General features: G+C 66.2%; 102 protein-coding genes, 1 tRNA gene and 1 pseudogene (2 of these 104 running past the window's edge). 48 read left to right on the plus strand and 56 right to left on the minus strand.

The window, feature by feature from the left end:
- The 7 genes from ACYYG1_RS04200 to ACYYG1_RS04230 all read right to left on the minus strand — a co-directional run.
- Positions 1-70, minus strand: partial view of an NAD(P)H-hydrate dehydratase gene (locus ACYYG1_RS04200; protein WP_461209030.1) — the 5' end (the start) only. 803 nt of this gene lie to the left of the window's left edge; 70 of the gene's 873 nt are visible here — the first part of the coding sequence; its start codon is at positions 68-70; the stop codon falls past the left edge of the window.
- Positions 58-606 carry a putative Se/S carrier protein gene (locus tag ACYYG1_RS04205; protein WP_461209031.1) on the minus strand — a complete coding sequence of 183 codons (549 nt, stop codon included), beginning with the start codon at positions 604-606 and terminating at the stop codon, positions 58-60. The genes ACYYG1_RS04200 and ACYYG1_RS04205 overlap by 13 nt, the downstream gene beginning before the upstream one ends.
- Before the next feature lie 2 nt (positions 607-608).
- Positions 609-827 (minus strand): sulfurtransferase TusA family protein, encoded by a 219-nt coding sequence (locus ACYYG1_RS04210; RefSeq protein WP_461209032.1) that lies wholly within the window; start codon positions 825-827, stop codon positions 609-611.
- A gap of 164 nt (positions 828-991) precedes the next feature.
- Entirely contained in the window at positions 992-2,074 is a 1,083-nt protein-coding gene (yedE, locus tag ACYYG1_RS04215; RefSeq protein ID WP_461209033.1) for a YedE family putative selenium transporter, read from the minus strand.
- Positions 2,075-2,437: 363 nt separating this feature from the next.
- A complete protein-coding gene (locus ACYYG1_RS04220; RefSeq protein WP_461209034.1) occupies positions 2,438-3,325 on the minus strand; it encodes a motility protein A in 888 nt (295 codons plus the stop codon).
- Positions 3,322-4,134, minus strand: coding sequence for an OmpA/MotB family protein (locus tag ACYYG1_RS04225; RefSeq protein WP_461209035.1), 813 nt, complete (start codon positions 4,132-4,134; stop codon positions 3,322-3,324). The genes ACYYG1_RS04220 and ACYYG1_RS04225 overlap by 4 nt, the downstream gene beginning before the upstream one ends.
- 102 nt (positions 4,135-4,236) lie before the next feature.
- The gene (locus ACYYG1_RS04230) at positions 4,237-5,019 is read right to left on the minus strand and encodes a DUF3108 domain-containing protein (RefSeq protein ID WP_461209036.1); all 783 of its coding nucleotides are present in this window, start codon (positions 5,017-5,019) and stop codon (positions 4,237-4,239) included.
- 642 nt (positions 5,020-5,661) lie between these two features.
- Here ACYYG1_RS04230 and ACYYG1_RS04235 point away from each other — a divergent pair.
- The 13 genes from ACYYG1_RS04235 to ACYYG1_RS04295 all read left to right on the plus strand — a co-directional run bounded on the left by ACYYG1_RS04235 (position 5,662) and on the right by ACYYG1_RS04295 (position 17,613).
- Entirely contained in the window at positions 5,662-6,045 is a 384-nt protein-coding gene (locus ACYYG1_RS04235) for an NADH-quinone oxidoreductase subunit A (protein WP_461209037.1), read from the plus strand.
- Entirely contained in the window at positions 6,021-6,545 is a 525-nt protein-coding gene (locus tag ACYYG1_RS04240) for an NADH-quinone oxidoreductase subunit B (protein WP_461209038.1), read from the plus strand. The genes ACYYG1_RS04235 and ACYYG1_RS04240 overlap by 25 nt, the downstream gene beginning before the upstream one ends.
- 15 nt (positions 6,546-6,560) lie before the next feature.
- Complete coding sequence (locus ACYYG1_RS04245) at positions 6,561-7,184, plus strand: NADH-quinone oxidoreductase subunit C (RefSeq protein ID WP_461209039.1); 624 nt, start codon at positions 6,561-6,563, stop codon at positions 7,182-7,184.
- A gap of 63 nt (positions 7,185-7,247) precedes the next feature.
- Positions 7,248-8,414: an NADH-quinone oxidoreductase subunit D gene (locus ACYYG1_RS04250; protein WP_461209040.1), complete on the plus strand. Its 1,167-nt coding sequence runs from the start codon at positions 7,248-7,250 to the stop codon at positions 8,412-8,414.
- A complete protein-coding gene (gene nuoH, locus ACYYG1_RS04255) occupies positions 8,411-9,424 on the plus strand; it encodes an NADH-quinone oxidoreductase subunit NuoH (RefSeq protein WP_461209041.1) in 1,014 nt (337 codons plus the stop codon). Before ACYYG1_RS04250 ends, nuoH begins: the two co-directional genes overlap by 4 nt.
- A gap of 24 nt (positions 9,425-9,448) precedes the next feature.
- On the plus strand, positions 9,449-10,066 hold the full coding sequence (locus tag ACYYG1_RS04260; protein ID WP_461209042.1) for a 4Fe-4S dicluster domain-containing protein: 618 nt from the start codon (positions 9,449-9,451) through the stop codon (positions 10,064-10,066).
- A gap of 58 nt (positions 10,067-10,124) precedes the next feature.
- Entirely contained in the window at positions 10,125-10,640 is a 516-nt protein-coding gene (locus tag ACYYG1_RS04265; RefSeq protein WP_461209043.1) for an NADH-quinone oxidoreductase subunit J family protein, read from the plus strand.
- Positions 10,637-10,945: an NADH-quinone oxidoreductase subunit NuoK gene (gene nuoK, locus ACYYG1_RS04270; RefSeq protein ID WP_461209044.1), complete on the plus strand. Its 309-nt coding sequence runs from the start codon at positions 10,637-10,639 to the stop codon at positions 10,943-10,945. The genes ACYYG1_RS04265 and nuoK overlap by 4 nt, the downstream gene beginning before the upstream one ends.
- A 3-nt stretch (positions 10,946-10,948) precedes the next feature.
- The gene (locus tag ACYYG1_RS04275; protein ID WP_461209045.1) at positions 10,949-12,442 is read left to right on the plus strand and encodes a monovalent cation/H+ antiporter subunit D family protein; all 1,494 of its coding nucleotides are present in this window, start codon (positions 10,949-10,951) and stop codon (positions 12,440-12,442) included.
- A 24-nt stretch (positions 12,443-12,466) separates the two neighbouring features.
- Positions 12,467-12,706 carry a hypothetical protein gene (locus ACYYG1_RS04280; RefSeq protein WP_461209046.1) on the plus strand — a complete coding sequence of 80 codons (240 nt, stop codon included), beginning with the start codon at positions 12,467-12,469 and terminating at the stop codon, positions 12,704-12,706.
- On the plus strand, positions 12,690-14,576 hold the full coding sequence (locus ACYYG1_RS04285; protein ID WP_461209047.1) for a Na(+)/H(+) antiporter subunit D: 1,887 nt from the start codon (positions 12,690-12,692) through the stop codon (positions 14,574-14,576). Before ACYYG1_RS04280 ends, ACYYG1_RS04285 begins: the two co-directional genes overlap by 17 nt.
- A 24-nt stretch (positions 14,577-14,600) precedes the next feature.
- Positions 14,601-16,148, plus strand: coding sequence for a complex I subunit 4 family protein (locus tag ACYYG1_RS04290; RefSeq protein WP_461209048.1), 1,548 nt, complete (start codon positions 14,601-14,603; stop codon positions 16,146-16,148).
- A 34-nt stretch (positions 16,149-16,182) separates the two neighbouring features.
- On the plus strand, positions 16,183-17,613 hold the full coding sequence (locus ACYYG1_RS04295) for an NADH-quinone oxidoreductase subunit N (protein WP_461209049.1): 1,431 nt from the start codon (positions 16,183-16,185) through the stop codon (positions 17,611-17,613).
- Positions 17,614-17,816: 203 nt separating this feature from the next.
- Here the strand turns inward: ACYYG1_RS04295 and ACYYG1_RS04300 are convergent, their stop codons facing one another.
- Positions 17,817-18,602, minus strand: coding sequence for a DUF169 domain-containing protein (locus tag ACYYG1_RS04300; protein ID WP_461209050.1), 786 nt, complete (start codon positions 18,600-18,602; stop codon positions 17,817-17,819).
- A 355-nt stretch (positions 18,603-18,957) separates the two neighbouring features.
- On the opposite strand from ACYYG1_RS04300, the gene ACYYG1_RS04305 reads away from it, so the two are divergent.
- The 3 genes from ACYYG1_RS04305 to ACYYG1_RS04315 all read left to right on the plus strand — a co-directional run bounded on the left by ACYYG1_RS04305 (position 18,958) and on the right by ACYYG1_RS04315 (position 22,448).
- Positions 18,958-20,097 (plus strand): sulfite exporter TauE/SafE family protein, encoded by a 1,140-nt coding sequence (locus tag ACYYG1_RS04305; RefSeq protein WP_461209051.1) that lies wholly within the window; start codon positions 18,958-18,960, stop codon positions 20,095-20,097.
- 100 nt (positions 20,098-20,197) lie between these two features.
- Complete coding sequence (locus ACYYG1_RS04310; RefSeq protein ID WP_461209052.1) at positions 20,198-20,803, plus strand: hypothetical protein; 606 nt, start codon at positions 20,198-20,200, stop codon at positions 20,801-20,803.
- A gap of 1,078 nt (positions 20,804-21,881) precedes the next feature.
- Positions 21,882-22,448 (plus strand): type I restriction enzyme HsdR N-terminal domain-containing protein, encoded by a 567-nt coding sequence (locus tag ACYYG1_RS04315; protein WP_461209053.1) that lies wholly within the window; start codon positions 21,882-21,884, stop codon positions 22,446-22,448.
- Between the two features lie 18 nt (positions 22,449-22,466).
- Here ACYYG1_RS04315 and ACYYG1_RS04320 read toward each other — a convergent pair whose 3' ends face one another.
- Positions 22,467-23,093, minus strand: a complete 627-nt coding sequence (locus tag ACYYG1_RS04320; RefSeq protein ID WP_461209054.1) for a LysE family transporter — start codon at positions 23,091-23,093, stop codon at positions 22,467-22,469.
- Between the two features lie 13 nt (positions 23,094-23,106).
- On the minus strand, positions 23,107-23,457 hold the full coding sequence (locus ACYYG1_RS04325) for an Hpt domain-containing protein (protein WP_461209055.1): 351 nt from the start codon (positions 23,455-23,457) through the stop codon (positions 23,107-23,109).
- A 266-nt stretch (positions 23,458-23,723) separates the two neighbouring features.
- Between ACYYG1_RS04325 and ACYYG1_RS04330 the strand changes: the two genes are divergently transcribed.
- Together ACYYG1_RS04330 and ACYYG1_RS04335 are read left to right on the plus strand one after the other, a co-directional pair.
- Positions 23,724-24,566 (plus strand): MBL fold metallo-hydrolase, encoded by an 843-nt coding sequence (locus ACYYG1_RS04330; protein ID WP_461209056.1) that lies wholly within the window; start codon positions 23,724-23,726, stop codon positions 24,564-24,566.
- Between the two features lie 94 nt (positions 24,567-24,660).
- Positions 24,661-25,452 carry a hypothetical protein gene (locus ACYYG1_RS04335; RefSeq protein WP_461209057.1) on the plus strand — a complete coding sequence of 264 codons (792 nt, stop codon included), beginning with the start codon at positions 24,661-24,663 and terminating at the stop codon, positions 25,450-25,452.
- Positions 25,453-25,599: 147 nt separating this feature from the next.
- Here ACYYG1_RS04335 and ACYYG1_RS04340 read toward each other — a convergent pair whose 3' ends face one another.
- From ACYYG1_RS04340 to ACYYG1_RS04350, 3 genes are all read right to left on the minus strand, one after another.
- A complete protein-coding gene (locus ACYYG1_RS04340; RefSeq protein WP_461209058.1) occupies positions 25,600-26,322 on the minus strand; it encodes a tetratricopeptide repeat protein in 723 nt (240 codons plus the stop codon).
- 28 nt (positions 26,323-26,350) lie between these two features.
- Complete coding sequence (locus ACYYG1_RS04345) at positions 26,351-27,088, minus strand: tetratricopeptide repeat protein (protein WP_461209059.1); 738 nt, start codon at positions 27,086-27,088, stop codon at positions 26,351-26,353.
- Between the two features lie 80 nt (positions 27,089-27,168).
- Positions 27,169-28,602, minus strand: a complete 1,434-nt coding sequence (locus tag ACYYG1_RS04350; RefSeq protein WP_461209060.1) for a response regulator — start codon at positions 28,600-28,602, stop codon at positions 27,169-27,171.
- A gap of 26 nt (positions 28,603-28,628) precedes the next feature.
- On the opposite strand from ACYYG1_RS04350, the gene ACYYG1_RS04355 reads away from it, so the two are divergent.
- Positions 28,629-29,681, plus strand: coding sequence for an NAD(P)-dependent oxidoreductase (locus ACYYG1_RS04355; RefSeq protein ID WP_461209061.1), 1,053 nt, complete (start codon positions 28,629-28,631; stop codon positions 29,679-29,681).
- Here the strand turns inward: ACYYG1_RS04355 and ACYYG1_RS04360 are convergent.
- The 3 genes from ACYYG1_RS04360 to ACYYG1_RS04370 form a co-directional block, all read right to left on the minus strand.
- Positions 29,678-30,505: a substrate-binding periplasmic protein gene (locus ACYYG1_RS04360; protein ID WP_461209062.1), complete on the minus strand. Its 828-nt coding sequence runs from the start codon at positions 30,503-30,505 to the stop codon at positions 29,678-29,680. The genes ACYYG1_RS04355 and ACYYG1_RS04360 overlap by 4 nt on opposite strands.
- Positions 30,506-30,582: 77 nt before the next feature.
- Positions 30,583-31,092 (minus strand): D-glycero-beta-D-manno-heptose 1-phosphate adenylyltransferase, encoded by a 510-nt coding sequence (gene rfaE2, locus ACYYG1_RS04365; RefSeq protein WP_461209063.1) that lies wholly within the window; start codon positions 31,090-31,092, stop codon positions 30,583-30,585.
- The gene (locus tag ACYYG1_RS04370) at positions 31,089-31,859 is read right to left on the minus strand and encodes a YkgJ family cysteine cluster protein (RefSeq protein WP_461209064.1); all 771 of its coding nucleotides are present in this window, start codon (positions 31,857-31,859) and stop codon (positions 31,089-31,091) included. Before ACYYG1_RS04370 ends, rfaE2 begins: the two co-directional genes overlap by 4 nt.
- A 117-nt stretch (positions 31,860-31,976) precedes the next feature.
- Between ACYYG1_RS04370 and ACYYG1_RS04375 the strand changes: the two genes are divergently transcribed.
- Positions 31,977-32,540, plus strand: a complete 564-nt coding sequence (locus ACYYG1_RS04375; RefSeq protein ID WP_461209065.1) for a hypothetical protein — start codon at positions 31,977-31,979, stop codon at positions 32,538-32,540.
- A gap of 187 nt (positions 32,541-32,727) precedes the next feature.
- Here the strand turns inward: ACYYG1_RS04375 and ACYYG1_RS04380 are convergent, their stop codons facing one another.
- The 3 genes from ACYYG1_RS04380 to ACYYG1_RS04390 form a co-directional block, all read right to left on the minus strand.
- Positions 32,728-33,675, minus strand: a complete 948-nt coding sequence (locus tag ACYYG1_RS04380) for a 4Fe-4S binding protein (protein ID WP_461209066.1) — start codon at positions 33,673-33,675, stop codon at positions 32,728-32,730.
- A 52-nt stretch (positions 33,676-33,727) separates the two neighbouring features.
- Positions 33,728-34,222 carry a MarR family winged helix-turn-helix transcriptional regulator gene (locus ACYYG1_RS04385; RefSeq protein WP_461209067.1) on the minus strand — a complete coding sequence of 165 codons (495 nt, stop codon included), beginning with the start codon at positions 34,220-34,222 and terminating at the stop codon, positions 33,728-33,730.
- 113 nt (positions 34,223-34,335) lie between these two features.
- Positions 34,336-37,590, minus strand: coding sequence for a DUF748 domain-containing protein (locus ACYYG1_RS04390; protein WP_461209068.1), 3,255 nt, complete (start codon positions 37,588-37,590; stop codon positions 34,336-34,338).
- A 168-nt stretch (positions 37,591-37,758) separates the two neighbouring features.
- Here ACYYG1_RS04390 and sucD point away from each other — a divergent pair, with 168 nt between their 5' ends.
- The 3 genes from sucD to ACYYG1_RS04405 all read left to right on the plus strand — a co-directional run bounded on the left by sucD (position 37,759) and on the right by ACYYG1_RS04405 (position 42,786).
- A complete protein-coding gene (gene sucD / locus ACYYG1_RS04395) occupies positions 37,759-39,828 on the plus strand; it encodes a succinate--CoA ligase subunit alpha (protein ID WP_461209069.1) in 2,070 nt (689 codons plus the stop codon).
- 97 nt (positions 39,829-39,925) lie between these two features.
- Positions 39,926-42,124, plus strand: a complete 2,199-nt coding sequence (locus ACYYG1_RS04400; RefSeq protein WP_461209070.1) for a protein kinase domain-containing protein — start codon at positions 39,926-39,928, stop codon at positions 42,122-42,124.
- Positions 42,125-42,126: 2 nt separating this feature from the next.
- Positions 42,127-42,786: a protein phosphatase 2C domain-containing protein gene (locus ACYYG1_RS04405; protein ID WP_461209071.1), complete on the plus strand. Its 660-nt coding sequence runs from the start codon at positions 42,127-42,129 to the stop codon at positions 42,784-42,786.
- Between the two features lie 122 nt (positions 42,787-42,908).
- Here the strand turns inward: ACYYG1_RS04405 and ACYYG1_RS04410 are convergent, their stop codons facing one another.
- From ACYYG1_RS04410 to ACYYG1_RS04445, 8 genes are all read right to left on the minus strand, one after another.
- A complete protein-coding gene (locus ACYYG1_RS04410; protein ID WP_461209072.1) occupies positions 42,909-43,529 on the minus strand; it encodes a 2-oxoacid:acceptor oxidoreductase family protein in 621 nt (206 codons plus the stop codon).
- Positions 43,526-44,359, minus strand: a complete 834-nt coding sequence (locus ACYYG1_RS04415; RefSeq protein WP_461209073.1) for a 2-oxoacid:ferredoxin oxidoreductase subunit beta — start codon at positions 44,357-44,359, stop codon at positions 43,526-43,528. Before ACYYG1_RS04415 ends, ACYYG1_RS04410 begins: the two co-directional genes overlap by 4 nt.
- A gap of 3 nt (positions 44,360-44,362) precedes the next feature.
- Positions 44,363-45,511 carry a 2-oxoacid:acceptor oxidoreductase subunit alpha gene (locus tag ACYYG1_RS04420; protein WP_461209074.1) on the minus strand — a complete coding sequence of 383 codons (1,149 nt, stop codon included), beginning with the start codon at positions 45,509-45,511 and terminating at the stop codon, positions 44,363-44,365.
- Positions 45,508-45,765 (minus strand): 4Fe-4S dicluster domain-containing protein, encoded by a 258-nt coding sequence (locus tag ACYYG1_RS04425; RefSeq protein ID WP_461209075.1) that lies wholly within the window; start codon positions 45,763-45,765, stop codon positions 45,508-45,510. The genes ACYYG1_RS04420 and ACYYG1_RS04425 overlap by 4 nt, the downstream gene beginning before the upstream one ends.
- A 223-nt stretch (positions 45,766-45,988) precedes the next feature.
- The gene (locus ACYYG1_RS04430; RefSeq protein WP_461209076.1) at positions 45,989-46,930 is read right to left on the minus strand and encodes an ABC transporter substrate-binding protein; all 942 of its coding nucleotides are present in this window, start codon (positions 46,928-46,930) and stop codon (positions 45,989-45,991) included.
- Between the two features lie 98 nt (positions 46,931-47,028).
- Complete coding sequence (locus ACYYG1_RS04435) at positions 47,029-48,789, minus strand: chloride channel protein (RefSeq protein ID WP_461209077.1); 1,761 nt, start codon at positions 48,787-48,789, stop codon at positions 47,029-47,031.
- A gap of 55 nt (positions 48,790-48,844) precedes the next feature.
- On the minus strand, positions 48,845-49,201 hold the full coding sequence (locus ACYYG1_RS04440; protein WP_461209078.1) for a hypothetical protein: 357 nt from the start codon (positions 49,199-49,201) through the stop codon (positions 48,845-48,847).
- 106 nt (positions 49,202-49,307) lie between these two features.
- Positions 49,308-52,259, minus strand: a complete 2,952-nt coding sequence (locus ACYYG1_RS04445) for a hypothetical protein (RefSeq protein ID WP_461209079.1) — start codon at positions 52,257-52,259, stop codon at positions 49,308-49,310.
- A 236-nt stretch (positions 52,260-52,495) separates the two neighbouring features.
- Between ACYYG1_RS04445 and ACYYG1_RS04450 the strand changes: the two genes are divergently transcribed.
- Together ACYYG1_RS04450 and aroL are read left to right on the plus strand one after the other, a co-directional pair.
- Positions 52,496-53,683 (plus strand): pyridoxal phosphate-dependent aminotransferase, encoded by a 1,188-nt coding sequence (locus ACYYG1_RS04450; protein ID WP_461209080.1) that lies wholly within the window; start codon positions 52,496-52,498, stop codon positions 53,681-53,683.
- Between the two features lie 236 nt (positions 53,684-53,919).
- Complete coding sequence (gene aroL, locus ACYYG1_RS04455; protein WP_461209081.1) at positions 53,920-54,567, plus strand: shikimate kinase AroL; 648 nt, start codon at positions 53,920-53,922, stop codon at positions 54,565-54,567.
- A 211-nt stretch (positions 54,568-54,778) separates the two neighbouring features.
- On the opposite strand, the gene ACYYG1_RS04460 is transcribed toward aroL, so the two are convergent.
- Positions 54,779-55,882, minus strand: coding sequence for a polysaccharide deacetylase family protein (locus ACYYG1_RS04460; RefSeq protein ID WP_461209082.1), 1,104 nt, complete (start codon positions 55,880-55,882; stop codon positions 54,779-54,781).
- A 110-nt stretch (positions 55,883-55,992) separates the two neighbouring features.
- Between ACYYG1_RS04460 and ACYYG1_RS04465 the strand changes: the two genes are divergently transcribed.
- From ACYYG1_RS04465 to ACYYG1_RS04490, 6 genes are all read left to right on the plus strand, one after another.
- Entirely contained in the window at positions 55,993-56,937 is a 945-nt protein-coding gene (locus ACYYG1_RS04465; protein ID WP_461209083.1) for a DnaJ C-terminal domain-containing protein, read from the plus strand.
- A 173-nt stretch (positions 56,938-57,110) separates the two neighbouring features.
- On the plus strand, positions 57,111-57,440 hold the full coding sequence (locus tag ACYYG1_RS04470) for a chaperone modulator CbpM (protein ID WP_461209084.1): 330 nt from the start codon (positions 57,111-57,113) through the stop codon (positions 57,438-57,440).
- 46 nt (positions 57,441-57,486) lie between these two features.
- A complete protein-coding gene (gene clpB / locus ACYYG1_RS04475; RefSeq protein ID WP_461209085.1) occupies positions 57,487-60,081 on the plus strand; it encodes an ATP-dependent chaperone ClpB in 2,595 nt (864 codons plus the stop codon).
- Positions 60,082-60,220: 139 nt separating this feature from the next.
- Positions 60,221-60,637: a DUF2000 domain-containing protein gene (locus ACYYG1_RS04480; protein ID WP_461209086.1), complete on the plus strand. Its 417-nt coding sequence runs from the start codon at positions 60,221-60,223 to the stop codon at positions 60,635-60,637.
- 78 nt (positions 60,638-60,715) lie between these two features.
- The gene (locus tag ACYYG1_RS04485) at positions 60,716-61,492 is read left to right on the plus strand and encodes a substrate-binding periplasmic protein (RefSeq protein ID WP_461209087.1); all 777 of its coding nucleotides are present in this window, start codon (positions 60,716-60,718) and stop codon (positions 61,490-61,492) included.
- A gap of 82 nt (positions 61,493-61,574) precedes the next feature.
- Positions 61,575-62,822, plus strand: a complete 1,248-nt coding sequence (locus tag ACYYG1_RS04490; RefSeq protein WP_461209088.1) for a sensor domain-containing diguanylate cyclase — start codon at positions 61,575-61,577, stop codon at positions 62,820-62,822.
- Between the two features lie 182 nt (positions 62,823-63,004).
- Here ACYYG1_RS04490 and ACYYG1_RS04495 read toward each other — a convergent pair whose 3' ends face one another.
- The 4 genes from ACYYG1_RS04495 to ACYYG1_RS04510 all read right to left on the minus strand — a co-directional run bounded on the left by ACYYG1_RS04495 (position 63,005) and on the right by ACYYG1_RS04510 (position 67,557).
- A complete protein-coding gene (locus tag ACYYG1_RS04495) occupies positions 63,005-63,208 on the minus strand; it encodes a hypothetical protein (protein ID WP_461209089.1) in 204 nt (67 codons plus the stop codon).
- A 174-nt stretch (positions 63,209-63,382) separates the two neighbouring features.
- Positions 63,383-64,837 (minus strand): methyl-accepting chemotaxis protein, encoded by a 1,455-nt coding sequence (locus ACYYG1_RS04500; protein ID WP_461209090.1) that lies wholly within the window; start codon positions 64,835-64,837, stop codon positions 63,383-63,385.
- 352 nt (positions 64,838-65,189) lie between these two features.
- The gene (locus ACYYG1_RS04505) at positions 65,190-66,935 is read right to left on the minus strand and encodes an ArnT family glycosyltransferase (RefSeq protein WP_461209091.1); all 1,746 of its coding nucleotides are present in this window, start codon (positions 66,933-66,935) and stop codon (positions 65,190-65,192) included.
- Complete coding sequence (locus ACYYG1_RS04510) at positions 66,928-67,557, minus strand: phosphatase PAP2 family protein (protein WP_461209092.1); 630 nt, start codon at positions 67,555-67,557, stop codon at positions 66,928-66,930. Before ACYYG1_RS04510 ends, ACYYG1_RS04505 begins: the two co-directional genes overlap by 8 nt.
- Before the next feature lie 135 nt (positions 67,558-67,692).
- Between ACYYG1_RS04510 and ACYYG1_RS04515 the strand changes: the two genes are divergently transcribed.
- Positions 67,693-68,202: a 3D domain-containing protein gene (locus ACYYG1_RS04515; protein ID WP_461209093.1), complete on the plus strand. Its 510-nt coding sequence runs from the start codon at positions 67,693-67,695 to the stop codon at positions 68,200-68,202.
- 60 nt (positions 68,203-68,262) lie between these two features.
- Here ACYYG1_RS04515 and ACYYG1_RS04520 read toward each other — a convergent pair whose 3' ends face one another.
- Both ACYYG1_RS04520 and ACYYG1_RS04525 read right to left on the minus strand, forming a co-directional pair.
- On the minus strand, positions 68,263-68,673 hold the full coding sequence (locus ACYYG1_RS04520) for a VanZ family protein (RefSeq protein WP_461209094.1): 411 nt from the start codon (positions 68,671-68,673) through the stop codon (positions 68,263-68,265).
- 254 nt (positions 68,674-68,927) lie between these two features.
- Positions 68,928-70,697, minus strand: a complete 1,770-nt coding sequence (locus ACYYG1_RS04525) for a motility associated factor glycosyltransferase family protein (protein ID WP_461209095.1) — start codon at positions 70,695-70,697, stop codon at positions 68,928-68,930.
- 139 nt (positions 70,698-70,836) lie between these two features.
- Here ACYYG1_RS04525 and ACYYG1_RS04530 point away from each other — a divergent pair, with 139 nt between their 5' ends.
- On the plus strand, positions 70,837-73,158 hold the full coding sequence (locus tag ACYYG1_RS04530; RefSeq protein ID WP_461209096.1) for a cysteine synthase: 2,322 nt from the start codon (positions 70,837-70,839) through the stop codon (positions 73,156-73,158).
- 253 nt (positions 73,159-73,411) lie between these two features.
- Here the strand turns inward: ACYYG1_RS04530 and ACYYG1_RS04535 are convergent, their stop codons facing one another.
- Complete coding sequence (locus ACYYG1_RS04535) at positions 73,412-75,469, minus strand: sigma-54-dependent Fis family transcriptional regulator (RefSeq protein ID WP_461209097.1); 2,058 nt, start codon at positions 75,467-75,469, stop codon at positions 73,412-73,414.
- Between the two features lie 339 nt (positions 75,470-75,808).
- Here ACYYG1_RS04535 and ACYYG1_RS04540 point away from each other — a divergent pair, with 339 nt between their 5' ends.
- The 6 genes from ACYYG1_RS04540 to ACYYG1_RS04565 all read left to right on the plus strand — a co-directional run bounded on the left by ACYYG1_RS04540 (position 75,809) and on the right by ACYYG1_RS04565 (position 81,020).
- Positions 75,809-77,185 (plus strand): dihydrolipoamide acetyltransferase family protein, encoded by a 1,377-nt coding sequence (locus ACYYG1_RS04540; RefSeq protein ID WP_461209098.1) that lies wholly within the window; start codon positions 75,809-75,811, stop codon positions 77,183-77,185.
- Positions 77,186-77,194: 9 nt separating this feature from the next.
- Complete coding sequence (locus ACYYG1_RS04545; protein WP_461209099.1) at positions 77,195-77,620, plus strand: Lin0512 family protein; 426 nt, start codon at positions 77,195-77,197, stop codon at positions 77,618-77,620.
- 13 nt (positions 77,621-77,633) lie between these two features.
- Positions 77,634-78,593, plus strand: coding sequence for a thiamine pyrophosphate-dependent dehydrogenase E1 component subunit alpha (locus tag ACYYG1_RS04550; RefSeq protein WP_461209100.1), 960 nt, complete (start codon positions 77,634-77,636; stop codon positions 78,591-78,593).
- 46 nt (positions 78,594-78,639) lie between these two features.
- A complete protein-coding gene (locus ACYYG1_RS04555; RefSeq protein WP_461209101.1) occupies positions 78,640-79,611 on the plus strand; it encodes an alpha-ketoacid dehydrogenase subunit beta in 972 nt (323 codons plus the stop codon).
- Positions 79,612-79,695: 84 nt separating this feature from the next.
- A complete protein-coding gene (locus ACYYG1_RS04560; RefSeq protein WP_461209102.1) occupies positions 79,696-80,715 on the plus strand; it encodes an ATP-NAD kinase family protein in 1,020 nt (339 codons plus the stop codon).
- Complete coding sequence (locus ACYYG1_RS04565) at positions 80,712-81,020, plus strand: DUF6506 family protein (protein WP_461209103.1); 309 nt, start codon at positions 80,712-80,714, stop codon at positions 81,018-81,020. Before ACYYG1_RS04560 ends, ACYYG1_RS04565 begins: the two co-directional genes overlap by 4 nt.
- A 67-nt stretch (positions 81,021-81,087) precedes the next feature.
- On the opposite strand, the gene ACYYG1_RS04570 is transcribed toward ACYYG1_RS04565, so the two are convergent.
- The 3 genes from ACYYG1_RS04570 to lplA form a co-directional block, all read right to left on the minus strand.
- Positions 81,088-81,486 carry a PaaI family thioesterase gene (locus ACYYG1_RS04570; protein ID WP_461209104.1) on the minus strand — a complete coding sequence of 133 codons (399 nt, stop codon included), beginning with the start codon at positions 81,484-81,486 and terminating at the stop codon, positions 81,088-81,090.
- Positions 81,487-81,523: 37 nt separating this feature from the next.
- Positions 81,524-81,850, minus strand: coding sequence for a carboxymuconolactone decarboxylase family protein (locus ACYYG1_RS04575; RefSeq protein ID WP_461209105.1), 327 nt, complete (start codon positions 81,848-81,850; stop codon positions 81,524-81,526).
- A gap of 182 nt (positions 81,851-82,032) precedes the next feature.
- Positions 82,033-83,010 (minus strand): lipoate--protein ligase, encoded by a 978-nt coding sequence (gene lplA, locus ACYYG1_RS04580; protein ID WP_461209106.1) that lies wholly within the window; start codon positions 83,008-83,010, stop codon positions 82,033-82,035.
- Between the two features lie 180 nt (positions 83,011-83,190).
- Here lplA and ACYYG1_RS04585 point away from each other — a divergent pair, with 180 nt between their 5' ends.
- Entirely contained in the window at positions 83,191-84,048 is an 858-nt protein-coding gene (locus ACYYG1_RS04585; RefSeq protein ID WP_461209107.1) for a PHP domain-containing protein, read from the plus strand.
- 94 nt (positions 84,049-84,142) lie between these two features.
- Here ACYYG1_RS04585 and ACYYG1_RS04590 read toward each other — a convergent pair whose 3' ends face one another.
- The 5 genes from ACYYG1_RS04590 to ACYYG1_RS04610 form a co-directional block, all read right to left on the minus strand.
- Complete coding sequence (locus tag ACYYG1_RS04590) at positions 84,143-84,847, minus strand: cytochrome c biogenesis CcdA family protein (RefSeq protein WP_461209108.1); 705 nt, start codon at positions 84,845-84,847, stop codon at positions 84,143-84,145.
- A gap of 4 nt (positions 84,848-84,851) precedes the next feature.
- Positions 84,852-85,265, minus strand: a complete 414-nt coding sequence (locus ACYYG1_RS04595; protein ID WP_461209109.1) for a thioredoxin family protein — start codon at positions 85,263-85,265, stop codon at positions 84,852-84,854.
- A gap of 167 nt (positions 85,266-85,432) precedes the next feature.
- Positions 85,433-86,767: a TRAP transporter large permease gene (locus tag ACYYG1_RS04600; protein WP_461209110.1), complete on the minus strand. Its 1,335-nt coding sequence runs from the start codon at positions 86,765-86,767 to the stop codon at positions 85,433-85,435.
- Positions 86,757-87,242 (minus strand): TRAP transporter small permease subunit, encoded by a 486-nt coding sequence (locus ACYYG1_RS04605; RefSeq protein WP_461209111.1) that lies wholly within the window; start codon positions 87,240-87,242, stop codon positions 86,757-86,759. Before ACYYG1_RS04605 ends, ACYYG1_RS04600 begins: the two co-directional genes overlap by 11 nt.
- Before the next feature lie 4 nt (positions 87,243-87,246).
- Positions 87,247-88,227 carry a TRAP transporter substrate-binding protein gene (locus ACYYG1_RS04610; RefSeq protein WP_461209112.1) on the minus strand — a complete coding sequence of 327 codons (981 nt, stop codon included), beginning with the start codon at positions 88,225-88,227 and terminating at the stop codon, positions 87,247-87,249.
- 363 nt (positions 88,228-88,590) lie between these two features.
- On the opposite strand from ACYYG1_RS04610, the gene ACYYG1_RS04615 reads away from it, so the two are divergent.
- From ACYYG1_RS04615 to ACYYG1_RS04625, 3 genes are all read left to right on the plus strand, one after another.
- Positions 88,591-90,561, plus strand: a complete 1,971-nt coding sequence (locus tag ACYYG1_RS04615) for a hydantoinase/oxoprolinase family protein (RefSeq protein WP_461209113.1) — start codon at positions 88,591-88,593, stop codon at positions 90,559-90,561.
- Between the two features lie 27 nt (positions 90,562-90,588).
- A complete protein-coding gene (locus ACYYG1_RS04620; protein ID WP_461209114.1) occupies positions 90,589-92,151 on the plus strand; it encodes a hydantoinase B/oxoprolinase family protein in 1,563 nt (520 codons plus the stop codon).
- A 357-nt stretch (positions 92,152-92,508) separates the two neighbouring features.
- Entirely contained in the window at positions 92,509-93,561 is a 1,053-nt protein-coding gene (locus ACYYG1_RS04625; protein ID WP_461209115.1) for a beta family protein, read from the plus strand.
- Between the two features lie 49 nt (positions 93,562-93,610).
- Here the strand turns inward: ACYYG1_RS04625 and ACYYG1_RS04630 are convergent.
- From ACYYG1_RS04630 to ACYYG1_RS04670, 9 genes and pseudogenes are all read right to left on the minus strand, one after another.
- Positions 93,611-94,090: pseudogene (locus ACYYG1_RS04630) on the minus strand (sce7726 family protein); the annotation flags it as partial.
- A 225-nt stretch (positions 94,091-94,315) separates the two neighbouring features.
- Positions 94,316-94,392, minus strand: a tRNA-Pro gene (locus ACYYG1_RS04635).
- Positions 94,393-94,498: 106 nt separating this feature from the next.
- The gene (locus ACYYG1_RS04640; protein ID WP_461209116.1) at positions 94,499-94,729 is read right to left on the minus strand and encodes a nicotinamide mononucleotide transporter; all 231 of its coding nucleotides are present in this window, start codon (positions 94,727-94,729) and stop codon (positions 94,499-94,501) included.
- A 111-nt stretch (positions 94,730-94,840) separates the two neighbouring features.
- Entirely contained in the window at positions 94,841-95,176 is a 336-nt protein-coding gene (locus tag ACYYG1_RS04645; protein ID WP_461209117.1) for a MerR family transcriptional regulator, read from the minus strand.
- 55 nt (positions 95,177-95,231) lie between these two features.
- Positions 95,232-97,631 (minus strand): phenylalanine--tRNA ligase subunit beta, encoded by a 2,400-nt coding sequence (pheT, locus tag ACYYG1_RS04650; RefSeq protein WP_461209118.1) that lies wholly within the window; start codon positions 97,629-97,631, stop codon positions 95,232-95,234.
- A 220-nt stretch (positions 97,632-97,851) separates the two neighbouring features.
- Entirely contained in the window at positions 97,852-99,417 is a 1,566-nt protein-coding gene (locus ACYYG1_RS04655) for a sigma-54-dependent Fis family transcriptional regulator (protein ID WP_461209119.1), read from the minus strand.
- 19 nt (positions 99,418-99,436) lie between these two features.
- A complete protein-coding gene (locus ACYYG1_RS04660) occupies positions 99,437-100,027 on the minus strand; it encodes an indolepyruvate oxidoreductase subunit beta (protein ID WP_461209120.1) in 591 nt (196 codons plus the stop codon).
- Positions 100,027-101,868, minus strand: coding sequence for an indolepyruvate ferredoxin oxidoreductase subunit alpha (iorA, locus tag ACYYG1_RS04665; RefSeq protein WP_461209121.1), 1,842 nt, complete (start codon positions 101,866-101,868; stop codon positions 100,027-100,029). Before iorA ends, ACYYG1_RS04660 begins: the two co-directional genes overlap by 1 nt.
- 63 nt (positions 101,869-101,931) lie before the next feature.
- A complete protein-coding gene (locus tag ACYYG1_RS04670; protein ID WP_461209122.1) occupies positions 101,932-102,615 on the minus strand; it encodes a hypothetical protein in 684 nt (227 codons plus the stop codon).
- A gap of 262 nt (positions 102,616-102,877) precedes the next feature.
- Between ACYYG1_RS04670 and ACYYG1_RS04675 the strand changes: the two genes are divergently transcribed.
- The 3 genes from ACYYG1_RS04675 (at position 102,878) to ACYYG1_RS04685 (ending at position 105,971) form a co-directional block, all read left to right on the plus strand.
- Positions 102,878-104,140, plus strand: coding sequence for a glutamate-5-semialdehyde dehydrogenase (locus tag ACYYG1_RS04675; RefSeq protein ID WP_461209123.1), 1,263 nt, complete (start codon positions 102,878-102,880; stop codon positions 104,138-104,140).
- A gap of 198 nt (positions 104,141-104,338) precedes the next feature.
- A complete protein-coding gene (nadD, locus tag ACYYG1_RS04680; protein ID WP_461209124.1) occupies positions 104,339-104,992 on the plus strand; it encodes a nicotinate (nicotinamide) nucleotide adenylyltransferase in 654 nt (217 codons plus the stop codon).
- Positions 104,993-105,143: 151 nt separating this feature from the next.
- Positions 105,144-105,971: a tetratricopeptide repeat protein gene (locus ACYYG1_RS04685; protein ID WP_461209125.1), complete on the plus strand. Its 828-nt coding sequence runs from the start codon at positions 105,144-105,146 to the stop codon at positions 105,969-105,971.
- A gap of 72 nt (positions 105,972-106,043) precedes the next feature.
- On the opposite strand, the gene ACYYG1_RS04690 is transcribed toward ACYYG1_RS04685, so the two are convergent.
- Positions 106,044-106,802, minus strand: a complete 759-nt coding sequence (locus ACYYG1_RS04690; RefSeq protein ID WP_461209126.1) for an SDR family oxidoreductase — start codon at positions 106,800-106,802, stop codon at positions 106,044-106,046.
- Positions 106,803-106,966: 164 nt separating this feature from the next.
- Between ACYYG1_RS04690 and ACYYG1_RS04695 the strand changes: the two genes are divergently transcribed.
- On the plus strand, positions 106,967-108,427 hold the full coding sequence (locus tag ACYYG1_RS04695) for a sensor domain-containing diguanylate cyclase (RefSeq protein ID WP_461209127.1): 1,461 nt from the start codon (positions 106,967-106,969) through the stop codon (positions 108,425-108,427).
- 84 nt (positions 108,428-108,511) lie between these two features.
- Here ACYYG1_RS04695 and ACYYG1_RS04700 read toward each other — a convergent pair whose 3' ends face one another.
- From ACYYG1_RS04700 to ACYYG1_RS04710, 3 genes are all read right to left on the minus strand, one after another.
- Positions 108,512-109,471, minus strand: a complete 960-nt coding sequence (locus tag ACYYG1_RS04700; protein ID WP_461209128.1) for an L-lactate dehydrogenase — start codon at positions 109,469-109,471, stop codon at positions 108,512-108,514.
- Between the two features lie 35 nt (positions 109,472-109,506).
- Positions 109,507-109,914, minus strand: a complete 408-nt coding sequence (locus tag ACYYG1_RS04705; RefSeq protein ID WP_461209129.1) for a response regulator — start codon at positions 109,912-109,914, stop codon at positions 109,507-109,509.
- A 901-nt stretch (positions 109,915-110,815) separates the two neighbouring features.
- The gene (locus tag ACYYG1_RS04710) at positions 110,816-111,019 is read right to left on the minus strand and encodes a hypothetical protein (RefSeq protein WP_461209130.1); all 204 of its coding nucleotides are present in this window, start codon (positions 111,017-111,019) and stop codon (positions 110,816-110,818) included.
- A gap of 282 nt (positions 111,020-111,301) precedes the next feature.
- Here ACYYG1_RS04710 and ACYYG1_RS04715 point away from each other — a divergent pair, with 282 nt between their 5' ends.
- A protein-coding gene (locus ACYYG1_RS04715; protein ID WP_461209131.1) for a calcium/sodium antiporter crosses the window boundary here: on the plus strand, positions 111,302-111,744 show its beginning. Its footprint extends 532 nt past the window's final position; only the first 443 of its 975 coding nucleotides appear in the window; its start codon is at positions 111,302-111,304; the stop codon falls past the right edge of the window.

Here is a 111,744-nt window from a genome sequence, read left to right on the forward strand (position 1 = left end):
CCTGCATGGACGCCGGGCCTTCCACCAGCCCCACGGCCGGGTCGGGTATGGTGCCCGCTACGCCGAGCATTGGCGCAGGATCTCCTGATGGGCCAGATCCAGGGCGTAGGCGCACAGCGTATGCCCCAGGTCCCGGGGCCTCGGGCCCTCGTCCAGGGACAGGCCGATGATGCGCGCGGCCAGATAGGGCACGTCCGGACAGCCGCCGCCCGAGACGTTGACCACCACGCGCGTGGCCTTGTCCACGGTGATCTTCATGTTCGCGGCCCGGACCATGAGATACGCGCCGAAGTCCTTGGTCTGGAAGATGTCCACGGGCTTGAGCAGCGGCCCGGTCACCGGGGCGGCCTCCAGGGGCGCGAGCCCGCCAGTGGCCAGGATGCGCCGGACCCTGAGCTCCTCCATGAGCGGAAAGACCACCACCAGATCGCAGCCGGTCTGGATTTCCGGGGGCGGCCCCATGACGCGCACGGGGCAGCCCTCGGCCTTGAGCAGTTTTTCCGCGCGGATGACCTCGCTGGTGTTCTCGAACACCAGAAAGCCGTCGCCCACCAGGGCGTTGGACTTGGGCGCCTGGCGCCTGCGCAGCAGATCCAGCAGGGCCACGGTCAGCCCTTGGCGATGGTCAGCGCGTATTCGTCGCCTTGCTCCTCCAGGGATTCGATGGCCCAGCCCTTGCCCGTGGCGGCGCGGGAGACGTTTTCCTTGGAGGCCTCGGTGTCCAGCAGCACGGTGATGCGGCCGGAGCCCAGGCGGTCGATGGCGCTCAGGGTGTCCAGCACGGGCTGGGGGCAGGAAAGCCCGCGGGCGTCGACAGTTTCGCTCATGATCATATCCTCTCTTGATTTGAGAGTTATCTGAAACCGTTCAAAAATAGCGCTTCACTGAGATGCGAGGCGCAAGGAAAATTCAGGCCCGACGCGTATCCCCATACGCGAGGGGGTGAATTTTCCGCAGCAACGAAGCAGATCGCTGTTTTTCAACGGTCTCCCTAGGCCTTGTTCTTGATGGTCGCGCCAATGACCAGGCAGACGATGAGGCCTACGGCCACGGCGGCCGCCCCGTGGGGGCCGATGCCCTTGGGCGAGCTGGCCAGACCGAAGTTGTGGGCGAAGGCGGCGCCCACGATCATGCCCAGCACGAACACCGAGGCGTCGCCGTCGCCCTCGCCGGCCATGAACAACTGGCGTCCGGGGCAGCCACCGGCCAGGGCGAAGCACAGCCCGGCCAGGGTCATGCCCGCGAAGTTCCAGAAGTGCAGGGTGTGGGCCACGGGCTGGCCCTCGAAGCCCACCTTGACCTGGCCCAGGGCCAGGTTGGTGGCCGCGGCGGCCACGAGCAGGGCCACGAGCCCCATGAAGAGGTGCGTCTGCTTGAACAGGATCAGGTCGCGGAACGCGCCCATGGTGCAGAACCGGCTGCGCTGGGCCAGGAAGCCCACCAACAGGCCCACGCCCAGGGACAGGAACAGGGGCGCGTGCATGGCCCCGGGGCCCTTGAGGCTGTAGAACAGCACGCCGCTCTTGGGCTCGCCCGGAATCTGCGGGCTGAGCAGGAGGATGACCAGCAGCCCGGCCATGACCGCGGGCATGAGCAGGCCCACTGTGGCCGGGGCCTTGTGGCTGCGGCCCAGGTTGTAGCCCTGGCGGAAGAACAGGGTGCCCATCCAGATGCCGAAGATCAGCCCGGCGATGCCCAGCAGCGCGTTGAGGTCGCCGCCGGCCAGGCGCAGGAGCGCCCGCCACGGGCAGCCCAGGAAGACCAGGGCGCCAATCATGGCGAACACGCCCAGGATGAAGCGCACGATGGGCGCGGACCCGGTCCGGGGGCGGAAATCCTTGCACAAAAGGGCGGCGGCCAGGGCCCCGAGCACGAAGCCCATGATCTCGGGCCGCATGTACTGGACCACGCCGGCCCGGTGCATGCCCACGGCCCCGGCGATGTCCCGCTCGAAGCAGGCCACGCAGATGCCCATGTTCCCGGGGTTGCCCAGGTACTGCAAGAGCGGCGCGAGCACGCCGATGGCCAGGCCTACCGCGATGATGCCTCCTTTGCCGGCAAACACGTTCTTCATGCCTGATCTCCTTGTCTGAGCTGCCCCGCTGAGCAGGGTCCCGAAGGGGACGGGCGGGATTATTCCAGTGCAGCGGCAGGTTAGAACAGGCGACAGGGAATGGCTAATTCAAAAGCCGGATAATATAGATGAATGGTATCGGGAAAAGCTATGTATCCACTATTGGGAGGGAGCGGGGCGGTGTTGAAGCAGGGGCTTGCCCGCTTGCAGCAGGGTCGGGCGCCGCATGTTCCGTTGAATTGCGCGTCCGGGCGGTCATTGATGCGGACCGGCAGCGGGCGTCGGCGCGCTTGCTGCCGTCTGATATGTCAGGACGACCCGGAGTGTTCGGCGCGCTGCGTGCGCGTATCGTGCGGGAGGCGTCTAGCGCCGCCGGGCCGTTCCCCCGCCCGCGGGGGCCTCGCCTTGCGCCCCCTGTTGGGGCGCGCCTTCCGTGGCCTTGCGCTGCTGGGCTATGCGCACGTACTTCTTGCGCATTTCGCTGAACGTGGCCTGGGTGCTGCGGCGCGCGGCCGGGGTCAGGAACGAGGACAGCTTCTTCTCCAGGATGTGCGGGTTGGCCTCGGTCTTGATGGCGCACACGCCCTCAATGATCAGCTTCTGCACCAGGGCCTCGCGCTCGGTCTTGCCCCGGATGCACTCGGCCATGGGCGAGAGGATGAAGTTGCCGAACAGGATGCCGTAGAGGGTGGAGATCAGCGCGATGGGGATGTAGCGCAGGATTTCGCCCGTGTCCCCCAGGCCGATGAGCAGGCCGATGAGCCCGATGACGCTGCCCGCAAGGCCGAAGGCCGGGGCGTACACGGCCATGGAGCGGAAGACCCGCTCCTGCTGGATTCTGCGCGCGCGGAAGAACTGGATCTCCGTCATCAGGATGTCGCGCATCTGGTCCTCGGGGTAGTTGTCCGCCAGCATGTTCAGGGCGTCGCGCAGGAAATGCACCGTGGTCTGCTCTCCGGCCTTTTCCAGGGAGGTCAGCCCGTCCAGGCGCGAGCGGATGGCCGTGTCCAGGAGCACGCCGATGACCTCGTCGGGGTCCGTGTCCTTGCGCAGGTATGCGCCCTTGGCCACGAAATAGGCGGTCTTCAGGTGGTCGAAGGGGTAGGAGAGAATGGCCGCGCCCAGGGTGCCCGAGACCACCACCATGAAGGCCTCCACGTTCAGGTAGGCCATGGCGTTGCCCGTGATGATGAAGGCGGACACGAAGACCGCCAGGCAGATCAGCACGCCGAAGAGGTTCGTGCGGGTCATTGTATGGCTCCTTGGGGCTCCGCCGGCTCGGGGGCCTCGGGCCGTTTGAGTTCGATTTCCACGCGCCGGTTGCGGGACTTGCCCTCGGAAGACAGGTTCGGGGCCCGGGGCTTGTACATGGAATGCCCGGCCACGGTGATCTGGGCCGGGTTCACGTCGTTGGCCGCGATGAGCTGCTTGGCCACGTTCACGGCGCGCTGGGCGGAGAGCTCCCAGTTGGTGTCGAACTGGGGCGTGTGCACGGGGGTGGAATCCGTGTGCCCGTGCACGATGACGTCGTAGCGGGCCTTGGCCACGATGCGGGCCACGGTGTTCAGGAACTGCACGCCCCCGGGCTTGATGTCCGCCTGGAAGCGGTCGAAGAGCATGGGGCCGTGCATGCTGATGCGGATGGTGTCGCCTTCCATCTCCACCACCACGTCCTGGAGGCCAGCCTCCTGGACCGCGGCGCTGACCATCTCGCGGATCTCCTGGGGCCCCACGTCGGGCAGCACGCCCGGAACGTTCTTCTGGAAGACCTGGTTCTCGCCCTTCTTGGAGCCCAGCTCCGAGAGCTGGTCCACGTTCTCGTACTCCACGTGGCCGCGAAAGGCCTTCATGTAGTCCACCTTGGAGCTGGCGTACACGAAGAGCACCGTGAACAGCACGAACATGGTCATCATCAGGTCCGACCAGGGCACGGACCAGTGGAATTCGGGCATGTCCTCGTCCAGGAACGGGTCCTGGTCGAAGCTCCGTGGGGAACGCCGGGGCCGGGGCTGGCCCTGCTCCTGGGATTCCTTGTCCTGTTCGGTCGTGTCGTGCGTCATGCCGACTCCTTGCGTCGCAAGCGTCGCCGCCTCGCGGCGGCGGTGTTCTTCGCGGGGCATGGAGCCCCCCCTGACCTCTCATCGGGGCCGCGCGCCAATTCTTTAGCCGCCGGGCCCGTGGCGGGCACAATCCGCCGGATGGTCCAAGCCCACGAGCAGCGCGTAGAAATGGCCCACCACCACCTTGCTGGCCACCTTCACGGGGATGTGCCGTTCGTCCGCCGTGACCCAGACCCTGAGCTTGGCGTCCTTGCTCTTCTTGAAGACCCCGCCCACGTGGGCCAGGTCCGGCTCCACCAGGAAAGTGTCGAAGCGCCCGGCGGGCACCTCGATCTCCTGGCGCGAGAGCACCGCGGCCTCGCCGATGACGCATTTGACCCCGTCGCTGACCGGGCGCATGACCCGCACGCCCTCGGCCACGGGCATGGCCCTGAAGGCGTAGAACACGGACAGGGGGTCCATGGTCCCGGGCAAGATGACGATGGGCTCCTTGGGGCCGTTGACGAGATTGGAATACTGGGCGCGCCCCTTGTCCCAGAGAAAGTTCACCGTTATATCGCGGTGGTAGGAGCCTTCCCGCTGGCGCTTCACGTACAAGAGCGAGCGCTCCACGTTCCGGTCCGTGTAGGCGTCCACCACGTCGCGCACCTTGTAGAAGGCGTCCACGAAGGCGTTGCTCGTGGCCGTGAGGCGGAAGTGCTGCGCGGGCACCCCGTCCAGGTCTTCGGGCGGCAGCACCCTGAGCACGGCCTCGCCCGCCGGGATGGCCTGCCAGCGCAGGCTGTAGGTCAGGGTCTCGCCCGGGCAGAAGGGCAGGTCCCCGCCCCACGCGGGACAGTGCGGGGCCAGGGCCAGGAGCAGGGACAGGGCAAGGGCTCGCAGCATGGGAATCCGTTCGTTTCAGGGGAGGACCGTTCTCCATGGATAACGCAAGTCCGCCGCAAAGGGAACAGTCGCCCCCGCGTGCGCGTGTTTCTGGGCCTCTTTGCGGAAAATTTCGTCCGGGGTCTTGCCTTGGATTTGTGAATAAAGTATCAATTCCGAACGCATCTTGTTTTTCCCTGGCGCCTTGTGCCGGACCGCCCGTTATGATTATGGATTTTCCGGTGGGGTGCGTGCGAGGGGGGGGGCGATCCGCAGCCTGTGGGCGCGGTTCCGAGGCCTGGTTGCGGCCGTGCGCCCTGCGCACGGCCGTGGCCCGGCGGGGTCTGTTGTGACCCCGGCCGGGGGTGCGGTGGTGCGCGAAAAAAATGCTGTTTGCGTTTTTTGGAATGAAAGGCGGCTGCAAAACGCTTTTCCCTCGTGCCGCGGGCCTTCATGCAGATAGTATTGATATGAGGCGGCCCCCGGACCCAGAGGGTATTCTGGTCTTCCCGACTTGACACTTTGTGTGGAAATGTGATTCGGAGTAGTATCCCAAGGAAAAAAAGGCCTGTGTTTCAGGCTTGATGTGGGCAGCCTCGCGGCCGGTCCCCCGGATCGATGCGCGCGGCGGCGGCTCCAACCCCGCAAAGGAGGGAGAGGCAGATGGTCTTTACCTGGCTGAACCTCGCCATTGTGTTGGCCCTGCTTGTGGCCGTGGGTTTTGCGGCGGGTCCGGTCGCGGGCTCCGTGCTGCTGGCCCCGCGCTATCGCGGAGGGGCCCACGGCGAACCGTACGAATGCGGCATGGCCCCGCACGGCCCCACCTCCTGGATCCGGTTCGGCATCAACTACTGGATCTACGCCCTCCTGTTCCTGGCCTTCGACGTCGACGTCCTCTACCTGTTCCCGGCCGCGGCCTACTATCCCTTCTCCGAGGGCTGGTGGCCGTTCGTGAAGATCACCATCTTCATCGTGGTGCTGGGTCTGGGCTGCGTGTACTTCTGGAAAAAGGGAGTGTTTGAATGGCCGCGCAAGATCTCGCAATAAGGGAGGCCGTCACCGGCCAGTCGGACCCCATGATCAACCTGAAGCTCGTGGGCAAGGCCCTGGACGTGTGCCGGGCCATGTCCCTGTGGCCCATGACCTTCGGCCTGGCCTGCTGCGCCATCGAGATGATGGCCGTGGGCATGGCCCGCTTCGACATTTCGCGTTTCGGGGCCGAGGTCTTCCGCCCGTCCCCGCGCCAGTCGGACCTGATGATCGTGGCCGGAACCGTGTCCAAGAAGATGGCCCCGGCCGTGGTCAGGCTCTACGAGCAGATGCCCGCGCCCAAGTACGTCATCGCCATGGGCAACTGCGCCATCTCCGGAGGCCCGTTCCGCTTCAAGGGCCAGTACGGCATCGTCGAGGGCGTGGACCAGCTGATCCCCGTGGACGTGTACGTTCCCGGCTGCCCGCCCAGGCCCGAGGGCCTGCTGGAGGGGCTGTTCCAGTTGCAGGAGAAGATCACCGGCCGCCGCTGGTGGCCCGAGCCGGACCAGGGCTAGGAGGAGAGACAGGATATGCAGTGGCTCGAAGACCTTCCCACCGTCTGTTTCACGCAGTGCGACTTCCAGGTCACCGGGGAGACCGCCAGCGTGTTCCTGGATGCGGCCTGGATCAAGGCCGCGGCCAAGCGGTTCCTCAAGCAGGGCTATTTCCTCGAGGACGTGACCTGCCTCGACGTGGAGGAGGGCTACCTGGTCCTCTATCATTTCGACCATTACGACACGCCCGGGCGCATCACCGTCCGGGTCGTCGCCAACAGGGCCACCCCCAAGGTGCCTTCCATCGCCGACGTCTACCACGGCGCGGAATGGCACGAGCGGGAGTGCATGGACTTCTATCCCGTGGTCTTCACGGGCAACCCCAACCCCTCGCGTCTGCTCCTGCCCGACGACATGCTGGAGAAGCCCCTGGCCAAGGACGAAAAGGACCGCAAGCCCATGCTGGGCCTGTTCCGCTTCACGGAGCTCGGGGCCTGCGCCGACGACAGTCCCTGGGGCGAGACCCTGGCCGCCAAGCTTGAGGCCGATCGCGCCGCCGCCGAGGCAGCCGCCGAGGCCGCTGCCGCCGCAGCCGAAGAGGCCGCGGCTGCAGAAGCCGTCGAGGACGGGGAAGGGGAAGAGGCCGCCAAGGCCGAGTAGCCGCTGGGCACGCCGCGCGGCCCAGGCCGACGCGGGACCCGAACGCCGAAAAGGGAAAGCGCCATGCTCAACACCGACGATCAGATTTTTGGGGATGCCTACGCCAGGCACTTCGAACGCGGGCCCGACGACAGCACCATGGTCATCAACATGGGGCCGCAGCATCCGTCCACCCACGGCGTGCTGCGCGTGCTCTGCGAGCTGGACGGCGAATACATCCGCCGCGCCGAGCCCGTGCTCGGCTACATCCACCGCATGCACGAGAAGATGGGCGAGACCAAGAGCTTCTGGCAGTTTCTGCCCAACATGGGCCGGGTGGACTACCTGCACGCCATGGGCTGGGCCCACACCTACGTCATGGCCGTGGAGAAGCTCGGGGGCATCGAGGTCCCGGAGCGGGCCGAGTACATCCGGGTCATCGCCACGGAGATGAACAGGATCTCCTCCCATCTGCTGTGGTGGGGGGCCTACCTTCTGGACCTCGGGGCCTTCACGCCCATCATGTACGCCTTCGCGGACCGCGAGATCATGATGGACATCCTCCAGGAGCCCACGGGGTCGCGCCTGACCTACTGCTACCACCGCTTCGGCGGGGTGCAGAAGGACATGTCCCCGGCGGTGCTGGAATCCATCCGCGACTGGGTCAAGTACCAGCGCGAGCGCTGGCCCATGTACAAGGATCTGGTCACGGACAACGTGATCCTCAGGGGCCGCGTGGAGAACATCGGGGTCATCGACCGCAACATGTGCGCGCGCTACGGGGCCACGGGCCCGGTGTCGCGCGGCTCGGGCATCGACTACGACTGCCGCCGCGACGAGACCTATTCCATCTACGACCGCTTCGACTTCGACATCCCCGTGTACCAGGAGGGCGACAACTTCGCCCGCTACATGGTGCGCATGGACGAGATGGAGCAGAGCCTGCGCATCATCGAGCAGGCCCTGGACGGCATCGACAAGGCCGAGGGCAAGTACATCGCGGCCAAGGCCCCCAAGCCCACCTACAAGGCGCCCGAGGGCGAGGTCTACATGGCCACCGAGGGCGCGCGCGGCAAGATCGGCATCCACGTGGTCAGCGACGGGGGCAAGAACCCCTACCGCATCAAGCTCAGGGCCCCGGGCTACTGCAACCTGAGCCTGTTCGCCGAGTTGGCCAGGGGCACGCTCCTGGCGGACGCCGTGGCCATCCTGGGCAGTCTGGACCTGGTTATCCCGGAGATTGACCGATGAACGAACTGAGCAAAGCTTTGGGCGGCGCGCCCGTGGAACTGTTGCAGATCGTGATCGGGCTGGTGTGCCTGGCCGCGTTCGTGGGCCTCAACGCCGTGGTCCTGGTCTGGATGGAGCGCAAGGTGGCGGGCCATTTCCAGCGTCGCCCCGGGCCCTTCGAAGTGGGCCCCCACGGCATCCTGCAGACCGTGGCCGACGCGGTGAAGCTCATCGCCAAGCAGCTGTTCGTGCCCGAGGGCGCGGACAAGATCCTGTTCTGGGCGGCCCCGTTTTTGGCCTTTCTGCCGGTCTTCGTGACCCTGTTGCCCATTCCCTGGGGCGAGTGGCTGGTGACCTGGGAGGTCAACCTGGGCATCCTGCTCATCCTGGCCTTCGCCGGCATCGGCGTGCTCTCCCTGTGCCTGGCGGGCTGGAGCTCCAACAACAAGTGGTCGCTCCTCGGCGCCGCGCGCGCGGTGTCCCAGTCCGTGGCCTACGAGATTCCCATGCTGCTCTCGCTGCTCGCCGTGGTCATGATGACGGGCAGCATGAACCTCTCCAGGATCGTGGCCTTCCAGGGCTCCTGGCCCTGGGAGTGGCTGGCCGCGTCCCAGCCCTTCGCCTTCCTGATCTATTTCACTTGCGCGGTGGCCGAGACCAACCGCGCGCCCTTCGACCTGCCCGAGGCCGAGAGCGAGCTCACCGCCGGGTTCCACACCGAGTATTCGGGCATGGGCTTCGGTCTGTTCTTCCTGGCGGAATACGCCAACATGATCGTGGTCAGCGGCGTGGCCACGGCCCTGTTCCTGGGCGGCTGGAAGGGCCCGGGCGTGGACGGGGTCTGGTGGTTCCTGATCAAGGTCTACGCGCTGATCTTCATCATGATGTGGTTCAGGTGGACCTATCCGCGCGTGCGCTTCGACCAGCTGCTGAACATCGCCTGGAAATGGCTCATCCCCCTGGCGGTCCTGAACCTCCTGGCCACGGCGGCCTGGATCAAGATCGTGGGCATGAACCTGCAGCTGGTGTAGGCGCGGGGCCCCGAGGGGCCGGACTTGGATACGAAACAGGGGTACCTGATTATGCTCAAGCGCAAGAAACTGACTGTCTGGGACACCGTGAAGCGGCAGTGGAGCCTCATCGTGGGCCTGAGGGTCACGGGGATCAACTACGTCAAGCCGCAGCTCACGGTGCACTACCCGCGCGAAACCGTGGGCGCGGACAGCCTGGCCGGCTACAAGGGCCACATCCAGCTCGTGGGCAAGCCCAAGGAGCCGGCCGTGCCCAAGTGCATCTGCTGCATGCTCTGCGTGACCAGCTGCCCGTCGGGCTGCATCAAGGTGGTCAAGACCAAGCCGCCCAAGGTGGAGGAGTCCGCGGTGGAGGGCGAGCCCCCGGCCAAGCCCAAGGCGCCCAAGACCCCGTCGCGCTGGACCCTGGACTACAATCTCTGCTCCCTGTGCGGCACCTGCGCCGAGGTCTGCCCGGTGAAATCCATCGAGTTCTCCAAGGACGTCTACCTGGCGGGCACGTCCCGCAAGGATTTCGAGTTCGACCTGATGGCCGATCTGCGCGAACGGGCCGCCAAGGCCCCGGCGCCGGAGAAGAAGGCCAAGCCCGAGAAGAAGGCCGAGAAGGTCGAGGAACCCGCCACGGAGACGGCGGAGGCATAGTCCAAAACGCCCCGGGAACCCGCCTGGGGCGAAACACGGAAGCGAGGGCCGGTTGTCCATGGAATACTTAGTCGTCGCCAAGATACTGTTCGCCTTGTACGCGCTGGCCGTGCTGTTCGGCGGGTTCATGGCGGTGCTCGCCAAGAGCCTGGTGCGCGCCATGGTGGGGCTGATCCTGACCCTGTTCGGGGTGGCGGGCATGTACCTGCTGATGAGCGCCCCGCTCATGGCCTTCATGCAGCTGCTCATTTACGTGGGCGCTGTGGTCATCCTGATCTTCTTCGCCGTGATGCTGACCAAGGCCCCGGAGGAACGCGAGGGCGAGGCCTCGCCCTTCGGCCGCAGGCTGGTGCCCGCGCTCCTGGGCGCGCTGGTGCCGGCGCTGGTCCTGGGAGGCATGATCCTCACCGTGCCCCAGGCCAGTTCGGGCCAGCCCTCGGACATCCCCGTGGTGCTGCTCGGCAAGGGGCTGATGGAGGACTTCGTGCTGGCATTCGAGCTTATTTCCGTAGTGCTGCTCATCGCCATGGCGGGCGCGGTCCTGCTGGGCTGGGAAAGGAGGAAGGGAAGATGACACCGCTCGTCCTGTATCAGCTTGTGGCCGTGTTTCTCCTGGCCATCGGCCTGTTCGGCATCATCCATCGCAAGACCCTGGTGGGCATGCTCATCTGCGTGGAGCTGATGCTCAACGGCGCGGGCCTGGCCATCGTGGCCGCGGGCCAGCTCACGGCGGCCTCGGCCGTGTTGGGGCAGCTGACCACGCTCCTGGTCATGGGACTGGCCGCCGCCGAGGCGACCCTGGTCCTGGCCATCATCCTGGTGGTGGTGAAACGATTCGGCTCCGGCGGAACCGAAGTAATCTCGGAACTCAAGGGGTAGGACATGACTGGGAACACAGAAAGCCTGCAGCTCCTCATCCCGCTGGCGGTCACCTTCGTGGCGCCGTTTTTGATCTACGTGTTCCGGCGGGATCAGAACCAGCGCGAGGCCGTGTCCGTCATCGCGGCGGCCCTGGCCTTCGCGGGGGTGGCGAGCTTCATCCCCGGCGTGCTGGCGGGCGAGGTCAAAACCCTGACCTTGTTCACCATCCTGCCGGGCATCTACGTCAAGCTCTGCGCCGACGGGCTGACCATGATCTTCGCGCTCATCGCCACCTTCCTCTGGTTCTGGGTCAGCTTCTACAACGTGGGCTACATGAGAAGCCTCAACGAGCACGCCCAGACCCGCTACTATTTCTGCTTCGCCGTGGCCATCTTCGGGGCCGTGGGCGTGGCCATGAGCGCCAACGTCTTCACCCTGTACCTGTTCTACGAGGTCATCAGCGTGTTCACCTACCCGCTGGTGGCCCATCACCAGGACGCGGAGGCCTACAGCGGGGCCCGCAAGTACTTCGTGTACTTGATGGGCACGTCCAAGCTCTTCCTGCTCCCGGCCATGGTGTTGACCTACGTGCTCTGCGGCACCCTGGACTTCAACCTGAACAACATGGTCCAGGGCATGTTCCCGGCCCAGGTGGTGGCCCAGCATCCGGTGCTGGTCCAGGTGACCTACGTGCTGTACATCGCGGGCCTGGCCAAGGCCGCGCTGATGCCTTTCCACAACTGGCTGCCCTCGGCCATGGTCGCGCCCACCCCGGTGTCGGCCCTCCTGCACGCGGTGGCCGTGGTCAAGGCGGGCGTGTTCTCGGTGTCGCGCGTGGTGCTCTCGGGCTTCGGCGTGCAGACCATGGACACCCTGTTCCTGGGCATCCCCACGGCGTACCTCGCGGCCTTCACCATCGTGGCCGCGTCGCTCATCGCCATGACCAAGGACGACCTGAAGGCCCGGCTGGCCTATTCCACGGTCAGCCAGCTGTCCTACATCATCATCGGCGTGTGCATGCTCACGCCCCTGGCAGTGAAGGGCGGGCTGGTGCACATCGCGCACCACGCCTTCTCAAAGATCACGCTGTTCATGGGCGCGGGCGCCATCTACGTGGCCTCGCACAACAAGAAAATCAGCCTCATGGGCGGCTACGGCTGGAAGATGCCCTGGACCTTCGGGGCCTTCGCCATCGCCTCCCTGTCCATGATCGGCGTGCCGCCGGTCTGCGGCTTCGTGTCCAAATGGTACATGGTCAACGGCGCGGTGGAGATCCACCGGCTGGTGCTGCTCTGCGCGCTTCTGGCCTCCACCATCTTGAACGTGGCCTACTTCGCGCCCATCACCTACCACGCCTTCTTCGGCCGGCCGTCGCCGGAGGGGCACGTGGAGAACGTCAGCGAAGCCCCCAAGACCATGGTCATCCCGCTGTGCCTCACGGCGGCCATCTCCGTGTTCCTGGGTCTGTATCCTGATACGTTCTTCCAATTCATCAACGTGTTCGGGGGGTTCTAGGCGATGAACAGGTTAGGAAACTGGTTGGAATGGCAGACCGCCAAGACCAAGGCCTGGCGCAACGTGCTCTTCGGCGTGATGATCGCCATGGCCGTGGGCGGCGCCCTGGTGCACAACCACCATCCGCACTTCGGACTGGACACCCTGTACGTGTTCTGGGCGGCCTTCGGCTGGGTCCTGGCGGTGGCCATGACCATCGTGCTCAAGAAGATCGTCTTCCCCATCCTCAAGAAGCCCGAGGACTACTATGACCGAGACAAGTAGCTTCCTGCATCCCGCGCTGGGGTTCCTCCTGGTGGCCGTGCTCCTGCCCATGTGGCAGGCCCGGGGCTGGAAATGGCTGATCCTGGTGCCGCCCGTGGCGGCCATCGCAGCGGTGCTGGGCATGGACTCGGGGACGTATCTGCAGTTCCGCTACCTGGACATCGACCTGACGCTGGGGCGCGTGGACAAGCTGTCCGTGATCTTCGCCCACGTCTTCGCCATCCAGGCGCTGATCGGGTTCGTGTTCGCCCTGCACCTGAAGGAGAAATACCAGCACATCGCCGCCTCCCTGTACGTGGGCGGGGCATTCGGCTGCGTGTTCGCGGGCGACTACCTGACCCTGTTCATCTTCTGGGAGCTGATGAGCGTGGCCTCGACCTTCCTGGTCTGGCTGAACATGAACGACGTCAGCACCCGCGCGGGCTTCCGCTATTTCGCCTTCCACACCCTGGGCGGCCTGCTGCTCCTGGCGGGGCTGCTGTTGCGCTACGGGGACGTGGGCAACTTCGCCTTCACCACCATCGACCCCCTGCACGCCCGGTACTATGACTGGCTGATCCTCCTCGGGTTCTGCGTCAACGCCGCGGTGGTGCCCCTGCACGCCTGGCTGCCCGACGCCTACCCCGAGGGCACGGTCACGGGTTCGGTGTTCATGAGCGCCTTCACCACCAAGACGGCGGTCTACGTCCTGGCCCGCGCCTTCGGCGGCTGGGAGGTCCTGGCCGTGGCCGGCGTGGTCATGGCGCTGTACGGCGTCTTCTACGCGACCATCGAGAACAACGCGCGCAGGATCCTGTCCTACCACATCGTGTCCCAGGTGGGGTACATGGTGGCGGGAGTGGGCATCGGAACGGCCATGACCATGAACGGTGCCTGCGCCCACGCCTACGCGCACATCCTCTACAAGGGCCTGTTGTTCATGACCACGGGCACGCTGCTCTACGCCTGCGGCACGGCCAAGCTCTCGGAGCTGGGCGGGCTGGCGGCGCGCATGCCCTGGGTCATGATCTGCTACGTGGTGGCGGGGCTTTCCATCTCGGGCATGCCGCTGTTCAACGGCTTCGTGTCCAAGACCATGACCATCGCGGGCGCGGCCACGGCCACGCACCTGTCCTACCACACCTGGCTGGCCCTGGGCCTGGAGGTGGCGGCCGTGGGCACGTTCCTCTCGGTGGGCATCAAGCTGCCGTACTTCGCCTTCTGGGGCGGCAAGCCCGTGGACAAGACGCGCGAGATCAAGCCCATCCCCGTGAACATGTACATCGCCATGTTCATGGGCAGCGGCCTGTGCCTGCTGCAGGGCCTGTTCCCCAACGCGCTCCTGTACAAGCTCCTGCCTTTCGCCAACGAGGCCGCGGGGCATGCGGCCGAGGCGGCGCACGGCGCGGCCCACGCCTTCCAGCAGGTGCTGCCCAGCGCGGACCTGGTGTCCCTGCCCGTGGGCTTCGACCCGCTGACCTGGGACAAGGCCCTGGCCGCGTTCCTGATGCTCGGCTTCACGGGCATCGCCTTCTACCACATGCGCAAGATCATCGTGCCGCACCCCTCGCGCAACCTGGACTTCGACTGGCTGTACCGGTTCTTCGGCAACCTGGTGCGCTGGGTCATCTGCACCCCCCTGGCCGCCGCCGACGCGGTGTGGACCACGGTCTACCGCGTGGTGGGCCTGCGCGGGCTGCTGCAGATGGCCTCCGGGGCCAGCACCTTCGACCGCAAGGGCATCGACGGGGTGGTTGACGGCAGCGCCTACACGGTGCGCGGCATCGGCCGCATCACGGCCAAGGCCCAGACTGGCATGCTTCAGGATTATCTCGCCCTGGCGGCGGTCCTGGGGCTTGGCATATTCGCCCTCATCTGGTTTGTGGCGTAAGCCGAGACGAAGGGAGCGTACCATATGTTCGACGCAGGCTATCCGGTTCTCACGACCCTCATCTTCTTCCCCCTGGCCGCGGCCCTGCCGCTGGTCTTCTACAAGACGGAGAAGATGATCCGGTTGTACACCCTGGTCATCGGTTTGTGCGAGATGCTCCTGGCCATCCCGCTCCTGACCTTCGAGCTGGGCACCGCCTCCATGCAGTTCGTGGAGCAGGCTCCCTGGGTGCCCGACTGGGGGCTGACCTACTTCCTGGGGCTGGACGGCATCAGCCTGTTCATGGTCATGCTGACCGTCATCCTCCTGCCCCTGTGCACCCTGTGCTCCTGGACGTACATCTCCAAGCGCATCAAGGAGTTCCACGTCTGCCTGCTGCTCATGACCTCGGCCTGCGTGGGCGTGTTCGTGGCCCTGGACTTCGTGCTCTTCTACGTGTTCTGGGAAGCCATGCTCGTGCCCATGTACCTGCTCATCGCGGTCTGGGGCGGGCCCGAGCGGCGCTACGCGTCCATCAAGTTCTTCCTCTACACCCTGGCCGGGTCCACGCTGCTCCTGGTGGCCATCATCGCCCTGTACTACCAGACCGGGACCTTCTCCATCCCCGAGCTCATGCACCGGGGCTACGGATTCAGCTTCCAGTGCTGGGTCTTCGGGGCCATGGCCCTGGCCTTCGCCATCAAGGTGCCCATGTTCCCGTTCCACACCTGGCTTCCGGCCGCCCATGTGCAGGCCCCGGCCGCCGGGTCCGTGTACCTGGCGTCCATCCTGTTGAAGATGGGCACCTACGGGTTCCTGCGCTTCTGCCTGCCCATCACGCCCCTGGCCAGCCAGTACTTCGCGCCGCTGATGATCGCCATCTCCATCGCGTCCATCATCTACGGCGGGCTCACGGCCCTGGGCCAGAGCGACATGAAGAAGCTGATCGCCTACTCGTCCGTGGGCCATATGGGCTTCGTCACTCTGGGCATCTTCATCTTCAACATGCGCGGCGTGGAAGGCGCCATCATGCAGATGCTCAACCACGGCATCACCACGGGCGCGCTGTTCATGCTCGTGGGCGCCGTCTACGAGCGCAGCCACAGCCGCGAGATCGTGGACAACCTCGGCCTGGGCAAATACCTGCCCGCGTACATGGGGTTCTTCGGGCTCTTCGCCCTGTCCAGCTTCGGGTTCCCGGGCACCAACAGCTTCGTGGGCGAGGCCCTGGTGCTCTTCGGCGTGTTCCGCTTCGATCCCTGGGTGGGGGCCCTGTCCATCCCCGGGGCCATGATCGCGGCGGCCTACATGCTGCGCCTGGGCCTCAAGCTGGCCTGGGGCGAGCCCGCTTCGCCCGCCGGGGGGCACGGCCACTGGTACGACCTGAACGTCCGCGAATGGGTCTACCTCGCGCCCCTGGCCTTCCTGGTGTTCTACATCGGGCTGGCCCCGACCCTGTGCATGAAGGTCATCGACCCCTCCATCGACCACCTGCTCAAGGGCTTCCACAGCGACGTGGCCCAGGTGCGGATGGAGAACAGGACGCTCGCCGACCACGCTGTGGCCCTGTCCGGCGTCCTGGCGGAGAAGTAGGCGGAACATCATTTGAACGACAGGAGAAACGCACGTGTCCATCCGTCCTGATTTATTCCTGCCCGAACTGTACCAGATCGCGGTGGTGCTGGTGCTCTTCTTCCAGAGCATCAGCAAGTCCAAGGTCCTGGCCAACGACGGGTTCTGGGTCCCTCTGGCGGGAGCCCTGGGCATCGTGGTGGCGGGCGCGAGCCTGACCGCCGACGGCATGCTGTTCCACGCCGCTTACAAGATCGACATGCTCTCCCAGTTCTTCAAGCTGGCCATCGCCGTGGGCTTCTTCATCGCCACCCTGAACGCCCTGAAGCAGCCCACCTTGGACAAGGAAAACGGCACGGACTACTACCTGTTCCTGGCCTTTTCCGCCCTGGGCCTGCAATTTCTGTCCTCGGCCGTGGAGCTGATCACGGTCTACGTGGCCCTGGAGATTTCCTCCTACGCCCTGTACGCCATCATCCCCGTGCGGGCCAAGGACAGGACCGCCGCCGAGGCGGGCATCAAGTACATCCTGTTCGGCGCCGTGGCCACGGCCGTGTCCCTGTACGGGCTGGCCTTCATCCTCTCGTCCCAGCACACCAGCTACATCGGGGCCCTGTCCGGGCTGGACTGGTCCTTCGCCACGAACCCCATGGCCGTCATCGGCCTGTCCCTGTTCCTGGCGGGCATGTTCTACAAGCTGGCCCTGTTCCCGTTCCACTTCTGGTGCCCGGACGTGTACCAGGGCGCGAGCAACGAGACCGCGGCCTACGTGGCGACCCTGCCCAAGCTGGGCGCGGTGGTCATTCTGGTGCGCCTGGCCGCGGTGCTGACCCCCGGGGCCGAGGTGACCATGATCTTCGCGGTGCTCGGGGCCGTGTCCATGACCCTCGGAAACCTTTCGGCCCTGGCCCAGCGCGACGTGAAGCGCATCCTGGGCTATTCCAGCGTGTCCCACGCGGGCTACGTGATGCTCGGCCTGGTGGCGGGCACGTCCCAGGGCCTGGCCGCGGCCGCGTTCTATAGCCTGGTCTACATCCTTATGAACCTGACCTGCTTCTGGGTCATCTGCCGCATCGCGCCCAAGGGCGAGAACATCACCCTGGACGACCTGGACGGCCTGTACAAGCGGGCCCCGTACATGGCCATGGTCCTGGCCGTGGCGGCCTTCGCCCTGGTGGGCCTGCCCCCGACGGCCGGGTTCATCGGCAAGCTGTTCCTGCTGACCAGCGCCTGGGACCACGGCTACAACTGGTTCGTGATCATCGCGGCCGTGAACACGGCCATAGCCATCTACTACTACCTGGGCCTGGTGCGCCACGCCTACACCGTGGACCCTGTGGACAAGCGCCAGCTCCGGCCCATGAACGTGGGCGGCATGAACATCGCCTGGGGCACGGTGCTGGCCATCGTGATCCTGCTCCTGGGCGCGGTTCCCGGCCCGGTCTTCGACTTCGCGCAGATCGCGGGTTCGCAGTTGCTTCCCTAGCAGACCGTTGAAAAACAGCGATCTGCGGCGTTGCTGCGGAAAATTCAAACCCTCACGTACGGGGAGTACGCTTCGGTCTTGAATTTTCCTTGCGCCTTGCATCTCACTATTTTTGAACGGCCTGCGTTTTGCCGCTCTAAAAAGTGAGCAAACAAAAGGCCGCCCCGAGGGGCGGCCTTTTGTTTGGGCTATCGTCGACGGCTTCAGCTTGTTTTGGCCTTCTTGAAGATAATGAGCGGACAGTTCTTGCACACGTCCTGGCCCGGGAAGCCGTCGCCGGGCTTGGTGATGGAGCTGCTGCCCTGTTCGATGCGCTCCAGCAGGCGCTCAATGGTGGCGCCGATGTGCTCGCCCGGGATGATGAAGTTGATCTCGCCGCGCTCGGTCTTGCCCGCGTTGTAGCTGCCCGAGCAGGCCGGAAGCATGTTGGCCGTCTTCTCCAGATAGCTGTACACGTTGCCCGCGCAGGCCGAGGAGTTCATGGTCACGTTGGTCCTCAGCGGGTGGATGTCCATGGCCGCCATGTAGTCCACGGCCAGGTGGTAGGCCTGCATGTTGTCGCAGTAGAAGTGCACCGTGTCCGGGGGGAAGTGCGTGTCCGCCAGGGGTGAAACCGCCACGGCCAGGAGCTTTCCCTCTTCCAGGCGCGGCTTGGAGCGCAGGAACCGCTCGGCCTGGGCCATGTCCTTGGCATATTTGGCGTGGCTCTTGACCTCGGCCTCGGAAAACGGGCTCCAGCCCAGGGCGTAGCTGGCGTTGGAACAGCCCATGTCCTCCTTGAATCCCAGCACGGTCTGGCCCTTCATGCGCGCGGCGATCTCCCATTGGCAGAAGGTCATGGGCTTCACCGGGCGGTAGTGGTCCGCCGTGTCCTCGAATTCCTTCAGCTCGGCCTGGTCGAAGAAGTATTTGACTGCAATGGGGTAGTGGTAGAGCCGCAGCTCCCGCATCAAGGTCTTCTGCATTTCGGCGTAGGTCGGTTTCCGCATGTGGTCCTCCAGTGAAAGGCGTCGATGGTGCGCAGAACGCGGACGCGGGCCCGCGTTTTTGCCCCTGGTTTTGGTCCCGGCGAGAAAAAATGCGACTGCATGTTTCCACGACCCCGGAAATAGGGTATGGGAAGGAGAGGCCTCTTGTACGTACAGGCCTCTGGACAGTAAATATATCACCAGCACAAATTATTTATTTCACAAACTCTGAATTTGTGAAGCGCGCCGGATTCCTCCTGCCGTAGACTGTCCATACTGGAGACGTACGCCCTGTGCGGGGCGCATGCGCCCGGGTCCCGGATCCCTGTCCGGGCTTGGGCAGGGATAAATTCCTTCATACTTCACAGGAGGTTGTATGGTGTCGAACACAAACCGCACTCTCTGGGTCGCCTTGGCCGTCATCGGCCTGGTGCTGCTCTCCGGCGAGGCCGCCTGGGCCGACAGGCTGACGGTCGCCATCCAGGAGGCCACCGAGGCCGGGAAGCTCGCGGCAGGGTCAGAGCCCGGCTATCTGGGCATCCCCGGCGCTCCGCAGCTGTCCGTATGGCTGGGGCTGGTCTGGGCCATCTGGGTGGGCTGGATATTCTCCACCGTGGGCGCCTTCGGCGGCATCATGGCCGGCGTGGGCCACATCACCATCTACGGCCTGGGCGACTACGCCAAGGGCTTCGGCAAGGGCCTGAAGTTGAACAAGGTGGTCACGGATTCCATCCGCGTGTCCAACCAATGGCTGGTGGGCTGCTCCGCCGCCCTGTCCACGTTCAACTACTACAAGGCCGGCCGCCTGGTGCTGCCCCTGGGCATCGCCCTGGCCATCGGCTCGGTGTCCGGCTCCTGGCTGGTGCCCTGGCTCACGGCGGGCAAGATCAGCCTCAAGGCCTACCTGGGCTACTTCGGCATGTTCGTCATCTTCCTGGGCTGCTACCTGCTCTACGAGCTGACCCCCGGGGCCCGCGAAAAGAAGAAGGAAGCCAACGCCGCGGCCAAGGCCTTCCAGGACAGCGTCAAGGCCGGCAACGTGGACCTCGCCGCCCAGGGCGTGAAGATCAAGACTTTCACCCCCACCCGCTGCGAGTTCACCTTCTTCGGCGTGGAATTCCACTTCAACCCCGTCATCCCCGTGGTGGGCGGCTTCTTCATCGCGGCCCTGGCGTCCTTCCTGGGCGTGGGCGGCGGTTTCCTGCTGGTGCCGTTTTTGACCTCCGTGGCGGGCCTGCCCATGTACCTGGTGGCCGGAACCTCGGCCATGGCTGTGTTCGTCGGCATGGTCAACTCCATCGCCTCGTACATGATGCTCAAGGGAACCCCCGTGGAGTGGGGCCTCATCGGCATGGAACTCATCGGCATCGTCATCGGCTCCACTATCGGGCCGAGGACGTCCAAGTACATCCCGGACAGGGTCCTGAAGATCATCTTCGTGGTCTTGGCCTTCTACGTGGGCATCCGCTACATGTCCAAGGGCTTCCTGGGCTACAGCCTGGTGCCGCCCTTCTAGGCGACTGAACGAACCCCGGGGCCGGGCGCGGCCCGGCCCCGGGTTCCCGCCAACCGCAACCGGAAGGACGCGCCTTCCGCAGCTCAGGACGGAGACCCTCGTGACCGGAAGCATTCTGGAGCTCAATCAGGCCCTGGACGCGCTGTTCATTTGGCTGTTCAGGCTGCCCCTGCACCCCATGGCCGCGTTCTTCGTCGGCCTCGTGCTACTGGCGCTGGCGCTCACGGTGGTGGGGGAGCTGTGCATGGCCGGGGCCTACTTCGCCAACCGTAGGCACTTCGCGCGCATCGCACACGAGATGACGGTCAATAACAACAACTCCATCCGCGCCCTGGCCCGCCAGGACAAGGCCAGCTACAAGGCCTGCAACAGCCTGGCCAACGAGGCCTTCGGTCAAAGTTTCTTCTCGGGGCTGGCCCTGTTCGCCGCCAGCGTCTGGCCCGTGGCCTTCGCCCTGAGCTGGCTGGCCTTCCGCTACGGGGCCATCGAGTTCCCCGTGCCGTTCACCGCGTTTACCGTGGGCGTGAATTTTCTGTTCATTCCCTTGTATATCGTGGTGCGTTTCGGCTTTGCCAAGGCCAAGCCGCATCTGCCCGTGTTCGGGCGCATCCGCCGCGCGGTGCTGGCCAACGAGTACGCGGGCGAGGAGCTCATGACATGGGGGGATCTGGTGCAGGACGGGAAGTCGGGGAAGCAGGCATTGTAGGGGGGGGTGGGGCGTTGGATGTTGGGATAGGTTGAGGTCGGTAGTGCCCGCCCGCCGGTTTGGTGGTGCGGGCCTTTTATTTGTCGTGGTGCAAAACCAATTGTGCCCTCCCGCCCTCCCACCGCGTTCCCTCGCGGGTAGGGCGTTGGTTTGTCGGGAATGATGGGGGAGGTGATGCGGCCGCGCCCATGCGGATACGGGGGGCTTCGCTTTTCTGATTACCATCACAGCCGCTGCGCCCCCCCCGTACCCGCATGGGGCGCTGAGGCATCACTGTGGTGCGGTCCTTCAATGATATTCCCACTCGTGTCGCGGCACAGGTAGTGCCGCCCCGTCGCACGAGCCCGGCTTCGCTTCGCTGATTACCATCACAGCCGCTCCGCCGGGCAGCGCGCCGGGGCTTGGGGAGTTCCGGAAGGCGTGGTGCGAGTAGCGCTGCGGAGCGGGGAGTCGTGGCGCGGGTAATGCGGAAAATTATGGCTAAAAGCCGTGGCGTCGGGCAATGCCCAATGATCCCGACCCTTGTCCGCTCAACGTCCAAGCTCATCAGCCGACTTCAACGGCGCACATCCATACCCACCCCGCAAATCGGGACCGTAAAGCGAATTCCCGGGCGTACCGTGTAGCCCGAGGAATTACGCAGGGACCGCCCGCAACCATGGCGTCATGGCCCTGAGGCAAATTTCTTCCAGCAGCACGACTGTCGGACGCACAAGCCCACCCCCTACATCGGGGCGATAGGGGCGACGCGGAGGCGTATCGCGTAGCCCCGCCAAAGCCCCTGCCCCGCCGACACGCTCGGCATTCATGGTGGGACAGGGCTTGGCGTTATCCATGGCTACAAGGGTGCGGTATCGCCTCCACTCCAAGAGGGGGGCAGGGGAGTGCAGAGGGGCCTGGGGGGCTCGCCCCCCGGCCCCTTTGCCAGCTGGTTCAAAAGCGCAAGCTTTTGAATCGGCTGTCCCTCCATCACCATGCATTTCCCCCGACTTCCTTCCCCGCGGCCGTGCCAACGGTCCCCCTTGCACACGCCCCCCGCCACACGCTACCATCCCCCAAACCCCACGGAGGCCCCCAAATGCACGAAACCAGCAAAAACGCCTGGATCTGCGACTACCTCACGGGCGAAGAAATCGAAATGACCACCTACGAGGACTGCCGCCAGACCTTGGAACAGCGTCTGGTGGAAAATCTAGACTACCCCAAGGCTCAATTAAGCCCAAAGGTGGGTGTTACTTTTCCGATAAAGGACAAAAGCTATTGCCGAGTGGTGGACGTTGTAGCGCGCGACCCCGAAGGGCGTCCGGTGCTGCTGCTCTTCTTCACCGCCGGGCAGCCCGGAACCTTCGACCGCGAGATAGTGGCCGCCGCGCGTCTGATTGAGGGTGGCCCGGCCCCCCTGGCCCTGGCCACGGACACCAAGGAGGTGGTGCTTCACGAGACCGCCACGGGCGCTCTGGTCTGGCGCGGGGGGTATGAGGATTTGCCGGGCTGGGAGCGCGTACGGGAACTGGCCGGGGCGCACCCCGCGAGGCCCCTGGGGCCCGAGGCCCTGGAGCGCGAGGCGCGCATTCTCTACACCTACAGCGAGTACATCTACGGGGCGTGCTGCTACACCTGCCCCCCGAAGCCTTCCAAGGCCTGAAGTCTGCGGCGTGCTGCGCTAGCGTTCCGCGGCTAGGCGCAGCCCGAAGAAGACCAGCAACCCGCCGGTGGCCAGGGCCATGGGCCGCTGCACGCGCGCCAGGGCCGCCTCCACCCGGGGCAGGCACACGGCGCAGGCCACCAGGGAATACCAGGACCAGGAAACCCCCACCACCAGCGCCATGCACAGGGCCTTGAACCAGACCGGCGCGGCCGCGGGCACGGCCACGGCGAACAGGCTGGTGAAGAAGGCCGCGGTCTTGGGGTTGGACAGGACCACGGAGAGGCCCTGGCGGAAGGGCCGGGGGCACGGGCGGCCGGAGCCCGCGGCCGCGTGGCCGCCCTGGCCGCGCACGGCCGAAACGACCATGCGGCAGCCCACGAAGATCAGGTACGCGGCTCCGGCCAGGCGCAGGGCCTGGTAGAACCAGGAGGCGGCGGCCATGGCCGCGCCCAGGCCCACCAGGCTGAAGGCCGTCCACAGGGCCGTGCCCACGGCGATGCCCGCGGCGGTGCGCAGGCCGTGGCCGCGCGAGGCCGCGCAGGATGCGTGGACCGTGGCCACGAAATTCGGGCCGGGCAGGATGACCGCCAGGATCCAGGCGGCGAGCAGGGCGGCCAGTGACGTCCAGGGCGCTTCGATCATCAGGGGCTCCATATCAATCCAGTTCGCGCATCAGACGCATGCTCAGGGCTCCGGCCAGGGCCGCGATGGGCGCGTGGGCGGCGTCCACGGCCAGGGCGTCCTGTTCGCGCGCGGCGCGCTCCAGGGCTTCGGCCGCCTCGCCCAGGGCCAGGGCCCCGATGGTGGCGCAGGCGCCCTTGAGGGAATGGGCCGTGCGCAGGACCGTGGGCATGTCCTTGTCGCGCACCGCAGGTTCCAGGATTTCCAGCTTGCGGGGCAGGTCCTCCAGGAAGACCTCCAGGAGGGTGTTCAGAAACGCGGTGTCGCCCTTGAGTCGGACAAGGGTCGCCTGGGTGTCCAGGGTGGGAGAGGTTTCGGCGGTCATGGCGCGCCTTGCTGGGCCGGACGGTGATCGGTGTGAATGGGTTTCTCAAGGCATACAACAGACGCCAGTGTCTGCCAACCCCGCCCGCGTGCGGGGCGATTTTCCGGGGGGGCGGCGAAATGCGGCTGTGGGGCAACAGGAACGCGGTTTGTGGGATCGCGTTGATTAAATTCGCTCTTTACCTTATAACAGAGGCAAATTCCTCTATGATGTGTCCGTGTCGGGGCGTGGGCGGATGCATGCGGGGGGAGTCAAGGGGTGACCGCATGCTGATACGGTGTTGGGGATCGCGGGGTTCCATTCCGGTCTCGGGACGGGAATATGTCCGGTATGGAGGCGATACGACCTGCATCGAGGTGCGCAATGCGGCCGACGACATCATAGTCGTCGACGCGGGCTCCGGCATCCGCCGCCTGGGTGTGAGTCTTCTGGCGCAGGGACGCCTGGAGATGACGATGCTGTTCACGCACGCCCACTGGGACCACATTCTGGGCCTGCCGTTCTTCAAGCCCGTGTACATCCCCAGCGGCAAGATCGACATCCACGGCTGCCCCTTTGAGATCGGCGACCTGTTCGGCGTGCTCCGGAACGTGATGAACGCGCCGTATTTCCCGGTGCAGTACGAGAACCTGCTTTCCTCCCGGGACCACAATCTGGCCTGCAGCCTGGACCTGAATGTGGGCGGGATGAAGATCACCTCCATCAATCTTTCGCACCCCAACCAGGGCCAGGGTTACAAATTCGAGGAAGACGGCAGGAGCTTCGTGTTCCTCACGGACAACGAGCTGGACGTGGTGCACCCAGGTGGGGCCACTTACGCGGAATACCTGAAATTTTCTCGTGGAGCTGAGCTTCTGGTGCATGACGCGGAGTATTACCCCGAGGAATACGAGCGGCTGACCAAGGGCTGGGGCCACACGGTCTATACGCGCGCCCTGGAGTTGGCCATGGAGGCCGGGGTGGCGCGCTTCGGCCTGTTCCACCTGAACCAGGAGCGCAGCGACGACCAGGTGGACGCCATGGTCGAGGACTGCCGCAGGATCGTGGCCGAGCGCGGCGTGTCCATGGAGGTCTTCGCCATGGCCCAGGACCAGGAAATCGCCTTCTGACGCCCCCGCGGCGGCCCTGTCTCCCCCTTTTCCGCTCCGCGTCTTGGAGCAGTTCTTGCTACCTCCCGTGGGAACGTCATTACCGGAGGACGGCATGTTGCATCGTCTGTTGGCCGCGCTGCTGATCGTGGTCCTGGCCGCCCCGGCCCTGGCCGGCGAGCGGATCATTGAGGCCCGGCACACCTACGTGCTGGGGGAGAACGACACGCGCGCGCAGGCCCGGCGGCTGTGCTTCGAGGAAGCGCGGCGCAAGGCCGTGGAACAGGCCGGGACCTGGGTGGAATCCGAAACCCGGGTCCGGGACATGGCCCTGTCCACCGACGAGGTGCGCACCTTCGCCTCGGCCCTGGTGCGCGCCGAGCTGGTCCAGGAGACGTTCCTGGCCCAGGGCGACACCTTCGCGGTCCAGTGCCAGGTGCGGGCCGAGGTGGACGCGGACTCCCTGGGCAAAAAACTGGCGGCCTTCGCCGAGGACCCCGTGCGCCGGGAGCGCCTGCGCGAGCAAAAGGACCTGGAGGACGCGGTCCTGCCGCCCCGGGGCGAGGGCCCGCAGGGCGAGACAGTGCGGCCGCCCCTGGACGATCTGGACAAGCTGGAGGCCGCGCGGGCCAAGCTCAGGCGCGAGACGGAGCAACTTTCGCGCGCGGCCCGGGCCGTGGTTTCCAGAGGCATGACCCCGGGCGAGGTGCAGAGCCTCCTGGGCCCCCCGCGCGTCAAGAAATTGAACGAGGCCATGACCTCGACCTACGAGTGCCACAACTACGGCGACCTGTGGGTGGTGTTCAAGGACGGGCTGGTGGCCTGCACCAGGAACCATCTGGAATACAGCTCCAGGTACCGGGGAGACTGCCATTGCGCGGGATTTTCCGGGAACGTGTCCTGGTAGGGGGGGCGCTTGGCCCCGGGCGCAAAAAGGCGCCCGGGTGGGGACCGGGCGCCTTAGGAGGAAAAGCCGCCGCTCGTGCGTTCAGCTTTGCGGCTGAAATGCAGGATTCAGGCCAGTTTGAAGTCCATGGGGCCGCGCGGCCGGCCCCTAGTTCCGGCCCACGTAGGCCATGAATTTCTTGGCCACCTCGAAGTCCGGGCGCAGGTTCAGCGCCGCTTCCAGCTGGGCCAGGCAGGCCATATCGTCGCCGCTCTCGAAGTGGGCCCGGGCCAGGTTGAAGTGCAGGTTCTCGTCCTTTTCGTTATGCTCCAGGGCCTTGGAATAGTACTGGATGGCCTCGGAGTAGAGCTTCTGCTTGCGCAGGGCGATGCCGAAGGCGTTGAACTGCCGGCGCTGCTCCACCTGGAAGGCCATGTCGCTGTTCATGAGCCGTTTCAGCACCTTCTTGATCTTCTGGAATTCCCCCCGCTCGGCGTAGACCTGGCCCAGGCCCATGTTGGCCTCGGCGTTGTCCTCGTCGATCATGGTGGCCTTGAGGAATTCCTTTTCGGCCTTGGAGAGCAGCCCCTTGTTGAAGAACTGCTCGCCCAGTTCGATCTTCTTTTGCAGGGACTTGAGCGCGGGCAGGGTGTGGTTCTCGTAGTAGCGCGGCTCGGGCACGAAGGAGGCGGCCAGCTCGCCCTTGGTCATCAGCGTCTTCACGCCGGTGGGCACGTGGCTGGCGTTCAGCGGCCGGACCTCGAACTCGTCCTCGGACAGGCGGCGCACGAACCAGAAAGTGCATTCCGAACTCCTTTTCCTGCACCCGGATTCGTCCGGGGAGGAAGAGGATTTTCTGGCGTACACGCCGAGGATCTGCGGATACATCATCCCTCCTGGGAGAGGCGGCCCGAAGCGGTCAGGCCTTGTTCATCTGCTTTTCGCAATAGCGCAGGAATTTCTTGGCCACGTCGAGATCCGGGTTCAGGTCCAGGCAGCGCCTGATATGCTCCAGGGCGGACACATGGTCGCCGCGGTCGAAATGCACGCGGGCCAGGTTGAAATGCAGGTTCTCGTCGTCCGCGTGGAGCTCCAGGGCCTTTTGGAAATAGGCCAGGGCCTCGCCCAGGAGCCCCTGCTTGCGCAGGCCCATGCCCAGGCGGTTGAAACTCTGGCGTTGCTCCTGGCGGAAGGTCTCGTCCTGGTTGAGCAGTATGTCCAGGACCTTCTTGACTTTTTTGAATTCGCCCTTCTCTGTGTACACCGCGCCCACGCCGAGGTTGGCCGGGACGTTCAGCTCGTCGATCATCAGGGCCTTGAGAAAGGCCTGCTCGGCCTTGTCCAGGTTGCCCTTGGCGAAGGCTTCCTCGCCCTGGCGGATCTTCTCGGCCAGGGACTTCAGCGCCGGCTGGGTGTGGCGCTCGTAGTAGCTGGGCTCGGGCGTGTATGCGGTGACGAAGTCGTTCTTGCCCAGCAGCGAGCGCACCCCCGAGGGTACGTGGTTGGCGTTCAGGGCCTGGACCTCGTATTCGTCGTCGCTCAGGCGCCGTGCGAACCAGTAGGTGACCTGCGCGTATTGGCCGCGTGTGCCCCCGGCGCCGACTTCGGCGTTCTGGGCCAGGGAATAGACTCCCAGGATCTGCGGGTAGATGGACATTCGTTCCTCGTGGGATAATGGTGGGTTGCGGGCAACATGGTACCTGAAATCCCGTTCCGCCGCCAGCACGGGGCGCGCCTTTAGACCTGGGCGCAGGCTTTGGGCAGGCAGACGGTGAACACGGCCCTGCCGTCCTCGCGGGTCATGTTCAGGACTCCGCCCATCTGTTTCACCAGCCGATAGCAGTTGGGCAGGCCGAAGCCCCCGTCCTCGTAGGGCAGATAGATGCGCTCGGGATCGATGTCCTTGAGCTGCGCGAGTTCGTAGTCGAAGGAGGCGTTGACGGTCTCGTCGGTCGCGAACAGGCGCACGCGCAGGACTCCGCCCCTGTCCAGCACGCGCAGGGAGTCGCCGAGCAGGATGCCGAAGGTCCGGCCCAGGAGCGTCGGGTCGGCCAGGGCCTCGGGCAGGCCCGGATCGCAGGCCGCGTCCAGGCTCACGCCCTCGCGCGCCAGCTCGTCGGCCGAGGCCTCCATCTGAGCCACGAGCACGGTTTCCAGGGACACGGTCCTGCGCTCCACGGCCACGGGGTCCAGATAGCCCCGGATGCGTTGCAGGAGCTTCTCCAGGCGTTTTGATTCGCGCAGGATGATCTCGGTCTCCGGGAAGTCCGGGGCCTTGGCCGAGAGCCTGCGCGCGAATCCGCCGATTGACATCAGCGGGTTTCTGATTTCGTGGGCCATCTCCTCGGAGATGGCGCCGATGGTCTTGAGCTTCTCGTCCTGCACCCGGGCCTGCTCCTCGTACACGCGCTGGGAGATGTCCACGAAGATGCCGTCCAGCAGGTTGCGGTCCCGGGAGCGCTCCGCCGAGGGCAGGGTCTTGAGGATGCCGTGCAGGTCGAAGCCCTTGCGGTGCACCAGGCGGCACTGCACCGTGAGGGGAAAGGCGCTGGAAAAGGCGCTGGAGAGCACCTTCTTGACCCGCGCGCGGTCGCGCATGCGCACCCGCGAGAGCAGCCAGTTGTGCTGGGACGTGGCCTCCTCCGGGGTGTACCCGAGCATGGAGGCGCAGGCGCGGTTCACGAAATCCAGGCTGAAGTCCTCGCGCAGGCGGAAGATGAGCAGGGGGATGTTCTGGATCAGGGTTTTGTAGCGGTGCCGGGCGTGTTCCGCGCGCTCCACCAGGGCGATGCGGTCCATGAACCGCGACAGGCAGAGCCGCAGGTCCCCGGGCTGGAAGGGCTTGACCAGGAAGTCGTAGGCCCCGATCTGCATGGCGCGGATGATGTTGCCCGAGCTGGGCGAGCCGCTGATCATGACCGTTTCCATGCGCGGCCATTTGGCCTTCAACTGCTCGGCCAGGTCCAGGCCGTTCATCCCGGGCATGACCACGTCGATGAAGGCCAGGTCGGGTCCGCCGTCCGAGGGGGCGTCCAGGGCGTCCTGGCCGCGCATGAACATGGCGACCTCGAAGCCCTCGTCTTCCAGGGCCATGGCCAGGGCCTCGGAAATCACCGGGTCGTCGTCCACAACAAGGGCGCGCAGGGTATGGATTTCTTCGTAGTGGTCCATGGCTCGTTCCACAGGCGATACACTCCGTGTTATGGGGTATACAACATGAGCTGGAAGAAAAAGGCAACCGCTTTCGGGAAACAGCCCAATACTCCGGAATCGCGCGGCATGTCCGGCGCGGCGGGGGTGGAAAACCAGGCCGTCGCCGGGTATGGTCCGGGGACCTCGAACAGAGCCGGGAGGCAGGCATGAAGGACAAGCGCATCGGGTTCATGGGCCTGGGGATCATGGGCCGGGCCATGGCCGAGAACGTGCTTCAGAAGGGCTGGAGGCTCACTGTCTACAACCGCTCCAGGGAGCGCACTTCCATTCTGTCCGAGTTGGGCGCGGCCGTGGCGTCCAGCCCGCGCGAGCTGGCCGAGGCCTCGGACGTGGTGCTGTGCATGGTCACGGGGCCCGAGGCCGTGTACGCCCTGCTCACGGGCGGGGACGGCTGCGCCCGGGGCCTGGAAGCGGGCGACGTGTTCGTGAACATGAGCACCGTGTCCCCGGCCTATGCGCGCGAGATCGCCTCGGGGCTCGCCCCCCTGGGCGTGACCTACGTGGACGCCCCGGTCTCGGGGTCCAAGAAGCCCGCCGAGGAGGGCAGCCTGGTGTTCCTGGCGGGCGGCCCCGGGGGCGTGGTGAACGACCTCGAACCCCTGTTCCTGGCCATGGGCAGGAAGGTGGTCCGCTGCGGCGACGTGGGCCAGGGCGCCATGGCCAAGATGTCCGTGAACCTGCTGCTGGGGGGCATGATGGGCGCCCTGGGGGAGATGGTCGGCTTCGGCCGCCGGGGCGGGCTGTCCGACGACGTGCTGTTCGACGTCCTGGACGCGGGGCCCCTGGCCTGCGGCCTGTTCGCCGCGAAGGAGGACATGCTGCGCTCCGGCCGCTATCCGGCTCAGTTCCCCCTGCGGCACATGGCCAAGGACCTCAAGTTCGCCCTGGACACGGCCTACGACACCGGGGCGGCCGCCCCGTGCACCGCCGCCATGCAGCAGCTCTACCGGGCCGCCGTGGCCCGGGGCCTGGGAGACATGGATTTCGCGGCCGTGGCCAAGCTCCTGGAGGAGCTGGCCGGGGACGCGCGCTCCTAGTCGAAGGGAGTGCGGGGCTCTTCCCGCAACCGCCAGATGCGCACCAGGCGCTCCAGCGCGCCGTTTTCGCGCGAAGCCGCGATGAATTCGTCCAGGTCGCGGACGAAGCCGAGGTGCTCGCGCTGGACCTGGACTGCGAGGTGGAAGCAGTACACCGGTGGATCCAGGAAGACCACGCTGTCCTCGAGCATGCCGTTGCGGCGCATGGCCGAGCGCGCGGTGTGGCCGTTGAGCACGGCCGCGTCCAGGTAGCCGGAGTCCAGCATGCGTAGCAGTCGGAATTCTCCCTGGGCCCTTTCCACGCGGAAGAGCCCCTCGTTCATGAAGGGCTCCAGGGGGCCGTATCCGTTGCCCAGCACCAGGCCCAGGGTGCGGCCCTTCAGGGACGCCGGGCCCTGGTATTCGAATTCCGCGCCCGGGCGCACGGCCACGTGGTCGCAGGATCTGACCAGGGGCAGCGAGAAGGCGTACCGCTCCCGGTCGCCCAGGGGCACGAACAGGGGGCTGTTCAGGGCGAAGGCGTCCACCGCGCCCTTGCGCAGGGCGTGGTCGATGCGCTTGCGGGGCAGCACCACGCGTTTGATGTGGTAGTTCGGATAGGCCGCCTCGAAGGCCCGCAGGAAATCGACGAACAGCCCGGTCTTGAGGCTTGCGCCGTCGGTCACGTAGAAGGGCGGGGCGTAGTTGCCGAACGCCATGCGGATCGTCTGCACCGAGTCTTCGGGGGGCTGCTGGGCGCGGGCCGGGAGGGGCTGGCACAGCAGGCACAAGAGCAGGACGAGCAGAACCGACGGGATCGGGAACTGGTTGGGAGAGCTGGTCATGTGCATGATCCGGCCGCCGCTGCATGTGCCGAGGATTCCAGAACGCCTGGGGAACATTCGGAAAAGGGCGGGTCGGCTCAGCCGCCCTTTGAGCACGTCTTCAATATGCGGTCGATTATACTGGTTGTGGAGTGTCCAGGCAAGAGAGGCAGGGAGCGGACTTCGCCACCGTCGGCTTGGACGGTTTCCCGACCCACGATGGCCTCCACGGCCCAGTCCCCGCCCTTGACCAGCACGTCGGGCCGGACCTCGGCGATGAGGTTCGCGGGCGTGTCCTCGTCGAAGGAGGTCACGAAATCCACGCAGGCCAGGGCCGCCAGCACGTACATCCGGCCCGCCAGGGGCGTCACCGGGCGCGTGGGGCCCTTGAGGCGGCGCACGGACGCGTCGTCGTTCACGCCCACCACCAGGGCGTCGCCCAGGTCCCGGGCGCGGGCCAGGAGGTCCGCATGGCCGGGGTGCAGCAGGTCGAAGCAGCCGTTGGTGAACACGATGCGCCTGCCCGCTCGGCGCAGGGGTTCGAGCAGGGCGGGCAGTTCGGCGCGGGGCGCGACCTTGGGGTGCGCGGGCAGGGGGGCGATGGTCATGCTTTGGGCCTCAGGCCGGCGGTTTCCCCGAACAGGACCAGCTCCAGCCAGTCCACGGCGAAGCGCAGGCGGGTTTCCTCGTCCTCAAGGATCCGCTCCTTGCGCCCTGCGTCCAGTTCGAGGCGTTCCAGTAGTCCGGTATCCTGCATGAACCGGGCGAAGTTGTCCAATTGGTACAGGGCCAGGGCGGCCATGTTGGCGCGCCTGGGGTCCACGGGCCGCCCCGTGTCGCGGATGCGCGCCAGCAGTTGCATGTAGCGGTCGTTCAGCTCGTTGTAGGGCTCCAGGCCCTGGTCCTTGAGCCAGGTGCCCGGGGTCCACGTGCTGGTCTCGGCGAAGCCCCTGCAATGGGGCTCGCGCACCAGGAAGAAGCGTTCGCGCACCCCGCCGCCTTCCTCGACGCGGGTGGCGCGGCCCAGGGGGTAGGTGCGGCAGGCCCCGGGCCTGTCCTGGTACACGGAACAGCCCGCCTCGCGCACGAAGGGACAGCTCCTGCGCTTGTCGTCGCACATGCGCAGCTTGCACAGGGGCAGCCCCGTGTCCGGGGTCAGGCGCATCTCCGTGCGGTTCTGGAGGAATTCCGCGCTGGATTCGCCCAGCGTCCGGCGCAGCCTGAGCACGTCGTAGGGCGTGAGCATCAGGTTCAGGTCGCTGCAGCAGGCGTTGAAGCAGGGCACGTCCGGATGGCAGGCGAAGGCGAACTCCTGGTCCGGGGCGATCTCGGGCAGGCTGTCCAGAAAACGCTGGGTCGCGTCGTGGTCGTTCATTATTTCCCCCTGTGGATACTGGGCGGGAATCCCATGCCCGGGCGGTGAAGTCAAGGCGCTTGCGGGGCCGCAAGGTCCTGGGATATCATGACGGACAGGACAGATCAGGAGGTTGCCATGTCCGTTTCCCATGTTTGCAAGAGTCTGCGTTTCCCCATCCTGGGCCTTGTGCTGCTGGCGCTCGCGGCCTGCGCGGCCGGAGACAACCGCATCACCCTGGGCTACATCCCGTCCATGGACGCCTCGGGCTGCCAGGGGGCGGTGGCCGTGGCCTCGTTCCTGGACGCGCGCCCCGACCCCATGCTGGGGCATAACGAGAACTTTCAGTTTCGGCCCGACGGCCAGGGCGTGGACGAATGGCTGCGCACGTCCCTGGTGCAGGAGCTCGAGGCCCGGGGCTGCCGCGTCGCCGAGGCGGGCGCGCCCGGCGCGCCCGAGGTCGTGGTGGCGGGCAGCGTGAGCAAGGCCCGGCTCGTGGCCGAGCGCATGAACCACGCCCTGGAGTTGGAATTCACCGTGACCCTGACCAAGGGCGCGGACACGGTGTTCAAGAAGACCTACGCGGGCCGCTGGGAGCGCATGATCGCCCTGCCCTCGCGCGAGAAGTCCGAGGAGATGTTCGCCGTCTGCCTGCATGAGCTGATGGTGGCCGCGGTCATCGACCTGGGCAAGCATTTGTAGGCCGCGTCGTGGCGTACAGGAGGCATTCTCGCAGGGCGTTCCAAAATAGTGAGATGCAAGGCGCAAGAAAAAGGCAAGACCGACGCGTATCCCAACGCTTACGCTACGCGAGGTTTTGCCTTTTTTGCAACAGCGAAGCGGCGTAGCGGCGTAGCGACGCCGCAGATCGCTGTTTTGGGGCGGCCTGCTAAGCTGCCCCGGCCTCTTCCAGCAGCTTGACGATCTCCAGGGGCTCGCCCCGCGAGGGATCGCGCACCAGGCTCAGGGCCCCGGCCGGGCAGGCGTTGACGCAGACGCCGCAGCCCATGCACTTGGCGCTGTCCAGGGCCAGGGCGCGGTCCTCGAAGGTCAGGGCACCGAACTGGCAGCGCGACGCGCAGACCCCGCACTGCTTGCAGGCCTCTGCGTCCACCTCGGCCACGAATCCCGACGAGCAGAGCATGGGGATGCCCATGCGCTGGGCCTGCATGGCCCCGCAGCAGCACTGGCAGCAGTTGCAGATGGCGTAGTAGCGCTCCAGCATGGCCTCCTTGAAGAAGGCGTGGTGCACGTGGCCGCGCTTGTCCTCCTCCTCCAGGACGCGCACGGCCTCCTCCTGGGTGATGGCCCGGGCCTTGTCCGGATGGTGCTCCAGGATGAAGGTCACGAAGGGCTCGCCCACGATGATGCAGACGTCCATGGGCTGGCAGGGGGTTTCCCGCGCCGCGCGGCAGGGGCACTCCAGGAGCGCGATGCGCTCGGGGTTCTGGAGCACGATGTCCCTGGCCCGCTTGTAGGGGATGACCTTTTCCAGGTCGCGGAGTTCGATGTCGCGCTTGACCTGGATGAGGCGCTTGGCCTCGTCCAGGGGCACGGCCTTGCCGTGGTACGAGTCCGCCCAGGTCACGGAGTCCGCGTCGCCGGGGTCCGGGTGCGTGGGGTAGAGCTTGGCCGCCAGGTCCGCCAGGGGCTCGAAGAAGCGCTGCATGGGGTGGTTGCCCGTGCCCAGGCGGATGTAGAAGTAGGGCCAGCGCTGGTAGAAGTAGCCGTGGAATTTTTCCAGCAGGGGGTAGCCGGGGATCTTCTCGGCCTCCTCCAGGAAGGCCACGGTGGACGGTTTGGCGTGCAGAAATTTGAGAATCTTGGAAATCTTCATCCGAAATACGTCTCCTCCGGTGGCCGGGGCCTGCGTCCCGGTCGTCGTGTGTCTATTCCGCGCCGCCGCGCAGCTTGCTCAGGGCGTCCCCCAGGGGCTTGACGCGCTCCTGGGCCAGGGCCGCCCCGACCTGGGACAGGATCTTGTACAGGCCCGGGGCCAGCTCCAGAAGCGTGGTGCGCCCGGTGCCCGTGAGACGCACGGAGAGCTTGCGCCGGTCGCTGCGGTGGGCCCGGCGCTCCACGAGGCCGTCGGCCTCCAGGCCGTCCAGGAGCCCGGTCATGGTGGCCCGGGTCACCCCCGAGGCCATGGCCAGCTCCGAAGGCGCCAGGCACCAGTCCGGCGCGTTGAGCAGCAGGGCCAGCACCGTGAAGCGGCCCTCGCTCATGGCCTCGCGGAAGAAGCGCTCGTGCAGGGTGCGGCGCAGGGCCGTCGCGGTCTGCAGCACGTCCAGGCACGCGGCCGAGGCCTGGGCCTTGGACTGCTCCATGCGCTTGGCGAGGGCTAAGAGCGCTTCGAATTTCGGGCTGTTGTTCGGTTCCTTCATGCCGTCCCCCCGGACTTGTGGTTAGTCCTCGGATTGTAAGGAAGCAAAGTGTGAAGTCAAGCGGCAAGCCATTGAAGTCTTTGGTTCCCACCGTTCGCCTCGGAAACTGGCCGTCAGCGCAGGGACAGGGCCGCGCCCGTGGGGGCCTGGGCCGCGTCCTTGTCCGTGGCCTCGCGCAGGAACACCCGGCCCGGTTCCACGCCGCGTTCCACCAGGGCGTCCTTCACGGCCAGGGCGCGGTTGCGGCCCAGGTCGGCCAGGTCCTGGCCCGTGGCCGCGAGATGCCGGCGCAGCAGCCGTTCCATGGCCGGAACTGCCTGTTCCTCGGGCAGGTCGTCCACCTCGTCGGGCTTCTCGAACTCCGCCGCCTCGTAGGCCTCGCGCAGGTATTCGGGATATTCCTCCGGGGTCAGGCCGACCTGGTCCACGCTCTGCGGGATCCGGCCCTTCTTCTCCAGTTCCAGGAAGCGCACCATGTTCACGGCGCGGCGCACGGCAAGGGCCGAGAGGGCCTCGCCGTCCGTGCCCGGCGAGACAGTGCCCGCCACCTCCACCTTCAGGCCGGGGCGCTCGGCCAGGGCCTTGGCCATGGTGTCCAGCTTGTCCGCCGCCGCCGGGGTCAGGTCGCTGCTTCCGGCGGCCATGGCCAGGGCGTTCAGGTCCTCGCCCCCGCCGAACAGCCCGCCGATGAGGGCGAAGGGCGAGGTCACGGCCTTGAACAGGATGTTCATCATGGCCTTGACGATGACCTTGCCCAGGCGGAAATCCGGGTTGTCCAGGCTGCCGCGCACGGGCACGTCCAGCTCCACGTTGCCCGAACGGTCCGTGAGCAGGGCCAGGGCCAGGGGCAGGGGTAGCCCCACGTCGTCCGGGCTCTTGGCGTATTGCCCCAGCTCGATGCCCCGCAGCCGGATCAGGGTTTCCGACGAGAGGTCGCGGCCTTGGACCCGCGTGTCCAGGGACACGGACAGCTGGCCCTTGCCCAGGGTGTAGGACACGAACTTGGCCGTGTAGGGCGAAAATCCGGTCAGCCCCAGGTCCGTGAGGGTCAGGCGGCCCGACGGGTTCAGGCCCAGGTCCGTGGGCGAGAAGGTCGTCTCCACGGCCAGGGGCGCGTGCCCGTCCACCATGCCCGCGAGGCGCAGGGTCGCGGGCTCGGCCCCGGGCGCGCTGGAGAACCCGGCCAGGGAGCCCGCGAAGTCCTTGAGGTGCGTGGAATAGGCCGGGGAGACCTGCTCGTCGCGGAAGCCCAGGCCGCCGTCCTTGATGTCCAGGGACTTCAGAGTCAGCAGCAGGCCCGGGCCGTCCGGGGATGATTCTTCCTTCCGGGGCTCGGCCGGTTTTTCCTCTTGCGTGGCTTTTTCGGCCTCGCCCTTTTCGGGCTTGGCCACGGGCTGGCCCGTGACGGCCGCCAGGATGCGCTGGACGTTGGAGACCCCTTGGGAATCCAGCACGGCCAGCAGCCTGGGCGCGCGCAGGTTCACCGCGGCCACGTCCAGGGACGGGGCCTTGCCCGCGTAGGCCGCGCGCGACACGCTGAGGGCGTCCAGGGCCAGGGCCGCGTCCTCCGAACCCGGCGCGCGCACGGACAGGCCGGACAGGGTCAGGGACCCGAGCCCGGCACTGGGAATGTCGTGGGCGTCGAAGCTGATCCCCTCCAGCTTCAGGGATTCCAGGTGCGCGAAATTCCGTCCCTTCTTCCCGGCCGCGCGCAGGGTCGTCTTGGAGATGTCCAGGGACTTGGCCGCGCCCGTGAGGGCCGGGTATTCCAGGCTCATCTGGCTCAGCCGCGCCTGGGGCACGAGGGCCGTGCAGCCGTCCTTGCCCCAGGCCCGCAGGGCCAGGTCTTTGAGGGTCAGGCCCAGGTCCGTGACCGAGGCCGCGAGTTCGTCGCCCCCGGCCCGCACCGTGAATTCGAGGCCCGTGTCCACGGAGCCCGAGGCGAGTTCCACGGGCAGGGCCCCGGCATAGTAGGGGGCCAGGCGCGTGAGCTTCAGCCCGGCCAGGGACAGCTTGCCCCGGGCGCTTTTGGCCGCCACGTCCAGCGCGCCCCGCACCGCGAGCAGGGGGCTGCCGTCCAGGCCCGCGTCCAGGGAGAAGGCCGCGTCGCCTCCGGCCGTGTCCAGCCCGTCCAGGGCCAGGGCCAGGGGAGCGACCCGGGCCTTGAAGCCCCGGGCCCGGTCGTCAAAGGAAATGTCGCCGTCCAGCACCGCCACGCGCGTGGCGCGCACCCGGAACCCGGGGCCGCCGTCGGCGGCCTGGGCCTCGTCCCGGGCCTCGGCCCCGCCTTCGCCCTCGGGGACCAGGCCCGCAGCCAGCGGTTTGCCCTGTTCGTCCAGCACCACCGAGGCGTGGGGCGCGCTCAGGCGCACCTCGTCCAGGGACACGAGGCCCTGGTCCAGGTTCACCCCGCCCACGCGCACCAGCAGTTCCTTGAACCCGGCCAGGGGGGCCCCGTCCAGGGTCGTCTCCAGCCCGCTCACGCGCACCGGGCCCATGACCGAGATGCGCGGCGCGCCGTCCTTGCGCTGCATGAAGACCAGGGACAGGTCGCAGGACAGCGCGCCCGAGGCCAGGCCCAGGCGCTTGGACACGGGCAGGTACGGCCGGTAGCGGGTCAGGTCCACCTGGTCCAGGGTCAGGTTCAGCTCCGTGCGCAGGCTGTCCTCGAAGGGCCGGGTGCGGCCCTCCAGGGCCAGGGGCCGGCCGTCCAGGCGCGCAGACAGGGCGGGCTGCACGTAGACCCGGCTGTCGCCGGGCAGGGTGGACACGAAGGGCACCGCCAGGTCGAGGTCCTCCAGCATGTGGGTCACGCCGCGCACCCGGTCCTCGAACTCCACGCGGCCGCCCTCGATGACCAGGTTGCTGCCCAACAGGGGGAACGGCCCGCCGCCTTCGTCCTTTTCGGCCCGGCCTTCGCCCTCGGCCCCGTCCTTGCCTTCCAGGATGTCCGAGAAATTGTACCTGTCCGCCGTCTCCTGGGCCACGTGCACGTACGGCTGCACCAGGCGCAGGTCCGTGAGGCCCGCGGCCAGGCGGAACAGGGCGCGCACCGAGGCCTGGACGTGCAAAAGCTCCAGGGAGGCGAAGACCCGCTCCCCGTCCGGCTCCATGACCTTCAGGCCCTCCACCTCCACCACCAGGGTGAAGGGATTGCAGCGCACGTCGCGCACCGAGGCCGCGCGCCCCAGGGCCTGGCCCAGCTTCTCGGGCAGCATGGAGCGGGCCACGTGGGGCAGGATCACGAATCCGGCCAGGGCGTAGAGCGCCATGCACGCGGCCAGGATCGCGGCCCATTTGACCAGGCGCCGCCGCCGGGGGTCCGGCCGCGATGCGGTGTTCGATGGGGTGGGGGCGTCGTGATCCATGGCCGACTCCTTTGCGGGGAAACGCGCCGGGCCCGGGGCATGGGAAAAATTCCGACCCCCGGGCTTGGTTCACCCCCGCCTGCTTTCATGCTATGGCCCATATGGCCTTGCCTGAGGCTCACCATATCCCAGCACCTTCTCAACGATCAACCGCGAGGAAGGATTTGGATGCTGCTCAACGAACACAAAAGCAAATTGCTCTTGGCGGAAGCGGGAATCCAAGTGCCCGAGGGTATTCTCCTCACCCCCCAGACCCTGGAGCACGCGGCTCCGCCCTTCAAGCCGCCCTGGTACCTGAAGGCCCAAATCCTGGCTCCCGGCAGGGGCCGGGCCGGAGGCGTGGCGCGGGTGGACCGCAAGAAGGACCTCGCGCCCCTGGCGAAAAAACTTTTCGCCCTGGTCGTCGACGACAAGCCCGTGCCGCTGCTGCGCCTGGAGCGCGGCGTGGAACTGGCCCGGGAATGCTCGTGTTCCTTCAGCGTGTCCCGCGACCTGGGCCGCCTGGTGTTCACCGTGGGCCGCCAGGGCGGCGCGCCCGTTGAGGGCCAGAGCATCGACAACCTGCTGGTGCAGCACGTCCCCATGAGCCTGGGCCTGCGGGACTACCACATGCGCGCGGCCTTTTTCCACCTGGGCGTGGACAACGAGCACTGGGGCGGGTTCCGCGAGTGCGTCAAGCGCCTGTACGAGGCCGTGTGCAACTACGGCCTGCTCATGGTCGAGATCGACTCCCTGGTGCTGACGGCGGACCTGAGCTGGGCCGCCCTGAACGCCCGGGTCGAGATCGACGACAATTTCCTCATGCAGCACGGCGACCTGGAGCGCTTCTACGCTCCGGAGCACGCCTCGCGCGCGGAGAACCTGGCCCGCGAGGCCGGGCTGGCCTACCATTCCCTGCCCGGGCGCTTCGGCCTGGTGGTCAACGGCGCGGGCCTGGCCATGGCCACCATGGACCTCCTGAACCTCTCGGGCCTGCCCGCCGCCAACTTCATGGACCTGGGCGGCGCGGCGAACCTGGACCGCATGCGCCAGGCCATGCACCTGCTCTTCGCGGACAAGGGCGTGACGGCCGTGTTCGTGAACATCTTCGGGGGGGTGCTGTCCTGCTCCAAGCTGGCCATGGCCCTGAGCGAGGCCCTGGACGAGGAGCCGCCCGTGAAGCCGCTGGTGGTGCGCCTGTCCGGCAACGACGCCGACGAGGGCCGGGCCATCCTCGGGGAGCTGGACATTCCCGAGCTGACCATCGTCTCGGACATGGCCTCGGCCGTGGCCGCCCTGCGCGAGCTGGACGGCCAGGGCGGCGCCGCGGCCAACGGCAACGGGCGCGTGCATGCGGACGTGCCCTTTGACCCCGCGCCGTTCCCCGCGTCCATGCCCTTCGAGAAGGGCATGCCCGTGCTCGTGCAGGGCATCACCGGCCGCACCGCCCAGTGGCACACCGCGCTGATGCGCGCCCACGGCACCAGGATCGTGGCCGGGGTCACGCCCTTCAAGGGCGGGCGGCACGTGGAGAACGTGCCCGTGTACGACTCCGTGCGCGCGGCTCTGGCGCAGCACGAGATCGGCGCGAGCATCATCTTCGTGCCCGCGGCCTTCGCGCCCGAGGCCATCCTGGAGGCCGCCTTCGCGGGCATCAAATGGATCGTCTGCATTACCGACGGGATCACCCAGCACGACATGCTGCGCGTCAAGGAGTTGCTGCCCCCGGATTGCCGCCTGGTGGGCCCCAACAACCCCGGGATCATCGCCCCGGGGCGCACCAAGATCGGCATCATGCCCGACCAGGCCTTCAGCCCCGGGCCCGTGGCCGTGCTCGCGCGCAGCAGCACCCTGACCTACGAGGCGGCCATGCGCCTGACCGCTGCGGGCATCGGCCAGTCCCTGGCCGTGGGCCTGGGCGGCGACCCCTTCGTGGGCACCAGCTACATCGACATGTGCGAACTGCTGCGCCACGACCCGAACACGCGCGCCGTCCTCGTCCTCGGCGAGATCGGCGGCCGCGCCGAGGAGGAACTGGCCGAATACGTCACGCGTACGAATTTCCCGAAACCCGTGGCCGCGTTCATCGCCGGGCGCACCGCGCCCCCGGGCAAGCGCCTGGGCCACGCCGGAGCCATCATCGACCCCGGCCACGGCGTGGACGAAAAAATCAAGGCCCTGGAACAGGCCGGCATCGCCATCTGCCCCGACCTCTCGTCCCTGCCCGCCACGGTCAAGGCGGCGTTGGACAAGGCATAGGAATGCGGGGGCTCAATATCATAAGCCGGAAAAGAGGGTTTGAAGAATAGGTAAAATATAGATATATAGCTAATAAGTAAATTTATGGGGGCGTATAATGAGTAAAATTGCGTTAACTATTGGTATTAACAGCTATATTGGAAGTGAATTAAAATGTTGTGTCGATGATGCTGTAGACGTCGCGACTATGCTGCGTGAAGACAACTTTGGATATATAGTCTATGAATTAAGAGATTTAGAGGCAACCCTGGAAAATATAAAATCCGAAATTTCTCGAATTTTAAAAGGTAATCATGAAGACATAGTAATATTTTTTGCAGGACACGGGGTGTTAGCGGATGATGGTGTGTACTTATGCAGTGTTGATTGTAAAAGATACAATGAAGGATTGAGTGTAGCATATTTAAATAGAATAATAAATTCTATTGCTAAAGATAAAAACGTGCTATTGATATTAGATTGTTGTCACTCGGGTGCTGCGATGGCAAAGAATCGTTCTGTGGTGCCAATTACAAACGCAATAATAGAGGAAGAATTCTCTGGTATTAAGAATAGATCTGTGCTTGCTGCATGTGATATCAGCGAAAAAGCGAAAGAAAGACACGATCTTGGACATGGAATATTTACTTATTGTGTTCTTCTTGGTCTATCTGGGTACGCAGCAGATATGAATGGAGATATTACTGTTACAAGCTTATATGATTTTTTAGTAAATGAAATGAACAAGTTTTCTGTACCCTCACCTGTACTCAAAAGCGATATAACAGATAAACATATTATAGGATCTGGATTTGATGCTTTAACTGTTGAATTGTTGGTTGGTGATGCAAAAGAAATTGTTCTTAAAAAGTTTAAGTCCATTTATTCAAACTGCGAAGATGTATTTACAAAAAACTTTTTTAATCAAGATTGGAAAAAGAAAGGGTATAAAGATTCATGTGTGTCTGTTTCTGCTGTTGTTAGGTGGTGTGAAAAGAAGCTTGAAAAGCATCCTGATCTCAAAAGAGATAAAGAGTTTTTGGAGCTATACCAAAGCTTAAACAATAGAGTATCGCATCTTTCTCGTCTTGACCCTGGGACTGTAACAAAGTGGGGTAACGTTGCACATATGGTTGGTAACGGTGCGTTTGGGTCAGTTTATAAAATAAATGGCGATGACGATAAAATGTATGCTTATAAAGTTTATCATCCTCATGATCTCGCAAATAGTGAAAAAAGAAAAAGATTTGCCAGAGGTTATGAGGCAATGAAGCAGATGGACCATCCTCATATTGTGAAAGTATGGGATTTTTCCGAGTGCCCGTTTGGGTTTTTGATGGACTATATTGATGGGCCCAATCTGCGTGATTTTGGTGGGGCGTTCGAAACTCTAGATGAAACTATTAGCTTGCTTTTAACTATAGCTGATACGTTGCAGCACGCTCATGTAAGATCAGTAATTCACCGAGATGTTAAACCTGAAAACATTATACTTCGATATGAAAATAATGTATACAGGCCATACCTTACAGACTTTGATTTAGCTTGGCATTCTACTGCAACACAAATTACACAAGAAGCATTAGGCACTTTGTTTTATGCTTCACCTGAACAATTACAAACACCAAAAGCTCCAATTTCTCACGCTATTACAACTGATATCTACTCGTTTGGTCAACTTTGTTTTTATGCAATAACTATGTCTGACCCGGCTCCGTCGAGGCAAAAATCAAATATAGAAGCTTTAAATGTTAGATTAAATTCTTGGCCATCATACGAGGCGGCTCGCGACTTTGTTGACCTATACACTGGGTGTACGATGGAAATTCCTCGTGATAGGATTCAGAATTTTAGCGATGTGTCAAATAAGCTGCTGCGAATTAAGAACAAGCTGAAGCATATCGATATGGAAGTCGACCTTGAATTTGCAGATTTTTTAGATGAGGTCGTATTCGCTTCGGTTGGGTTAGCCCCAGAGAAGCGTCAAGGTGAAGGTGTGTTTGAATCTCATTCTGGTATGTTTTTGATATCAATAAGTAGCAAATCAAAGGCTAATGATACATTTAATATAGAGATTTCAATTTTGGCAAAAGGTGATTTGCCTATTCAGGGTGCCACAGCTGAAAAAGCTAGGTCGATTTTAAACAGGAGGGTCGACCAAGCGTTAAAAGGCTACAAACGGGTAAAGAGGACGAATGGTCGGTCTCATGTGTATGAGATAATATTGAATTATTCTACGAAAATTAATATGGACGGAGTTGAAGTTGTAAAATCAATCATTAGCTCAGCGATTAATTCTTTAGAAGCGAGATGTTAAGCATGCCGAAAGGATTTTTGTTTTCACATCGTGGAGGGCGATCAGAGCAAGCTGATTGCATTGTTGTCGGTGGTGATGTATGCATCGGACATTTAATAAAGGAAGAAATTTATGAAAATCCGATGTTTTTTGCAGTTGTTGATGCTATGGGGGGAGAGGATAAAGAAAATTTCAGTAAGGAAATTTGTTGTCATCTTGTTGATAGACTCAAGACGGTTGATAAATTTTCAGAAGATTGTATTCGAAGTTTAATTTTTGATATGCATATAAGTATATCGAAAAATTATGATTCTGTAGGGGCTGCAATTGTCTTGGCTGTTTTGAAAAATACGGATTTGTATGTTGCTTCCATAGGGGATTCTGTTGTTGCTGTCAGTGCTGGTGTAGAATTTAGACCGTTGTTTCAGATGGATCAGCAACACCCTGGTGTGCTTGCTAAAGGGATAGGGTCTTTATTCATTGATAAAATTATGAAAAATGATATCTCTACTGGTGTGTATAGTGGGTTTAGCCATGGCAACAAGCTGCTCATGATGTCTGATGGTTTTTACAATGCTCTTCGCGTGTCAGATTTTTCTGGTTTGTGTTATGAGGATTTTTGGGAATTCTCATCGTCTTTGCTGTTTGTAGATAATTCTTCTTTAATTTATTATGAGTGTTAAGATTGTCTTGGGAGTGACTCAAATAATAGAATCCCCCGTAACCGTCCGGTTGCGGGGGATTTTTGCAATGCATGAATTCTCAAGAGATCAGCCACTTGAGCGAGTGGCCGCGGGGGGCGATTTTATTTCTTGGCCGGGGCCTTGCTCGCTGGTTTTTCTTTTTCGGCCAGGGGTTGCCACAGGGGGGGCGGGGTTTTGAAGGCTTTTTCCGCTTCCTTGTAGCCCATGGTGAAGGCCTTGACGTTCACTTCCACGATTTTGGCGGGCAGGGAGGCTTCCAGGCTCTTGCGCATCACCGAGCGCTTGGTGAAGGGCAACAGGAACGTGCAGGCCCCGAGCACGATGGTGTTCATGGCCTGGACGAGCTTCAGCCGGTCGCGGGCCATTTCCGTGAAGGGCAGGGCCAGGTAGTGGTTGGTGGGCACCTGCTTGACCAGGGTGGAGTTCACCAGCAGCACGCTGTCGGGCTTCAAGTGCTGGAAGTATTTGTTGCAGGCCTCCTGGGACAGGGCCACCAGCAGGTCGATCTTGTCGGTCTTGGGGTAGCTGATGGGGCTGGTGGAGATGACCAGGTCCGTGCGCGACGCGCCGCCGCGCGCCTCGGGGCCGTAGCTCTGGGTCTGGGCCACGTGGAACCCGTGCCCCAGGGCCAGGGCCTGGCCCATGACCTTGCCGAGCGTCAGCACGCCCTGGCCGCCCAGGCCCGAGAGGCAGATCTCGAAGCGTTGGATGTCGTGTGTCATGCCTTGCCCCCCGCGAGTTGTTCACGCATCTGCTGGTACTTGGCCTCCAGGGACGGCTCGTCGCGCTCCTGGAACACGCCGATGGGGATGCGCGCGCCCCGGTCCTCGGGTTTGAGCTTGTTGTAGGCCTCCAGCGGCGTGGCCGTCTTTTTCAGCCATTTGAACATCTCCACCGGGTCCTTGTACTTGTTCTTGCGGCCGAACTGGGTGTGGCAGGGGGTCAGCGTCTCCACGAAGTTGAACCCGGGCCGCGACAGGGCCGCGGTGTAGAGCTTGTCCAGGGTCTTGACGTGGAACACGGTGCCCCGGGCCACGAAGTTGGCCCCGGCCGCGCCCGTGAGCCGCACCAGGTCGAAGGACTTCTCCATGGCCCCGTAGGGCGTGGTGGAGGACCAGGACCCCGCCGGGGTGGTGGAGGAGCACTGGCCGCCGGTCATGCCGTAGATGAAGTTATTGAGCACGATCACGGACAGGCCGATGTTGCGCCGCGCCGCGTGGATGAAGTGGTTGCCGCCGATGGACAGGGCGTCGCCGTCGCCCATGACCACGATGACCTTGAGCTTGGGGTTGGCCATCTTGATGCCCGTGGCCATGGTCAGAGCCCGGCCGTGCACCGCGTGCACGGTGTTGAAGTCCACGTACACGGGGATGCGGCCCGAGCAGCCGATGCCCGCCACGAGCACCACGTCGTCCTTGGGGATGCCCAGGCAGTGGACGCTGCGGATCAGCGAGCCCAGGGCGATGCCGTGGCCGCAGCCCGGACAGAACAGGTGCGGGAACTTCTTGTCGTGCCGCAGGTAGTTGTGGATCAGTTGCGTGACTTGGGCCATGGCTTATCCCTTCCTCAGGCTGTCGAGGATCTGCTTGGGGGTGATGATGCGGCCGTCGACGCGGTTCAGCGTCCGCACTTCGGCGCGCCCGTTGTTCACCCGCTTCACTTCGCGCGATATCTGCCCCATGTTCATCTCCGGCACCAGCACGCTCTCGCAGTGGTGCAGGACCTTCTCCACGGCCGAGCGCGGGAAGGGGAACAGGGTCTTCAGGTTCAACAGGCCGGCCTTGACCCCGGCCTCCCGGGCCTGCTCCACGGCCAGGTGCGCGGCCCGCGCCACGCAGCCGAAGGCGATGACTAGGCGTTCGCAGTCCTCGGTATGCACCTCCTCCACGATCTCGATGTCGTAGAAGAACTGGTCGATTTTGCGGAACTGGCGGCTGATGGCGGCCTCCACCTCGTCGGTCCGGGAGGTGGGGAAGCCGTGGTCGTCGTGGGTCAGGCCCGTGTAGTGGAAGCGGTAGCCCGCGCCCAGGGGCGGCATGGGCGTGACCCCGCGCATGGTCTCCTCGAAGGGGCGGTACCATTCCGGGGGCATGGATGGTTGCAGCCGGGAGAAGATTTCCAGCTCGCCCGGTTCGGGCAGGGCGATTTTTTCGCGGGTGTGGGCCGTGATCTCGTCCAGCAGGAGGATCACGGGGGAGCGGTATTTTTCCGCGAAGTTGAAGGCCTTGACGGTCATTTCCAGGCAGTCCTGCACGTCCGTGGCCGAGAGCACGATGATGGAGTGGTCGCCGTGGGTGCCCCAGCGGGCCTGCTGCACGTCGCCCTGGGCCGGGCTGGTGGGCAGGCCGGTGCTCGGGCCGCCGCGCATCACGTTGACCACCACCAGGGGCACCTCGGTCATGCAGGCGTAGCCGATGAGCTCCTGCATCAGCGAGAAGCCCGGGCCCGAGGTGGCGGTCATGGCCTTGCGCCCGGCCATGGAGGCCCCGATGATGGAGCCCATGGAGGCGATCTCGTCCTCCATCTGGATGAAGACCCCGTCGGGCGTCCTGGGCAGGCGCGCGGCCATGCCCTCCATGATCTCCGAGGACGGGGTGATGGGGTAGCCTCCGTAGAAGCTGCACCCGGCCAGCAGCGCGCCCTCGACCACGGCCTCGGCGCCCAGGGCGAAGATCTCCCTCGGCGCGTTTTTCTTGGCGGTCATGATTTGCAGTACCTGTCCTCGGGGCTCCGGGCCCCCTTGTCGTCCTTGGGCGTGATGACGATGGCGAAGTCCGGACAGTGCAGCTCGCAGAAGCCGCAGTTGATGCAGTCCTCTTCGCGCGCGGCCACGGCGCAGCCCGCCACGGTGTCCAGTTCCAGGACCTTGGCCGGGCAGAAGGCCACGCACAGGCCGCAGGCCTTGCACCAGTCCGGGTAGATGTGGACCCTGGTCTGTCCTTTTGTCGGTTTGGCCATTGCACCTCTCGCTTTCGGGGACGCCGATAAAGCAAAAGGGTAATCGCTGAGTTGTCGATTACCCTCGTCTTCCATGCGGGAGGCTGTCAGCCTCGTCTCGTCGCATCCGGAACATCCCCGGTTTGGATTGTCCACCCATGATGATTGCCGGTGGCCCAAAAACTACCCCAAGTGCATGGGGATGGCAACAGCCGTGGCTATAATGTTTCGGTTTTGCGACGGCTCAGTATCCGGGCCAGGTTTCCATGCGCCAGCCCGTGGGCAGGTAGTACTTGGTGTGCGGCCCGAACCAGCGGTTGTAGATTGTCATGTACTCGCCCCCGGCCCAGGCGCGCATGAGGGTGCGGTTCACGAAGTCGCGGAAGGCCGAATCGTTCGGAGGCAGGCCCATGCCGTAGGGCTCGTCGGAGATGTAGTCGCCCACGATCTCCCAGGCGGCGGGGTCCTGGTCGGAGTTGCGCAGCCCCAACAGGATGGTGGTGTCGGCGCAGACCGCGGATATCTTGCGCTGCTTCAGCGCCATGAAGGCCTGGGCGTAGCCCGGGAAGGCGCGCACCCGGGCCCCGGGCTGGGCCTTCTTGATGTTCTCCTCGGCCCAGGACCCGTCCACCACGCCCACGGTGCGGCCCAGGAGCTCGGCCACGGAGTGCACGGGCCCGGCGCGGCGCACCAGGAGCTTCTGGCCGTCCATGAAATAGGTGATGGAGAAGTCGATGTCGTCCTCGCGCGCGAAGTGGTGGGTCATGGTGGCGGCCACCAGGTCGGCCTCGCCCTCCAGGAGCAGGCCGATGCGCGCGTTCTTGCCCACGGGCATCAGCTCCAGGCGCACGCCCAGGGCCCCCGCCAGCACGCGGCAGAGGTCCACCTCGAAGCCCACGATCTCGCCGGTGTGCTCGTCGGTGTAGCCGAAGGGGATGGCGTTGTCGCGCACCGCCGCGATGAGCGCCCCGCGCTTCTTGATGGCCGCGATCCTGCTCTCCGGCTGCTGCTGAGCCGCCTTGGGCGCGGGCGGGCAGTCCGGGCAGGAGGGGCAGTCCGGGCATTCGGGGCACGGCGGGCAGGGCTTGGGCTGCGGGGCGTCGTTGCCCGAGCAGGCGGCCAGGGCCACGGCCAGGGCCAGGGCGGCGAGAACGAGGGGCAGGCGCAGGGTGCGCGGAACGGGCATGTGCGGTCTCCGGAAACGATCGGGTTTCCTGAAAGGTGTTCCCGAGGCCGGGCCCAGTGTCAAGGGAGAGGCGCAGAGCGGCGGGCCCGGGCCGGGGCTCAGCCCTCCTCGATCTCGCGCCGGATGATGGCCTTGTCGTATGCCGCGAGCACGTCCTTCTGGCGCAGGGCGCCCACCACGCGGCCCCCGGCTTCCGGGTCCACCACGGGCAGCTGGGATATGCCGCGCCCGCTCATGAGCTGCATGGCCTTCTGGATGTCGTCGTCCAGGCCCACGGTCACGGGGGCGCGCGTGCAGACGTCCCCGGCGATGACCAGGTAGTGCAGGCCCTCCTCGCGCAGGATGGGACGGATGTCGTGGAAGGAGATGATGCCCGTGAGCCTGTCCTCGGCGTCGGTGACGTGCAGGTAGGCCATGTCCTGGTTGCGGAAGGTGCGGATGATGTCCACCAGGGGCAGGGTCTCGGGGATGGAGGCCGGGGCGGCGGTCATGAACCGGGACACCTTCAGCGAGCGCAGGATGTTCTGCTCCAGGCCCCGGGAGATGTCGATGCCCCGGCGGCGCAGCTTGCCCGTGTAGATGGAGTCCCGGTGCAGGGCCGAGGCCAGGATGGTGGAGATGATGCAGGTGATCATCATGGGCAGGATGATCTTGTAGTCCCCGGTCATCTCGAAGATGATCAGGATGGCCGTGATGGGCGCGTGGGTGGTGCCGGCCACCACCGCGCCCATGCCCACCAGGGCGTAGGCCCCGGACGGGGCCGTGAGACCCGGGAGCAGCTCCCCGGCCGCCCAGCCGAAGAACCCGCCGCACATGGCCCCGATGAACAGGGACGGGGCGAAGATGCCCCCGGAGCCGCCCGAGCCCAGGGTGGCGGAGGTGGCCACGATCTTGACCAGCACCAGGGCCAGGAGCAGGACCCCGGCGATGCGGCTATGCAGGGCGTTGTTCATGGCCCCGTAGCCCACGCCGAAGGCCTCGGGCCAGGCCAGGACCACCGAGCCCAGGATCAGCCCGCCCACGGCGGGCTTCAGCCAGTCGGGCAGGGGCACGTGCTCGAAGATGTCCTCGGACTTTTCCAGCACCTTGATGAAGGTCACGGCGGCCAGGGCCGCGGCGATGCCCAGGAAGGGATAGACCGCGAACTCCCAGGCCGAGTGGATCTCGTAGGCCGGGATGTTGAAGGTCGGCAGGTCGCCCCAGTAGTAGCGCGAGATGGCCGTGGCCGTGACCGAGGAGATGACCACCGGCGAGAACGAGGCCAGGCCGAAGTCGCCGATGAGGATTTCCAGGGCGAAGAGCACCCCCGCGATGGGCGCGTTGAAGGTGGCGGCGATGCCCGCTGCCGCGCCGCAGCCCACCATGGTGCGCTGGTGCATGACCGTGACCTTGGCCAGCTGGCCCACGGAGGAGCCGATGCTGGAGCCGATCTGGACCATGGGCCCCTCGCGGCCCGAGGAGCCGCCCGAGCCGATGCAGATGGCCGAGGCCAGGATCTTGACCAGGGCCACGCGCTTGCGGATGCGCCCGGACTTCAGCGCCAGGGCGGTCATGACCTCGGGCACGCCGTGGCCCTTGGCCTCGCGCGCGCCGAAGCGCACCAACAGGCCCACCAGCAGGCCGCCCAGGGCGGGCAACAGCGCCAGCTTCCAGGCGGGCACGGTCTCGTGGAAGGTCAGGATGTCATTGGAATTCTGGTAGAAGAGATACTGCGACCCCTGGAGCACGTGGTGGAAGAGCACCGCGCCCCAGCCGGAGAGCGCTCCGATGGCGATGGCCAGAAGCAGATTCAGAAGATTCTGCTCCAGGCAGAAGCGGAGCAGTCCGTGGAACAGGTCAAGGCAGGTGCGGCGTATCATGCGTCCAGGCGCGGCCGGGGCCTGGACCCTGGCGGCGCGGGTTGCGGTGTGCGCGTCAGGTGTCGGTGAAGGCCTCGGTCACGCGGATGTCCAGGCCCAGGGAGCGCAGCCCGCGGGCGTGCTCCTCGGCTTCGGTCCGGGTCCCGTAGCGCCCGGCCACGAGCTGGACCCTGTCGGTTTCGTCCCAGACCCAGACCAGCTCGCGGGGCGACACCCCGCAGGCCTCGGCGCGCATGCGCAGGCGTTCCCGGGCCGCGTCGCGCCTGTCCAGGTCGTCGGGGTCCAGGTCCTCGCCCAGCACCAGGACCCACCAGCCCGGACGCGACGGACGCGGCCCCGAGAGGGCGTCCACGTTGCGCGCCAGCACGGCCAGGTGCCGGATGAGGTTTTCTATTTCCAGGGCTTGGGGCATGCCGTGGCCTCCGCGCCCCCGCTCGGGAGGGCTGCGGCCAATATGCTCGTTCCTATCGGAAATGACAACAGAAATTAGCCGCGCGGGTGGTCCGTGCGCGCGCTGGTCACTGCGCCAGGGTGGACAGCCTGTTGTAGTTCTGGATCACCGAGAGTTCCCATTCCAGGCGGTCCAGGACCATGGACACGATGCGCTTGGAGGGCAGGTCGCCGAAGGCCCCGGAATCCCGCATGAAGCAGACCCGGTGGATGAACGGGGAGTCCAGGTTGGCCAGAAGCATCTTGCAGGTCTGGGAACTGTCCAGCTGCAGGCTGCCCAGGGGCTTGCCGGGCAGGGCCAGGATGCGGCCCAGCATCTCGTGGTCGCGGGCCACGCCGCCCTGGCCGCCGGGCGCGGCGCGGCGCAGCTCCGTGAGCAGCTCGGAGATGCTGCGGGAGTTGACCTTGTCCAGGGTCTCGCGGATGGCTTCCCGGGTCTTGTCGTCGAAGTCCGTGGCGGCCAGGGACTCGTCAGGCCGCTCGGAGTTCTTGAGCAGGTCGTTGGCGGTCAGGCCCTTGGCGGCCTTGCCCGCCTTGGCCAGGGCCAGATACAGGGGCTTGACGTAGTCGGAGATGGCGCGGCGCATCTCCACGGACTCCAGGCAGTCGTTGGCGCAGAGCAGGAAGCGGCCGGAATGCCCGAAGAGCTTCTCCAGGGTCATCCGGGTGTCCTTGAGTCCGTCCAGGTAGTCCCTGTCCCGGCGCAGGAGGGTGGTGTCCACAGTCTGCCGGGGTTTGGCCTGGGCGTCGGCCGCGGTTTCCAGGGCCTTGTCGTCCAGGCCAGCGAGGGCGGCCTGGGCCTCCTCGAAATCCGCCGTGTCCAGGCAGTGGCGCAGGTTCTTCAGCTTGTCCCAGACGTTCTCCACCGCGGCCAGGTCCTGGCCCTGGAGCGTGGTCTCGTGCTTCACGGCCGTGCGCCCGAGGTTCAGGTCCAGGTAGTGGATCAGGCGTTCCAGGTCCGAGGCCATGGTGGCGTCCACGCCCTCCAGGAATCCGCGTCCCAGGCTCCATTTGAGGCAGATGCGCGCCATGCGCGCGGACAGGTCGCGGACCACGTGGGGCGGCAGGGAGATCATGGCGAATTCCTTGCGCTGGCGGTCGTCCTTGCGCCGTTCGGCCACCGTCTCCTGTACGCTCTGGGTGTTGTATTCGCGGACCACGGCCAAAAGCGAGCGCAGCCAGGCGCGCAGTTCGGCCGGAACCTTGTCCTGGGGCAGGCCCCTGAACCGCGCGGCCAGGTTTTCGGCCATGGGCCCGGGGTCCTCCCCGCAGCCGCGCAGCCGGTCCAGGGCCCGGCGCAGGCGGCTGGCGGCCGCCGGGCACAGGCGCGGCAGCACCAGCCCCAGGAGGCGGTCCGTGTCCAGGGTCTGGACGGCCTTTTCCAGGGTCCTGGCCTCGTACAGCACGCGCAACAGCGCCATGTCCTCCACGAAGGCCGGGTCCTCGGATTTGTAGGGCACGCGGGAGACCACGCGGAACACCGCGCCGGGGTTCATGCCGGCGATCTCCTTGATCTCGCCCTCCAGGCGCTTGGCGGAATACCGGCCCCCGAAGGCGGCCAGCCCTTCCTTGATCACCTCCAGCACGGACCTGTGGTCCCGCAGCAGGTCGCCGAAGCCCGGGCGGTGGTCCGCGCTGATCCTGGAGGACGTCTCCTCCAGGGTCTTGTCCAGGGTCTTGAAGGCCGTGCGCAGGTTCTCCCGGGCCTCGGGGCTGCGGAAGGCGTGCTGCAGGGCGCTGATGGCGCCCAGGCCGTTGCCGAACAGGGCGGCGGCGTCCAGGTCGTCGTCGGTCAGGCGCGTGACCAGGGCCAGGTCCTCGCGCAGGGCCTTTTCGCTGATTTTCTTGCGGGGCGCCTCGGCCAGGCCCGCGGCCCGCTCGGCATCCTGCTCCCTGACGACCGCGAGGGCCTCGGCCACAGCCTTGTCGTCGATGCGCTTGGCCAGGAACAGCCCGCGCAGGGCCGACAGGGCGCGCACCATGTTCCCGCCCGCATGGCGCGCCACGGGGTCCGTGCCGGGCACGGCCAGGCCCAGGTCCAGGTACAGGGTGATGCGGTCGATGTTGTCCGGGGTGCGCAGCACGCTCTTGGAGATCATGTCCTGGCCCAGGCCCAGGAGCACGCAGATGCGCTCCAGCCGGGAGTGGACGGCCTCGAACAGGGCCGGGTCGATGCGCTCCTGCTTGGCGGGCGCCCAGCGGTCCTTGCGCCAGGTATAGGCGGACAGGACGTTGATGCCGCGCAGGACGGCGCGGTCGCCTTCGCGGGCGAATTCCAGGCGGTCGCTGCGCACCGTGACCTCGGTCCCCGGGCGGACGCCCCAGGTTTCCATATCCTCGGGCCGCACGGGCGCGTCGGCCAGGGACTTGAGCCCGGCCAGGCGCAACTCGCCCTCGAAGGTCACGGGCGGGGGCGGCTGGCGCAGCAGTTCGTGGTGCACGTGCAGCCCGCCCCGGACCTGCACCGCGTGGGTGAAGGCCTTGTTGATCATGAGCGCGCCCCGGGCCACGAGGTCGCCGGCCACGGAGTGGATGTCCGGGGAAATGTTGAAGGAGCGCACGTCGTCGGCCAGGATCAGGTCCCCGAGCCACATCCCGTCCCGGTACAGGACCCCGATCTGGCCGGTCTTCGGATCCGTGCCCACGCGGGTCTTTGGGGCCAGGGTCTGCAGGAACTCCCGCCAGCGGGCTTCGGTCTCCGGGCTGCGCGGGATGTGCACGTCGGGCAGGAAATGGATGCTGTAGCCGCCGCCCGGGCCGCCGATTTCCAACTCCTTGATCCAGCGCTCGCTTTCCTGCTGCTTGATGGCCCGCTGGATGGCCACCTCGGCGAGCTTCACGCAGCGCTCTTCCATCTTCTGGGCCGTGAGCTTGAAGCCCAGCATGGACAGGGCCTTGCGCGTGTAGGCGTAGAGACGGCGGCGGACTTCGCCTTCGTCTTCGTTGTCGCGGCTCAGGCGCAGATACGCATCGCCTATCTTGTCCACCAGGCGGTGGGTAAGCTTGTTCTGGTCGGTCATGCTGGTCGTGGGTGAAGGTCCGGGGGCCGTTTCCGAATGTAGAGGCAAGGCGCGTGGCGAGTCAATGGGCCGCGCGCGTTTCGCCGCATACGCCAGGGGAGCGGGGGAATCTGCCTTTGCCCTGCGCCGCAAATGAATTCGCGGGGCTTGAGCCTTGATTCCAGGGGCCCGGGGAGGTAGAAAAATGGCCTGCGCGCAGCCTGCCGCGCCAACCCTCGACACAGGACGGGAATCCCATGCCTCCCACGCAACTCGAAAACAGCCTCTGCTCGAAGCGCATCTGCGATCTGACCCCCTTCCAGGTCATGGAAGTTCTGGAAACAGCCAACCGCATGGAGCGCGAGGGCGTCCACGTGATCCACCTGGAGGTGGGCGAGCCGGACTTCGACACGCCCCCGGCGGTGCTGGAGGCGGCGGAGCGCGCCATGCGCGACGGCAAGACCCACTACACCCATTCCCTGGGCGTCCTGGAGCTGCGCGAGGCCATCGCCGAGAACTACCACACCTGCTACGGGGTGGACGTGTCCCCGGACCAGATCCTGGTCACCCAGGGCACCTCGCCGGGCATGATGATGGTCTTCGCGGCGCTCCTGGAGGCCGGGGACGAGGTCATCATCTCCGACCCGCACTACGCCTGCTACCCGAACTTCATCCGTTTCGCCGGCGGCGAGCCCGTGAAGGTCCGCGTGCTGGAGGAGGACGGCTTCCAGTACCGGCCCGAGGCCATCAAGGCCAAGCTGACCCCGCGCACCAAGGGCGTGCTCGTCAATTCGCCCTCCAATCCCACGGGCAACCTGCTCTCGGCCGAGCGCATGCGGGCCATCGCTGACATGGCGCCCTTCGTCATCTCCGACGAGATCTACCACGGCCTAGTCTACGGCGGGGACACGGACCACAGCATCCTGGAGTTCACGGACCGGGCCTTCGTGTTCAACGGGTTCTCCAAGCTGCACGCCATGACGGGCTGGCGGCTGGGCTACGTCATCGCGCCCCGCGAGTTCATGCGCGGGCTGCAGGTCATGGCCCAGAACTTCTTCATCTCGGCCAACGCCCCCACCCAGTGGGCAGGCATCGCGGCCCTCAGGGAGACGGCCGCAGACACCGAGCGCATGCGCGCCATCTACGACGAGCGCCGCATCTTCATGATCAAGCGCCTGAAGGAGATGGGCTTCGGCATCACCGTGGAGCCCACGGGCGCGTTCTACGTGCTGGCCAACGTGCGGCCGCTGAACCCGGACAAGGCGGCGGACTCCCTGGCCCTGGCCTACGACATCCTGGACAAGGCCCACGTGGGCGTGACCCCGGGCATCGACTTCGGCGAGGGCGCCCAGGGCTACATCCGCTTCTCCTACGCCAACTCCCTGGAGAACATCGCCGAGGCCATGGACCGCATCGAGAAATACGTGAACGAGCGCCTTCGGTAAGGCCGTTGAAAAAGCGCAATTTGCTTCGTTGCTGCGAATATTTCAAACCCTCGCGTATTTCATATGCGCGTCGGTCTTGACTATTTTGCCGGAAAGCAAAATTGGTCGATGCGGCGAAGCGCATCGCCCGCAGGGGTGCTGGCAGGACGGCCAGCGAACAAATGTTCTTGCGCCTCGCATCTCACACTTTTTGAACGGCCTTAGGGAAAATCAAATCAATTCGGGAGAGATGAGCCATGCCCCGCAATATAACGCCCAAGAACGCCCTGAAGAAGAAGGCCGAGGTGGCCGAGGCCGACAGGACCGCCACCTTCGCCCCCGGCTCCACGGACGCCCTGCGCTCCCTGGGCGGGGACACGGTGTTTCTCGTGGGCCTGCGCGCCAGCGGCAAGACCAGCCTGGGCAGGCTCGCGGCCCAGCGCCTGGGGCTGCCCTTCGCGGACACGGACGAGCTGGTCTGCGGCCGCGCCGGGGCCACGGTGGCCGAGATTGTGGAAAAGGACGGCTGGGAGGCCTTCCGCGCCCTGGAGACCGAGGTGCTCGAAGACATCGCGGGCACGCCCATGGTGGTTGCCACGGGCGGGGGCATCGTCCTGGCCCCGGAGAACCGCGAGCTCTTGAAGGCCGGGGGCCCGGTGTTCTATCTCCTGGCCACCACCCTCTGCGTGGTGGACCGCCTGACCAGCGACATGGACCCGGCCCAGCGCCCGCCCCTCACGGAGCTGCCCCTGGCCGAGGAGATGGGCCGCCTGCGCGAGGAGCGCGACCCCCTGTACATGGAGGTGGCCAACTTCGTTCTGCGCGCCGAGGAGCCGCTGGAGAATCTGGCGGCCGAGCTGGAGGAGCGCATGCGTCTGGTGGCGCGCATGAAACAACGCGCCTAGCCCGCGCCATGAACGCACTCTTCCAGGCCGCTCCCAAGGGAGTGGCCTTTTTCATGCCCAAAAATCGAATTTTCGCACAGACCTAGGCAGGCCGTCCCAAAGTAGTGAGATGCAAGACGCAAGAAAAATGCAAGACCGACGCGTACTCCCGTACTCGAGGTTTTGCATTTTTCGCAGCAACGCAGCAGATCGCTGCTTTGGGACGGCCTGCCTAGTGGTGGATCAGGCCGTAAAGGCGGGCCATGAAAGGCTTGGAATACATGGACAGGCGCGACATGAACCATTTCGCGTTCTTGTTGCGGGCCTTGAAGCGGTGCGCCGCGTCGGCGCTGCGCCCGGGCAGGTTGGGGCCTACGGCCGTGGTGAAGAACGCCGCGAAGCCGAGCTTCTTGGCTTCGTCCAGAGCCTCGGCGCTGAAGGTCCCCCAGGGCCAGGCCAGGGAGCGCACCTCGCGGCCCAGCTCCTGTTCCATGAGCTGCTTGCAGGCCGAGAGGTCCGCGCGCAGGCGTTCGCGGAATTCCTCGGGGGTCTCCATGCGGCCCAGGCGGTCCCGGGACAGGGCGGCCACGGCCTTTTCGATGCGTTGGGCGTTGTCCGGGTCCGCGAAGAAGGCCTTGGCCCCGTCGTAGTCCTGGGGCACTTCGGCGTGTACCATGTCGTAGAGTTCCGTTGATGGCAGAAAGGCCTCGTGGCCCATGGCCGGGCCCCGGCCGAACTGGGGCAGGCCGTAGAGCACCTCGTGGTCCAGGCGGTCGAAGGTGCGCCTGCGCACGCCCGGGGTGAAGAGCTTGGAATAGTCGGCGGAGGTGAACACCGAGCGGTGGGTGTGGGTGTGCGCGGCCATGCGCATGACCCCCGAGTCCTCCATGAGCCGGGCCTCCTTCCAGGAGAAGAACAGATCCCGGCGCACGCGCAGCCCTTCCCCGGTGCGGCGGACCGGGGCGTTGACCTGGGGCAGCTCGTCCATGCCCACGAACCCGGACCAGACGTCCTTCAGGGTCGGCCGGGGCAGGTTCTCGGCCACGATCTTGTTGCTCACCGTGAAGACCACGCCCTTGTGGCCGTGCTTTTCCAAGAGCGGCCAAGCGTTCACGAAGTTGTCCAAAAAACCGTCGTCGAAGGTCAAGAGCGCGGCCTTGCCCTCGATGGGCCGTCCCTCCAGCAGAAACTCCTCGGCCTCGTCCAGGCCCACGCCCCTGTATCCGGCGCGGGTCATGGCCTCCAGATGGCTCTCGAACACGTCGGGGTCCACTGCGATGGGGTTGGGCCACGAACTGATGTAGTGGTACATGGCCACGGGAAGGCTCTTGGGCATGATCCTGACCTTAACGTACGCGGATGCTTGACTGAACGCTTTGGCGGTTTATCTTAAGGCGTACCGCCCCCCCGGACCTGGGGGGGACGGTCCAAGGAGAGCTATACGAGATGAGCGTTGAATACAAGGATTATTACAAGCAGCTCGGCGTGGAACGCAGTGCGTCCCAGGAGGAAATCTCCAAGGCGTTCAAGCGTCTGGCGCGCAAGCACCATCCGGACTTGAACCCCGGGGACGCGGGCGCCGAGGCGAAGTTCAAGGAGCTCAACGAGGCCTACGAGGTCCTCAAGGACCCGGAGAAGCGCAAGCTCTACGACCAGCTCGGGCCCAACTGGCAGCATGGCCAGAACTTTCAGCCCCCGCCGGGATTCGAGAACTTCAACTTCCAGCAGGGCGGCGGGTTCGACGCCTCGGGGTTCTCGGACTTCTTCGAGACCATTTTCGGCGGCGGCGGCGGATTCGGCGGCCGGGGCGGCGGGTTCTCGGGCTTCGGCGGCGGGTTCCAGCGCGGCCCGCGCCGGGGCTCCGACGCCGAGGTGTCCATGGAGCTGACCCTGGAGGAGGCCTACAGCGGCGGCAACAGGACCATCGCCCTGCAGGACCACGCCGCGGGCCGCACCAGGAACCTGTCCGTGAACATCCCGGCGGGCGTCAAGGACGGCGCGCGCATCCGCCTGGCCGGGCAGGGCAACCCGGGCTCGGGCGGCGGCCCGGCCGGGGATCTGTTCCTCAAAGTCCGCCTTGCCCCCCACCGCCTGTACAAGGTGGAGGGCGCGAACCTGGTCCTGGACCTGCCCCTGGCTCCGTGGGAGGCGGCCCTGGGCGCCACGGTGCGCGTGCCCACCCTGGACGGCGAGGTGGACTTGAGTGTGCCGCCGGGCGTGTCCAGCGGCCAGAAGCTGCGCCTGGCGGGCAAGGGCCTGGGCAAGGGCTCGGGCCGGGGCGACCAGCTGGTGCGGATCATGATCCGCACGCCCAAGGCCCAGACCGAGGAACAAAAGAAGCTGTGGAGCGAACTGGCGGAGAGTTCCGACTTTTCGCCCAGGAACTTCTAACCGGGTGTTGAAGATGCCTTTATTCAGGCTGTTCAAAAATGTGCGAGTGCAAGGCGCAAGATAAATTCAAGGCCGACGCGTACTCCCCGTACGCGAGGGTTTGAATTTGTCGCAGCAACGAAGCCGCGCCAGCGATCGTGCGTTTTTCAACAGCCTGCCCCGGAGGTCGCAAGATGAGCCAGAGACACAATGGAGGCATGAGCCGCCAGCAGGAAGTCCTTCCCGAGCCGTCGGCCCAGGTCTCCTGGAACGAGTTCATCGAATTGACGAGCATGGCGCCCGCGCGCCTCACGGAGCTCATCGAGCTGGGCTGGGTGCAGCCCGCGCGCACTTCCGAGGCCTTGTATTTGTTCCGCATGCGCGACGTGTACCGCGCGCGCAAGCTGGAGCGCATCTGCCTGGACCTGGAAATCACGGCCCTGGCCGGGACCATCATCGTGGACCTGGTGGAGCGCGTGGAGACCCTGGAGGCCAAGGTCCGCGAACTGGAGCGCCTGGCCTGAGGGCCGGGCTAGAGAGGGATCAATCCGCATACGTGGAGGTAACGATATGGACTTGAACAAATTCACCCGCAGGAGCCAGGAGGCCATTTCGGCGGCTCAGGACGTGGCCCTGCGCAGGGGACATCAGCAGATAGACGCCGAGCATCTGCTCGCCGCGCTCCTGGAGCAGGAGGGCGGCCTCACACCCCGCGTGCTGGAGCAGGCGGGCATCGACCCCAAGGCCTACGCCAAGGAGGTGGAGACCGAGCTGGGCCGCCTGCCCAAGGTCGGCGGCCCCGGGGCCGCGCCGGGCAACATCTACGTCACGGACCGCGTGAACCGCGCGCTCCTGGCGGCCCAGGACCAGGCCAAGCGCATGAACGACGAGTTCGTGAGCGTGGAGCACATCCTCCTGGCCCTGGCCGACGAGGCCCCATCCACGGGCGTGGGCAGGGTCAACAAGCATTTCGGCCTCAGCGCCGAGAAGCTGCTCAGCGCCCTGACCGAGGTGCGCGGCTGCCAACGCGTGACCTCCGACGACCCGGAAGCCACCTACGACGCCCTCAAGAAATACGGCCGCGACCTGGTGGAAGAGGCCAGGAAGGGCAGGCTCGACCCGGTCATCGGCCGCGACGAGGAGGTGCGCCGCACCATCCGCATCCTCTCGCGCCGCACCAAGAACAACCCCGTGCTCATCGGTGAGGCGGGCGTGGGCAAGACCGCCATCGTCGAGGGCCTGGCCCAGCGCATCCTGGCCGAGGACGTGCCCGAGGGCCTCAAGGACAAGAGCATCTTCTCCCTGGACCTCGGCGCCCTCATCGCCGGGGCCAAGTACCGGGGCGAGTTCGAGGAGCGCCTGAAGGCCGTGCTGGCCGAGGTCCAGAAGTCCGAGGGCCGCATCATTCTGTTCATCGACGAGATGCACACCCTGGTGGGCGCGGGCAAGACCGAGGGCTCCATGGACGCGAGCAACCTCCTGAAGCCCATGCTGGCGCGCGGCGAGCTGCACTGCATCGGCGCCACCACCCTGGACGAGTACCGCAAGCACGTGGAAAAGGATCCGGCCCTGGAGCGCCGCTTCCAGCCCGTGTTGGTGGACCAGCCCGGGGTGGAGGACACCATCTCCATCCTGCGCGGCCTGCGCGAGCGCTTCGAGGTGCACCACAAGGTGCGCATCGCCGACGCGGCCCTGGTGGAGGCCGCCGTGCTCTCGCACCGCTACATCGCGGACCGCCAGCTCCCGGACAAGGCCATCGACTTGATCGACGAGGCCGCGGCCATGATCCGCACGGAGATCGACTCCATGCCCGCGGAGTTGGACCAGGTGAACCGCAAGGTCATGCAGCTGGAGATCGAGCGCGAGGCCCTGCGCCGGGAGACGGATTCCAAATCCCGCGAGCGCCTGGAAAAGCTGGAGCGCGAGCTGGCCGACTTGAAGGAGGAGCAGACCGCCCTGCGCACCCAGTGGGAGCGCGAAAAGGCCTCCATCGGCGGGGTGGCCGAGCTCAAGAGCCGCATCGAGGAGACCCGCCGCGACATCGAGGAGGCCAAGCGGGCCATGGACTACGCCCGCGCCGCCGAGCTGGAGCACGGGGTGCTGCCGGACCTGGAGCACAAGGTGGCCCGGGCCCAGGAGGGCGGCGGCGACGACGGCCCGCGCCTGCTGCGCGAGGAGGTCGGGCCCGACGACGTGGCTCAGATCATCGCCCGCTGGACCGGCATCCCGGTGACGCGCCTGCTCGAAGGCGAGCGCGAGAAGCTGCTGCGCCTGGCCGACACCCTGCACGAGCGGGTGGTGGGCCAGGACGCGGCCGTGAACGCCGTGGCCGACGCGGTGCTGCGCGCCCGCGCGGGCCTCAAGGACCCGGCGCGGCCCATCGGCTCCTTCATTTTCATGGGCCCCACGGGCGTGGGCAAGACCGAGCTGTGCAAGACCCTGGCCTCGGCGCTGTTCGACACCCAGGAGAACATGGTCCGCCTGGACATGAGCGAATACCAGGAGCGGCACACCGTGGCCCGGCTCATCGGGGCGCCTCCGGGCTACATCGGCTACGACGAGGGCGGCCAGCTCACCGAGGCCGTGCGCCGCAAGCCCTACAGCGTGGTGCTCTTCGACGAGATCGAGAAGGCCCACCCCGACGTCTTCAACACGCTGCTGCAGATCCTGGACGACGGCAGGCTCACGGACAGCCACGGCAGGACGGTGGACTTCAAGAACACCATCATCATCATGACCTCCAACCTGGGGGCCCAGCACCTGCTGGCGGGCATCCAGCCCGACGGCTCCCTGGCCCCGGGCGTGGAGGAGCAGGTCATGGCCGAGCTGCGCGGGCACTTCAGGCCCGAGTTCCTGAACCGCGTGGACGAGGTCGTGAACTTCAAGCCCCTGGTGGCGGACCAGCTCAAGTCCATCATCGAGCTGATGCTCGCGGGCCTGCGCGCCCGCCTTGCCGAGCGCAAGATGGGCCTCACTCTCACGGACGCGGCCAAGGAGCTGGTGGTGGAACGGGCCTACGAACCGGCCTTCGGCGCGCGGCCCCTGCGCCGCTACCTGCAGACCCACCTGGAGACGCAGCTGGCCAAGGCGCTCATCGGCGGCGACGTGCAGGAGGGCGCGGAGATCGTGGTGGACGCCAAGGACGGCGAGCTGACCTTCTCCTGAGCCCGGCAAGCCTGATACCAAGGCCCCTTCCCCATGCGGGGGAGGGGCCTTTTCCGTTTTCGGGCCGGTGCAATATCCTGCAATCCTTGCGCGCCGGGACGGGCTAGGCCATGCCCCGAACCCGAACCAAGGAGACGGCATGGCCGACATCGAAACCTGCAAATGCGTCATCGTCATCGACCCGGAACTGCCCCTGGGCCTCATCGCCAACACCGCGGCCGTCCTGGCCGTGAGCCTGGGCCGCCAAGCCCCGGATTTGGTGGGCGGGGCCGTGGCCGACGCCTCGGGCACGGCCCACGAGGGCATAACCCGCTTGCCCATCCCGGTGCTCAAGGCGCGTAACGGGGACCTGCCTGAACTCTGCGGGCGCGCCCGCCGGGCCGGGCTGTTCGTGGTGGACTTCACTCGCGCGGCCCAGGTGTCCAGGCACTACGACGACTACGAGGCCCGCATGGCCGCCACCCCCGCCGGGGAGCAGCGCTACCTGGGTCTGGCCCTGTACGGCCCGGCTCGCGAGGTCAGCCGCCTGACGGGTTCCCTGGGCCTGCTGCGCTGAGCGCGGGCCGGAATCGGGCTTGATGCGCCGCAGTGTTTGTGCGAGCGTGAAATGGGTTGTTTTGCCACAGGAGAATCAATGCGCATCCAGCGGATCCTGCTTGCCTTGGCCTGCGCCGCCGTTGCTTTCGCATGCGCGGGGCCTTCCGCCGCGTTTGCCGGAGATGGGGGTCTGGTGGTGGGCTGCGACGATTGGCCGCCCTACGAATACAAGGAGGACGGCAGATTCAAGGGCATCGCCATGGAGATCCTTCAGGAAGCGTTGAGGCGCATTGAACAACCCGTGGCGTCCATCGAACAGTATCCCTGGGCGCGTGGGCTGCGGCTTCTGGAGGGCGGCGGGCTGGACGTGCTCTGTTCGGGGGTCATGGACACGGCGCGCCTGGGGTACGTCCGCTACCACCAGGAGCCTTTGGTGGAATCCCGCTGGGCCCTGTTCGTGCGCTCGGATGACGAGGAGCGCCTTGCCGTGCGGCAGCTCGCGGATTTGGACGGGAAGGCCCTGGGCATCGTGCGGGGCTACTCCTATTCCATGGTCGTGGACGAGTATCTACGCACCCATGGCCATGTGGTCGAGGTCTCTTCTGACCGGGCGAACCTGGAACTCCTGCTGCGGGGGCGCGTGGACTACGTCCTGTGTGACCTCTTCAACGGCCTTGATCTCAGGAGGCGCATGGGCGCGGTGCGGGATGTGGAGCCTCTGGAGGACGTGCCCTTCCTGCCCGTGGTGCGGGTCTTCGTGCTCTTCAGCCGCAAGCGGGTGCCCGCGGCCCTTGTGGATCGTTTTGACGAGGAACTGCGGGCCATGCGTGTCCAGGGCGTCGTGCAGGGGATCGTCGGGCGGTACCAGCGCTAGCCCCGGCCTTTCCTCCGGCTGCGGAATTCGCAGGGGAACGCGGCTTTCCTCCGGATCACGGGCATGCTATTGAGCGCGGGCCATGACCGGAAAGCTCTTCATGCTCCTCTTGCCGTTCTTCGTCCTCGTGGGCTCATGGACCGTTCTCGGGCCTTTGGGCCTTTTACCCGCCCATGCCCTGCGTTTCGCGCCCTGCGGCGTGGCCCTGGTCGCGGCCCTGGCCTGCTGGCGCTTTCGCCGCAGCCGCGCCGTTCCCGTGCTGGGCCTGGCCGTGTTGGCGGCCTGGTTCGCGGCGCAGGTTCCCGGGGGCGGGCCCCAGTCCCCCCTGGTGCGCGTGGTCTATCCGGCCTTCGCCCTGTGCGTGCCCCTGAACGTGCTCCTGGCCTCCCTGGTGGGCGACCGGGGGGTCTTCAATTCCAAAGGCCTGGGGCAGATGGCCCTGTACGGCGTCGAGGCCCTGGCGGTGCTCTTCGCGGCCAGCGGGGCCTTCGGGGCCTACGACGTCCAGGCCGCCACCGGGCTCAACGCGGGCCTGGACGCCCTCTTGCACTGGCGGGTCCTGCCCCCGGCCTGGGACGCCTGGACCCCGCTGCCCCAGCCCGCGCTCCTGGCCGGGCTGGCGGCCCTGGCGCTCTTGCAGATCAAGGCCCTGGTGCGCAACAGCCCCATGGACGGGGGCCTGGGCGCGGGGCTGGCTGGCATCCTGGCTTGCCTGCACGCCGCGTACGCCCCGGGCGGGCCCGAGGCCTGGGGCACGGCCGCGTGCCTAGCCCTGGCCGCGCCCCTGTTCCAGGAGTCCTACCGCATGGCCTTTTTGGACGAACTCACGGGCCTGCCCGCGCGCCGCGCCCTGATGGCTGACCTGGCGGGGTTGTCCGGGCGCTACAGCCTGGCCATGGCCGACGTGGACCATTTCAAGAAGTTCAACGACACCTACGGCCACGACGTGGGCGACGACGTGCTGCGCATGGTGGCCTCGCACCTGGGCGAGGTGGCCGGTGGCGGGCGCGCCTACCGCTACGGGGGCGAGGAGTTCACCCTGGTCTTCCCGCGCAAATCCGCGGACGAGGCCTATCCGCATACGGACGCGGCGCGCGAGGCCGTGGGCCGGGCGGGCTTCACCGTGCGCGGGCCGCGCAAGGGCGGGGGGAACGCCAAGAAGGGCAAGGGAGGCAAGGGGAGCAAGGCGGGCACCGTATCCGTGACCATCTCCATGGGCCTGGCCGAGTCGGGCGACGGGGCCGGACCGGCGGAGGTGCTCAAGGCCGCGGACAAGGCCCTGTACAAGGCCAAAAAGAAAGGGCGCAATCAGGTGGTCAAGGCGGGCTAGCAGACCGTCCCAACACAGTGATCTGCTTCGTTGCTGCGGAAAATGCGAACCCTCGCGTATAGGGAGTACAGCTCTGCTCTCGATATCTGTAAGGCTCGAAGATTCGCCTAACAGCTAGTCGGTCGTCGGTCTTGCATCTTACTATTTTTGAACGGTCTGCACGGCATTTTTTCAAACGCCTGCTAGAATATGAAGCTCAGCACTCCGGCCAGGGCCAGGCCCGCCACCACGGCGCGGCCTACCTGGCGTCCGGCCTCGTGGATCAGGGACTCGATGTCCCCGGCGGGGTCCGCCTGGGAGACGGCGAAATTCGGGGGGCCGAGAATCACGGCCGCCTGTTCCGAAACATCCGCACCCATGATCGCGTTGCACTCTGTGGACAGCATGACTTCCCTCGCTTTGCAGAAGTGGGTTTCCCCCCTGTATCCCGCGCGCGCCGACCGGGCAATGGGTTCACCGAAAAGTCACTTTCGCCACGTGTTCGCCTTGCGGGCACGGCGGCCCGGGCGTCCTGGGGACGCCCGGGCTTGTCCATACGGCTGTTGCGCGTTCCGAGTCCGCTAGATCTGGACCTCGGCGATGATCCGCGACAAGGCTTCCACTGTCGCTCGCAACTCGCGCACGTCGCCGGCCGCGGCGTCCATCTCCTCGGTCAGGTTCTCGGACGTCTCGCGCACGTCGCCCACGGATTCGTTGATGTGTTCGGTGGTGGCGGACTGCTCCTCCGCCGCCGTGGCAATGGCCTGCACCTGGTCCGTGACCCGGGAGGCCATTTCCAGGATTTCCTGCAGGGCCCGGCCCGAGGCCGTGGAGAGATCCCGGGTGCGATCCACGGCGTGGGAGGCCTGGCCCATGTTTTCGATGCTCAGGTGGGCCACCTCCTGGATGGAGGCGATGGAGTCGCCCACTTCCTTGGTGGCGCCCATGGTCTTCTCGGCCAGCTTGCGCACCTCGTCGGCCACCACGGCGAAACCCCGCCCCGCGTCGCCTGCGCGCGCGGCTTCGATGGCCGCGTTCAGCGCCAGGAGGTTGGTCTGGTCGGCGATGTCCGTGATCACGTTCATCACCGAGCCGATGCCCTCGGCGTATTCGCCCAGCTGCTCCAGGTGGCGGCGCAGGGTTTCGGTGCTCGTGCCCACTTCGTCCATGGCCTCGGTGGACTGGCGCACCACCTCCTCGCCCTGGCGGGCCTTGTCGCGGGACTGCTGGGCTCCCTCGGCCGAGCTGGAGGCGTTGCGGGCCACCTCCAGCACCGCCGCGGTCATCTGCTCCATGGCCGTGGCCGTGTCCACGGCGCGTTCTGTCTGGCGCCGCGCCGCCCGGGCGGCCTTGCCCAGGCGTTCGTCCAGCACGGCCGCGGCCCGGGCCGCCTCGCGGGAAACTTCGTCGGAGCGCTTGGCCGCCTCGGCCACGCGCTGGTTCTGGGCCACCAGCTCGGCTTCCTTGGCGCGCAGGGCCGTGCGGTCCTGATAGATGCACAGGGCGCCCATGAGTTCCCCTGCCAAGTCGAACAGGGGCGAGGCGTCGATGTGGATGGCGCGCTTGCCGCCCTTGCGGCCCACCAGTTCCACCTCCTTGCTGGTTACGGTGTGGTGCTCCAGGCTGTCGGCCAGCACGGTGCGCCGTTTCTCTCCGTAGAAGAACAGGGCCACGTTGTGCCCGTAGTGGTCCTCGGGCCGGCCGGTCTGTTCCAGGATGCGCATCAGCGAATCGTTGGTCTTGACCAGCACCTCGTCGGTGTCCACCACCACGTAGGGCGTGTCGATGCCGTTGAGCACCCCCTGGGCGAAGGAAAGCTGCCGTACCAGGGAATCCAGCATGGAATTCAGGGCTTCGGCCGTCTTGGCCTGCGCACAGCGGGCCGGGTCCAGCCGGGCGTAGTAGTCGCCGTCCAGGATTCTGCGCGAGAGGTCGGCCACGGCGCGGCATGCGGTTTTTGCGCGCAGCGATTGCAGGATGAGCGCGGCCGTCGTCCCCACCAGGGCGGCCGCCAGCACGATGGCGAGCGTATTCATGAAACAACTCCCTGTCTTGAGCGGTGATACCTCCATTGAGCGGCCAGCCGCAGGGCGGGAGGGTCCCACGTCTTCCGGCGAGCGGTTGGCTGCAAATCACATATTCGATGCAAGGCCTGAGCCATTTCTATAGGTGCTGACATATTTTAAATATTAAATAGGAAAGCAATATAATTGCGGTTGGTTGCAAATATATGCGTCAGGGCGTTCGGGACGCGGGCATAGAGAGGGAGTCTGAATTATCGGATAAAACAAAGGAATAGTCCGGGTTCCCGGACTGCGGGCGGCGCAAGAAGCGGCGCGGGGCAGGCCCCACGCCGCTTGGCGATTGATCAGGAAAGGCCTCGGGGGGCTATTGAGCGGCGGCCGGGGCCGCGGGCTCCGGCTCCTGGGGCGACGGCTGGACGGCGGGCCCGGCTTCGGGCTCGGCGGCCTCGGGTTCGGCCTCCGGCGTCGGGCGGCCCGTGGCCGCGTCCTGCACGGCCAGCACATAGGGCCGGTCCACGATCCACTGCTCATGCACCACGCGCAGGGACGGGGGCCGGTTTTCCCAGGCGTCCCAATACTTGCGCTGCATGCCCAGCACCAGGCGCGGTTGCTCGCGGGTCATGCGCTCGATGAGCTCCAGGTCCTGGGTCTCCAGGATGTTGTGGCCGCAGTAGTAGGTGTAGACCCCGGAGTAGATATTGTAGGCCACGGGCGTGTAGCCCCGGTCGATGTAGTTGCCCATGGTCTCGGCCTGGGCCTTGGGGCTCATGGCCCCGTCCAGGGAGGGCAGGGTGATCTGGGTCAGGGGCTGGATCCAGGCCGTGACCACCAGGGCCAGGACCAGGAGCGCCCCGCCCGGGGACATGGTCCGCGCGAAGCGGATCAGGATCGCCGCGGCCAGGGCCGAGGCCAGGGCCATCCACCACAGGCCCTTGATCTCGATGGGCCAGTCCACGAAATAGTTGCCGAAGGGCAGGCTCAGGGCCATGAACGCGAACAGCCCGCCTATCCAGAGGTACAGCCGCCGCACTCCGGTCTCGTTCATGCCCAGGAGCGCCCGCGCCGTGAGCAGCGCCAAAGGCGGGAACAGGGGCAGCAGGTAGACCACGATCTTGGTGGACAGGCTGGACAGCAGGATGAAGCCCGAGAGCGCGGCGATCCACAGCCAGGCCAGGCCCGGGTCGGCGGTCTTGCGGGAGCCGATTACACCCTTCCAGAAGCCCGCGCTGAACAGCCGCGTAAGCGGCAGGGCCGCGAGCACGAAGGTCCAGGGCAGCCAGGCCGCGGGCAGGGTGGCGAAGTAGTGCCAGAAGGGCTGCTCGTGGTGCGAGGCGTTCACGGCGCGGCGGTAGATCTGCTTGTAGAAGATATTCTCCACCAGCTCGCGCTCCCCGCCCAGCCAGGCCGCGCCCACCCAGGCCCCCAGGAGCAGCAGGCAGGCCAGGAGCCCCAGGCCCACGTCGCGGCGGAAAAAGCGCCGCGCGCGTCCGCGCCACAGGCAGTAGAGCAGACCCGTGAGCAGGGGGAAGACCAGGCCCAGGGGGCCCTTGGTCAGGGTGGCGACGCCGGCCAGGACAAAGGCGGCGATGGCCAAGCCCGTGGCCCGCTCGCGCTCCAGGGCCCGGAACAGGCAGACCTCCGAGGCCGTGATCAGGGCCGCGAACAGAAGGTCCATGCGCGAGTAGTGGGTCAGGCCCAGGAAATAGAAGCAGGTCAGCAGCACCAGACCGGCGGCCAGGCCGGTTTCGCGGCCCCCGCGCAGCACCAATCGGTTCAGAGCGCAGGTGGCCGCCAGGAACAGCAGGCCCGACAGGGCCGCCCCGGCCATGAACAGCGCGGGCACCGGGGCCTTGAACACGGGCAACAGCCCGGCCAGGAACCAGAAGTACACGGGGGGCTTGTCCGGATAGGGCACGCCGTTGAGGTACATGACCAGCCATTTGCCCGCCTGGGTCACGTGCTCGAAGACGTTGGCGTAGCGGATCTCGTCGGAGAACCACAGGGCCCGGCTGTCCAGGGCGAACACGGTCTGCAGGGCCAGGACGCCCAGGAGGAAGAACAGGGGCGCGAAGGCCGCGGCCGTGAACAGGCGGGTGAAGAGCTTATTCATGGTAGGGCGAATCCTTGCCCCCGCCGAATGCGTAGGTGGCCCATCCGGCCAGGGAGCCGAACATCCAGCCGAAGAGGACGTCCGAAGGGTAGTGGTGGTTGAGATAAATGCGCGAAAAACCCATGAAGGCCAGCAGCACGCCCAGCAGCAGGGAGTGCGGGAATCTGCGCACCCACAGGCCCAGGGCCAGGCAGGTGCCCGTGAATTCCGCAGTGTGGCCCGAGGGCAGGGAATGGTACAGGGAGTCCAGGGTCATGAAATGGTTGATGAACTCCCCGGTCTCGGGACGGGGGCGGCCCAGGCCCATCTTGACCAGGTTCACCAGGGCCAGGCAGACCACCAGCTGGACCACGATGTAGGTCAGCACGTAGCGCACGCGTCGCGAGTCGTTGCGCCACAGGCCGTGCACGAATATCCCGGCAAAGGCCAGGTACATGAAGGGGTTTCCCCAGTTGGTGGCCACGGAGAACGCCGATCCCAGCGCGGGCCAGTCGGCCTTGTGCAAACGGAAGAACTGGAGCACGTCCCGCTCGGGTCCGATGAGCAGGTACTCCAGGGCCAGGACGAAGAGCAGGGGGGCCGAGATCAGCAGGTAGTGCCCGGCCAAGGATGCGTATCGCATGCGTTCCCTATAGGGTACGGGGCCAGGCAAGGCAAGGAGCGGGGCGCAGGAAAAAAGGCTTCACAGCAAAACGCGCGACACGGTATACTGGCCCCGGACGCCCGCGCTTCCGGCGCGGCCCCTGGGAGGAGAAGCATGTACCGGACCTTTGTTTTGCTGCTCATAGTGGCCCTGGGGGCGGTGGCCTGGCTGCAGGAGACCCGCATCGCCGGCCTGGAGTCCCGCCTGGTCGCCCAGGGCGAGCGCCTGAGCGAGATCCAGGTCCGCCAGCAGGCCTCCGGGGACGTGGGCGGCCTGTTCGCCAAGCTCATCCTGGACAACCGCAAGACCATCCTGGACCTCAAGCGCAGCCGCGAGGTCACGGTCACGGCCTACAGCCCGCGCATGCGCGAGACCGATTCTACCCCCTACCTCACGGCCAGCAACAACCCCGTGCGCCAGGGCATCGTGGCCGTGTCGCGGGACCTGTTCGACTCGGGCTGGGTCTTTGGCCGCAAGATCTATCTGAAGGGTCTGGGCATGTTCACCATCGACGACCTCATGGCCCCGGAAAAGCGCAACCAGATCGACATCTTCATGTACGACACCGACTCCGCCCTGGGCTTCGGCAAGCGGACCCTGCGGGCCAGCCTGCTCGACAGTTAGCGGCGGCGCTCGTGTAATTATCGGCGTCCGGCAACGGGCGCATTTTTTTTGCGTGGGGAGTCAGGAGCGGGGCGGGGCCTTGCGGGAACCGTCGCCGTGGTAGTGGCGGTCCATGCCGCTTTGCCTGAGGTGGGCGCGGATTTTGAGGCGCACGCCCAGGCGCATGCCCAGCGCCACGCCCAGGATGTCCGCAGCCAGGCCGAGGAAGGACGGGGCCAGCTGCGGCACGAAGGCCCGGGCCACCTCCAGTCCCGCGCCCAGGAAGATCATGGTCCCGGCCCCGGTGATGGCCGCGCGGCGCGCGCCCAGGCCCAGCATGGGCAGCATTCCCAGCCAGGCGTAGGCCGCCAAATGCAGGAGCGCGCGCCCAAGGACCGGGGCGCTCTCCAGCCCGGGCGTCAGGGACGCCCAACCCACAACAGCCACCGAGGCGGCCCACAGGGCGAGTATCAGGGGATGGTTCCTGGACATGGCGCGGCCACCCTACGCCCGGCCGAAGGGAGGGGCAAGGCTGCCCGGAATTCCATGACCGACGGCCGTGGAGCCGGGGCGTCGAAGGTAGGGCTGCCTTTTGATGATGAGCTTGGCTGGTGCCCCAGGCTGCCCCAAAATGTGCGGATGCAAGGCGCAAGGACACCGCAAGACCGACGCGTATTCCACAATACGCGAGGGTTTGCGGTGTCCGCAGCAACGAAGCAGACGTGCGTTTTGGGGCAGCCTGGGGGCTAGGCGGCGCGGGTTTTGGCGTTGACGCTTAACTCATCGTCGACGTGCTTGACCTTCTCCAGCACGCGCACGAAGAGCTGCTTCAGGCGCACGAAGTCCTGCATGCGGTGGACGCCGCCCAGCTTGGCCATGGCGGCCACGTCCATGAATTCGTTGTACAGGTACGGGGTGTACAGCGGGTCCTGCCTCAGGAACATGAGCACGTGGTTCAGGACGCCCCGGATTTCCCCCTGGCGCTTGGCCGAATGCTGGAAGAGCTTGTAGAGGCGTTTTTGCACGGATTTGAGCGAGGTGGTCCAGGCCGCCAGGCGCGGCTTGAACACGGGCACGGACCTGGGGGCGCGCGCCGCGTCCAGGGCGTCGGTGAAGGTCCCGAGGCTGCCCTCCTCGGAATCCAGAAGGTTTTCGGCGTACAGGTCGTCCAGGCCCAGGGCCACGGAGCCCTTGATTTCCAAGCCGCCGCCGTAGAGGTTGAATACCGGGATGGCCATGCGCTGCACGTCGGCCTGCATGTCGCGCTGGGCCGTGACGTAGGACATGGCCGAGATGACTTCCTTGCCGTCCATGTTGGTCATGCGCACGTGGCGCTTGGGGTCGAAGTCGCGGCGCACGGTCTGGGCGTGGTGGCCGGCCACGTGGCTGCGTTCGCCCTTCCAGGCGAAGTCCTGGCCCGCCAGCACGATGCGCTCTGCCCCGCACCAGGCGAGGAAGCGCAACAGGGCCACGCTGACGTTGCCGCCCGCGTCGATGACGTGCTCGCGTTCCTTGATGATGAAGGTGGCCAGCCCGCCCAAGGTCCACATGGGGATGGCGGGGCCGGGATAGCGGCGCACAACCTCGGGCTGGACCTTGGTGGAGTAGATCAGCGGGATGCGCGAGGCCCAGTCCATGTCCAGGCGCTCGAAGACCCGCTGGATGCCCTGGCTGTAGTCGATGGCCATGCACAGGTGCGGGGTCAGGCCCTGGGCGTGCACCGCGGGCAGGGTCTGCAGGGCCGTGGCGTAGAAGGCTTGCCCGGGGTTCTGGGCCAGGGCCGGGCCGAATTCGGCCAGGGACGGGCCCGCGCCCAGGACCACGGCGGTCAGGCCCTTGGCCGCGCCCTCCAGGGAGTTTATGCTGCCGTTGGCGAAGGCCTGGCGGAAGTTGGCGATCTCGTTGTCCACCATGGTGTCCTGGCGGTTTCTGAGGGTCACCAGCTCCATGGCGATATTTTCCATGTTGCGCTTGGCCGTGGCCGACCATTTGGCGTATTCGGGGCCCATCTGGGAGCTGGGCAGGTCCGCGCGCAGCTGCACCGCGCCGTAGATGAACTGCAGGTCCAGCCGGCACAGGGCCTTGTACAGCACGGGCTCGTCGGGCGGCAGGAACCGCAGGCGGCCCTGGTTGATGAAGGGCGTGTAGTCCGTGAGGGCCAGGCAGGCCGCGAGCATCTCGGGCCGGGGCTCCATGACCAGCACCCCGTGCGAGGGCGGATGCGTGGTCAGCACGTGGTTCAGGCCGTAGCCCAGGTTGCAGCCGATGAGCACCGTGGCGCTTTTTTCGGCCTTTTCCGTAGGCTGCCAGCGATGATAGAAAAATTGGGGCGTCGCGTCGCCGAACAGGAGCTTGTTCTCGCCAAGGGGCAGGTCGAGCAGGCCGTGGCGGTTGGCCACCAGTTGCTTTTCCAGAGCGTTCGGGTCAGAATCCTGGCCCTTGAGCCAGGGCGCGACGGGAGAGCCCTTGGCTTCCAGGGCTTCGAGGTTCTTTTCCAGGTATTTGAACAGTTCCATGGTTTCGGCTCGCTGTACGGGTTTACGGTCTGGGTCGGCCAGGAAATGCAAGGACCCTGCCACCCGCGCAGGCCATTGGCCGGGCCTCAGGCCGGCCAGCGCGCTCCGTGGGGGCGAAAGTATAACAATCGGAAATATAATGATTTATGAGAACATCCTGCAGCTGACGGGCAAGACGCCCCTGGTGCGTCTGAACCGCGTGGCCCCTCCGGGAAGCGTCGAGTTTTTGGCGAAGGTCGAGTTCTTCAATCCCGGCGGGTCCATCAAGGACCGCGTGGCCTCGGCCATGATCGAGGCCGCCGAGGCCGCCGGGGAGCTGGCTCCGGGCAAGGTCATCATCGAGCCCACTTCGGGCAACACGGGCATCGGCCTGGCCATGGCCTGTGCGGTCAAGGGCTACAAGCTCAAGCTGCTCATGCCCGAGACCGCCTCGGAGGAGCGCAAGCGCATCATGCGCGCCTACGGGGCCGATATCGTGCTCACCGAGGGCCGCCTGGCCACGGACGGGGCCATCGAGGAGGCCTACCGCCTGGCCCGCGAGGAGCCCGAGACCTACGTGCTCATGGACCAGTACAACAACCCCGCCTGCATCGAGGCCCACCGCGCCAACACCGCGCGCGAGATCTGGGAGGCCACCGAGGGCAGGGTGACCCACGTGGTGGCCGCCCTGGGCACCTCGGGCACGGCCATGGGCCTGGTCAAGGGCCTCAAGGAATTTTCGCCCGAGGTGCGGGTGGTGGCGGTGGAGCCCTACGCCCGCCACAAGATCCAGGGTCTGAAGAACATGCAGGAGTCCTATCCCCCGGGCATCTACAACAAGCACATGCTGGACGACGTGGTGCACGTGGAGGACGAGGAGTCCTTCGAACTCTGCCGCCGCCTGGCGCGCGAGGAGGGGCTCCTCGTGGGCATGAGCTCGGGCGCGGCCATGGCCGGGGCCCTGAAGGTGGCCCAGGGCCTGGACAAGGGCTTGGTGGTGGTCATCATGCCCGACGGGGGCGAACGCTATCTGTCCACCACGCTGTTCGCCCAGCGCGAGGAGCGCGGGGTGCGCATCAGCGGCGCGGCAGGGGGCGACGCCTGCCTGACGGCGCGCGAGGGCGGCCTGTCCCTGTACACCGTGGGCCCGAGCCTGGACAACTGGGACGTTCCCGAGTTCTGGCGGCGCTTGGTGCTGCTGGACGTGCTGGCGCGCCGCCTGGAGCAGGACGGCGCCGAGGTCCGCGTGGCCGCCGGGCTGGCGGACCTGGACGACCGCACCATGGCCGCGGCCCGCGCCGCGCACATGCCGCGCGCGGTCTTCGCCGCCTCGGTGCGCGAGGACATCGAGGCCAGGGCCGCGCTGCTGGGCATGTCCGGGCGCGTGGTCTTCCCCCTGGCCGGGGAGTGCATGGACGCCTGCACGCGCCTGTGCGAAAAGCTCCTGGCCTCGGGCCTGGCCTACGAGAAGCTCCGAAGCGTGTATTTCGACGTGCTGCGCGACGCGGATTACGGGCGGCTCACGGACATGGACATGGACAAGCTCTCCCTGGGCAAGACCGTGGACCTGGCCGACTACGTGAAGGCCAACCCCCAGGACTTCACCCTGCTCAAGCGCGCCACCCTGCAGGACATCAAGGACGGCGAATTTTGGCAGACCAGCTGGGGCAACGTGCGGCCGAGCTGGTTCCTGCAGATGGCCTCCGCTGCGCTCTGCGCCCTGGGCGCGCCCGACGTGTTCCTGGGCGGCGAGGCCCATCGCTTCCCGCACATGGAGAACCTGCGCGCCCTGTGGGCCGCGGGCGGCGGGGGCGCGGGCTGCGCCTGGATGGCGGCCCGGCCCGTGGCCGAGCCCGAGGCCCACGGCGACAAGGCCGGGGACGCCTTCCCCCAGGCCAACCTGGGTGCGCTCCTGGCCGGGGGCTACGCCCCGGCGGCCCTGCGCATGTGGCTGATGTCCGCGGGCTATCACAAGCCCCTGGATTTCTCGCGCCCGACCCTGGAGATGTGGGCCAGGAACCAGCGCACCGTGCAGGACTTGGCCGCGTCCCTGGCGTCCCTGCCCGGAGGCGAGGGCGGGGGCGTGGGCCCGGAGGTGGAGCAGCTCCTGGTGGACGCCAAGGGCTCCCTGCGCGAGGCCCTGGACAAGGACCTGGCCCTGTACGCCTACTGGCCGGAACTGTTCGCCTTCTGCCGAGGCGTCAAGCGCCGCCTGGGCCAGGGCCGGTTGACCCTGGACGAGGCCCGGGCCTGCTCCGGGCGGCTGTCGTCCATGGACAAGGCCCTGGGCATCCTGGACGCCTCGGCCCTGCCCGTTTCGCCCACGGCCTGGCCGCGCGAGGCCGTGGACCTGGTGAACAGGCGCGAGGTGGCCCGGGCGGCCCGGGACTTCGCCCAGGCCGACGCCCTGCGCGACGAGCTGGCCAAGGCGGGCTGGCGCGTGGAGGATACGCCACAGGGAGCGCGCCTCTACGAAACCTAGCAGACCGCTGAAAAGCGGCGATCTGCTGCGTCGCTTCGCTGCTGCGAAAACTGCAAAACCTCGCGTACGGGGAGTACAGCTCTGCTCTCAATATCTGTAAGGCTCGAAGATTCGCCTAACAGCTAGTCGGTCGTCGGTCTTGCAGTTTCCTTGCGCCTTGCATCTCTCCATTTTTGAACGATCTGCTTGCTGGCCCTGCGATTCGTGAAAACAAAAAAGGCCGCGCTTTGCGCGGCCTTTTTTGCGTCGAGGGTCAGCCGCGGATGCCGAATTTCTGCATCTTGGCGTACAGGGTGTTTCGGCCGATGCCCAGGGCCCTGGCCGCGCGGCTGACGTTGCCCGAGTGGTAGCGCAGGGCCTCGCGGATGGTCTCGGCCTCCACGCTCTTGAGGCGGAATCCGCCCGCTTCCGGCTTCCGGGCTGCCCGGGGGGCCGCGTTCAGGTAGCCGGGCAGGTGCCGGGGTTCGATGATCCCGTCCTGCATGGTGTTCACCGCGTGCTCCACGCAGTTGAAGAGCTCGCGCACGTTGCCCGGCCATTGGTGACGCGCCAGGACCTCCATGAACTGCGCGTCCAGGCCCGCGAAGCGCAGGCCGAACTCCTCGCACAGCCGCCGCGCGTGGCGCTCGGCCAGCAGCGGCACGTCCTCGGACCGCTCGCGCAGCGGCGGGATGCGGATGCCCACCACGTTGATGCGGTAGTAGAGGTCCTCGCGGAAGGCGCTCTCGGCCACCAGCGCCGCCAAATCGCGGTTGGTGGCGGCCACGACCTTCACGTCCACGGCCAGGGGCCGCGTTCCGCCCACGGGCACCACGGCCCGTTCCTCCAGGGCCCGCAGCAGGTTGACCTGCATGCTCAGCGGCATCTCGGATATCTCGTCCAGGAACAGCACGCCTTTGTCGGCCTGCTGGAACTTGCCGCTGCGCCCCTTGCGGTCCGCGCCCGTGAAGGCCCCGCCGCAATAGCCGAAGAGTTCGCTCTGGATCAGCTTCTCGGGCAGCGCGCCGCAGTTCACGGCCACGAAGGGGCCGTTCGCGCGCGGCCCGGCCCGGTGGATGCCCCGGGCGAAGAGTTCCTTGCCCGTGCCCGATTCGCCCGTGAGCAGCACCGTGGACGGGGTCCTGGCCGCGTTGGCGGCCTTGCCGATGGCCTGGGCCATGATCCGGCTGCGGAACAGGATGTCCTCGAACCCCCTGGGCGCGCCGCCTTCCCCGCGTGCGTCGGACGGGAGGGCGTCGGGCTTGGCCGCGTCCCGGGGCTTGACGCGCTGGGGCTCGGACACGGAGATCACCGTGTCGCACCAGGTCCCGTCCGCCGCGAACACCGGCGCGGCCTGGGCCATGAGCCGGGGGTTGGTCAGGCATTTCAGGGGCACGGGTTCGGCCCGGGGCGAGTCGTGCTTTTGCCGGGCCAGGAACACGTCGAAGTCGAAGAACTCGTCGACCCTGCGCCCGCGCAGGCTCCCGGGCCGTCCCAGCAGGGATTCGGCCGCGCCGTTGGCCCCGCTGACGCGGCCCTGGCCGTCCACGGAGAGCATGCCCGTGAGCACGGAGTTGAACATGGCCGAGAACAGGGAGCAGAACCTGCCTTCCATGGCCGCCAGATGCTTGCGCCAAAGGCGTTTTTCCAGCTCCCTGGCCGCGCCCACCACCAGCCCGAAGGTCGTGGAGTGGTCGGATTCCATGGGCCCGGAGATGTCGAAGCAGCCCCAGACGGCGCCCAGGGGGTCGAAGACCGGGGCCGCGGTGCAGCCCCAGGGGTGGTGGCTGCGGCAGAAATGCTCTTCCCCGAAGACCTGCATGGGCCGCCCGGTGGCCAGGGCCGTGCCGATGGCGTTGGTGCCCACGCTGGACTCGCCCCAGTTGGCCCCGGGCCCGAAGTTCAGCCTGTCCGCCTGGCGCAGGGTGGAGAGGTCGCCGCAGGTGCGCGCCACGCGGCCCTTGGCGTCGGTGATGGTGATGAGCAGGTTCTTGCCCTTGATGGCCTTGTAGGTCTCGGCCTCGATGTCGCCGCCGATGTCCGTCAGCGTCGCGGTGAAGGGCGCCATGCGGCTCATGGGCGTGAAGTCCCAGCAGCTGCGCGGGTCCGGGTCCACATCCATCTCCCGGCAGCGCCGCCAGGAGTCCAGGAGCGCCTTGTCGGGCTGCGGGCCGCGCACGGCGCCCTTGTCCATGAACGCCTTCCACTGGACGTAGCCCACGCTGGGGGTCTTCACCCGCCGGGGGCCCGGGATGTCCGGGCTCTGCGGCGGATTCCCGGAGCCGTCCCGGCGTACGCCGAAGCCGTTCTTGTCCCTGTAGAGCGAGTACATGAATCTCTCCTGACTGACCGTTCGCGGTGCGTTCAGGGGCTATTCACCGGGCTGTCGAAGAGTCCTTGATGATCACTGGTTGTCCATCCCCGGGGCCGCGTCAAGTGTTCGATTTTCGAACATCGCCCGGGGCCGCCTTTGCGGCCATGGGCGCGTGCCGGGGGCCGTGTCCGTGGCGAGGGACTCTTCCCATATATATTTCATTGTGTACCGTTCTGGAACAGAAGGCAATGCGTATCCCGATCCTGATTTAATAATACAATGTAATTTATCGATTAATTTGGTGGCACCTGTGTTGCAATCGTTGCCATGTCATCTGCAACTACAGGAGGACCTGTCATGGCTCACGATGTGCTCATGCCCAAATGGGGCCTGACCATGAAGGAAGGAAAGATCGTCCGCTGGCTCAAGGCCGAAGGCGAGGCCGTGCAAAAGGGCGAGGCGCTGTTCGAGGTCGAGACGGACAAGATCACCAACGCGGTGGAGGCCGGGGCCGACGGGGTCCTGGCCCAGATCGTGGTTCCCGAGGGCGAGGTGGCCCCGGTGCAGGCCGTGGTGGGCGTCATCGCCGCGCCCGGCGAGGCTGTGGAGCGCGTGGCCCCGGGGGTTGCGGCCTCCGAGGCCCCGGCCGAACAGCGGGTCGCCCCGGCGGCCAGGGCCGGGGACGGGGAATTCGTCCCGGCCATGCCCGCGGCGCGCAGGCTGGCCAGGGAGCTGGGCGTGGACCTGGCCGCCGTGGTGGGCACCGGCCCGGACGGGCGCGTCACCGCCAAGGACGTGCAGGCCGCGGCCGGCGCCGGGCCGCGGGTCAACGCCAGCCCCCAGGCCGTGCAGTTCGCCCGGGAAAAGGGCCTGGACCTGGCCCTGGTGCAGGGCAGCGGCGAGGGCGGGCGCATCACCAAGGCCGACATCCTGCGGGCCATGAACCCGGCCTACAGCGCGGGCCGGTCCGCCGCGCCCGCCCAGGCCCCGGCTCCGGCCCCGGCCGCTTCGGCGTCCGGTCCCGCCCCCGCCCCCGCGCCCGGGGAGGACACGCTGCTGCCCATGGAGGGCATGCGCAAGCTCATCGCGGACAACATGCACGCCAGCCTGGCGGGCGCGGCCCAGCTCACGGCCTTCGTGGAGGCCGACGTCACGCCCATGGTGGAGCTGCGCGACGCCCTGCGCGGGCGCAACCGCAGCAATCCCGACTACCGCATGTCCTACAACGACATCATCTGCTTTGCCGTGTGCCGGGCCCTCAAGCGGCACCCCATGCTGAACTCCACCCTGGGCGAGGAGGGCATCCGCCTGCACGGGAACGTGAACCTGGGCGTGGCCGTGGCCCTGGACCAGGGGCTCATCGTGCCCAACGTCAAGGGCGCGGACGCCTATTCCCTGGAGGAGCTGTCCGTGCGCGTGCGCGACGTGGCGGGCCGGGCCAGGCACGGCGGCCTGACCATGGACGAGATCAGCGGCGGCACCTTCACCATCACCAACGTCAGCATGCTCGGCGTGGACGGCTTCACCCCGATCCTCAACCCGCCGGAGACGGGCATCCTGGGCGTGGGCCGCGTGGTGGAGAAGCCTGCGGTGCTTGGGGGCGAGGTCCGCGTGCGCAGCATGATGACCCTGTCCCTGACCTTCAACCACATGGTGGCCGACGGCGCGCCGGCCATGAACTTCCTGCGCGATCTGGCGGACATGCTGGAGAACCCGGCGCTCATGTTGGCCTAGGAGGCAACCATGCGGACCAAGCGATTCGCCATCGAGCTGGGCTACGGCGCGGACCTGCACGGCCAGGACATGACCAAGGCCGCCCTGCGCGCGGTCAGGGACGCCGTGTCCCGTGTCTGCCTGTGCGGCATCCTGGAGATCTGCGGCCGGGACCGCTTCCAGGGGGTGCGGGTGCACGCCCTGGTGGCTGTTCCCGAGCCCGGTGCCGTGGACCGCGAGGCCCTGCTCGAAGCCATTCCCATCGGCGAGAAGTCCCTGGAGCTGGTCCGGGGCGGGCTCCTGGCCCCGGGCCTGGAGGTCCCCTGCTTCGGCCCCGGGGTCAGCAACATCGTCATGGCCTGCGCCGCGCTCACCGTGTCCCTGGAGGACGCGGGGGCGGACCAGGGCCCTGCGAACGGAATACAGTCCTGCGGGTGCTCCGCGGGGAACGCATAACGGAGGTGGAACAATGAGTCCCGACAAGAAGACACGGGTGAGGATGTACGAGACCATGCTCAAAATCCGCACGTTCGAGACCAAGCTGCAGGAATTCTTCGCGGCTGGCGAGATCCCCGGATTCGTGCACCTCTACATCGGCGAGGAGGCGGTGGCCACGGGCGCGTGCGCCGGGCTGACCAGGGAGGACAGGATCACCAGCACCCACCGCGGCCACGGGCATCTGCTGGCCAAGGGCGGGGACGTGAAGCAGATGATGGCCGAGATCTTCGGCCGCAGGAACGGCTACTGCAAGGGCAAGGGCGGGTCCATGCACATCGCGGACTTCGACTTGGGCATCCTGGGCGCCAACGGCATCGTGGGCGGGGGCGGCCCCCTGGCCCTGGGCTCGGCCCTGGCCGCCAAGTACACCAAGTCCGATTCCGTGACCGTCTGCTTCTTCGGCGACGGGGCCTCCAACCAGGGCACCACCCAGGAGGCCCTGAACATGGCCAGCGCCTGGAAGCTGCCCCTGGTCTTCGTCAACGAGAACAACGGCTACGGCATCTCCTGCCCGCAGTGCAAGTCCATGGCCGTGGTGGACATCGCGGACCGCGCCGCGGCCTACGACATGCCCGGCGTGGTGGTGGACGGCAACGACGTGTTGGCCGTGTACGAGGCCGTTACCGAGGCCGTGAAGCGGGCGCGCAAGGGCGAGGGCCCGTCCCTCATCGAATGCAAGACCTACCGCTGGCGCGGCCATTTCGAAGGCGACGCCTGCGTCTACCGCAGCGACGAGGAGCTCGACGAGTGGGTGGCCAAGGACCCCATTCCGCGCTTCGAGGACAAGCTCGTGGAGAGCGGCACCCTGACCGGGAAGGCCGTCAAGGAGATCAGGGCCCGCATCGAGCAGGAAGTGGCCGACGCCGTGGACCACGCCAAGGCCAGCCCCCTGCCCGATGCCGCGGAGCTGCTGGACGACGTCTACGCCTAGGCCGCGCGGACGCGATTCCCAATCCAAAACGCTACGGAGGGACGATATGTCCAAGAAAAGCTATCTGCAGGCCTTGAACGAGGCCCTCAGACAGGAGATGGAGCAGGACGAGCGGGTCTTCATCATCGGCGAGGACGTGGGCCAGTTCGGCGGCTGCTTCGGCGTGACCCAGGGGCTCTTCGACCAGTTCGGGGAGGAGCGCGTGCGCGACACCCCCATCACCGAGAGCGCCATCGTGGGCACGGCTGCGGGCGCCGCGGCCAGCGGGCTGCGCCCCGTGGCAGAATTGATGTTCGTGGACTTCATCGGCGTGGCCCTGGACCAGCTGTTCAACCAGGCCGCCAAGATGCGCTTCATGTTCGGGGGCAAGGCCAAGGTGCCCATGACCCTGCGCATGCCCCAGGGCGCGGGCATCGGCGCGGCGGCCCAGCATTCCCAGTCCCTGGAGTCGTGGTTCATGCACGTGCCCGGGCTGAAGGTGGTCATGCCGTCCACGCCCTACGACGCCAAGGGCCTGCTCGTCTCCGCCATGCGCGACGACAATCCCGTGGTCTTCCTGGAGCACAAGCTGCTCTACGGCATGGAGGGCGAGGTGCCCGACGAGAGCTACGCCATCGAGCTGGGCAAGGCCGACGTCAAGCGCGAGGGCGCGGACGTGACCGTGGTGGCCACCTCCCAGATGGTGCACACGGCCCTGGCGGCCGCGGACAAGCTGGCCGCGGACGGCCTGTCCGTGGAGGTGGTGGACCCGCGCTGCCTGCAGCCCCTGGACGCGGAAACCATCCTCGAATCCGTGAGGAAGACCCACGCCCTGGTGGTGGCCCACGAGGCCGTGGGCTTCGCCGGGCCCGGGGCGGAGATCGCGGCCATGGTGGCCGAGAACGCCCTGGACTACCTGGACGCGCCCATCCGCAGGGTGGCCGCGCCCTTCTGCCCGGTGCCCTTCTCCCCGCCCCTGGAGCAGGCCTACATCCCCGGGGTCGAGGACATCGTGGCCGCGGTCAAGTCCATCCGCTGAGACACCGTCAACCGTGAACCGCAAACCCGGAAGGGGCGGCGCGGGCCGCCTCTTCCCCGCGCCACCGGGGCGGGAGGAGGGCAGGTGAGCATAGCAGGCATCGTGGCCAATCCCGCGTCCGGCAAGGACATCCGCCGCCTGGTGGCCCACGGCAGCGTGTTCGACAACCAGGAGAAGGTGCGCATGGTGCGGCGGTTGATCCTCGGCCTGGAGCAGGCCGGGGTCTCGCGCGTGCTGTACATGCCCGACGCCTACGGCATCGTGCCCCGGGCCCTGAACGCCATCGAGCCGGGCATCCCGGTGGAGCCCATCGGGATGCGCCTGACGGGCACGCAGGAGGACACGGTGCGGGCCGCGGAAATCATGGCCGCGCAGGGCGCGGGCGTCCTGCTGGTGCTGGGCGGCGACGGCACCAGCCGCGCGGTGTGCAAGGGCACGGTGTCCGTGCCCCTGGCGCCCCTGTCCACGGGCACCAACAACGTCTTCCCCGTGATGGCCGAGGCCACCGTGGCCGGGCTGGCCGCCGGGCTGGTGGCCACGGGCCGGGTTCCGCCGGAGGCGGCCTGCACGCGGGCCTGCATGTTCGAGATTCTGGTGGACGGCGAGGCCGTGGACGTTGCCCTGGTGGATGCGGCGGTCTTCGACGGGGTCTTCATGGCCTCGCGCGCCGTGTGGGAGATGGAGCGGGTGCCGCAGGTCTTTTTGACCCGCTGCCGGGCCGACGCCATCGGCCTGTCCTCCATCGGCGGCCAGCTCACGCGCATCGAACCTCAGGACCCCCGGGGCCTGGCCCTGGAGCTGACCACCGGCCCCGGGGCCCTGGCCACGGTCACGGCGGCCATCGCCCCGGGCATGTTCGCGCGCGTGGGCGTGGACCGCGCGACGCCCATGCTGCCCGGGGAGATCCACGAGGTGGGCGTCGCGCCCTGCATCGTGGCCGTGGACGGGGAGCGCGAGGTGGAGGTGCGGCGCAGGAGCCGCGCCGCGGTGCGCCTGACCACGGACGGCCCCCGGGTGGTGGACGTGGCCCGGGTCATGGATCTGGCCCGGGAACGGGAACTTTTCATCAACCGGCAGAGCGAAAAAGCGGGAGAAACACCATGAGCGAACCATTGAAGGCGGCCTTCATCTTCATCGCCCCTCAGGGCGACCCCGGGACCCACAGGAATTGGGTGCTCACGGACCAGGTCCATCTGTTGGCCGTGGCCGTGGGCTCCTACGACCAGGCCGAGGCCCTGGCCAGGGAACTGGTGGACGACGAGGGCATCGCGGCCATCGAACTCTGCGGCGGCTTCGGCAACGCGGGCGCGGCGCGCGTGGCCGCGGCCGTGGACGTGCCCGTGGGCGTGGTGCGCTTCGACGTGCACCCGGGCCTGGGCAACGTCAGCGGGGATACGCTGTTCGGCTGAGAGCCGGGCGGGGATATGAAAAAGGGCCGGGACCCGCGCGGGTTCCGGCCCCGTGTTTTGTCCGGGGTCAGGACGGAGCCAGGACGTGGCGCTCGGTGACGAAGCAGGTGAAGTGCCCCCGGAACACGGGCTTGCCCTCGCAGAAGGCCTCCACCTCCACCTGGTGCTTGCGGCCCTCGGCCGGGTCGCAGGCGGCCCTGGCCTCCACGGTCTGGCCCGCGCGCACGGGCGCGAGAAAGCGCGTCTCGGCCGAGCCCAGCACCACGTTGGGGTGGTTCACGGCCAGCATGGCCGCGTAGTCCGCCAGGCCGAACACGAACCCGCCGTGCACCAGGCCGCTGGCGTCGGCGGCCATGCAGGGCAGGGTTTCAAGGCGCACCACGCAGTGGCCGGGGGCCAGTTCCACGGGCGTGCCGCAGAGGGTGGCGTCGATGGCATGGTGGGTTCGCACGTCGAGCTTCGTCATCCAAGTCTCCGTTGGAGTTCGGCCCTCCCAAGAGGGCTCAGTCGTAGAGGTCGTCCACTTCCTCGAATACGTTGTGCATGTACATCATCTTGGGCGACCCGCCCATGGAGATGGCCAGCATGGCCGCCTGCAGGACCTCCTCCTTGGTGGCCCCCAGGCTGGCCGCCCCCTGCACGTGCAACGAGATGCAGGGCGCGCACTGGGACATCATGGCGCAGGCCGTGAGGATCAGCTCCTGGGTCTTGTGGTCGATGGGACCGAACTGGCCGATTTGCTTGGTGAAATCGAGGTAATGGGTGAACACGTTTTCGGCCCGCTGCTGCATCCTGGCAAGGGTCTGCGATGCCTGTTCCGCTGCATCCATGGCGTTCTCTCCTGGGTTGAAGGTTGGTCCATGCCCGGGATGAGCAAGGACTATGCCTCGGGAGAACGTCTGGATGGTTTGCCGATATATCTTTTAATTACAGCTTGTTTCATTGTTCATGCCCGGCGCGCCGCCGTGGGCGGCGGGGGCGGTGGTCGAAAATGGAACAGCGCCCCGGCGTCCTAGAACAGGCAGTCCAGGAAGGCGGGGAGCTCGACTCCGCGCAGGTAGTCGCCGAGAGGGACGCCGTGCAGGCGATGGGCCAGGGCGTCGCGCTCGTGGCGGCAGCCCAGGAGCTTCCCCTCCAGTTCCGCCACGTCGCGGACCCCGAAATAGTCTCCGAACAGGCGCACGCCCCGGATGACCCCGTCGCGCACCTCCAGATGCGCCTCCAGCACCCCGCCCGGGGTGCGCGTGGAGCGGGTGAAGCCGTATTTGGGCGAATGCCCGTAGTTCCAGTCCCAGGTGCGGTATCTGGCCTCGGCCAGGGCGTCGATGGCCCCGGTCTCGCCCGGGGCCAGGGACAGGTCGCCGCCAGCCGCGTCCTCGGACACCAGGGCCATGAGGCGGGTGATGAACGTCTCCACGTCCATGGGCTCGGGCAGGTGGCTGGCGATGTTGGTCACGCGCTTGGCCACGCTCTGCACGGCCTTGTCGCGGTATTTCTCGGGATCCACGCGCAGGGCCCCGGAGAGGTCCGCGATCTCGGCGGAAAAGAGCAGGGTGCCGTGGTGCAGGACCCGGCCCCCGGCCACGTGCTGGGCGTTGCCCGAGAATTTCCTGCCATCCATGACCAGGTCGTTGCGCCCGTCGAATTCGCAGGGCGCGCCCATGGCGCGCAGGGCCGCGAGGATGGGCTCGGTGAAGCGGCCGAAGTCCAGGTCCGGCCCGCCGCGCGCGAGGCTGATGAAGGTGAAGTTCACGTTGCCCAGGTCGTGGAACACGGCCCCGCCCCCGGTGAGGCGGCGGATGACCGGGATGCCCCGCTGGCGCACGAATTCCTCGTCGATCTGGGACAGGGTGTTCTGGTTACGGCCCACGATGACGGCCGGGGCGTTGCGCCAGAGCATGAACACGTCGCGGTCCGTGTTGGCGAAAAGCCATTCCTCGGCCGCGAGGTTGAAGGCCGGGTCCGTCCCTGTGTTGTGGATGAAGCGCATGCGTTTCCTGTGGTTCGTGTCCGGCGGGGAGGCCCGCGATCCGTTTCCGGCATACGGGGAAGCGCGCCGAAAGGCAATGCGCAGGCGAAAACCGCCGCTTGACAGGGGGTGGGGCTGAATATAGGTTTCCAACTGACGCGGGCTGTCCGGGCCTATTCCCGCGTCGGTCGGGAACCATTCATGATCCTGTGCGATCTGCATTTCCATGCCAACATCGGTGACGGCGGCGGCAGGAGGAATCTCCTGCGGCTCAGGCGTTGTGCGGCCGGTTTCCAGCGCCACGGCCTGCACTGCGTGGCCTCCACGGAGCACGCTTTCAAGCAGCCCCTCACGGCCTACCTGCGTCTGGCCGAGGCCGCACGGGACACGGACGCCGCCATCCTGCCGGGGGTGGAGGAGGTCAGCGCCGAGGGCGTGGAGATCATCTTCCTGTTCCGGGACGAGGACGCCCTGCGCCGGGGCCTCGCGGCCACGCGCACCTTCTTCTGGCCCGTGCGCGACGTGGGGCGCATGGCCCGGGACATGGGCGCGCTGGCCCTGGTGCCGCACCCCTTCCACATCGGCCGCACGGGCGCGGGCCGGGTCCTGTCCCGCCGGGACTACCTGAACCTGCTGAACGACGTGGACTACGTGGAGATCCACAACGGCTCGGCCCTGAACATCAGCCACCGCATGCACGTCAGCCGCATCACGCCCCTGTTCCCCAACACCGTGGAGAACCTCGGGCTGACCCTGGACCTGCCCCTGCACCTGCGCGGCGGGCAGCATACGGGCTGGTCCGTGGGCTCCGACGCCCACCACCCCGGGCAGCAGTACATCGTGGGCCGCACGGAGCACGAGCCCGCCCCGGGCGAGGCCGTTTTCGACCTCCTGGCGCGGCGCGTCCACTTCACCCCCCATATCCTGCAGCGTGTCAGCCCGCAGGCCTCGCGCAACTGCTGCACCATCCTGCGGGAATTCCAGAGCGTGCTGCGCGAGGGCGCGGCCAAGCGCTGCAAGCGCGCCCTGGCCCTGGCCCAGGACGCCGTGAACCTGTAGTAGCCGCCGGGCCGTCGGCACGCAACGCACGAGGGGCGCCCCGGATCGGGACGCCCCTCGTGCGTTGCGCGTCTGTGAATGCCCGGGGCCGGGTTCAACCCGTCCAGAAGGGCTGCACGATGAAGTAGAGCCCGATGAGCGCGACCACGCCCCCGGCCAGGCGCCGGAAGGCGCCGCTGCCCCTTTGCCAGGCGCTGTTGTCCAGGAGGCGGCGCACCAGGGCCGTGGAGCTGCCCGCCACGGCGATGGGGATGCAGTGCCCCAGGCCGAAGAGCAGGATGTACAGCGTGCCCCGGAGGAGTTCGCCCTGGACGGTGATGATGGCCAGGATGGGGGCGATGAAGCCGAAGGTGCAGGACCCGGACAGGACGCCGTAGGCCAGGCCGAGAATGAACGCGCCCGATGCCCCCCGGACCTTCAGCCCGGCCATGAGGCCCCCGGAGACGGAGCAGGCCGCCACCCCGAGCATGTCCAGGGCCAGCCAGACCAGCACCAGCCCCACCAGCACGGTCCAATAGGGGCTGATCTCCCCCATCATGGAGCCGAGCCAGGAGCAGATCACGCCCACGGCGGCGATGGTCAGGAACAGCCCGCAGGAGAACAGGACCGCGTACAGCGCCGCGAGGCGGCCCTCCACCAGCCGCCGCTGCCCGCCCACGTAGCCGACTATCAGCGGGATGGAGGCCAGGTGGCACGGGCTGAACAGGACGCTGACCATGCCCCACAGCAGGCTGCCCAGGGCCGCCAGCAGGGTCCCGCCCGTGATCCAGGCGTTGATGGTGACGAACAGCGAATCCATGGGGCTATTCCACTCCCAGCCGGGCGAGCTTGGCCTTGATGGCGTCCTCGGCCAGGAAGCCCTGGTGCCTGTCCACTTCCTTGCCTGCGGCGTCGTAGAAAATCTGCGTCGGGATGAGCTGGATGTCGAACATCTCGCCCGCGCGGCGGTTTTCCCAGACGTCTATGAACCGGATGGCCGCCCGGCCCCGGTACTCCGCTTCGAGCTTGTCCAGGATGGGAGCCATCATCTTGCAGGGGATGCATTTCTTGGCCCCGATGTCGACCAGGGTGACCATGCCCTGCACGGGTACGTCCTCGGGGGCCACTTCCAGCTGCCCCGCCCTTGCCGGTGCGGAGAGGGAAATCAGGATGGCAAGGACGATCGTGGCCGTCAGGCGCATGGCGATGGGCGGCGCAGAGCGGTGTTTGGCGGGCAAGCGTGGCTCCTGTGGGCGTGGCGCCCGTGGGCGCAATTATATTTGGCAAAATTGCCAAACGTAAGATATCCGAAATCCTGGCCAAGTCAAGAAACGGGTCCCGGACCATGGCCGGGACCCGTTTCGAGCGGGATTCGCGGGGCGGCCCGTCGGCCTTGCCCATCAGTCTACCCCACCATTTTTTGCGGGAGGTAGAAAACCAGCTCCGGGAACAGGGTCACGATGATGACCATGAGCACCATGATCAGGAAGAAGGGGAAGGTGGCCACCAGGATGGAGCGCACGTCCTCGTGGGAGATGTGCTGGATCACGAAGATGGAGAAGCCCACGGGCGGGGTGATCTGGGACAGCTCGACCATGAAGACCACGAAGATGCCGAACCACAGCGGGTCGAAGCCCGCGCCCACCACGATGGGCAGGACGATGGGCAGGGTCATGACCACGATGGAGATGCCGTCCAGGATCATGCCCAGGACCACGTACATCAGCCCCAGCACCAGCATCAGCATGTAGGGCGACAGGCCCAGCCCGGCGATGTAGCGGGACAGGGCCGTGGCGATGCCCAGAAAGCCCACCACCTGGGACAGGAACGCCGCCCCGGAGATGATGAAGCAGATCATGCCGCTGGTCTTCACGGCCGAGCGGAAGGCCTCCATGAGGCCCTTGACGGTCAGGTTCCGGAACCAGGCCGCGATGCCCACGGCCCCCACCACGCCCAGGGCCGCGGCCTCGGTGGGCGTGGCCAGGCCCGCGTAGATGCCCCCGAGCACGATGACGATGAGCAGGAACACCGGGAACAGGTCGCGCAGGCTGCGCAGCCGGTCGCCCCAGGTGTAGGTCTCGTCGGACTCGGGCACCAGCCCGGGCTTCATGGCGCAGCGCAAGGCGATGAAGGCGGAATAGACGCCCGCCAGCATGAGCCCCGGCAGAATCCCGGCGATGAACAGCTGGCCGATGGAGGTGTCCGAGAGGATGCCGTAGATGATCATGATCAGGCTGGGCGGGATGAGGAAGCCCAGGGTGCCCGACCCGGCCAGGGAGCCGATGGACAGGCTCTTGTCGTAGCCGCGCGAGGAAAGCTCGTTGTAGGTGATCTTGCCCACCGTGGCCGTGGTGGCCGCGCTGGAGCCGGACACCGCCGCGAACAGGGAGCAGGCCACCACGTTGATGTGGTACAGCCGCCCGGGAATGGCCGAGAGCCACGGCACCAGGCCGTTCAAGAGCCTGGTGGAGATGGACGTGCGGTAGAGGATCTCGCCCATGAGGATGAACAGGGGCAGGGCCGACAGGGACCAGGAATTCATGGAGTTCCAGACCGAGTTGGCCATCAGGTCGCCAATCTTGTTCCACACGGACATGGTGGGCGGCAGGTTCAGCTTGCAGATGAGCATGCCGAAGACGGCGGTGGCGTAGAGGGAGAAGCCGATCCACAGGCTGCAGACCAGAAGAAGCGCCATGAACAGGACCAGGCAGATGGTCAACAACAGGGGATCACTTATCATCGAGGAGCCTCTTGGCCACGTAGGCCGCGCACTGGAGCAGGAACAGGAGGAGCCCCAGGGGGATGAACAGCTGCGGAATCCAGAGCGGGGTTTCGGAGATGGAGTCCGCGGTCATTTCCAGGCCCCAGGTTTCATAGACCATCTGCACCGAGAAAAAGAGCAGGAACGCCGTCAGCGCGCAGGCCGCCAGCCCGCAGAGGATGTCCGCCACGCGCCGGGCCCGCCTGGGCAGGTGGATGTACAACAGCGTGATGCGGATGAAGCCGTTCTCGCGCATGGTGTAGGACAGGCCGAAGAGCACCAGCCCCACCAGGGCGTAGCCGCCGTATTCGCTGGCCACCAGGGTGGAGGTGTTGAAGAAGGCGCGCAGCACGGTTTCCAGCAGGATCAGCCCCACGATGAAGACCATGCCCAGGGAGGAAAGGAGGGCCCCCCCCGCGGAGAGGCCCTCGATGAAGCGAATGATTGTCCGCATGGACTTACTTGCCAAGGTAGGCATCCAGGGCGGCCTTGGTGTTTTTCTTGGCCCCGGCCTTGAACTCGTCGAGCATCTTGCCCGCGTTGGCCTTGAGCGCCTTCATCAGCTCGGGGGAGCCGTCGGCGATGGCCATGCCGTTGTCCTTGAGCGCCTTCAGGGACTCGTTGTTGCTGTCCATGGAGGCCTGCCACTGGTGCTGCTCCACCTCGGCGGCGGCCTTGAGCATGGCGGCCTGCTGGTCCTTGGACAGGGCCTTCCAGTAGTCCAGGTTGACCACCAGCATGTTCAGGGGGTGGGCGTAGTAGATCTTGGTGAAGCTGCCGAGCACTTCCCACATCTTGCCGTCCTTGCCGGACACGGCCGACGTCAGCACGGAGTCGGCCAGGCCGGTCTGCAGGGCGGAGTACAACTCGCCCCAGGGCAGGCTCATGGGGCTGGCCCCGGCCATGGACAGGAAGGTCGCGCCGTTCTTGTCGTAGGTGCGGATCTTGAGGCCCTTCAAGTCGTCGATGGTGTTGACGGGCTGCTTGGTGATCAGGCCGCTGGGAGGCCAGGGCGCGGCGTAGAGCAGCTTCTGGTTCCACTTGGCGCAGGCCTTCTCGTAGTAGGGCTTGGCCGCGTCATAGAACTTCCTGGCCTCGTCGTAGCTGTCCACCACCAGGGGCATGGAGCTCAGGCCGAAAATCTGCTCGGAGCCGGCCACCACGCCCATCAGGATGTCGGACATGGGCAGCACGCCGTCCTTCACGGCCTTGAGGAGCTCGGGGCCCTTGAAGCCCAGGCTGCCGCCGGGGTGCACGGCGATGGTCACGGAGCCGTCCGTGTACTTGTTCACCGTGTCGGCGAAGAGCACGGCGCCCTGGGAGTGGAAGTTGCTGGCGCCGTAGATGGCGTTGCAGTCCATCTTGACCGTGTCGGCGGACAGGGCCGGGATGGCCGAGCCGAGAATAAACAGCGTCAGGAGAACGAATTTCTTGAGCACCGTGGACTCCTTGGGGTTAGAAATGTGTATTGAGGCGTCCGGGCGGATGGCCGGACGCGGTTGCCCGTGTGCACGCCATAAGTAAAGCAAGGACGATGCCATGCGCCCGGGGCGCGGCATTCCTTGGGATACGCTGCATAAATGATGGGAAACCGTATTCAAGTTGGACAATAATGTCCAAAAAATAATGGGCAAGTACTGAAAATTGTCATAAAGATCGGAGCGCGCGCACGAGGGAGCCCCGGCCACCGCTTGCGCGGGCCCGGGGGCGCGAGTGGAATGCTCCTTGCTTGATGAGGCGGTCCCGGCGGCGTCCCTGCCGCCCTGCCAACCAGCCCACAGACCTGTCGCGGAGGAAGATCGATGCTCATTGTCGGAGTGGATACGGGCGGAACCTTTACGGATTTCATATACAAGGACGGCGACTCCTGGGGAGTGCACAAGCGCCTGTCCACGCCCCGCGACCCGTCGGAGGCCGTGATCCGGGGCCTGGAGCACATCGCCGCCGGGCGGCCCGTGTCCGTGGTCCACGGCTCCACCGTGGCCACCAACGCCATCCTGGAGCGCAAGGGCGTGAAAACCGCGCTGATCACCAACGCGGGCTTCGAGGACGTCATCGAGATCGGCCGCCAGAACCGCCGCGAGCTGTACAACCTTTCCTACCGCCGCACCCCGCACATCGTGCCGCCCGAACTGCGCTTCGGCGTGCCCGGGCGCGTGGACCAGCGCGGCGGGATCGTGGAGCCCCTGTCCCGGGAGAGCCTCGCGCCTGTGCTCGCGGCCCTCAAGGAACAGGACGTGGAGTCCGTGGCCCTGTGCCTGCTCTTTTCCTTCCAGAATCCGGAGCACGAGAACCTGGTGCGCGAGGCCCTCACGGAGCTGGGCCTGCCCGTGTCCGTGTCCCACGAGATCCTGGCCGAGTTCCGCGAGTTCGAGCGCACCTCCACCACGGCCATCAACGCCTACGTCTCGCCCAAGATGTCCAAGTACCTCACGCGGCTGCAAAAGGCCGTGGGCGGGCAAACCCTGCGCATCATGCAGAGCAACGGCGGCTCCATCTCCGCGGAGACGGCCATGAGCGAGTCCGTGCGCACCATCCTTTCCGGCCCGGCGGGCGGGGCCGTGGGCGCCCACGCCATCGGGCGCATGGCGGGCTGCGAGCGGCTCATCACCTTCGACATGGGCGGCACGTCCTCGGACGTGGCCCTCATCGACGGGGAGCTGCCACTGACCCTGGAGTCGTCCATCGAGGGCTATCCCGTGAAGGTGCCCATGATCGACATCCACACCGTGGGCGCGGGCGGCGGGTCCATCGCGCGCCTGGACGCGGGCGGGTCGCTGACCGTGGGCCCGGAGAGCGCGGGCGCTGACCCCGGGCCCATCTGCTACGGCAAGGGCTCGGAGATCACCGTCACCGACGCCAACCTCTACCTGGGCCGCCTGATCCCCGAGCATTTCCTGGGCGGCGAGATGACCCTTCAGACCGACAAGCTGAACGCGGCCATGGAGGACATGGCCGCGCGCGCCGGGCTCTCCCCCGTGGAGCTGGCCGAGGGCATCCTGGACATCGCCAACGCCAACATGGAGCGGGCCATCCGGGTCATCAGCGTGGAGCGCGGCTTTGATCCGCGCGAGTTCACCATGTTCTCCTTCGGCGGGGCGGGCGGCATGCACTGCGCCTTCCTGGCCAAGCTGCTGACCATCCCCAAGCTCTTCGTGCCCAAGAACCCGGGCATCCTCTCGGCCGTGGGCATGGTCATGGCCGACGTCATCAAGGACTACTCCCTCACGGTGATGCGCGACCAGCACAACGCCACGGCCGGGGACATCGCCGGGCTCTTCGCCCCCCTGGAGGCCCAGGGCCGCGCGGACCTCATGGCCGAGGGCTTCGCCGAGGCCGACATCCTGGTGGAGCGCTATCTGGACATGCGCTACCGGGGCCAGTCCTTCGAGATCATCGTGCCCTTCGGCGACGACTGGGTGGAGCGCTTCGCGGCCCTGCACGAGCAGAAGTACGGCTACCGCAACCCGGACAAGACCGTGGAAGTGGTCAACATCCGCCTGCGCACGCGCGGCCTGCCCCAGAAGCCGGAATTCCCCGAGGCCGGGGAGCTGGCGGACGCCATGCCCGGGGCGGCGGTCCTGGGCGAGACCGAGACGGTCTTCGACTCGCGCCCCACCCGGACGCGCATCATCGACCGGGACAAGCTCCTGCCCGGCAACCGCGTGGACGGCCCGGCCATCCTGGTGGAGTACAGCTCCACCATCGTCATCCCGCCCTTCGCCAAGGGCCGGGTGGACGCCTGGGGCAACCTGATCTTCGACATCGACTAGGGGCCGGTCCCGGCCCGGGGAACAGATATGAAAGCGAATCCCATCCTGCTGGAAGTGTTCAAGAACCGCTTCGCGGCCATCTCCGAGGAGATGGGCGTGACCCTCACGCGCACGGCGTTCTCCCCGAACATCAAGGAGCGGCGCGACTTGTCCTGCGCGGTGTTCGACGCCGCAGGGGACATGATCGCCCAGGCCGCGCACATCCCCGTGCACCTGGGGTCCATGCCCCTGTCCGTGAAGTCGGCCATCGAGGCCGTGGACTTCGCGCCCGGGGACATGGTCATGCTCAACGACCCCTTCAAGGGCGGCACGCACCTGCCGGACATCACCCTGGTGGCCCCGGTGTTCGAGGAGGGCGCGGACGCGCCCGCGTTCTACGTGGCCAACCGCGCGCACCACGCGGACGTGGGCGGCATGGCCTCGGGGTCCATGCCCCTGTCATCGTCCCTGTACCAGGAGGGCATCATCATCCCGCCCACCAAGGTGGTGGAGGGCGGCGAGATGGTGGGCCCGGTGATGCGCCTGATCCTGAACAACGTGCGCACCCCGGTGGAGCGCGAGGGCGACTTCGCGGCCCAGGTCATGGCCAACGTCACGGGCGTGCGGCGGCTCGGCGAGTTGATGGCCAAGTACGGGCGCGAGACCGTGGATTTCTATGCGGGGAGCCTGGTGGACTACGCCGAGACCTTCTGCCGCAAGACCGTGGCCGCGCTGCCCGACGGCAGCTATTCCTTCACCGACGTCATGGACGGCGACGGCCTGGAGGATAGGGACGTGCCCATCTCCGTGACGCTCACCGTGCGCGGGGACGAGGCCGAGCTGGACTTCACGGCCTCGGGCGACCAGGTGGGCGGCAGCGTCAACGCCGTGCGCTCCATCACCCTTTCGGCCGTGCTCTACGTGTTCCGGTCGCTGATTCAGGGCGACGTGCCCACCAACGCGGGGATATTGAAGCCGCTGACCGTGCTCACGCGCAAGGGCTCCATCCTGGACGCGAAGTTCCCGGCGGCCGTGGCCGGGGGCAACGTGGAGACGTCCCAGCGCGTGGTGGACGTGGTCTTGGGCGCGCTGGCCCGGGCCGTGCCAGAGCTGATCCCCGCGGCCAGCCAGGGCACCATGAACAACATGACCATCGGCGGCATGGACGAGCGCACGGGCCTGCCGTTCGCCTACTACGAGACCCTGGCGGGCGGCATGGGCGCGTCGGCCAAGGGCCCGGGCGAGAGCGCGGTGCACTCGCACATGACCAACACGCTGAACACGCCCGTGGAGGCCCTGGAATACAGCTACCCCTTCCGCGTGAACACCTACGCGGTGCGCCGGGGCTCGGGCGGCGCGGGCAGGCACCCGGGCGGCTCCGGCCTGGTGCGCGAGATCGAGCTGCTCTCGGACTGCGAGATCACGGTCCTCTCCGAACGCCGCGACCACGCCCCCTACGGCCTGGCGGGCGGCCAGCCCGGCCAGCCCGGCTTCAACGTCCTGATCCGCGACGGCCAAACCCTGCCCCAGCCGGGCAAATTCTACACCCCGTTGAAAAAAGGCGACATCATCCGCATGGAAACCCCTGGCGGCGGGGGCTGGGGGGAGTAATTCTACAATCTGGCTGAGGGTAACGTTCTGCTGCAAAGGTAATAACGAGGGCTTCAAGCTAATGCTTGAAGCCCTCGTTGCGTGTGGCGACAGGGCAACGCTATAGGCATCAATTATATCGTAACATTAAAATTATCTGTATTGTTGGCCCAGTGTTGTAGTCTAACATTCGGATAAGGGGCGATTTAGTTGGAAGGTTGCTATCTGGATAAGAATAATTAGAAAAAGTGGTTGCCTGATTATGAACTGATAGACTATGGGGGTATTCGTTTATGACATCAAAAGTTGCATTATGCGATATTAAAAGACAGCTTTTTAGTTAGCTACAAGCGTAAAAAATGTGCAAGGGGGGATTCCATGCCGAGCCTTTACGTACCAATTCTTCAGACAAAAGCTGGTGAATTTAAAGGGCTAGCTGCGCTCGAAGCTGATCTCGCGGGGAACATGATTCCGTTGTTTGAGGTCCAGAAGGAACTTTTTGCTAAGACAAAGAAACGAGTCACACAGGAAGACATTCTGGGCCACGCCATTGATTCGTTTGGCGTCGCGTGGCCACATCCTGGGACCATTTTTCTGGATGGAGTGCGTTTGTCTCCGCAGTTGTTTCCGTGGCTTCCGGCTATCATTCATGTCCTTGCGAGCGTAGGCGGAGCGCCTATCCCTGTCACAGGCTTGGAGAGGTCACAGGAGGAAAAGGCCGCTGTGCGGGAATTGATGCCTCTCACAAATGGTGAGGTTTGCTTCCGAATCAAGGTTGGCAACGCGTCACTGCTTGCAATAAATGACGGCCTTTCTAGCTTGCTTGCCTTGCTCGGCGTTCAGCCAGGCAACGTACACCTTGTTTTTGACCTTGGTGCCGTGCCACCGCTCATGTTTGGCGCTCCTCAGACCGTCGTTGGCCTCGTGAACGGCGTTGCCCATCTGCGGGAATGGAAGACTTTTACCCTCGCGGGCACAGGCTATCCGGAAACGCTAAATGTACGGCCGCAGGACTCGGCTCTGCTTCCTCGTAACGCATGGATACTGTGGACCCAGATGGTAAAAGGGGGAGGTCTTATGCGGAGGCCCTCTTTTGGAGACTACGCCATTAGTTCTGCTGTGCCCTTCGATTTTGAGCCGTACATGGATGTCTCAGCGAAGATTCGCTACACAACGGACGAACATTGGTTGGTTGTTAAGGGCAAGAGTACAAAGCGGAATGGATTCGAGCAGTACCACGATCTTGCAAAACAGGTCGTGGAACGGATCGAATACTGTGGCCCTATGTTCTCGGAGGGGGATAGATATATTGACAACTGTGCCCATCATCGCACGAGGGGGCCAGGCAACTCGTCGACATGGGTCGAGGTTGGTGTGAATCACCATCTGACGTTTGTTTCAAGGCAACTCGCCAATTACCTCGTGCTTTAAGCGCTTGGCGGACAGCTTGGTTCAGAGATTGCTGGTCAAGTTCCTCAGCCAGCCTAGCCCAGAGAATTTTGCGAGGTTTGTTGTCCTGTCCGTCGATGCCATGCCGGTGTAAGAGTTCCAATGCCTCATGCTTCCAGAGAAACGAGGCCAAAACAAAGGAATCCACACTTTGGTTAGCTGCCCCAGTGCGCACTTTATTTAAAATTATTTCGCCTCGATGGCTTTCTGCCAGGATCACGCCCCACCATGCGGGTAGCATTTCAAGGGCGTGTTCCAAGTGTGCCATGCCGACAACCAAAGTCGCTGTGTCTAGTACTTGACTATAAAGTTCAATTTGTCGAGGCAGGCGTTCAAGAGTGTCTTTGTCACTTTTGATTTCATAGCCATGAATTTGACCATTAATTACTGCAATATCTACACGGGTCGCTCCGTTGCAAAGGCCTAGTTCGTCAAGAACTAATGACCCATCCGAGTGGAACCCGGCGAGCATGGTTGAATGGAGCGCCTGTCGAATATCTTGATCTCGCATTGTCGCACCTGTCCGAAGACTTTATGGGGTGAACGCGTAGAAAAGCAAGCAGCTATCTGCCTTTTCTATGGTCTAGACCCCAAAAAAGTCATCGGCAAAAAGAGAACGCCCATTTGATAGTGACTATGTAATTATTGTAATCAGCTGGATACATAGAGAAATATTATAAATATAGTAATAATCGAAAAAGGGCTTACGGTTTTCACCGTAAGCCCTTGATCTTCATGGTCGGGATGAAAGGATTTGAACCTTCGACCCCTTGAACCCCATTCAAGTGCGCTCCCAGACTGCGCTACATCCCGACGGAGTCTCACGCGCTGTTGCGCGCGGGGAAGGAATACCTAGAGCTTCGACGCGGGAAAGTCAACCCTGTTTTGCGGGGCGTGCGCAATTAGTGGAAACGGTTCGCTAGTCCTTGCAGGGCGGCTTGCGCGTCCATTCGATGAAGCCCCAGACCGAGAGGCAGGTGTAGACCGCGAAGAGGAAGGCCTGGGCGTAGATTTCGTTGCGGATGTTCACGGTGATCCAGCCAGCGTTGGCCACCACGAAGAAGGCGTAGCCCATGCGGCTCTTCTTCACGGTCAGTATCACCCCGGTGATGCTCAGGCAGGTCAGTATCCACGTCAGCGCTGTTTCCATGGCTATCTCCCTGTTTGGCCCGAGCATACGACACAAGGCCGCGAAAGGCAGCCCTCGCGCACCCCAAGGTCGCGCCCCGCGCCAAAGAAAAACCCCGGCCGGGCCGGGGTTTCATGTCTCGGAATTTCTGAGCAGCTTGCGCAGCTCCAGGAGCTCGTCGTGCAGCTCCCGTTTCAGGGCGTCCACCTTGGCGTCGGGGTTGGCCTCGTCCGCCGCGCGCTGGTCCAGCTCCAGGCGCTTGCGCGCGCCCTCGATGGTCAGGCCCTCGTCGTGCAGCAGGTACTGGATGCGCTTTAACAGCTCCAGGTGCCCGTCGTTGTACAGGCGTTGGCCCTTGGGGGTGCGGATGGGCCGGATCTGGGGGAATTCGCTCTCCCAATAGCGCAGCACCGACGTGTTCAGGTCCAGCAGCTTTGCGGCCTTGCCGATGCGGTAGGTCCTGCCCATGCGGTTCCCCCTTGCGCGGCTCCCGCCGCGCTTCCCGTGCGTCCGGCCTCGCGGCCTAGATGCGGACGGGCAACGCCTTTTGCAGCTCCGCCACGACCTTGGCGTGGCGCTTGTCCACTTCCTTGTCCTTGAGCGTGCGCTCCTTGTGGCGATAGGTCAGGCGCACGGTGACGTTGCGCTCGTCCCCGCCCTCGGGCACGAACAGGTTGACCATGGCCACGTCCTCCAAGAGGTCCACGCCCATGTCCTCTACGGCCTTGACGATGGCGCCCACGGCCAGCCCCTGGGGCGCCATGACCGTGATGTCGCGGCGCACGGGCGGGAACTTGGCCAGGTCCGCGAACCCGGGCGCCAGCCCCTCGTGCAGGACGCGCAGCCGGTCCACGTCCATCTCGGCCAGCCAGACCTCGCGCCGTGCGTTATAGCGGTCCGCCGCCTCGTCGCGTACGCGGCCCAGATAGCCCAGGACCTCGCCCCCCAGGACGGCCCTGGCGCAGGGCGAAAGATACGGATGGTCCGCCACGGTCTCGTAGTCGGTCCCGGGCAGGCCCAGGCCGGCGACGAGGTGCTCCACGAGGCCCTTGACGTCCTCGTAGCCCGCGAACTCGTCCTCGGGCCAGGGCCAGCGCTCGCGCTCGCGGCGGCCGTAGACCAACAGGCCCAGGCGGATGGATTCCGTGACCGTGGTCTCGGAGGCCGCGTCGGCCTCGAAGATGTGCGCCACCTCGAACAGCCGCAGCCGCCGCGCCCCCTGGCCCACGTTGGTGCGCACGTTGCGCAGGAGCCCCGGGGCCAGGGCCGTGCGCATCACGTCCTGGTCCTCGGACAGGGGGTTCATCACGGCCACGCGGTTTTCAACGGGCAGGCCCAGGAGGTCCAGCTCGTCGCCGCCCACGAAGCTGTAGTTCACGGCCTCGCGCAGGCCCACGCCCTGCGCCCAGTGCTTGAGGCGCATGTTGAAGGCGAAGCGGGTGTCCTCCTGGCCGATGGTCTCCAGGGACTTGGACACGCGCGGCAGCACCGCGGGAATGCGGTCCATGCCGTGGACGCGCGCCAGCTCCTCGATGAGGTCCACCTCGCGCTCCAGGTCCAGGCGGTGGCTCGGGGCCTCCACCTGCCACAGGGCGGGGTCGGAGGAGTCCACCTTGCAGCCCAGGCCCGTGAGGGTGGTGTCGCAGAAGTCTTCGGAAAGTTCGATGCCCAGCAGCTTCTCGGCGCGCTCGCGGCGCAGGACCATGGTCTTGTTGGCCCAGGGCCGGGGCTCGTTCACGCACGCCCCGGGCAACAGCGTGCCGCCCGCGTATTCGGCCATCATGGAAGCGGCGCGGTCCAGGCTGTAGCGGGCCATGGCCTGGTCCACCCCGCGCTCGAAGCGGTAGGAAGCCTCGCTGGGCAGGCTCTGGCGGCGCGCGGTCTTGCGGATGGTGGGCGGGTTGAACACCGCCAGCTCCAGGAAGACGTTCTTCGTGCCGTCGTGGACCTCGGTCTCCTCGCCGCCCATGACGCCCGCCAGGCCCACGGGCCGCTCGGCGTCGTAGATCATCAGGTCCGAGGCCGAGAGGGTGCGCTCCTGGCCGTCCAGGGTGGTGAACTTCATGCCCTCGTCGGCCTGGCCCACGCGGATGGCGGGGCCCTTGAGGAGGTCCAGGTCGTAGGCGTGGTTGGGGTGGCCCATCTCGAACATCAGGTAGTTGGACACGTCCACCACGTTGCTGATGGGCCGCTGGCCGCAGGCGATGAGCCGGTAGCGCATCCAGGCCGGGGCCGGGCCCACGGTGATGTCCTTGATCACGCGGCCCTGGAACAGGGGGCACTGGGCCGGATCGTCGATGGCGATGTCCACCATGCCCGTGCAGTCCGGGCCGGATTCCTTGAGCTCCAGCCTGGGCAGGGTCAGGGGCAGGCCGAAGGCCAGGGCCGCCTCGCGCGCCAGGCCCAGCACGGAGTTGCAGTCCGCGCGGTTGGGGGTCACGCTGATGTCGAAGACCACCGTGTCCAGGTTCAGGGCGTCGGCCAGGGGCGTTCCCGGAACCAGGGCCTCGTCCAGGATCATGATGCCCGCGTGGCTGTCGCCCAGGCCCAACTCGTCCTCGGCGCAGATCATGCCCATGGAGGGCTCGCCGCGCAGCTTGGCCTTCTTGATGGTCACGCCGCCGGGCAGCTGTGCGCCCACCAGGGCAACGGCCACCTTCTGGCCCTGGGCCACGTTGGGCGCGCCGCACACGATGGGCAGGGGGTCGCCCTGGCCCGCGTCCACGGTGCACACCGAGAGCTTGTCCGCCTCGGGGTGCGGCCCGCACGTCAGCACGTGGCCCACCACCACCTTGTCCAGGTGCGCGAAGGGGTGGACGATCTCTTCCAGCTCCAGGCCGAGCATGGTCAGCTTGTCGCCCAGTTCCTGGTCCGAGCCCTCAAAGGGCACGAATTCCTTCAGCCAGTTCAGAGAAAGCAGCATGGTCCTATGGCCTCCGTCGGCCGCGATGCGGCCGCGAGATTGTACGAATGTCCGGTTCGGAAGCGGACTCGGGGGGTGCGCTCGGGCGCTTGGCCCCGGCGTCCGGCAAGTCGTCCTGCATATCCTCTATCCGGACGGTTTTCAACCGAGCCGGGCGGGACGGCCTGCGCCGACCCGCCCGGAACGGGGAAAGGCATTATGAGGGGCCCGGCCCCGGCGCTCAGGCGCGCTTGCGGCTTTTGCCCACCGCGAATTTCTTGGGCTCCAGGCGGTACTTCTTCACCTTGTAGTTGATGATCCTGTAGCTGGCCTTCAAATCCCGCGCGGCCTGCAGCATGTTGCCGCGCGCCTTTTTCAGGGCGTCCACCAGGATCTCCTGCTCGAAGCGGGCCACGGCCTCGCCGAAGGACAGGTTGGTGTCCGTGGCCGAGCTCTCGGCGGTCTGCAGGCTGGGCGGCAGGTGGTAGGTGCGGATGACCTCCTCGTCGCAGACCAGGACGGCGCGCTCCAGGCAGTTGGCCAGCTCGCGCACGTTGCCCGGCCAGTGGTACTGGCTGAGCAGGTCGATGGCCGGGGTGGAGATGCGGCGCACGCTCTTGCCGTATTCCTCGGAGAACTGCTGCATGAAGTGCTCGGCCAGGGGCAGGATGTCCTGGCGGCGTTCCCTGAGCGACGGAATGAAGATGGGGAACACGTTCACGCGGTAGAACAGGTCCTCGCGGAAGGTGCCCTCCTCAAGCATGCTCTCCAGGGGCCGGTTGGTGGCGCAGATCAGCCGCACGTCCACCTTGATGATCTGTTCGCTGCCCAGGCGCTGGATTTCCTTCTCCTGGATGGCGCGCAGCACCTTGGCCTGGGCATCCAGGGACAGCTCCCCGATCTCGTCCAGGAACAGGGTGCCGCCGTCGGCCAGCTCGAACATGCCCTTCTTGTTGGCCACGGCCCCGGTGAAGGCGCCCTTCTGGTGGCCGAACAGTTCGCTTTCCACCAGGTCAGCGGGCAGGGCCGCGCAGTTCAGCTTGATGAGCGGCTTGGTCTTGCGCGGGCTCACGCTGTGGATGGCCTCGGCGAAGAGTTCCTTGCCCGTGCCCGACTCGCCGCGCAACAGCGCGGTGGCGCGGCTGGGGCCCACCTGGGAGATCTGCTGCAGGACCATGCGGATGGGCTTGGACGCGGCCACGATGTTGGGGTGGCTGTAGCCGTCCCCGCCCGAGACCACGCCCTGGGCCAGGAGGTGGCGCTGCATGGCCATCTCCTCCTGCAGGGAGGCTACTTCCTTGGCGACCATGGAGGCCACCACGCCCAGGAACTCGCAGTCCACGGACAGCTCCTCGGCCGTGGCCGCGGGCACGTCCACGGACAGGGTGCCCAGGATGTCGCCGTCCTTCTGGTCCAGGCTGCGCACGGGCACGCAGATGAAGCCCAGGCGGCTCATCTCTTCCTTGGTGCGGCCGAAGGCCAGGTTCAGGAAGTCCTCGTCCTCCCTGATCACGGGCACCACCACAGGGGTGCCCGAGTTCATGACCCGGCCGGTCACGCCCTGCCCGGGCTGGTAGGAGACCTGGGAATACTTCTGCGACCCGTAGGTCACGGACAGCTTCAGGGAGTTGGTCTCCGGGTCGAAGATGGTGAGCAGGGCCCGCTTGTACCCGTGGTTTTCGCACAGGATGCGCAACAGGGCCTTGAGCCCGGTCTGCATGGCCCGGCGGGGGGCCATTTCCTCGAGCACCTTGCGTAGCGTATGGAAATAGCCGCCCAGGGTCTCGCTGGAAACGCTGACAGTCATAAACGCTCCGGTGTTGCTCCTAGCTGGACGCGGCCTGCACGCCGAGTTCCACGGCCCGCAGGTTCATGTCCACGATTTTGGGATTCAGGCGCGTCTTCACGGTCTGGGCCAGGTCGTCAGGCGTCAGGGGCAGCACGCCCGTGGCGCACAGGGCGGCCATGAGCGAGAGGTTGCCGCATTGCACGGCCCCGGCCTCGGCGCCCAGGCTCAGGCAGGGCAGGAAGACCGCCTTGCCGGCGCAGGAGCGCACCGTGGACTTGATCTCGTCGATTTCGGGATAGGTCTCCCGGCCCATGGTCACGCCGATGGGCGGGATGATCTCGTCGTTGCTGACCACGGTGCCGCCCTTTTTCAGGTAGGGCAGGGCGCGCAGGGTTTCCAGGGGCTCGAAGCCCAGCACGATGTCCGCCTCGCCCGGGGCGATGCGCGGGCTCTTGAAGCCGCCGATGAGCAGCGTGGATTCCACCACGCCGCCGCGCTGGGCCATGCCGTGGACCTCGCCCGCGGTCACGGGCAGGCCCTTGGCCATGGCGGTCTGGGCCAGGATGATGGTGGCCGTGAGCGTGCCCTGCCCGCCGACGCCGGTGAAGAATATGCGAGCCTTGGCCATTATGCGCTCCTTTTGCGGGCCTTGATGTCCTTGCAGATCTGCAGGCAGAACATGCAGCCGGTGCATTGGTTTTCATTGATCTCCACGCGGCCGTCCTCGACGTAGAACGCGGGACAGGCCAGGGTGGCCAGGCAGCGCTTCACTTCATCGCCCTGTTTGGCCACGTAGGCGGCCATGGGCTTGGCCTGCTTCAGGGTGCGGCGGGCGAAGAGCACGCAGGGCTCCTCGGCGATGAGCACCTTGACCCCGGGCTGGGCCTTCAATTCCTTGATGGCCTCGGAAGTGGCCTTGTAGTTGTAGGGCGAGACCTTGGCCACGTTGCACACGCCGCAGCCGCGCACGATGGTCTCGATGTCCACCTGGCAGGGGTTCGCGCCGTGGATGGTCTGGGAGACGCCGGGGTTGGGCTGGTGCCCGGTCATGGCCGTGGTGCGGTTGTCCAGGATCACGATGAGCACGTCGTGGTTGTTGAACACCGCGTTGACCAGCCCGGTCATGCCGGAATGGAAGAAGGTGGAGTCGCCGATGAAGGCCACCACCGGCCGTCCCGAGGCCTTGGCGAAGCCCGAGCCCGCGGACACGGACGAGCCCATGCAGAGCAGGAAGTCCGCGCAGGACAGGGGCGGCAGGATGCCCAGGGTGTAGCAGCCGATGTCGTTGGAATACACGGCCTCGTCGCCGTAGGCCTGACGCACGGCGTAGTACAGGGCGCGGTGCGAACAGCCCGCGCAGAGGTTCGGCGGACGCATGGGCAGCGGGCCCTGGCCCGGGCAGGCCGCGCCAGCGGGCTGGCGTTTGCCCAGGATGCGGTAGCACGCGGCCCGGACCTCGGCGGTGGAGTATTCGCCCAGGCGCGTCAGGTCCTTGCCCTTGCCCTGGATGGAGACCTCGATGCCCTTGGCCTGGGCCAGGGCGCGCAGGGCCTCTTCCACCAGGGGCTCGCCTTCCTCCACCACGAGGACGGTGCCCACGCTCTTCAGGAAGCGGGCGATCTTCTTCTCCGGCAGGGGGAAGGTCTGGCCCAGCTCCAGGATCTTGAACTGGCCCTTGAAGGGCTTTTCGTCCACCACGTCGGCCACGTAGGCCCGGGCCATGCCCGAGGCCACGATGCCCACCGCGCCGCGGCCGTGGACCTTGTTCCAGGGAGATTTCTCCGAGGCCTCGCCCATGGCCTCGAGCCGTTTCAGCAGCTCGGGGTGGCGCATGCGGGCCACCGCCGGGATGGGCACGAAGCGCATGGGCGCCTTCTCGAATTCGGGGCCGAACTTGGCGCCCGGGCGCTCGCCGAATTCCACGGGCCCGCGCACGTGGGCCACTCGGGTGGTGGTGCGCAGCATCACGGGCTGGCCGAATTCGCGGGACAGGGCGAAGGCGTCGCGGGTCATGTCCTTGGCTTCCTGGGCCGAGCAGGGCTCGAACACGGGCATCCCGGCCAGGCGGGCGTAATAGCGGTTGTCCTGCTCGTTCTGGCTGGAGTGGCAGCCCGGGTCGTCGGCGGTCAGCAGCACCAGCCCGCCGGGCGCGCCCACGTAGGTCATGGTCATCAGCGGGTCGGCGGCCACGTTCACGCCCACGTGCTTCATGGTCACCAGGGCCGGGGCCCCGGCCAGGGCCGCGCCGCCGCCCACTTCCAGGGCGACCTTCTCGTTGGGGCAGTATTCGAAATTGAAATCGCCTTCCGGGGACAGCCGGAAGAACGTGTCGGGGACTTCCGAAGACGGGGTGCCGGGGTAGCAGCTCACGTAGGCCACGCCGGCCTCCAGCGCGCCGCGCACGATGGCCTCGTTGCCCAGCAGCAGATGTGTCTCACCGCCTTTCTTGGTCAGGAGCGGATGTGCCATTTCCCAATTTTCTCCTTAAGCTATGTGATGCCGGGACGGGCCCGGGTTGGGTCGCGGGTTCCGTCAGGAGGCGGGCTCCAGCTTGGAGCGCAGGCTCGCGATCTTGCTCTGGATGAATGCGTTGTCCTGGGCCTGGTTGACCTCGAGCAGGGCCTCCCAGGCTTCCAGGGCGGCGCTGACGTCCCCGGACAGCTCGGACTCGTAGGCCAGGCGCTGCAGGATCAAGACGTTGTAGCCCTTGGGCGCGCTGGCGCGCAGGGCGGCCAGGGCGGCGGCGGCCTCGGCGTGCTTGCCAGCGCGCGACAGCTCGGCGCAGCGGCCCAGCACCGCGGCGGGGCCCAGCCCGGCGGTGTCCTCGGCGGACAGGGTCTTCCAGATCTCGGCGGAGCGCTCGTGCTCTCCGGCCTCGGACAGGGCCCCGGCCAGCTCCAGGAGCACGGCGTTGCCGAGGGCGCCGGGGGCCTCGGCTTTGAGGGCCTCCAGGGCCTTGACCCGCTCGGCCGGGTCTTCGGTGGCCGCAGCGGCGGCCAGCTTTTCCCGGCCCTCGGTGATCTTGGACGCCTGCATGGCGTCGAACAGGGCATAGCCGCCCACGGCCACGATGAGGACCACGATCACGCTCACGATGAGCTTGATGTTGTCAACCACGGTCTGGAGCAGGGGATGCAGGGACGCGTCAACCTCCCCGGCCAGGGCGTCGAGGGGGGATTGGGACGTTTGGGTTTCGGTGGTGTCGTTGGCAGTCATTTCCGGGGGTTCCTCCAACTGGGCGTATTGACTTCCGGGGTCGATTCCGCAACAAAAAAACGTGCCCAACGCGATGGGCAGTACAGGTGTAGACTCGCTTTACAGAAATGTCAAAAGAACTTTTCAGACAATTTTGATTCTTGCGAACCGGGGTCCGAAAGGCCCGCCGGGGAAGGAACCGGCGCGCGGTTGGCGCGTCGTGGCCGCCGTGAAAGCGTGCGCCGCGCGCGGAACCGGGGTTCGCAACAAGGAGGATACGGCGATGGCCGACATCAAGGACCAAATGGTGGACATGGGCCGCAGGGCGCGCCGGGCCGCGAGGATCATGGCGTCCGTGGAGCCCGCCGCCAAGGTGGCCGCCCTCATTGCACTGGCCGATCTGCTGGAAACGAGGCGCGAGGCCGTGAAGGAGGTCAACGCCAAGGACCTGGCCGCGGCCCGCGAGGCGGGCATGGACGCCGCGCGCCTGGACCGCCTGGCCCTGACGGACGCGGTCATCGACGCCATGGCGGGCGCCTGCCGCCAGGTGGCGGCCCAGGACGACCCCGTGGGCGGCATCGAGTCCATGCGCCGCAGGCCCAACGGCCTGCTGGTGGGCCGCATGCGCGTGCCCCTGGGCGTGGTGTCCATGATCTTCGAGTCCCGGCCCAACGTCACCGTGGACTCGGGCATCCTCTGCCTCAAGGCCGGCAACGCCGTGATCCTGCGCGGCGGGTCCGAGGCCGTCCATTCCAACCTGTTTCTGGCCGGGCTGATTCACGAGGCTCTTCAGGGCGCGGGCCTGCCCGCCGACGCCGTGCAGGTGGTGGGCACCACGGACCGAGCGGCCGTGAACGCCCTGCTCAAGCTGGACGAATACATCGACGTGATCATCCCGCGCGGCGGCGAGGGCCTGATCCGCGCGGTGGTGGCCGAGGCCACCATGCCCGTGCTCAAGCACTACAAGGGCGTGTGCCACGCCTACGTGGACGCGGATGCGGACCTGGACCAGGCCGTGGAGATCGTGTTCAACGCCAAGGTCCAGCGCCCCGGGGTCTGCAACGCCCTGGAATGCCTGCTCGTGCACCGCGATGTGGCCGGGGAGCTGCTGCCCCGCGTGGCCGAGAGGCTCGGGGAGGCCGGGGTGGAGTTCCGCTGCTGCGCGGAGTCCCTGCCGCTCATGGGCCAGTGGGCCGCCCCCGCCTCGGACGAGGACTGGGGCATGGAGTTCCACGCCCTGATCCTGGCCGTGAAGGTGGTGGGCTCCCAGGACGAGGCCCAGGACCACATCGCGGCCTTCGGCTCCAACCACACCGAGATCATCCTGACCCGGGACCACGGGGCGGCCATGCGCTTCGTGCGCCAGGTGGACGCCTCCATGGTCGGGGTCAACGCCTCCACGCGCTTCAACGACGGCGGCGAGCTGGGCCTGGGCGCGGAGATCGGCATCTCCACCTCCAAGCTGCATTCCTACGGCCCCATGGGGGTCACGGAGCTCACCAGCACCAAGTTCGTGGTCCTGGGCGAGGGCCAGGTCCGCTCCTAGCCGAGGCGCTGAAAGCATCCCGTGGGCGGCGTTGCCGCGCCCGGGACAAACCCTCATGTATTGCGGATACACATCGGCCTTGTCCCGGGCTTGCGCCTTGCCCACGGGCGCTTTGAGCGCCCCGGAAAACGGCGGAAAACTGCATTCGCCGGTACGCAGATCAGCAGCCCCTGTGGCCGGGGAAAAGGAGGCCGGAGCATGAAGGTCGGAATCCTGGGCGGGTGCTTCAACCCACTGCACGTGGGGCACCTGCGCCTGGCCCTGGAGACGCGCGAGGATTTGGGCCTGGACCGGGTGGAGCTCATGCCCGCGGCGACCCCCCCGCACAAGCCCGGGGAGCCCATGCTGCCTTTCGCCCTGCGCGCGGACCTGTGCGAGGCCGCCATCCGGGGACTGGACTCCCTGGCCGTGAACCGCATGGAGGCCGAGCGCCCCGGCCCCTCCTATACCGTGGACACCCTGCGCGGGCTGGCGGACCGGCATCCGGACTGGGAGCTGGCCTTCATCCTCGGGGCCGAGGACCTGCGGGCCCTGCCGGGCTGGAAGCGGGGCCTGGAGATTCCCGGGCTCGCGGACCTGGCCGTGGCCGCGCGCGGCCGGGACGGGCTGGCCGAGGTGCGCGCCCTGGTGGCCGACCTCTGGCCCGGGGCGTCGGCGCGCGGCGACGCGGCCTGGGACCTGCCCGGCGGGGGGCGGGTGCGCTGGGTCCGGGCCCGGCGCATGGACGTCAGTTCTTCGGACGTGCGCGAGCGTTGGCTCTCCGGCCGGACGCTGCGCGGCCTGGTTCCCGAATGCGTGGAGCGCATGCTGGGCGAGCACGCCCTTGAGGCGCGCGCGGCCTGGGGGGCGTAGTTTCCGTTTTTGCGCGGCCCGGGCGCGTTTTTTCCTCTCCCCGAGGCGCGATGCGCGGCCCCCGCGGTTGAACTGGACGGGGAATTGTGTGAAGTTGGGGGATGAAGAGACGCGCGCGGCAGGGGGCTCGCGCGCAGCAACGGGGAGCAGCATGTTCGATACGCCAGCCAAAAGGGTCCGCGAGGACGTGGCCCGGGCCCGGGCCGCCCTGGGCAAGGGCAACGCCCTCAAGTCGCTGGAGCACTTTGTCCGCGCGGTGGACGAGTTCAAGGACGCCAGGATTTTCGGCCGCGAGAAGTTCGAGGCCGAGGTGCACATCCAGGAATACCTCAAGGATTTCAACCGCCATCCCGACGTCAAAAAGCATTTCGCGGATAAGAATATCCACGTCACGCCCTATGTGGCCTACAACCGGGGCGGGGAGGCCGCGCTCCTGGAGTCCGCCAACAAGGTCCTGGCGGAGATGCGCGGCGCGGACAAGGCCGAGGAGCAGATCAAGGAGGCCAAGCAGGAGCACCGCAAGGAGGAACTTCTGGAGATGGGCCGTTCCTGCCTGGAGGCCAAGGAATTCCCCAAGGGCAAAAGCGTCCTGCGCCGCCTGGTGGAGGAGTTCGGCTCCGAGCCGGGGCTGAAGACCGAGGTGGGGCGGATGCTGCTCAAGGCCGGGCTGTATTTCGAGGCCGGAGAGGCCCTGGAGGACGCCCTGCTGGACGCGCCCAGGGACAGCAAGGCCCTGAGCGGGGCCATCCAGGCCTACAAGCACGCCGGCGAATACACCAAAATGGAAATGCTCTACAAGCACGCCCTGAAGACTTTCGGCGCGCATCCCAAGACTCTGCTGCACATGGCCGAGATGTACGTCAAATGGCACAAGTGGGACGAGGCCTACGACACCTCCAAGCAGGCGTACGACGGCGATTCCTCCCTGGACAAGGCCAAGGAGATCATGGACTCCTGCGCCCGGCGCATCTTCCGCTGAGCCCCCGGCCGCGCGAACAATGAAAAAAACCCCCTGCCAGACAGGGGGTTTTGGTTTGCTGAGGCGCGGGGGCTATTCCCCGTCGCGGTACACGCGCAGGGGGGCGAAGGACTGCACCGTGGGCATGACCTCGATGCGGTTCAGGTTCACGTGCGCGGGCACGGTCACGGCGTAGAACACGATGTCCGCGATGTCCTCGGCGGTCAGGGGCTTGGTGCCCTTGTACACGTTGTCGGCCTTGTCCTTGGCGCCTTCGAAGCGCACCAGGGAGAACTCCGTCTCGGCCATGCCGGGCTCGATGTTCGTCACGCGCACGCCCGTGCCGTGCAGGTCCGCGCGCAGGTTGTTGGAGAACTGCTTCACGAAGGCCTTGGTGGCCCCGTACACGTTGCCTCCCGGGTAGGGCCAGTTGCCCGCGATGGAGCCCAGGTTGACCACGTGCCCGGACCCGCGCTCCACCATGGCGGGAAGCATGGCCCGGGTCATGAACAGCAGGCCCTTGATGTTGGTGTCCACCATGGCCTCCCACTGGTCCGTGTCGCAGCGCTGCGCGGGCTCCAGGCCCAGGGCCAGCCCCGCGTTGTTCACCAGCACGTCGATGGCGGCGAACTTCTCGGGCAGGGTGCGGGCGAAATTGTTGATGGCCTCCTGGTCACGCATGTCGAAGCAGGCGCCCATGGCCTTGTCGGCGCCCAGCTCGGCCACCAACTGGTCCAGACGGTCCCTGCGGCGGCCCGTGGCGATGACGTTCCAGCCTTCGGCCGCGAAGCGGCGGGCCATGGCCGCGCCGAATCCCGCTGTGGCGCCGGTGATGCAGATGGTCTTGGTCATCGAAAACCTCGTGCGGATTGAAGTGAACGGGAGGGGCATGTTCCCTCAAACCGGGCTCGATGTAAACGGCGTATGCCGGGGGGGTTCCGGCTTGCCCTGTCCGGCCCCTGCGCGTATGCCTGGATCGATGGGGGGGCGTTTTCAACTGTAAACGGAGGCAATAGATGCCGAGCACCATGTCCATGAAGTCCAAGCTCATCCTCGCCCTGTCCGTGATCATGCTCGTGGCCGTGGCTATCATCAGCATGGCCAACTACATGGTTTCGCGCACCGCTGTCCGCGAGGAACTGTTGACCTCCAGTCTGCCGCTCACCCGGGACAACATATATTCCGAGTTGCACAAGGCTCTCATGGAGCCCATCTCCCTGTCCTCCCTCATGGCCCGGGACACCTTCCTCAAGGACTGGACCCTGGACGGCGAAAAGGACGAGAGCAAGATCCGCAAGTATCTGGCCGAGGTCCGGGACAGGTACGGCTATCTCACCGCATTCTTCGTCTCCGACCGCACGGGCCACTACTACCATCCGGGCGGGCTGTTGAAGACCATCTCCAACATGGACCTGCACGACGTCTGGTACTACGAGTTCGTGTCCCGGGGCGTGGAGTACGACCTGGACGTGGACACCAGCGAGGCCGAGGGCCACGCCCTGACCCTGTTCATCAACTACAAGGTCAGGGGCTACGGCGGCGAGCTCCTGGGCGTGGCGGGCGTGGGCCTGCGCATGGACTGGGTGGCGAACATCGTGGCCTCCTTCGAGGAGAAATACGGCCGCAAGGTCTTTCTGGTGGATCCCTTCGGCGTGATCCAGGTGCACAGGGACCGTTCCCTGGTGGAGCACGCCAACATCAAGGAGATGGACGGCATCAGGGACGTGGCCCCGGACATCCTCAGGCTGCGCGAACAGTCCGACTCCTTCCAGTTTCGCCACTCCGACGGACGGGAGGTGCTCCTGTCCGCGCGCTACATCCCGGAATTCGACTGGCTGGTCCTGGTGGAGCAGGACGAGGCCGAGGCCCTGGCCCCGGCGCGCAAGAACGTGGTCATGACCATCTGCCTGGGCCTTTTGGCCTGGCTGGTGATCATCTTCGTCAGCGCGGCGGCGGTGAACCATTTCCAGGGCAGGCTGGAGAACATGGCGGCCACGGACCCGCTCACCGGGGCCTTCAACCGCCGCGAATTCGACGTCTGCTTCGACCGCGCCGTGGCCCGGGAAAGCCGCCTCGGCCACGGGTTCTCTCTGCTGCTCCTGGACCTGGACGACTTCAAGAAGATCAACGACACCCAGGGGCATCTGGCCGGGGACCGCGCCCTGATCAGGACCGTGGACTGCATCCGCAAGACCATGCGGCCCGAGGAATCCCTGGCCCGCTGGGGCGGGGACGAGTTCATCGTGTTGGTCAACGGCGGGTTGGAAGACGCGGCGGTCCTGGGGCGGCGCATCCTGGAGACCCTGTCCAAGAGCGCGGACATGGGCGCCAGCTGTGGCGTGGCCGAATACCGCAAGGGCGAGAGCCTCGACTCCCTCACCTCGCGCGCGGACGACGCCGTGTACCGGGCCAAGGCCGCGGGCGGCGGGGTGGTGGACAAGGCCGGGGAATCGGCTCAGGACGACGCCGCCAGCTAGCGGTTGCGCCCCGGCACCAGATGAAAATGGAACCCCCGCGCATGCACGGCATGCGCGGGGGGTGTTTTTTTGGGGCGCCGGGGCCTAGCCCGCCACGGACGCCAGGGTCTTGCGGATGACCTCGGCGGAGTGGCGCAGGGCTCCGAGTTCTTCGTCGCTGATGCCCGCGTGGATGGTGGACTCCACGCCCGCGCGCGTGATGACGCGGGGCAGGGACAGGCAGACGTCCGAAATTCCGTATTCGCCGTCCAGCAGGGCCGACACGGTGAGCACGCTGTGCTCGTCGCCCAGGATGGCCTCGACGATGCGGATCAGGCACATGCCGATGCCAAAGTATGTCGAGCCCTTGCGTTCGATGATCTCGTAGGCCGCCTTGCGCACGCGGTCCAGGGTCGCCGTCCGGAAGTCCTCGCCGCAGGACGGCACGCCGCGCAGGGCGCAGAACTCGTCCAGAAGCACGCCGCCGATGTTCACGCGGCTCCAGAGGGCCGTTTCGCTGTCCCCGTGTTCGCCCACGATGTGGCCGTGCACGTTGCGGGGGTCCACGCCGCAGTGCCGCGAGAGCAGCAGGCGGAAGCGGGCGCTGTCCAGCACCGTGCCCGAGCCGATCACCCGCGAGGGCGGCAGCCCGGATTCCTTCAGCGCCACGTGGGTCAGCACGTCCACGGGGTTGGTCACCAGGATCAGGATGGGGTCCTTGGCGTGGCGCATGACCTCGGCCACGATGTTCCGGGTGATGGCCGCGTTGCGGCCCACCAGGTCCAGGCGGGTCTCGCCCTGGCGTTGCGCGGCCCCGGCGGTGATGACCACGATGTCAGCGTCCGCGCAGTCCTCGTAGCCCCCGGCGTGGATGCCGGTGGGCGGGCAGAGGGCCATGGCGTGGCTCAGGTCCATGGCCTCGCCTTCGGCCCGGGCCATGTTCTTGTCCACGAGCACCAGTTCGTGGGCGGTGCCCCTAAGCACGGCGGCGTATGCGAAGGCCGTGCCCACCATTCCCGCGCCGATTACGGCGATTTTTTGGGTGTCAACATGGGTTTCGGGCATGGGTCCCTCCGGGTTGCGCGTTCGTGGTGCGGCGCTCAGGCCGCGCCGGGGTTCGAGGCTGCGGCGGCCTCTTCTATGCGCGCGCTGAGTTCGTCCAGGTCCACGGGCTTCATGAAGAAATCGAAGGCCCCCAGGCGGGTTCCCTCGGTGGCGGATTCCACGCTGCCGTGGCCCGTGAGCAGGATGGTCCGGGTGCCGGGGTGTCGCTCGCGGATGCATGAGAGGGTTTCCAGGCCGTCCATGCCCGGCATGCGCAGGTCCAGGACCACCACGTGGGCCGGGCCTTGGGCCAGAAGCTCCAGGCAGGCCTCGCCGCCCGGGGCGCTCTGCACCGAAAAGCCGCGCTTGGACAGGCGCTTGGACAGGGCAGCGGCGAAGGCCGCCTCGTCGTCTACGATGATGACGTGGGTGCCGCTAGTGCTGCTGGTGCCGGGATCGCTCATGCGCGCTCCGTTGCTGGGGGTGGTGTGGATAATTTGGCAGTAAATCGGGCGTGGCGTCAACTGGAAGCGGTGGTATGGGCACCGACCGGTTTTGGCCATGGTGGGGGGAGAGAGCTGGACCGGGTAAGACACCTGGTTCAAAAACTGCGGTTTTTGAACCAGGTGCCAAAGGGGCCGGGGGGCGAGCCCCCCAGGCCCCTTTGGATTCCCCTGCCCCCCTCTTGGAGTGGAGGCGTTACCGGGCCAAAGATACTTTTGGACGACGCCAAGGCGTGTCTTTCCGTGAAGGCCATACGTGTCGGCGGGGCAGGGGCTGTGGCGGGGCTACGCGATACGCCTCCGCGTCGCCCCTATCGCCCCGATGCAGGGGGTGGTCTTGCGCGTCCGACAGGCGCGTTGTCGGAAGAGGAAGGCCGAAGGGTCATGACGCCATGGTTGCAGGCGGTCCCTGCGTAATTCCTCGGGCTACACGGTACGCCCGGGAATTCGCTTTACGGTCCCGATTTTCGGGGTGGCCACGGGCGCTAGCCGTGGCCGTTGCTTGAGGAGATAGGGAGCTAAGCTGATGAGGGGGCAGGATCAGACAGCAAGCGATATCCAGCCGTTGTCCTTACCCCGTGCCGCCGCACTACTCGCGCCCAGCTTTTAGGGACTCCCCAAGCCCCGGCGCGCTGCCCGGCGAAGCGGCTGTGATGGAAATCAGAAAAGCGAAGCCCCCCGTACCCGCCCGGGGCGCGACCGCGTCACCTCCCCCCTCATTCTCGACAAACCAACGCCCTACCCGCGAGGGAACGCGGCGGGTGGGGAGGGAGGGCACGAGTGGTTTTGCACCACGACAAAAAAGCGCGGCTCCATCTGAACCGCCCTCTACGTGTCTATGCGCCTATGAATGGGAAATAAATCAATCCTCCGCTAGGTTGGCGAAGATATTCACGCTGATGCGGCCGATGCTCGGTTTGTACTCGCCGGAGCGGACCTTGGCGCGCAGCTCATCCACCAGGGCGGCCCTGTCCTGGAGGCGTTCCTCCTCGCTGTAGCAGGGCTCCCTGTCGCTGTCTTCCCGGGCAGGCGGGGGCGTGGGGGGGGTGTGGCGGTGCTGGTCCATGTGAACCGTATCGGACGGGTCAGCGGGAAGTTTATGGGGGCGATTTTTTCCTTGTTGTCCTGAGTTCAGAGCGAAAAATCGGGAAACGTGCTAGGCGTTTTTCGCCTTTATTTTAAACGGCCGACACACCAACCTTCGCACATCATTTGTTTTTTGTTTCTTGGACCCGTCCGGGGGAACGCCGCCGCACCTGCCGGGCCTTTGCGCTGGACTTGGCCCGGGATATCATGCGAAACCCCGGGTGCGCGCTTGGTTGCGCGCGGCCGCAAGGAGGGCTGGTGGATGCTGCTTGATCTGGCGCTGTGCGCCGTTGGATTCCTGCTTTTGTATTACGGGGCCGAATGGCTGGTGAAGGGCTCGTCGAGCCTGGCGCGCAGCTTCGGGATTTCCCCCGTGGTCATCGGCCTGACCGTGGTGGCCTTCGGCACTTCCGCGCCGGAGCTGGTGGTCAGCCTCATCGCCTCGGCCGGGGGCAAGAGCATGATCGCCGTGGGCAACGCCGTGGGCTCCAATATCTGCAACATCGCCCTGGTGCTGGGCATCTCGGCCCTGTTCCAGCCCATCGTCAGCCATCCCTCGGTGGTCCGGCGCGACATCCCCATCATGCTCGGCGTGTCCGTCGTGCTCTTGGCCCTCAGCCTGGACGACACGCTCTCGCGCGTGGAGGGCCTGTTCCTGTTCGCGGGCATCATCGCCTACACCCTGTTCAACTATCGCCAGGCCCG

The sequence above is a fragment of the Desulfocurvus sp. DL1XJH-121 genome (genome assembly GCF_054819825.1).

What these genes read in the sequence shown, in the direction of transcription:
- ACYYG1_RS04210 (WP_461209032.1), bottom strand. Translation starts at nt 827, where the DNA reads ATGAGCGAAACTGTCGACGCCCGCGGGCTTTCCTGCCCCCAGCCCGTG.
- yedE (WP_461209033.1), bottom strand. Translation starts at nt 2,074, where the DNA reads ATGAAGAACGTGTTTGCCGGCAAAGGAGGCATCATCGCGGTAGGCCTG.
- ACYYG1_RS04220 (WP_461209034.1), bottom strand. Translation starts at nt 3,325, where the DNA reads ATGACCCGCACGAACCTCTTCGGCGTGCTGATCTGCCTGGCGGTCTTC.
- ACYYG1_RS04225 (WP_461209035.1), bottom strand. Translation starts at nt 4,134, where the DNA reads ATGACGCACGACACGACCGAACAGGACAAGGAATCCCAGGAGCAGGGC.
- ACYYG1_RS04230 (WP_461209036.1), bottom strand. Translation starts at nt 5,019, where the DNA reads ATGCTGCGAGCCCTTGCCCTGTCCCTGCTCCTGGCCCTGGCCCCGCAC.
- ACYYG1_RS04235 (WP_461209037.1), top strand. Translation starts at nt 5,662, where the DNA reads ATGGTCTTTACCTGGCTGAACCTCGCCATTGTGTTGGCCCTGCTTGTG.
- ACYYG1_RS04240 (WP_461209038.1), top strand. Translation starts at nt 6,021, where the DNA reads ATGGCCGCGCAAGATCTCGCAATAAGGGAGGCCGTCACCGGCCAGTCG.
- ACYYG1_RS04245 (WP_461209039.1), top strand. Translation starts at nt 6,561, where the DNA reads ATGCAGTGGCTCGAAGACCTTCCCACCGTCTGTTTCACGCAGTGCGAC.
- ACYYG1_RS04250 (WP_461209040.1), top strand. Translation starts at nt 7,248, where the DNA reads ATGCTCAACACCGACGATCAGATTTTTGGGGATGCCTACGCCAGGCAC.
- nuoH (WP_461209041.1), top strand. Translation starts at nt 8,411, where the DNA reads ATGAACGAACTGAGCAAAGCTTTGGGCGGCGCGCCCGTGGAACTGTTG.
- ACYYG1_RS04265 (WP_461209043.1), top strand. Translation starts at nt 10,125, where the DNA reads ATGGAATACTTAGTCGTCGCCAAGATACTGTTCGCCTTGTACGCGCTG.
- nuoK (WP_461209044.1), top strand. Translation starts at nt 10,637, where the DNA reads ATGACACCGCTCGTCCTGTATCAGCTTGTGGCCGTGTTTCTCCTGGCC.
- ACYYG1_RS04275 (WP_461209045.1), top strand. Translation starts at nt 10,949, where the DNA reads ATGACTGGGAACACAGAAAGCCTGCAGCTCCTCATCCCGCTGGCGGTC.
- ACYYG1_RS04285 (WP_461209047.1), top strand. Translation starts at nt 12,690, where the DNA reads ATGACCGAGACAAGTAGCTTCCTGCATCCCGCGCTGGGGTTCCTCCTG.
- ACYYG1_RS04290 (WP_461209048.1), top strand. Translation starts at nt 14,601, where the DNA reads ATGTTCGACGCAGGCTATCCGGTTCTCACGACCCTCATCTTCTTCCCC.
- ACYYG1_RS04300 (WP_461209050.1), bottom strand. Translation starts at nt 18,602, where the DNA reads ATGCGGAAACCGACCTACGCCGAAATGCAGAAGACCTTGATGCGGGAG.
- ACYYG1_RS04305 (WP_461209051.1), top strand. Translation starts at nt 18,958, where the DNA reads ATGGTGTCGAACACAAACCGCACTCTCTGGGTCGCCTTGGCCGTCATC.
- ACYYG1_RS04315 (WP_461209053.1), top strand. Translation starts at nt 21,882, where the DNA reads ATGCACGAAACCAGCAAAAACGCCTGGATCTGCGACTACCTCACGGGC.
- ACYYG1_RS04320 (WP_461209054.1), bottom strand. Translation starts at nt 23,093, where the DNA reads ATGATCGAAGCGCCCTGGACGTCACTGGCCGCCCTGCTCGCCGCCTGG.
- ACYYG1_RS04325 (WP_461209055.1), bottom strand. Translation starts at nt 23,457, where the DNA reads ATGACCGCCGAAACCTCTCCCACCCTGGACACCCAGGCGACCCTTGTC.
- ACYYG1_RS04330 (WP_461209056.1), top strand. Translation starts at nt 23,724, where the DNA reads ATGCTGATACGGTGTTGGGGATCGCGGGGTTCCATTCCGGTCTCGGGA.
- ACYYG1_RS04335 (WP_461209057.1), top strand. Translation starts at nt 24,661, where the DNA reads ATGTTGCATCGTCTGTTGGCCGCGCTGCTGATCGTGGTCCTGGCCGCC.
- ACYYG1_RS04340 (WP_461209058.1), bottom strand. Translation starts at nt 26,322, where the DNA reads ATGATGTATCCGCAGATCCTCGGCGTGTACGCCAGAAAATCCTCTTCC.
- ACYYG1_RS04345 (WP_461209059.1), bottom strand. Translation starts at nt 27,088, where the DNA reads ATGTCCATCTACCCGCAGATCCTGGGAGTCTATTCCCTGGCCCAGAAC.
- ACYYG1_RS04350 (WP_461209060.1), bottom strand. Translation starts at nt 28,602, where the DNA reads ATGGACCACTACGAAGAAATCCATACCCTGCGCGCCCTTGTTGTGGAC.
- ACYYG1_RS04360 (WP_461209062.1), bottom strand. Translation starts at nt 30,505, where the DNA reads ATGACCAGCTCTCCCAACCAGTTCCCGATCCCGTCGGTTCTGCTCGTC.
- rfaE2 (WP_461209063.1), bottom strand. Translation starts at nt 31,092, where the DNA reads ATGACCATCGCCCCCCTGCCCGCGCACCCCAAGGTCGCGCCCCGCGCC.
- ACYYG1_RS04370 (WP_461209064.1), bottom strand. Translation starts at nt 31,859, where the DNA reads ATGAACGACCACGACGCGACCCAGCGTTTTCTGGACAGCCTGCCCGAG.
- ACYYG1_RS04375 (WP_461209065.1), top strand. Translation starts at nt 31,977, where the DNA reads ATGTCCGTTTCCCATGTTTGCAAGAGTCTGCGTTTCCCCATCCTGGGC.
- ACYYG1_RS04380 (WP_461209066.1), bottom strand. Translation starts at nt 33,675, where the DNA reads ATGAAGATTTCCAAGATTCTCAAATTTCTGCACGCCAAACCGTCCACC.
- ACYYG1_RS04385 (WP_461209067.1), bottom strand. Translation starts at nt 34,222, where the DNA reads ATGAAGGAACCGAACAACAGCCCGAAATTCGAAGCGCTCTTAGCCCTC.
- ACYYG1_RS04390 (WP_461209068.1), bottom strand. Translation starts at nt 37,590, where the DNA reads ATGGATCACGACGCCCCCACCCCATCGAACACCGCATCGCGGCCGGAC.
- sucD (WP_461209069.1), top strand. Translation starts at nt 37,759, where the DNA reads ATGCTGCTCAACGAACACAAAAGCAAATTGCTCTTGGCGGAAGCGGGA.
- ACYYG1_RS04400 (WP_461209070.1), top strand. Translation starts at nt 39,926, where the DNA reads ATGAGTAAAATTGCGTTAACTATTGGTATTAACAGCTATATTGGAAGT.
- ACYYG1_RS04405 (WP_461209071.1), top strand. Translation starts at nt 42,127, where the DNA reads ATGCCGAAAGGATTTTTGTTTTCACATCGTGGAGGGCGATCAGAGCAA.
- ACYYG1_RS04410 (WP_461209072.1), bottom strand. Translation starts at nt 43,529, where the DNA reads ATGACACACGACATCCAACGCTTCGAGATCTGCCTCTCGGGCCTGGGC.
- ACYYG1_RS04415 (WP_461209073.1), bottom strand. Translation starts at nt 44,359, where the DNA reads ATGGCCCAAGTCACGCAACTGATCCACAACTACCTGCGGCACGACAAG.
- ACYYG1_RS04420 (WP_461209074.1), bottom strand. Translation starts at nt 45,511, where the DNA reads ATGACCGCCAAGAAAAACGCGCCGAGGGAGATCTTCGCCCTGGGCGCC.
- ACYYG1_RS04425 (WP_461209075.1), bottom strand. Translation starts at nt 45,765, where the DNA reads ATGGCCAAACCGACAAAAGGACAGACCAGGGTCCACATCTACCCGGAC.
- ACYYG1_RS04430 (WP_461209076.1), bottom strand. Translation starts at nt 46,930, where the DNA reads ATGCCCGTTCCGCGCACCCTGCGCCTGCCCCTCGTTCTCGCCGCCCTG.
- ACYYG1_RS04435 (WP_461209077.1), bottom strand. Translation starts at nt 48,789, where the DNA reads ATGATACGCCGCACCTGCCTTGACCTGTTCCACGGACTGCTCCGCTTC.
- ACYYG1_RS04440 (WP_461209078.1), bottom strand. Translation starts at nt 49,201, where the DNA reads ATGCCCCAAGCCCTGGAAATAGAAAACCTCATCCGGCACCTGGCCGTG.
- ACYYG1_RS04445 (WP_461209079.1), bottom strand. Translation starts at nt 52,259, where the DNA reads ATGACCGACCAGAACAAGCTTACCCACCGCCTGGTGGACAAGATAGGC.
- ACYYG1_RS04450 (WP_461209080.1), top strand. Translation starts at nt 52,496, where the DNA reads ATGCCTCCCACGCAACTCGAAAACAGCCTCTGCTCGAAGCGCATCTGC.
- aroL (WP_461209081.1), top strand. Translation starts at nt 53,920, where the DNA reads ATGCCCCGCAATATAACGCCCAAGAACGCCCTGAAGAAGAAGGCCGAG.
- ACYYG1_RS04460 (WP_461209082.1), bottom strand. Translation starts at nt 55,882, where the DNA reads ATGCCCAAGAGCCTTCCCGTGGCCATGTACCACTACATCAGTTCGTGG.
- ACYYG1_RS04465 (WP_461209083.1), top strand. Translation starts at nt 55,993, where the DNA reads ATGAGCGTTGAATACAAGGATTATTACAAGCAGCTCGGCGTGGAACGC.
- ACYYG1_RS04470 (WP_461209084.1), top strand. Translation starts at nt 57,111, where the DNA reads ATGAGCCAGAGACACAATGGAGGCATGAGCCGCCAGCAGGAAGTCCTT.
- clpB (WP_461209085.1), top strand. Translation starts at nt 57,487, where the DNA reads ATGGACTTGAACAAATTCACCCGCAGGAGCCAGGAGGCCATTTCGGCG.
- ACYYG1_RS04480 (WP_461209086.1), top strand. Translation starts at nt 60,221, where the DNA reads ATGGCCGACATCGAAACCTGCAAATGCGTCATCGTCATCGACCCGGAA.
- ACYYG1_RS04485 (WP_461209087.1), top strand. Translation starts at nt 60,716, where the DNA reads ATGCGCATCCAGCGGATCCTGCTTGCCTTGGCCTGCGCCGCCGTTGCT.
- ACYYG1_RS04490 (WP_461209088.1), top strand. Translation starts at nt 61,575, where the DNA reads ATGACCGGAAAGCTCTTCATGCTCCTCTTGCCGTTCTTCGTCCTCGTG.
- ACYYG1_RS04495 (WP_461209089.1), bottom strand. Translation starts at nt 63,208, where the DNA reads ATGCTGTCCACAGAGTGCAACGCGATCATGGGTGCGGATGTTTCGGAA.
- ACYYG1_RS04500 (WP_461209090.1), bottom strand. Translation starts at nt 64,837, where the DNA reads ATGAATACGCTCGCCATCGTGCTGGCGGCCGCCCTGGTGGGGACGACG.
- ACYYG1_RS04505 (WP_461209091.1), bottom strand. Translation starts at nt 66,935, where the DNA reads ATGAATAAGCTCTTCACCCGCCTGTTCACGGCCGCGGCCTTCGCGCCC.
- ACYYG1_RS04510 (WP_461209092.1), bottom strand. Translation starts at nt 67,557, where the DNA reads ATGCGATACGCATCCTTGGCCGGGCACTACCTGCTGATCTCGGCCCCC.
- ACYYG1_RS04515 (WP_461209093.1), top strand. Translation starts at nt 67,693, where the DNA reads ATGTACCGGACCTTTGTTTTGCTGCTCATAGTGGCCCTGGGGGCGGTG.
- ACYYG1_RS04520 (WP_461209094.1), bottom strand. Translation starts at nt 68,673, where the DNA reads ATGTCCAGGAACCATCCCCTGATACTCGCCCTGTGGGCCGCCTCGGTG.
- ACYYG1_RS04525 (WP_461209095.1), bottom strand. Translation starts at nt 70,697, where the DNA reads ATGGAACTGTTCAAATACCTGGAAAAGAACCTCGAAGCCCTGGAAGCC.
- ACYYG1_RS04530 (WP_461209096.1), top strand. Translation starts at nt 70,837, where the DNA reads ATGATTTATGAGAACATCCTGCAGCTGACGGGCAAGACGCCCCTGGTG.
- ACYYG1_RS04535 (WP_461209097.1), bottom strand. Translation starts at nt 75,469, where the DNA reads ATGTACTCGCTCTACAGGGACAAGAACGGCTTCGGCGTACGCCGGGAC.
- ACYYG1_RS04540 (WP_461209098.1), top strand. Translation starts at nt 75,809, where the DNA reads ATGGCTCACGATGTGCTCATGCCCAAATGGGGCCTGACCATGAAGGAA.
- ACYYG1_RS04545 (WP_461209099.1), top strand. Translation starts at nt 77,195, where the DNA reads ATGCGGACCAAGCGATTCGCCATCGAGCTGGGCTACGGCGCGGACCTG.
- ACYYG1_RS04550 (WP_461209100.1), top strand. Translation starts at nt 77,634, where the DNA reads ATGAGTCCCGACAAGAAGACACGGGTGAGGATGTACGAGACCATGCTC.
- ACYYG1_RS04555 (WP_461209101.1), top strand. Translation starts at nt 78,640, where the DNA reads ATGTCCAAGAAAAGCTATCTGCAGGCCTTGAACGAGGCCCTCAGACAG.
- ACYYG1_RS04565 (WP_461209103.1), top strand. Translation starts at nt 80,712, where the DNA reads ATGAGCGAACCATTGAAGGCGGCCTTCATCTTCATCGCCCCTCAGGGC.
- ACYYG1_RS04570 (WP_461209104.1), bottom strand. Translation starts at nt 81,486, where the DNA reads ATGACGAAGCTCGACGTGCGAACCCACCATGCCATCGACGCCACCCTC.
- ACYYG1_RS04575 (WP_461209105.1), bottom strand. Translation starts at nt 81,850, where the DNA reads ATGGATGCAGCGGAACAGGCATCGCAGACCCTTGCCAGGATGCAGCAG.
- lplA (WP_461209106.1), bottom strand. Translation starts at nt 83,010, where the DNA reads ATGCGCTTCATCCACAACACAGGGACGGACCCGGCCTTCAACCTCGCG.
- ACYYG1_RS04585 (WP_461209107.1), top strand. Translation starts at nt 83,191, where the DNA reads ATGATCCTGTGCGATCTGCATTTCCATGCCAACATCGGTGACGGCGGC.
- ACYYG1_RS04590 (WP_461209108.1), bottom strand. Translation starts at nt 84,847, where the DNA reads ATGGATTCGCTGTTCGTCACCATCAACGCCTGGATCACGGGCGGGACC.
- ACYYG1_RS04600 (WP_461209110.1), bottom strand. Translation starts at nt 86,767, where the DNA reads ATGATAAGTGATCCCCTGTTGTTGACCATCTGCCTGGTCCTGTTCATG.
- ACYYG1_RS04605 (WP_461209111.1), bottom strand. Translation starts at nt 87,242, where the DNA reads ATGCGGACAATCATTCGCTTCATCGAGGGCCTCTCCGCGGGGGGGGCC.
- ACYYG1_RS04615 (WP_461209113.1), top strand. Translation starts at nt 88,591, where the DNA reads ATGCTCATTGTCGGAGTGGATACGGGCGGAACCTTTACGGATTTCATA.
- ACYYG1_RS04620 (WP_461209114.1), top strand. Translation starts at nt 90,589, where the DNA reads ATGAAAGCGAATCCCATCCTGCTGGAAGTGTTCAAGAACCGCTTCGCG.
- ACYYG1_RS04625 (WP_461209115.1), top strand. Translation starts at nt 92,509, where the DNA reads ATGCCGAGCCTTTACGTACCAATTCTTCAGACAAAAGCTGGTGAATTT.
- ACYYG1_RS04640 (WP_461209116.1), bottom strand. Translation starts at nt 94,729, where the DNA reads ATGGAAACAGCGCTGACGTGGATACTGACCTGCCTGAGCATCACCGGG.
- ACYYG1_RS04645 (WP_461209117.1), bottom strand. Translation starts at nt 95,176, where the DNA reads ATGGGCAGGACCTACCGCATCGGCAAGGCCGCAAAGCTGCTGGACCTG.
- pheT (WP_461209118.1), bottom strand. Translation starts at nt 97,631, where the DNA reads ATGCTGCTTTCTCTGAACTGGCTGAAGGAATTCGTGCCCTTTGAGGGC.
- ACYYG1_RS04655 (WP_461209119.1), bottom strand. Translation starts at nt 99,417, where the DNA reads ATGACTGTCAGCGTTTCCAGCGAGACCCTGGGCGGCTATTTCCATACG.
- ACYYG1_RS04660 (WP_461209120.1), bottom strand. Translation starts at nt 100,027, where the DNA reads ATGGCCAAGGCTCGCATATTCTTCACCGGCGTCGGCGGGCAGGGCACG.
- iorA (WP_461209121.1), bottom strand. Translation starts at nt 101,868, where the DNA reads ATGGCACATCCGCTCCTGACCAAGAAAGGCGGTGAGACACATCTGCTG.
- ACYYG1_RS04670 (WP_461209122.1), bottom strand. Translation starts at nt 102,615, where the DNA reads ATGACTGCCAACGACACCACCGAAACCCAAACGTCCCAATCCCCCCTC.
- ACYYG1_RS04675 (WP_461209123.1), top strand. Translation starts at nt 102,878, where the DNA reads ATGGCCGACATCAAGGACCAAATGGTGGACATGGGCCGCAGGGCGCGC.
- nadD (WP_461209124.1), top strand. Translation starts at nt 104,339, where the DNA reads ATGAAGGTCGGAATCCTGGGCGGGTGCTTCAACCCACTGCACGTGGGG.
- ACYYG1_RS04685 (WP_461209125.1), top strand. Translation starts at nt 105,144, where the DNA reads ATGTTCGATACGCCAGCCAAAAGGGTCCGCGAGGACGTGGCCCGGGCC.
- ACYYG1_RS04690 (WP_461209126.1), bottom strand. Translation starts at nt 106,802, where the DNA reads ATGACCAAGACCATCTGCATCACCGGCGCCACAGCGGGATTCGGCGCG.
- ACYYG1_RS04695 (WP_461209127.1), top strand. Translation starts at nt 106,967, where the DNA reads ATGCCGAGCACCATGTCCATGAAGTCCAAGCTCATCCTCGCCCTGTCC.
- ACYYG1_RS04700 (WP_461209128.1), bottom strand. Translation starts at nt 109,471, where the DNA reads ATGCCCGAAACCCATGTTGACACCCAAAAAATCGCCGTAATCGGCGCG.
- ACYYG1_RS04705 (WP_461209129.1), bottom strand. Translation starts at nt 109,914, where the DNA reads ATGAGCGATCCCGGCACCAGCAGCACTAGCGGCACCCACGTCATCATC.
- ACYYG1_RS04710 (WP_461209130.1), bottom strand. Translation starts at nt 111,019, where the DNA reads ATGGACCAGCACCGCCACACCCCCCCCACGCCCCCGCCTGCCCGGGAA.